Below are 115,343 nucleotides of genomic sequence, written 5' to 3' on the forward strand. Positions count from 1 at the left end.
GATCCAGTATTAGAGGCCGCATGAATCAGGTTCCAACTGCCTTGACAGACGCCGGTACCATGTTTCAAACACTTCCAGTGAGAGCGCATTCCCTTGAATAATGATTGCTGGCACATGCAACAACGCCAGCTGAAGGTATGTCATGTGGACACATCGCCGATCAATATCGATGGCTGTGACATGTAGCGCTTGCTGGTAGTTAATGCCAGAGTCAACCAATGCGTGTATTGCGGCAACTACCATGCCACCCGCTCCGCATGCTGGCTCTTGCAGCGTGATGAACCCCTGCTGCTTAAGTTGAGCCTGGCATGCGCTATGGTCAGCCATTAAGATGCCAGCCATCAATCGAGACACTTCGTACGGGGTGAAGAACTGTCCTGTGCTTGCGTTGCCCATTTCCATCATCATGAACGTTGAGCCCAGTACATCACCAAACTCACCTGTTGCGACACGCTGTTCCCAGCACTGCACCAGGTGCGCAAATGCCTTAACTAAACTGCTCACTTCCTCTTTTTGATACTGCGCCACAATTTCAAGATAACGTTTCTCGCGCTGTTGGTACTGCGTTTTATCGACGGCATTTGATATGGCGATGGCGCCCATTTCTACCCAGTCGGACCATGTTTGATCCAGGCCGCGGTAACACGCCACCGCCCGCAAAAGCTTAATGATTTGCTGTTGATGCTCATCGGCTGACTTAATAAATTTCTGCTGTTGTGCTTTCGTTGTCATTCGGTCTCTCCGGTTGCTGGGGCGGAACTGCCCGGAACCTGAAAACACGTCGCAGCGCAGCGCTCAAGTGTCGAAGACGGCCAGTTGGCCGCAAGCGCCGCCGGCGGCGTGCAGCACTTGAACGCGAGAACGATGTGGCACACTAACCGGGTATGCAGATCCGCCCTCCACTGCTACGGCTTGAGCGGGTGCTTTTAAAAGAGAGGACATTAGCCCTACAACATCACAACACTGAGCCTCAAACTATGGCATTAAAAACAACCCCATAAATAAAAAACCCGACCAGGAGCCGGGTTCTTAACCAACATTAACAAAAGGCACAATAAGCTCAACCAAGAGCGCTACCGAAGAAATAACAAAAGTGCTTTATGATTATGCTTTTTTATCGCGCAAATCTGGCCATATTTGATACCAATCTTCTGGCCGTAACTGTTTTCGAGTCACCTCATTACAGGTCAATTCTTCGATCTCAACACATCGAATAATTGGCACAGGGCGTTTTCCTGATGACCAGTCGCTGATAGTCACCGCTGTGACACCAAGTTTTTCAGCTAAGAGCGCTCCATTTCCCACAATTTTAATAGCACGCTTTACATGATATGGCGCATCAAATTCGGGATTGTCGGAAGAGTTGGGGTGATCATGGTTCATAAATAATAAATATAACGGTCAGGTAGCTGTTGACTTTACTAAGTCATTGACTAATAATACATCCAATTGCTGATGTATAGCACGTTCCTTAACAACCGAAGCTTGATAAATACCGTGCCCTACCTTGCGGTAAGGACTGCGCGGCTGCCCAACAATTCACGGCGGCAGGAGATAAAGCGCGTGAAAAATCAGTTCCCCCCAGGCCAGTGAGTTGGCGCTAAGAGGGGCCCGGACTGACGATCCAGATGTTTTGGACGCCGGATCTGTCGTGAGACAATCCCTCGTGAGGATGGCGAGTAATCCTCTCAGGTTTTGACTAAACTTAGTCGAAATTATACTCAGCCCCCCTTAATTAGGGGGCATACCTTTTTATATTTTGTACATTTTCGCCAGTTTTGGGTAGAACCCGAAACCTTGTCTCAGGTCTTACCCAAAGCTTGTACACTCAAGCCCAGCATGGTGTTGCTCGTTTTCGTTTTATGGTAATTGCATATGAGTAGGAATGGTAGTGGCGTCAAGCCTGCATCAAAAAGCAGCATTCAAATTACATTTCAGTACCAGGGCTTTAGATGCAGAGAAAATATTCAGCTAAAACCAACACCAGCAAATCTGAAGCGCGTTGAGAAGCAGAGAGCTGCAATTATTCACGCTATCGATCAGGGCACATTTGAGTATGCAAATTACTTCCCTGACAGCCCGAAAGCAAAGATGTTTTTCACCGCAAGCGGTCAAACAGAACATGTGGAAGAATATCTAACTAAATGGCTGCGTTCACAAAAACCTGTTTTGAAGGCATCCAGTTATGAGGGTTACCGGAAAATCATCGATAACTTAGTTATTCCTCAGTTTGGCCATTTGCTCTTACCCCAATGGCGCCGAAAAGACACGCGAGACTGGTTAGCAGCCATGCGATGCGGCAACAAGCGTTTAGCAAATATACAAAGCGTTATTCGCAAGGCTCTTTCTGATGCAGTTGATGATGAACTGCTGGATGTCAATTTCATGACTGATTTCTGCTATCAACGAAAAGCCCAGATAAAGGAAGAGGAAGACATTGACCCATTCACGATCGAAGAACAACAGTCCATTTTGGCAAAATGCACCCAGGACATGGCCAATCAAATCAAGTTCTCGTTCTGGACAGGAGTTCGAACCAGTGAACTAATTGCTCTAAACTGGGGAGATGTTGATTTTGTTCGTGGTTATATAAGAATTCGCCGTGCTATGACCCAAGCATCTAAAGGTCAAGCTGAAACCACGAAAACCGTGTCAGGGCTGAGGGAAATCAAAATCCTAAAGCCCACGCTTGAAGCGCTGCAGGCACAACGACCACACACCTTCCTTAAAGGCGATCCCATATTTCTTAACCCAGGCACAGGCCAACGCTGGACAGGCGACCAACAAATCAGAGATGCCTGGATACGAATTTTGAAAGCCGCTGGGGTTCGCTACAGATGGCCCTACCAAACCAGACACACCTATGCCTCAATGATGGTAAGTGCTGGAGAACATCCAATGTGGGTCGCAAAACAGATGGGGCATCGCGACTGGACAATGATTGCCAAAATTTACGCTAAGTGGATGCCCGAGGCTGATGAAAATGCAGGACAGAAAGCCGAAAGCATTTTTGGTACCAGCTATGCCTACAACAGCACCCCCAACAAGTGCCGGGGGATGTGCAATTCAGTTAGAAAAAGAGTGTCTTTATAATGACACGATATAATCTTTAACCACCTGATTTGCATAAGAATTTTGGCGGACAGAGGGGGATTCGAACCCCCGATACGCTATAAACGTATACACGCTTTCCAGGCGTGCGCCTTCAACCACTCGGCCACCTGTCCTAACTGTTCTTTTGGCCAAGCAATTTGAAGCTGCTAACGCCAAGTCCATAATAATAGCAGCACTTATCCTTGTAACGCAAGTGCTCAAATTCTTTCTTCGGCTAATTAGTAGCAACTGAACAGTAGAACGTACAAACAGCTTACTCCGAGTCCGGCGGATAAGCCCCACCCACCGCTCGCAGCAAGGCTTCCCAATGATCGCGCTGGCGCGCCAGGACGCGCAGGTCGGCACCCAGCAAGCGCACATCGGTAAATTCAAACGGCTCTACATCGTCCAGCCCGGCCAGTTCGGTAATATCGGCCACGCCTCGCCCCTGCCCCAGGATCTTGGGGGCCAGGTACATCAGTAATTGGTCCACTACACCGGCATCAATCAAGGCTCCGGAAAGGCGAGCACCGGCTTCTGCATGGACTTCATTGATCTGTTGATCTGTCATCCAGTCCAGAACGGCACGCACATCCACCTGACCTTCGTGCAAGGGCATGGGAACAACCTGTGCATTTCGATCTGCCAGCTCGGCTTCGCGCTCGGAATCACGACGATGGCTGAATACCCAGCAAGGCGTGCCGTCCAGCAAGGCAGCGCTGGGGGTCAGGCGTAAATGCGTATCCAGCACGGCTTTGATGGGGGGACGTGGCGTGGAAACCGCCCGCACATTCATTAGCGGGTTGTCCGCGTTAACCGTACCTATACCCGTCAACACGACACAACTGCGGGCGCGCCAATGATGACCATCGTCACGAGCTTGCGGCCCGGTAATCCATTGAGAGCTGCCATCGGGCAAGGCACTGCGACCGTCCAGCGAGGCCGCCATTTTCATCCACAGCCAAGGACGTCCACGCGTCATGCGGGCAAAGAAACCGGCGTTGATGGCCAGCGCCTGCTCTACGCACAAAGGGCCATCCACCGTAATTCCCGCCTGGCGCAGGCGTGAGACGCCGTTACCTGCCACCAGAGGGTTGGGGTCGTACATGGAAAAGACAACACGCCCGGCGCCTGCTTTGATCAGCGCATCGGCACAAGGAGGGGTTCGCCCGTGATGACTGCAAGGCTCCAGGGTGACGTAGAAGGTCGCACCAGCCACGTTGACGCCGCGCTCTTTGGCTTGGCGCAAGGCCATCACCTCTGCATGAGGGCCACCTGCTTGCTGCGTCGAACCCGAAGCCAACAATTGGCCATCGCGCACGATCAGGCAGGCGACTCGCGGGTTGGGGGAACTGATATAAAGGGATTTCTCGGCCAGCTCCAGGGCTTGCCGCATCCAGATGACGTCTTCTTGCTCGACCATAGCCTTAGCCGCGGTCGGGATCGTTCATTTCGTCGATCGCCTCTACGAACTCGCGGATGTCTTTAAAGCTCTTGTAGACCGAGGCAAAGCGCACATAGGCCACCTGGTCCAACTGCTTGAGCTCGGCCATCACCAGCTCGCCTATGGTCTCGGAGGAGACTTCGCGCTCGCCAGTCAGTTGAAGTTTTTCTTCGATGCGCTGCACAGCGGCATCGACCTGAGCCATGGGGATGGAACGCTTGCGCAGCGCAACGCCCATGCTCGCCCGCAAACGTGCGGGGTCAAAATCCATACGAGTGCCATTGCGCTTGGCCACAACAGGCAGGCTCAGCTCGGCACGCTCGTAAGTCGTGAAGCGCCGTTCACAGGCCGAGCATTTACGACGTCGCCGTATGGCGTCGCCTTCTTCGGTGATTCGAGAGTCGATCACCTGGGTATCGGCATGGTGGCAGAACGGACACTTCATTCAAGATCGCGGGCCTCGCGGCCCGCTCCGGCTGGATTACTTGGAGGAGTAAACGGGCAACTTGGCAGTCAGCTCGTGTACACGGCGACGAACGTCCGCCAAAACGGCTTCGTCGTGAGGGTTGTCCAGTACATCAGCAATCAGGTGCGCCGTCAATTCCGCTTCGGCTTCTTTAAAGCCGCGAGTGGTCATGGCAGGAGTACCCAAACGCACGCCGCTGGTGACAAATGGCTTTTCCGGGTCGTTAGGAATGGCGTTCTTGTTGACCGTGATGTGAGCCTTGCCCAGTGCCTCTTCAGCCACTTTACCGGTGATGCCTTTGGGACGCAGGTCCACCAGCATGACGTGGCTTTCGGTACGACCGGACACGATACGCAGACCGCGCTCAACCAGAGTACGGGCCAGAACATCAGCGTTCTTCACAACTTGAGCAGCGTAGGTCTTGAACTCGGGAGCCAGAGCTTCCTTGAACGCAACAGCCTTACCAGCGATCACGTGGATCAGTGGGCCGCCTTGAATGCCGGGGAAAATAGCCGAGTTGATGGCTTTTTCGTGTTCGGCCTTCATCATGATGACGCCACCACGAGGACCACGCAGGGACTTGTGAGTCGTAGAAGTCACGAAGTCAGCGTGAGGCACGGGGTTGGGGTAAGCGCCACCAGCAACCAGACCGGCGTAGTGGGCAATGTCGATCATCAGCAAGGCGCCGTTTTCATGAGCGATACGAGCCATGCGCTCGAAGTCGATGCGCAGGGCGTAAGCCGAAGCACCACCCACGATCAGCTTGGGTTTGTGCTCTTTGGCCAGGCGCTCCAGTTCGTCGTAGTCCAGCTCTTCGTTCTCGTCCAGACCGTAGGACACGAAGTTGTACAGCTTGCCCGAGGCGTTCACGGGGGAACCGTGGGTCAAGTGACCGCCTTCAGCCAGGCTCATGCCCAGAACGGTATCACCGGGTTTGAGCACAGCCATGTACACGCCCTGGTTGGCTTGCGAACCGGAGTTGGGCTGCACGTTGGCGGCTTCAGCGCCGAACAGCTCTTTCAGGCGGTCAATAGCCAATTGCTCGACCACGTCCACGAACTCGCAACCGCCGTAGTAGCGCTTGCCAGGATAACCTTCCGCGTATTTGTTGGTCAGTTGTGTGCCCTGGGCCTGCATCACGGCGGGGCTGGTGTAGTTTTCCGAGGCGATCAGCTCGATGTGCTGCTCCTGGCGCACATCTTCGCTTTGAATCGCAGCCCAAAGATCGGGGTCAACTTTGTCAAGAGTCGCAGAACGGTCAAACATGAGGGTTCCTAAGGATAAAGTGGTAGCAAACTAAGAAAGCAACATTTTAGCGCGGAAGCGCATCAAACCACCGAGACAAACGTCTCCGGTGGCAGAAACCCCAAAAAATGCGGAAATAAGTAAGGCGGCGGCAGGCGGACTCAAGAGAATATGAAAAAAACTCAAACAGTCCGCCCTGGGGAATCAGGATTGCTGGATCAAACGGGGATTCAGGGTATACATGCCGGTCAGGGATGCGCGACCCAGAATATGACCTTCCATGGCACGCAACACGTCCTGGCCATTGAAGCGACCTTCCAAAGGCAGCTCGGCAATATCCAGGGCATAAACCGTAAAGACATAGCGGTGCGGCAAAGCATCGTTCCACGGAGGGCACGGGCCGTCGTAGCCGAAGTAATCACCGTTCATGTCGCGGTCGCTGGCAAACCAGTTGGTAAAGTCGTTCACGCCCTGGCGCGTATCGTCCAGAGCCAGTGGACCGGCTTTACCACGTGGCGTGATGCCCTTGGAGTAAGAGCCTTCTGCCAGGCTACGCAGCTCGGGCGAGATGTTGATCAAGACCCAATGAAAGAAATCCACCCGTGGCAAATCCGCCGGCACCTCGCGCCCATCCTGGTTCACATCGTCCGGTTTACTGGGGACATCGGGGTCGTGGCAAATGACCACAAAGGATTGGGTCTGCTCGGGAACATCGGACCATTCCAGATGCGGATTGGCGTTACCGGCCAAGGCGACTCTCGATTGTGCGTCATAACGGCAAAACGCCAGACGCTCGGGAATCACGCTCTGATCTTGAAAAGAATCACTACGCAGTTTCATTGCAGACCTCCACAATCAATCAGCCGGTCAAAGTGACTCGCGCAAACTTGCGCTTGCCCACTTGCAGCACATAGCTGCCCGGCTCCAGTTGCAAACCTTTATCGTCCACACGTTCGCCGTTGATGCGCACGCCGCCCTGCTCCACATTGCGCTGGGCTTCGCTGCCGGAAGCAACCAGACCTGCTTCGCGCAAGACACGCAGCAAGGCCAGTTCACCCGCCACGGTTACCTCGGGCATGTCCTCGGGCATTTCGCCACGACGGAAACGGGCATCGAAAGTTTCCAGCGCCTGCTCGGCGGCCTGGGCGCTGTGGAAACGTGTGACGATCTCCTGTGCCAGCTCCACTTTGACTTCACGTGGGTTACGGCCTTCTTCAATCTGCTTTTGCAGACCGGCGATGTCTTCCAGACTACGGAACGACAACAGCTCGAAGTAACGCCACATCAAGGTATCGGAGATGGACATCAACTTGCCGAACATGGAGTCCGGCGTTTCACTGATACCAATGTAATTGCCTTTGGATTTGGACATTTTTTCTACGCCGTCCAAACCCACCAGCAATGGCATGGTCAAAATACATTGCTGTTCCTGACCATATTCTTTTTGCAATTCACGACCCACCAGCAAATTGAATTTCTGGTCGGTACCGCCCAATTCCACGTCCGCTTTCAATTGAACCGAATCGTAGCCTTGCAGCAAAGGATACAAAAACTCGTGCACCGAAATAGGCTGATTCGCCTTGAAGCGCTTGGTGAAATCATCACGCTCCATCATGCGGGCCACGGTGTAACGCGAAGCCAGTTGAATCATGCCGCGCGAACCGAGCTTGTCGCACCACTCCGAGTTGTAGCGAACTTCGGTACGGGCCGGGTCCAGAACCAGCGCAGCCTGATCGTAGTAGGTCTTGGCGTTGGCAATGACCTGCTCGGGCGTCAGGGGCGGACGAGTCGTGTTGCGGCCGCTGGGATCACCAATGGTGGAGGTGAAGTCGCCAATCAGAAAGATGACGGTATGCCCCAAATCCTGCAGCTGGCGCATCTTGTTGAGCACCACTGTGTGCCCCAGGTGAATGTCGGGAGCCGTTGGGTCCAGACCCAGCTTGATACGCAGCGGCTGTCCTGTTGCATGGCTGCGCGCCAGTTTGCGGGCAAACTCGGATTCGACGAGCAATTCGTCGCAGCCGCGTTTGACGATGGCTAAATCAGCCAGGACTTCTGGAGAAAGGGGCTCTGAGGGGGATGACATAACAAATCTGGTGACAAACTAATGAGTAAAAATGCTCGAAAAATTAAGCCTAATGCGCTAGGATAGCCTGCTATTGCGAGACGTGCTTAAGAATTGAGCAAGGTTTCGTAAACCGAATTATTTTATCATTCCCGCGCAGGTCAGATCGCCAGGGCTGGAATGTTCTGTCCGCCCAGTACAACTGACCTCCGCCTGCCAGCCGGGTGGACGGTAAACCGTACGTCCAACAAGGTTCTGGTTTTATGTTCAGCAAAGGGAAACGCTCCTCCTCCCACCTCAACATCCACCAGCCTCGGTCCGCCCGAGCCCTTTTTATCCGTGCCGGTTTGATCACGCTTGCCCTTGGCTCTTTTGTAGCCGCCGGTGCACTTGCCGTGGTGATGCCCAGCAGCCCGGAACCCCAGATTTACCAAGCCCGCACCGCCTTGACCCTGCCCTCGGACCTGACCGTGCTGCAGGCCCAGGACCAGCAAGCCTACATTACTGAAACCCGCATCCGCCGCGGCGACACCTTGTCCGCCCTGCTCCAGCGCATGGAAGTCAGTGAAGAAGGCTTGTTGCAATTTCTGACGCACGACAAGAAAGCGCGCTCTATCTACAAGCTTTACCCTGGCCGTACCATCCAAGCTGCATTGGATGCCAATGGCAATTTGCAATGGCTGCGCTACCGTCACACGCCCTACTCCGATCAGTCCGGCCAAGGTCTGGCCAGCTGGCTGGAAGTACGCCCGGACGGTAACAATGGCTTTATCGCCCAGGAACAAACCGACCTGACCCAGACCCGAGTGCGCGTGGCTCAAGCCACCATCAACAGCTCGCTGTTTGGCGCCAGCGATCAGGCCGGCATCCCCGACAACATCACGCTGCAAATGGCGGATGTGATGGGCAGCAAGATCGATTTCCTGAAAGACCTGCGCAAAGGCGACAGTTTCCGCGTGGTCTACGAGTCCTACGGTCATGAAGGCCAGGACGTGGGCTCGGGCCGCTTGCTGGCAGTGGAATTCATCAATCAGGGCAAAACGCATGAGGCCGCCTGGTTCCAGCCTGAAAATGGCTCCGGCGGTTATTACGATTTCAGCGGCCAAAGTCTGAAAGGCGCTTTCCTGCGCACCGCACTGAAGTTCACCCGCATCAGCTCCACCTTTGGCGGTCGCCGCCATCCTGTGCATGGCGGCTGGCGTGACCACAAAGGTGTGGATTATGCCGCCCCATCCGGCACCCCCATCCACGCCACTGCGGATGGCACGGTCGAGTTTATTGGCCGCCAGAATGGTTACGGCAACACGATCATCCTGAAGCATCACGGTCAGTTCACCACCTTGTACGCTCACCAGAGCCGCTTTGCCGCTGGGCTGCGCAAAGGCGACCGCGTAGAACAAGGTCAGTTGATTGGCTATGTGGGCTCGACGGGCTGGGCAACAGGCCCACATCTGCATTACGAATTCCGTATCGCCCAGAAAGCCGTTGATCCCCTGTCGGTAGACCTGCCGGTAGCACGCGTGCTGGATGCCCCGCAGCGCAAGCAGTTCCAGCAAACCCTGGCTTCCTACCAGAACAGCTTTGCCTTGCTGCACACAGATGCTGAGCCCGTGAAGCTGGCCAGCCGCTAAACCATGAAAGCCCCCCTGTTTATCGGACTGATGTCTGGTACCAGCATGGACGGTGTGGATGCCGTGCTGGCATCCTTCGGCCCACAGGGGGCACAGATACACCAAACCCATAGCCTATCCATGCCAGCTGCTCTACGAGGCGAGCTGCTGGCTTTGCAGCATCCAGGGCACAACGAACTGGCCCGCGCCAGTATTGCCGCCCAGCAGTTGACCGAGCTCTACGCTCAGGCTTGCATGCCCTGGACTCAAGGCCCCGAAAAAGAGCTGATCCGTGCGATTGGCGTACACGGTCAGACTATCCGCCATGCGCCTGATCAGGGCTATACCCTGCAATTGAATGCCCCTGCTCTTCTGGCCGAGCGCTGTGGAGTGGATGTAATTGCAGACTTCCGCAGCCGGGATATAGCGGCGGGCGGCCAAGGTGCACCTTTGGTACCCATCGTCCATGAAGCCCTGTTCCGTCACGAACATGGCCGCGTCATTCTGAACCTGGGTGGAATTGCGAATATCTCCCTGCTGCTGCCTGGACGTGATGTTTTTGGCTTTGATACTGGCCCGGCGAACATGCTGCTGGATGCCTGGGTGAGCAAGCATCGAGGCCAGTCCTACGACAAGGACGGACAGTGGGCCGATAGCGCTGCTCCTGATCCTGCCTTGCTTGCCAGCCTGTTGAGCGAACCCTGGTTTGCTCTGCCTGCTCCTAAATCTACAGGTCGTGATCTGTTCAATTTGGGGTGGCTGCAGGAGCACCTGGATCGTGTTGATCCGAAAGGTGGGTTTCAGCCTGCTACGGTGCAATCCACTCTGATGGATTTGACCGTACACAGCGTTGCACAAGCCATCAAGCCTTACGCAGAACAGATTCAGGAATTGATTGTGTGCGGTGGTGGCGCTGCCAATCCTGCCATGCTGAAACGCCTGGGCGATCTGGTGGCCATGCCGATTCGATCCAGTGCTGAGCTGGGTATGGACCCGCAATCTATTGAAGCTCTCGCCTTTGCGTGGCTAGCGTATGCCCATATCGAGCGCATTCCAGCAGGGCTACCTGCCGTAACAGGCGCGAGACACGCTACGGTGCTGGGTGCTTGTTATCCGGCCTGAGCTACGAACAAGCCCCTCCCTGGTTGAACCAAAAAGCGCCCTCCAGCGGTTTACCCTATTAGACCTGACGCTGCACGGCCTTCAACAAAACCCCATAAACAAAACACCCCAGACTCTGGAGTCAGAGTCTGGGGTGTACTTTGTACCAACCTACCAAAGCAAGCAAGGCTGAGCAATCAGCGCCAGCCTTTCCTTCTTACATCGTGAAGGAAGAGCCGCAGCCGCAGGTAGTTGTCGCATTAGGATTACGGATAACGAACTGGGCACCGTCCAGGTCGTCCTTGTAATCAATTTCGGCGCCCACCAGGTACTGGAAGCTCATGGCGTCAACCAGCAGTTGCACGCCATCCTTATCAATAATGGTGTCGTCGTCGTTAACCAGCTCGTCAAAGGTGAAGCCGTACTGGAAGCCGGAACAGCCGCCACCTTGCACGAAGACGCGCAGCTTCAGTTCGGGGCTGCCTTCTTCAATCAGGAGCTCACGGACCTTCTCAACCGCTGAATCAGTAAAGATCAGTGGGGAAGGAGGGGCTTGCAGATCAACGGATTCGGTAAGAGTGCTCATGTGGTTCTCCTGCCGGCCCCCGCCGGCATGAATAATTATCATGTGATCGCCTTGCACATGACCACCCGCGGGTAAGGTGATTAGTCTGGCTGGGCGATTTTTTCCTGGCGAGAGGCGCGGATAACGCTTCCTTCCAGGACGTTCAGCGTCAAGGCGGTGGGCTCAAAGCCTGGCGGCAAAGCCAGCCAACCCATGGCGCGCTGAAACTGGTTGAAGTTTAAAACCAAAGGATCAATCTGTTCTACAGACGACTCTGCCAGTACCGAGTCCGGCCCGGAACTGGGTGACAAATCGATTTTAACGTTTTTTCCGTCTTGCCGCCCAGTCAGCTGAAACTGGAGGCGGCCGGAAAAAGCCTTTCCTTCTGGGGCGTTACGTTGCAGCAGTACCTTGTACTCCAGCAAATCGCCCCTTTTAGCAACGTCCAGGGCTCGGACAGTAACAGAACCACTAGGACCGGGTGGGAGCAACTGTTCATAAAAGGCCAGCTGTTCGCGTGTCTGCGCCAGTTCGGCCTGAGTAGACGACAAGGACTTTTCCAAACCCTTGCGCGTGCTCTCTTCCAGAACCAGTTGCCCGCGCAGCCCTTCAAACTCGCTTTGAATCTGCTGCAGGGATTGCTGGCTACGCGCCAGATTTTGCATGGCCAGCTGTATTTGTTCGGACTGATCGGCCGGTTGAGTCAGACTGCGATAAAGCCACAGGCCTCCACCGCCCAACAACACTCCCAGCAATACGGCCAGCCCAATCGTAGTCGCCCCGCCCCGCGAACGGGAAGGAGCGACAGTAGAAGAATTGGTTTGCGGTGATTCAGCCATAAACATTTGACCTGTTCACCAAGACCAAGTTCCCTTTAAGGCAAAATTGCAACGTGATTCAAGCCGGTTTGTTCTGGCAGACCGAACAAGATATTCATGTTCTGCACAGCTTGGCCCGAAGCCCCCTTAACCAGATTGTCCTGCACCACCAGAATGATCAGTTGATCGCCATTGCCAGGACGCTGCACGGAAATACGCAGCTGGTTGGAAGCGCGCACCGAGCGGGTTTCTGGCAGAGTACCGGCAGGCAGCACATCCACAAAGGTTTCCTGGGCGTAGCGCTGCTCGTACAAGGCCTGGAAGTCTGTATTCATGGCTTCCGGCTTGATGCGCGCGTAGATTGTGGAGAACATGCCGCGAATCATGGGCACCAGGTGAGGCACAAAGGTCAGACCGACCGGGCCACCGGCCAGGCGCTGCAACTGTTCCACAATTTCCGGGTGGTGACGGTGACCCGACACGCCGTAAGCCTTGAAGTTGTCGCTGGCTTCAGCAAACAGATTGGGAACCGAAGCCCCTTTACCAGCGCCGGACACACCGGATTTGCAGTCTGCAATCAGATGCTGGGTATCAACCAGCGCCTTGCCGCCTTCCAGCAAGGGAGCCAGGCCCAGCAAGACGGTGGTGGGGTAGCAACCAGGATTACCAATAACCTTGGCTTGAGCAATCTTGTCGCGCAGCAGCTCTGGCAGGCCATAAGCCGACTGGCTCAGGATATCCGGGCAGCTGTGCTCCATCTTGTACCACTTCTGGAACACGTCCGTATCTTGCAGGCGGAAGTCTGCAGCCAGGTCAATAACGCGCACGCCTGCTTCCAGCAGACGTTCAACCTGACTCATGGCTACACCATGCGGAGTGGCAAAGAACACCACGTCACACTGTTCCAGATTGGCGTTTTCAGGCGTAGAGAACTTCAGGTCCACATGACCACGCAGGTTCGGATACATATCCGATACCGGCACGCCGTCCTCTTTACGCGAGGTAATGGCGACCAGTTCTACCTGAGGGTGCTGACTTAACAGACGCAGCAACTCGACCCCGGTGTAACCTGTACCGCCGACAATCCCTACCTTGATCCGGGTATCGCTATGTATAGCCATGAACTTTCCTGAAAGAGAGACGAGCAAAAATTCTATCTTAACGTAGTCCTGCCTGTTCTCAAGCACCAGAGCGGGCAAAGCAGGACAAATGTAGCCAGCAAACAAAAACCCCGGACAGGTCCGGGGTTTTTGAGCACCATAAACAGGTCGCGAGGCGAATTAACGCTTGCTGAACTGTTTGCGGCGACGTGCTTTGTGCAGACCGACTTTCTTACGCTCAACAGCACGAGCGTCACGAGTCACCAAGCCAGCTTGTTTCAGTTCTGTCTTCAGTGTTGCGTCGTAGTCGATCAGAGCGCGGGTGATGCCGTGACGGGCAGCACCGGCTTGGCCGCTTTCGCCGCCGCCATGCACGTTGATCTTGATGTCAAACGATTCAACATGGTTGGTCAGCACCAGGGGCTGACGCACAATCATGCGACCCGTTTCACGAGCAAAGTATTCGTCAACAGGCTTGCCGTTGACTACGATTTGACCCGTACCCTTCTTGATGAAGACACGAGCAACGGAGGTCTTGCGACGGCCCGTACCGTAATTCCAGTTACCAATCATGACCTATCCTTAGATGTCCAGAGTTTTAGGCTGTTGAGCACTGTGAGGATGCTCGGCACCAGCGTAAACCTTCAGTTTCTTGGCCATGGCGTAGCCCAGAGGGCCTTTTGGCAACATACCCTTGACGGCCTTTTCGATGGCACGGCCTGGGAAGCGCTCTTGCATGGTTTGGAAGTTGGTTTCGTAAATACCGCCTGGGTAGTTCGAGTGACGATAGTACTTCTTATCCTGCGCCTTGTTACCGGTCACGGCAATGTCAGCAGCGTTGATGATAATGATGTAATCGCCGGTATCAACGTGAGGGGTATATTCGGGTTTGTGCTTACCACGCAAACGGCGTGCGACTTCGCTGGCCACACGACCAAGGACTTTGCCTTTAGCGTCAATCACAAACCAGTCACGTTTGACTTCAAGCGGCTTGGCCACGAAGGTCTTCATGATGGTTCCTAAATATTAAAATTCTGGGTCAAAGCAACATGCTTGGCCCATACAATCTACCCGCTTTTTCAAGCCGGGCAGCCCTATTTGACCCTGCCAAGGCGTTATATTCCGCCCGTGCATTTCTGCCAAATAGCTCGCCATAATAACATAAATAGTGGATAACACTAGGGTTTTGCACAAAAACACAGGTTTTTTGCCACAACCAGGCGCTCTCTCATAGAGGGAAGGCGCATTAAAAACCCCTGCCTTCCAAAGGAAAAACAGGGGTTAACAAGACTGGTTAGTCGAACCGGAGCAGATTGCCCTGCCCGGTCCCACCTACGGGGATCAGCCTTTTTTCTGGTTTGCCAGCGCAATGCCCAGGTAGTTGTCGTAAGAGCCTTCGGCCACACGGAACCAAGGCACAATCGCGTCACGGAAGCCCATGTAGTCGTCGTGAATCTTCTTGAACATGGGATCCTTGTCGCAGAATTCCTTGTACAGAATATTGGCGGTCTTGAAGGACTCGTCCATCACGTCGCGCGGGAAGGCTTTCAGTACCGCACCGCTGGCGATCAGGCGACGCAGTGCGCCTGGGCTTTGAGCGTCGTACTGACAAATCATGCGCTCGCCAGCAGCACGCGAAGCAATTTCAATCAGGGACTGGTATTGCTTGGGCAATGCCTGGAAAGCGGCGTCATTCACATACAGCGAAACCTGGGCCGAACCTTCCCACCAACCGGGATAGTAGTAATACTTGGCCACTTTCTGGAAACCCAGTTTTTCGTCATCCACAGGACCGACGAATTCCACGGCGTCCAGCGTGCCTTTTTCCAGCGATGGGTAAATATCGCCTGGTGGCACTTGCTGAGGCACCACGCCCATGCGGGCCAGCACTTCGCCAGCAAAACCGGCCGTACGCATCTTCAGACCTTTCAGGTCTTCCAGAGAGTTGATTTCCTTGCGGTACCAACCACCCATCTGGGTGCCGGTGTTACCGAAAGCGAAGTTGATGATGTTGCGAGTGGCAAACAGTTCACGCAGCAGCTTGGTACCGTTGCCTTCCTGCATCCAGGCATTCATCTGGCGGGCATTCAGGCCAAAAGGCACGGCCGTGTCAAAGCTGAACGAAGGGTCTTTACCGTAGTAGTAATAAGAAGCTGTCTGACCGCACTCCACCGTGCCATTGCTGACTGCATCCATCACACCAAAACCGGGGACAATTTCACCGGCTGGGTACAGACGGATATTGAAGTTGCCGTCCGAGGCCTCTTCCACCATCTTGCAAAACGACTGGGCTGTCGAAAACAGAGCCGGGGTAGCGGGACCGTAAGTCGATGTCAGCTTCCAATTAACCTTGGGATTGCTTTGGGCAATAGCAGGAGCAGCAATAGCGGCAGTACTGGCTACGGCGCCAAGACCTGCCTTTTTCAGAAACGAGCGACGCTGCATGAATAACCTCCTTGTGGGTATTCGGTAACTGGGAAATATTTTTATGCTATGGATAGTACACTGGCGCGCCCCGAATGGGGGGCTGGGAAAGCCCGGATTATCCCGCAAATCCGGCCCTATATTGTCGGGTCTTTGATGTGAAACACCTGAAGGGCGCTCCACATAGAGAACGGCCTGAGTCGGAAGCAACGCCGAACTCAGGCCGTAATCATCTGTTTACTGAACGCCCTCCTGCCCGTGGCAAGGCATAAGGGGCTATGCCGGTTTTCCAGACAGCAGAAATCAGGAACCGGCCACCGACATCTGCTCGATCAGGATGGAACCCGTACGCTTGGAGCCAGCCGCAAAGGTATCAGCACCCACGGCCACAATCTGCGCGAACATCTCGGCCAGATTGCCCGCAATCGTCACTTCTTCCACGGCATGCTGAATGCGACCATTTTCCACCCAGTAGCCAAAGGCACCACGCGAGTAGTCGCCGGTCAGGTAATTGATACCCTGGCCGATCAGCTCGGTTACCAGCAGACCGCGGTCCATTTTCTTCAACATGGCATCCAGGTCGTCCTCGGGACGAGTCAGGCGAGAGCTCAGCAGCAAATTGTGCGAACCACCGGCGTTCCCGGTAGAAGGCATGCCCAGTTTGCGGCCTGCGTAGGAGGACAGGAAATAGCCCTTCAGCTCGCCGCCCCGCACCACATCACGGTCGCAGGTACGCACCCCTTCAGAGTCAAACGGCGCACTGCCCATGGCAGCAGCCAGATGCGGACGCTCCAGCACATCAATGTGCTTGGCCATGACAGACTTGCCCAAGGAATCCAGCAGGAAGCTGGTTTTGCGATACAGGGCCGAGCCACTGGTAGCCTGCACCAGAGAACCAATCAAGCCCACAGCCAGCGGGGCTTCAAACAACACCGGATAGCGGCCGGTAGGAATACGGCGGGCCGACAGGCGCGACAAAGTGCGCTCGGCCGCGTAACGTCCAACGGACTCGGGGCTGGCCAGGCGGGAAGGGTCACGCGAGCTGCTGTACCAGTAGTCGCGGTGCATATTATCGCCCTTGCCGGCAATGGGGCTGACGCTTAGCGAGTGACGGCTGTAGGGGTAGCCACCCAGAAAGCCGCGGCTGTTACCCATCACAAAATGCCCTTCCAGCGTATCCACCGATGCGCCTTCGGAATTGCTGATCAGAGGACTCAACTCCAGCGCGGCCTGCTCGGCACGAATCGCCAGCTTGGCGGCCTGATCCGCGTCCAGCAGCCAGGGGTGGTGCAGGTGCAGATCGGGATAGCTTTGCGCCAGCATGTCTTTTTCAGGCAGCCCGGCAAAAGGATCTTCAGCGGTGTAGCGGGCAATATGCCAGGCGGCTTCCACCGTTTCACGCAGCGCCTTGATCGAAAAGTCCGACGTGGAGGCCGAGCCACTGCGCTGGCCTGCAAACACGGTCACACCCAAGGAGCGGTCTTGCGTCTGCTCTACCGTTTCCAGTTCCATCTGGCGCACGGAGACGGCCAGACCTTTGTTTTCTGAAATATCGACGGCAGCATCACTGGCGCCCAGTTTTTTGGCATGCCGCAGCGCTTCATCCACCAATTCACAAAACTGGAACTGATTGGCACTGATCGACAATTGGGAAATAGTTGGATGACTCATTGCTACTCTTTGAGGGTTAGGCGGTTATCATAGCCAATTGGCGACAATCTTTGCTATTTCACTTCTTATGGCCCGTCCACGCACTGAAATCGATGAAAACGGTTACGACCGCCCCAGCAAATCGCAGGTAAAACGCGAAATGCACGCTCTGCTCGACCTGGGCAAACGCCTGATTGAGCTCTCGGACGACCGACTCAAACAACTTGATCTGGGCGAGCCCTTGATGGCTGCCATCAAGGATGCCAAGCGCATCAGCCCGACGGCCCGCGAAGGACGCCGTCGTCAAATCCACTACGTGGGCAAGCTGATGCGCAATGTGGAACCCGAACCGATCCTGAAACAACTGGACGTCTGGGAAAACGGCTCCAAGGAAGACACCCGTGCCATGCACAGGCTGGAAGCGCTACGCGACCTGTTGTTGCGTGATGACGACGCTCTGACCGAATTCATGAATGAATTTTCCGGCGCCGATATCCAGCAATTGCGCACCCTGATTCGTGCCGCACGCAAAGAAGCCGAGAAAAATTCCACACTGGTACAAGGCCAGGACCCACAGCGCAAGCACTACCGCGCCCTGTACCAGTACATCAAGACCTTGGTAGATCTTTCGGAGTCCGCATGAACCCTCTGCTTGAGTCGATTGAGATTGAAACCGGTGCCAACCCTCAGCACGCCGTTATCTGGCTGCATGGCTTAGGCGCTGACGGCCACGATTTCGCCCCTATCGTGCCAGAGCTGGGCCTGCAAAACGCCCCCGCCATCCGTTTCATTTTCCCGCACGCCCCCATCCAGCCCGTCACCATTAACGGCGGCATGGCCATGCGTTCCTGGTACGACATTTATGTGGCGGACCTGGTGCGCCACGAGGACGAAAGCGGCCTGCGCCAATCGCAGATCGAAGTGCAGAACCTGATTGCCCGCGAAAACGCTCGCGGCATTCCCACGGAAAATATTGTTCTGGCCGGTTTCTCGCAAGGCTGTGCCATGACATTGCAAACCGGCTTGCGCTTGCCCGAGCGTCTGGCTGGCATGCTCTGCCTGTCCGGTTACCTGCCTTTGGCCGCAGCGGTGGAAAAAGAGCGTCATCAGGCCAATCAGAACACGCCTATTTTCATGGCGCATGGCAGCATGGACCCGGTCGTGCCCCTGACTCGTGCCGAAGCCAGCCGTCAGCAACTGGAAACCATGGGCTATCAGGTGCAATGGAATGTCTACCCCATGCCCCACGCTGTTTGCCCGGAAGAAATCAGCGCGATTGGCCACTTCCTGAAACAGGTACTGCGCTAATCAGAGCACAAGACAAAAAAACGCCGCTGCAATCACAGCGGCGTTTCTCATTCAGCTTTTCATTGATAGACCCGAGCTATACGCTCTTGCCAGGTCTTCTCCCGAACCTGCACCCCATCCTCTTTCAGCACCCGCGTAAAAGTCAGGTAGAAATACGATTCGTCGGACTCAATTCGAGCCTGGGCTGACATATCAATCTCCCGCCCCTTGAGGGTAAAGACATTGCGCCGATCACCCTGATAGCGCGCCTTGGCGGGTGTAGCATCATTGACCTCCCAGCGATACATCTCCTCGGAGCGGTACAAATTGTCATGCAGCACCCAGCTAAGCTCATTGCTGGTGGTGAACGTCGAATCGCCGGTGGCTTCATTACGAACACTGCTGAATACAGGCCCATCCCCGTCAATAGTACGGCCGAAAGGAGCCGCTTCACTCGCCTGGGGTGGCGACATGACGCAAGCCTGCGTACCCTGCTCCCGCACAGGCACCACGGGCAGGTCCACCCAGGTATCCACACCCGGAAACAGACTGGTGACACCCGGCGTCGGGCTGGGCCAGACCATGGGGAACTGCGCATTGCTCACCGCCAGGCGGATACGATGGCCCGGCTTGAAACGCCACGTAGTGAAGTGAATGGAGGTTTCCAAATTGGTGGCCGTACCCGGCACCAAGGGCTGTGGTTCCAGACGCGAGATACGCTGGGAAGGGTTGATGATTGCCCCGCTGACCAAAGAAACCTGCCCATTCGGGGCCACATCTTCAAGTCGCACTGTCCATTGATAGAAAGGCGCATCAGCCGCGACCTTCAGACGTACCTTAGGCATACCCATGATTTCCATGGCCTCACTCAAGGGTGCGGAGTCATACACCAGGCTATGCGCATCATCGGCAGCCATATCGCCCGTTTGCTCCCCCCACCAGCCGCCACCAGCCAAACCGGCTCCGGCCTTGTAACGCAAGGCCTGAGCCAAACCGGAGGCAGGAGAAACAGCAGCCAACTGGTGTCCAGCCTGAGGATGCAGACGTTGAGTCCGCGCGCCTTCCACCGGCCATTGCGGATCACAGCGCCAATAACCGGGCACGCTGGTCCGATCGGTAGCGGGAGCATGGCCGGTACGCATGAAGGCCATCCGGCGCGGTTCATCCAGAATCCCGGTATCTATGTCTTTAAGCCAGTAGTCCCACCAACGCACCGCCCTCTCGCGCCACTCATAATTCGGGCCGGGCACGCCATATTCCGGCCAGGCGTGGTTCCAGGGCCCCATTTCCACAATCACAGATGCTTTCGAGGTCCGACTGACATCCAGCGCAAAATCACGATAGCCATCCAGCAAGCCACCAATCAAATAGGCCGGAACCTCTAAAGGCTGCTTTTTGAAGGCCAAGGACTGGGCACGCCAGAAATCGCCGTCCTGTTGTTCACGCAGCCAGGTGAAAATCCAGGGCTCACGGTCAAAACGGTTCTTGAAATACTCCTCGTCAATCCGATAATCCGGGCTTTGCGGCATGGCGTTATCGGTATCAATCTGGTGCGCATAGGAGTCAATGTGCAAGGCACCATCAATATAGTGAACGTCGTTGTAAAACAGATCGGTAGAACCGTGTGCCGCGATAATGGCCTTGAGTGCTGGCGGTTTTCTGTGAGCCGTCATCAAGGAGTTGAAGGCGCTCCAGGACAGGCCGTACATACCCACCTTGCCATTGGACCAGCTCTTGCGAGACAACTGATCAATCAGCTCCTCGGCATCTGCAATCTCGGCAGCGGAATACTCGCTGACAGGGACAGGGCCAGAGCTGCCACCTGTGCCACGCACATCAACCCGCGCCAGCACATAGCCCCGCTTGGCAAAATAAGAGCCGTACTCGTAGTCACCCAGCGCGAAGAAGTCGTCCTTGCGATAAGGCAGCATCTCCAGAATGACCGGGAAGGTTTCACCCGGTGTTTTAGCCGATGGCCGATAATACGTCACCGCCAAGCGCACACCATCGCGCATCTCCAGGCTGTCGTTCTCCATGGAGAACTCGTAATGGTTTTTTTCAGATAGCATTGCTGTCTGCCCGGAGCAAGCCAGCAGGCCGCCTATCAAGAACAAGCCCAGCACCCAGCGCTGCAAAGCAGCCAGATTCAATCGCATCATTGTGTCCCCGGTATGTGGCGCCGTCGGTGGTGGGCACCATCCATTGATGCGGCGGCAGCCAGCACTCCAGCGCTGTACTGCCTGCCATCACGAGCGCATCATAGTCCCGCCACCGTTGAGTGAATCGGGACATCAGGGAACAATTAAACGGGTATTTACCTGACAAGCAGATAGGCCTGCCTGTGCCTAATCCGAGCGACGGGTCTCACCCAGATCCAGCCAGACGCGACGCATGCTGGGATCTTCCGGGTCCGCATCGTTCTGAAAGCCCAGACGCTTCATCAGAGCTTGCATAGGCGCATTGGAGGCCAGCACATAGCCGTCGATGTAGGTCAGCCCCTGCTCGGCGGCAGCCTGTATCAGCGCCTCCATCAGGATGACTCCCAGACCGCGCCGCTGCCAGGCATCCCCGATAACCAGGGCGTACTCCGCCCCCCGACCATCGCCATTACGAAGATAGTGGGCAAACCCAATAATCTCGTCACGGGGATGGTTACGGTTATCTGGATTGGGCGAACGCACGGTAGCGATCAGCGCCAGCTCCCGGTCGTAGTCGATACGGGTGTAGCGCGACAGCATGCGTGGAGTCAGCTCGCGCAGCATGGACACAAAGCGCATGTAGCGGCTTTCATCCGACAGGCCACGCATAAAGGTCTGCAAGGCCTCTGCGTCCTCGGGACGTATAGGGCGCAAGGTCCAGCGCTGCCCATCCTTGAACTGACGCCGCTCAATCATGTGACGCGGATAGGGATGAATCGCCATGTGGCGATAGCCAGCCGTTTCAGGCAGTACCAGCATGGACTGCTTGCTCAAGGAAATGGAAATGCTCTTGATGTACAGGCTATTCTCGCCCGCCATGATGGGGTCCAGCACCACACGGCGCACGCCGGGCAACTCGCTCATCAAATCCGAAAGACGCTCCAGCACCTGCAACAGCTGCGTCAACACCAAAGGCGTCAATTGCGAGGACAAGCTCTTGCGCCACAAGGGGCTACGCTCCACCAACTGGCGCGCCAGATAGCGGTTCAGCGGTGGCAGTTCTACCGCCGGATAGGATGAGGAAAGCCAATCCGCGTGATCGGCCCCACCAAAGACAGCGTAAGGCCCCAACTTGTCGTCGGTCTCAAAACGCAGACCCATGGGCGGAACATCAGGATCAGGCTCACCCTGATCGTGCGTCACACGCAAGTCGACAACAGGCACGTGGAAGTAGCGCAGCAGATCGCGGCACTCCTGCTCGCTAGCCTCGCGGCGCTCGCTTTGAATCTGGCGTACCAGTTCTCGGGCAGGCTCTACTTCTGGCAAGGTGCCCAGCGGCAAAGGCGGCAAGGTCTGCTGCGACAAATGCTGGTTGTAGTGATAACGGGCCAGCAAATCAAAAGCATTGGCAGCCGTGTCCGGGGTACGGAATGCCGGTGTGCCCACCCCATCGAGCAAATGACGTAAGGGCCGCATATCCGCATCCCCAATCAAGCACGTAATGATGGGTTTGCGAGCACTGGCCGACAGCATGGCCAGCTCACGCGATACCGCCGGCATATCGGCCAAGGGGTCTGGTGTCAGCAAGACCAGCACCCCGTCAATTTCCTTGTCATCCAGCAAGGTGGAAATAACCGAGTCGATACGCATGGGCGTCAGTGGCACATAAGTGACCACCGGGTTCTGAACCTGGTCGCCAGGAGCCAGCAGATTATCCAGCGCCCGCTGGGTAGAGGGCGACAGCTCCGGGCAGGTCACCGCGGCATCCGAACCCAGTACATCCAAAGCCATCTGCGCGGCCCCATTCCCATTGGAGAACAAGGCAATACGCCGCCCTTTGGGACGGCGGGTGTAAACCAGCACTTTCAGGGCCGAGAACAGCTGCACAAAATAACGAATGCGCACCGCCCCCACACGCCGCATCAAGGCATTGAAGACCGCCTCGTGGGCCTCGCCCTGCTGACGCTGACCGCCTACCTTCAGGACCACCACAGGTTTGACGGCCGCCACGGCGTGCAAGGCACTGGTGAAACGACGAGAAGCAGGTGTGTGCTCCAGATACAGCGCAATACTGTCCGTGCGCGGGTCCATGGCCAGATATTCAAGCACCTCGGGCACGTCGATAACGGCCTCGTCCCCGACCGACACAATGGCGGAAAAACCCAGGCTGACATCTTCGGCCCAGTCCATCAAGGCCGAGGTTATGGAGCGCGACTGAGACACCAGGGCCACACGGCCTGCCAGTGCCATTTGCGGCTCGTGACTTAAATTGATGCCCAGATGCGGCCGTTGTATCCCGAAGGCACGCGGCCCCAGCACCAGACAATTATTGATACGGGCCCAGGAGCGCGCATACACCATGTCTTCCATAGGATCGCGGGAGGCCAGATTGGAAGGCAGCAACAGAACCACACGTGGCTTATGCACCCGGATGGCATCCAGGGCCTGTGGCAAACGCACCGGCTCGATACACACCAGCGCCAGATCCAGGCGCTGTGTATCGGTCAAGCCCTCCAGACGATCGGGCACCAGCACTTGCGTGGCTGTAATCCGTGCCTGCGTGATCCGCCCAGCCAATCGGGCTGGCATCTCGTTGATCAGGGGCAAAGGCAAGGTGGAAACGACCAACACCGAACGGGGCTCAAACAATGCTGTCAGACGATGCCTTAGGGCTGCCATGATTGTTCCGCCATAAGAAAACCACACACCAAAATAATGAATTCTCCCATCTTAAGCACAGCCGCCTACAAATAAAAGAGACTTGGCTGGCTATCTCTGTCTTGCATCATGCAGCCGGTTTTTATCCTGTGGCGGACCACTCATATACTTTCGTATAGCAACCATACGCCAATGCCTGGGCAAAACGGGCGCAAAGCCAGTCTCAAAGCGGCTTGCAGGTCGTAAAATAACACCCGTTCGGAAAGCAGCACCTTTCGTTCTCTCTGACAGGAAAAAACACACTATGTCCAGCGACGACAGTCGAAGAAAGATGCTGCACAGGCCCCTCAGACACTACTGACCCACCGGGTTGTCTGCTGATGTGGCTTGCGCAGCACGATCAGGAGTCAACCATGCACCGCATTATTCATACTGGACCGATCCGGGCCCTGACCTCGTCGGGTTCGCCTCTTGCCACACATTGCCCTCGCGAGCGCGCTTTTCCCGGCCGCCGCCCCGCTATCGCCTGGCGTATCAACACGGCCAGTCGCAAACCAGAAATCCGCTGGATTGCAGACAGTGACAAACCACCCTCAGCGCGAGTGTGGCGCTGCACCTTGCCCAGCCACTAAACGCTGGCCTGACGCTTACTAAATCCGCTTGTTCTTACCTTTAGTTCGCCGACCCTGAAACCGGTCGGCAGGACCTGCTGCGTCCGTCTCTTGGGATGGACGGCACTGTCACGCCTGTACACCAGGAGCATTACATGAGCATTCAACAACACCGTTCGCCACTGCGCTCAGTGGACCACGACGCCAAGCTGCGCACGGCAACCGAAACCGGGCTTAGCCTGGAGACGACCCTGGCCGCTGTGCAGGCCAATCTGAACGGCCTGACCGACGCCGAGGCCTTGAGCCGCCTGACTGAATACGGCCCTAACGAGGTCGCTCGGGACAAGCCCGCCCACGCCCTGATTCAATTGGCGTTGGCCTTTAAAAATCCCTTTATTGCGGTCCTGATGGTGCTGGCCGCCGTCAGCGCTGTCACCGACATCATCTTGCCCATGCGCTCGGGCGAAGAAATGGACTACACCGGCGTGCTGATTATTGTGGTCATGGTCACCTTGAGCGGCCTGCTGCGTTTCTGGCAGGAATATCGTTCGGGCAAAGCTGCCCAAGCTCTGAAAGCCATGGTTCGTACCACCGCCAGCGTACAACGACGCTCTACTGTATCCAGCGCCACGGTCATGCGCGAAATCCCCATGATCCAGATCGTGCCCGGCGATATTGTGCGCCTGTCGGCTGGGGACATGATTCCGGCAGACCTGCGCTTGATAGAGTCCCGAGACTTGTTCGTCAGCCAGGCGGCTCTAACGGGTGAAGCCCTGCCTGTCGAAAAGTACGATGTCTTTAGCGCCGTCAGCAGCAAGAGTGCCTCTGCTTCCAGTTCCCAGGCCGGCGTGCTGGAACAGAACAATATGTGCTTTATGGGCACCAACGTGGTCAGCGGCACAGCCACGGCCATCGTTGTTGCTACCGGCGCCAAGACCTATTTTGGATCGCTGGCCAAGGCCATTGTGGGTTCGCGTGCCGAGACCTCTTTTGACCGGGGCGTGAACAGCGTTAGCTGGCTGCTGATTCGCTTCATGCTGGTCATGGTGCCCATCGTGCTGCTGATCAACGGCTTCTCCAAAGGCGACTGGACCGAAGCCTTCCTGTTCGCACTGGCCGTTGCCGTCGGTTTGACCCCTGAAATGCTGCCCATGATTGTGTCCTCTAACCTGGCCAAGGGCGCGGTGGCCATGGCCAAGAACAAGGTGGTGGTCAAGCGTCTGAACGCGATCCAGAACTTTGGTGCCATGGACGTGCTGTGTACCGACAAGACCGGCACCCTGACACAAGATCGCATCATTCTGGAACACCATCTGGGTCTGGATGATCGCAACAGTCCACGCATTCTGGAACTGGCGCTGCTCAACAGCCTGCACCAAAGCGGCGTGAAGAACCTGATGGATCAGGCGGTACTGCGCTTTGCAGAAAAAACACCCTCTGCCCTGCAAGCCATTGGCTCCTACCGCAAGATCGACGAACTGCCTTTTGATTTTGTGCGTCGTCGCCTATCGGTTGTCGTGCAAAATCCGCAAGGCGAACAGCTCATGGTCTGCAAGGGTGCGGTGGAAGAAATGCTCAGCATTGCCACCCACGTACAAGACGGTGACCAGCGCTTGCCACTGGATACCGAGCAACGTGCCCGTTTGCTGAAAATGGCTTACCGCTACAACTCGGACGGCTTCCGTGTCCTGCTGATTGCCACTCGCCGCATTCCTGTCGAACAGGCCAAGAGCCGTTATGAAGCCCAGGACGAATGCGAGATGACGGTACAAGGCTTGCTGACCTTCCTGGACCCACCAAAGGAAAGCGCTGCCCAAGCGATTGCCGCCCTGACCGAGCACGGTGTGGCCGTGAAAGTCCTGACCGGCGATAACGAAATCATTACCGCGAAAATCTGCCGTGAAGTGGGCCTGGAGCCCGGCAAGCCTTTGCTCGGACCTGAAATCGAGCTGATGCTAGACCCTGATCTGCGTTGCGCTGTCGAGCGCCACTCGGTTTTTGCCAAGCTCACGCCCCTGCAAAAATCGCGTGTTCTGAAAGCGCTGCAAGCCAATGGTCACACCGTCGGCTTTCTGGGGGATGGCATCAACGACGCCCCAGCCCTGCGCGATGCCGACGTGGGGATTTCGGTGGATAGCGGCACGGATATTGCCAAGGAATCGGCAGACATCATCTTGCTGGAAAAGAACCTGCTGGTTCTGGAAGAAGGCGTGATCAAAGGCCGCGAGACCTTTGGCAACATCATCAAGTACCTGAACATGACGGCCAGCTCCAACTTTGGCAATGTGTTCTCGGTGCTGGTGGCCAGTGCTTTCATCCCCTTCCTGCCCATGTTGGCCATCCACTTGCTGATTCAAAACCTGCTCTACGATATCTCCCAGCTGGCTTTGCCCTGGGACCGCATGGACAAGGACTTTCTACGCAAACCGCGTAAATGGGATGCCAAGAATATTGGCCGCTTCATGATCTGGATTGGCCCGACCTCGTCCATCTTCGACATCACTACCTTTGTCTTGATGTGGTACGTGTTTGACGCCAATACGCCTGAACTGCAATCGCTGTTCCAGTCCGGCTGGTTTATTGAAGGCTTGCTCTCGCAGACACTGGTTGTTCACATGCTGCGTACGCAAAAGATCCCCTTCATCCAAAGCACGGCTGCTCTGCCTGTGATGCTGATGACCCTCCTGATTGCCGCTATTGGTATTTATCTGCCCTTCTCCGGCGTCGGTGCTCTGGTTGGCCTGCAGCCTTTGCCTTGGGAATACTTCCCATGGCTGGTCGGCACCTTGCTGGCTTACTGCCTGGTCGCACAGGGCATGAAAATGCTGTACATCCGCCGCTTTGGCCAGTGGTTCTAAGTCTGACAGGCCTGGACTCCCGGAGCTCCTTTCGGGAGCCCAGGCCTTAACGCACATTCTGAAAGAACCTCGGGTATATGATGGCCACACTACAGACACCATCCTGCAGCTTGGCCCATACACGAAAGATATGACCCCATCCCTTCGCTTCCTATCGAGCAAAACCTACCGAGCCTTGGCCCTGACCGGCATTTGCATGTTGATGGCGCTGGTCTTTATTGCCGATACCGTCACCAACTACGCTATCGCTGCCGCGGTCTTTCACACCCCGCTGCTGCTGATAGCGATTCGTTTTCTGTCGGCACGGCAAGTTGTTGCCCTGACTACCATCAGCATGGTGCTGACCGTGGTCAGTTTTCTGCTGACCCGCTCGGGCGACTACGACGTGGGCCTGGTCAATACCGGCATCAGTATTATTGCCATCGCGATCACCTCGTATCTGGGGCTGAAGCTCAAGTCTGTACAGGCAGCGGCTCATGAGACACGCGAGCATTTGCTGCGTCTATCCCGTTTGACAACCCTGGGCCAGCTCAGTACCTCGATTGCTCATGAAGTCAGCCAGCCTTTGGCCGCCATCAACAGCAGCGCGGGTGCCTGTCAGCGCTGGCTGGAAGCCTCGCCCCCTAACGTAGAGAAGGCACAGGCTGCCGCGCAGCGTATTGTGTACGACGCCCAGCGCGCCAAGGATGTACTGGATCGGGTACGCAGCATTACCCGTAACGAAGCCCCCACCAGCAGCGCGTTTGATTTGAATCTGGCCCTGACCGAGCTGCTGAGCCTGTCCGGTGGCGAGATGCGACGTCAGCATATTGACCTGCGTCTGGCCCTGCAGTCCGATCTGCCCCAGGTCTTTGCCGACCGGGTTCAAATTCAGCAGGTAATGGCTAATTTGCTGCTCAATGCCATCGAAGCCCTATCGCCTCCCTCGGACTATCATGCGGCTCATATCACCATAGAAACCAGCGTCTTGCCCGGCGACAAGCCACAAGCCAACAAGGTGCTTTTTTCCATCAAGGACAATGGTCCTGGCTTGTCGGGCACGCAGTTGTCCCAATTGTTTGATACCTTCTGGACCACCAAGGCAAGCGGCCTGGGCCTGGGTCTGACCATCAGCCGCACCATTATTGATGCCAATAACGGCCATATCTGGGCCACTGACCAAGCCGATGGCGGTGCTGCCTTTCACTTCACATTACCTTTGGCGCCATGACAGAAAATCTGGATTCCTCTCTGAACACGCCCACTGTCTACATCATTGATGATGATCCCTCCGTTCGCGCGGCCCTGGACGATTTGCTAGCCAGCGTAGGCTTGAACGCACTGAGCTTTTCTTCTACGCGGGACTTTCTGGCGCATCCCTTATCTGACGCCCCTGCCTGTCTGGTGCTGGATGTGCGCATGCCCGAGCAAAGCGGCACGGACTTTCATTTGCAGATGGAGTCGCGCGGGCTGCACATGCCGGTCATCTTTATTACGGGCCACGGCGATATTCATATGGCGGTCAAGGCCATCAAGCATGGCGCCTGGGATTTTCTGACCAAACCGTTTGTGGATCAGGCCCTGATTGATGCCGTGCAGTCGGCTCTGGCCGCTGATGCGCAGAGCAAGGAAGAAGCCAGAACCCGCCTGACCTTGCAGCAACGCTGGGACAGCCTGAACGCGGGCGAGCGCGATGTGTTCGAGCGGGTGGTACAAGGCCTGCTGAACAAGCAGATCGCTGCCGAGCTGGAGGTGAAGGAAGTTACGGTCAAAGTGCGACGCGCACGCGTGATGCAAAAAATGCAGGCCGGTTCGCTGGCCGAGCTGGTGCGTCAGTTCGATCAGCTCAAGATAGAAAGCGGCCATTAGGACACTTCTGCGCAGCGGTTCTTTCCTAGTTGTCGTGCTGGGTTAAAATACGCAGATTCGGTCCCGTATGCGGGCTTCCCAAGGTCAAGGCCACACACAAGTTATGAGCACGTCTACTTCCAACGTCATCCGTACCCGTTTTGCCCCCTCGCCCACTGGTTATCTGCACCTGGGCGGCGCGCGCACTGCACTGTTTTCCTGGGCTTTTGCCCGTCATCATCAAGGCACTTTTGTGCTGCGTATTGAGGATACGGATCTGGAGCGTTCCACCCCCGAGGCGGTGCAAGGCATTCTGGATGGCATGCAATGGTTGGGCCTGGATGCGGACGAAGGTCCGTTCTACCAGATGCAGCGCATGGATCGTTACCGCGAGGTCATCGCCCAGTTGCTGAAAGACGGCCATGCCTATTACTGCTACAGCAGCCCCGAGGAAGTGGAAGCCATGCGCGAAAAAGCGCGTGTTCAGGGTTTGAAGCCTCGTTATGACGGCACCTGGCGTCCTGAGGCTGGCAAGGAGTTGCCTGCCATCCCGGCTGATCGCAAGCCTGTGGTTCGTTTCAAGAGCCCACAGTCCGGCGCAACCAGCTGGGACGATATGGTGAAGGGCCGCATCAGCTTTGATAACAGCGAGCTGGACGATCTGGTCATTGCCCGCCCGGACGGCACGCCTACGTACAACTTCTGCGTGGTGGTGGACGATTGGGACATGGCAATCACCCATGTGATTCGCGGTGACGATCACGTGAACAACACGCCACGTCAAATTGTGATTTTGCAGGCTTTGGGCGCTACCTTGCCTGAATACGGTCACGTGCCCATGATTCTGGGCCCTGATGGCGAGAAGCTGTCCAAGCGTCATGGTGCGGTCAGCATCATGGATTACGACAAGGACGGTTATCTGCCTGAAGCCATGATCAATTATCTGGCTCGTTTGGGCTGGAGCCATGGTGATGACGAGCTGTTCACCCGCGAGCAGTTGGTGGAGTGGTTTGATACGCGCAGTCTGAGCAAGTCCGCTTCGCAGTGGGACCCCAAGAAGTTGAACTGGGTGAACGCCCATTACATCAAGGCCAGTGACAATGCGGATCTGGCCGAGCGTGTGGCTCCACGTATTGAGGCCTTGGGTGGCAAGACGGATGGTCAGGACTTGCCCGGCATCATGGGTTTGTTGAAAGACCGTGCCGAGACCTTGAACCAGCTGGCTGAAGGTGCTTTGCTGTTCTGCCGTCCTTTCGAGCCCGCCAGCGATGAGCTGATGGCCGAAGTATTGACGCCGGAAGCGCGTGTTTTGCTACGGGACTTTGCCAGCAAGGCGATTAGCTTGCCGCAGTGGAATACAGAGAGTCTGGCTGCTTTGATCAAGCAGGTTCTGGCGGATCATGAGGTCAAGATGCCCAAGCTGGCTATTCCTTTGCGTGTGGCTGTGACGGGGCAGAAGCAGACGCCTGCGGTGGATGCGGTGCTGGCTTTGGTTGGGCGCGACAAGGTGTTGGGGCGTTTGGCTGGGCTGTAAGCGTTATAGATCAGTAGTTGAAGGGCATCTCATTCGAGGTGCCCTTTTTGTGTTTGACACCCTAACATCGACTCAATTGCTCGTATGTCGAAGCTAAGCCTGAGTGCAACCATACGCCGATTTCAAGGGAGCTACCTCAATGCTCTTTAGCCTCGGAGGCCACTTTATTTCGCAGCGAGCTGCTGGCTCATATCAAGCGGCAGCATTCAGGTGGCTGACTTCAATGGTGGCTTCGCCTTTGTCGCTGCTGGCCCAAACCGTGCCGTCCTGAATATTCAGATTGATGGTCATGCCTCGCTCGGCCAGGGCGGCTAAGGCGTCAGTCCCGGCGGCATCCAACGCATAGACCTGTATATTGCGAGCGCGGCTGATCTTGTCCTTGATACCACTCCACCAGACGGAGACATTGCGGCCATAGGCCAGCACCGTCACTTTGTCAGCACGGCCACTGGCTTTGATCAGACGTCTATCGTCCGGCAGGCCTACTTCCAGCCAATGCAGCAAATTGCCGCCCAGATCATGTTCCCACAAGGCGGGCTCATCCGAGTCGCTTAACCCGCGCGAAAAACTCAGGGCTTCATCCGCTTGCGCATACAAGCCGTAAGCCAGCAAACGCACCATCAGACGCTCTTCGGTCTCGGAGGGGTGACGGGCTAGCGTCAGGGTATGACTGCCGTAGTAGGCCCGATCGTTATCGGCCACATTAAGTTCAGCTTTATAAATCGTCGCGCGCAGAGCCATGGAGCGTCCAGCAAAAGAAACAGACAAAAAACTGGCCGCCCCCAGGACGGCCAGGAATCATTCAAACAAGCAGAGATCAGAATGGCAGGCGGTAGCCAGGCGACATTCTGGTCAGGCGATAGGTGGTACCACTTTGGTCACGCAGCACCAGATTGCGGGCTGTCAGGCTGACGATGTTGTAGTGGTTTTCGTAAATCGGGTCGCCCGGTTCAGTGGTGACCCCATTGGATTCTTGCGTGCTGATTTGCAAGTCGTTGCCCTTGCGCACCCAGCAACCGCTTTCGTTCAAGCCTTGCGAAGGTTTGTTGGGGCGCTTGACCTGTTCGGTGTACGCCATGGAACCGTCGGTTTGCAAGGTGAACAAGGTACGCAGCTCGCCAACCACACCTTTCTGGCGGTGCTTGCTTAGCCAATTACCAGCCAGTTGGTCCCCCGCCGCAGCAGGCTGGCATGCGGGATGGACAGGCTTGGCAGCCGCTTGTGCAGCAGGCTCGGGAGCCGGCGCTTTGACCGCGCAGGCGCTTAAAAACACGGTAGCCAGCACAGCAACCCAGGAAGTGCGTCGCAAGATATTCGCCTTCGTCATAAAACCCCGTCCTTCATGCGTACATACCGACCCACCACAGGCCAGCGAATCCTGATTATTCTACCCGAAGGCGCTTGTATTACCCCATAACAAGATGCTTCAAAGTGGCAAAGGCAAGCGGGTCACGTTCTTGATTTCACGCATGGCCACAATCGTGCGGGTTTGACGCACGCCCGGCATATTGAACAGGAAGCGGTGCAGGAAATCGTCGTAGGACTCGGCGCTGGGCACCATGATCTTGAGCAGAAAATCCGCATCGCCGGTCACGGCGTGACATTCCAGAATCTCGGGCGCATCTCGCACGGCACGGATGAAGTTATCGACTATTTCACCCGAGTGACGGTCCAGACTGATCTGGGTAAACATGCAACTTTGCAGTCCCACCTGACGGCGATCCACGCGCGCATAATAGCCTTGGATAACCTTGTTTTTTTCCAGGTTTTTGATGCGCCGCCAGACGGGCGCAGTGGACAAACCCACCTGCTCGGAGACCTGCTGAGCCGAGGCTCGGCCATCCAGCTGCAAGGCATCCAATATTTTTAAGTCAGTTTTATCCATATTTGAATATTTACGAAATGAACATTTCAAAGAATAGGGAATACACGCAACTATAACGCAAAAAAAAACGAGGGCAGACTCTCTATCATGATCTCTATCTGGAGGTTTCATCATGACGCAGTCCGTCGACACTCAATACAAGCTAAGCGACAACCTGACCGCACAATCAGGACGCATCTTTTTAACTGGCACACAGGCCCTGGTGCGCATGTTGCTGACCCAGGCTCGCCTGGATAAAGAACACGGTTTGAACACCGCCGGTTTTGTCTCCGGCTACCGTGGTTCGCCGCTGGGTGGCGTGGACATGATCATGTGGAAGGCCCAGAAGTATCTGGACCAGGCCAAGGTCCGTTTCCAGCCCGCTATTAACGAAGACCTGGCCGCCTCCATGATTATGGGCACCCAGCAAGCTGGCGAGCGTGCCGACCGTACCGTCGATGGCGTGTTCTCCATGTGGTATGGCAAGGGCCCCGGTGTAGACCGCGCGGGCGATGCCTTGCACCACGGCCATGCTGCCGGTGCTTCCCAACACGGTGGCGTCCTGATGATTGTGGGTGATGACCACGTGGCCTCGTCCTCATCCATTCCCCACGCCAGCGAACAATCCCTGATCGCCTGGGGCATCCCGGTGGTCAACCCCAGCTCTGTTGAAGAATACGAGCGCTTTGGCATTTGGGCCTGGGCCTTGTCGCGTTACTCCGGCTCCTGGGTAGCCTTCAAAGCCATCACCGAAACCGTGGAAAGCGGCCGCTCTTTCGAGATTGCCCCGCTGGATGATCTGGCACCTGCCCTGGCTGACAAGCAAGGCGGCAAGCACCCATACGACCCCAGCAAATTCCTGACCCCTTCCATGGAAGGTACGCTGGACGCCCGCCTGGATAGCGTGCGTGAATTTGCTCACAAGTACAGCCTGGACCGCGTGCTGGAAGCGGCACCTGATGCACGTATCGGTATTGTGTCCACCGGCAAGGCCACTCTGGATACACTGGACGCGCTGCAACAGCTCAGCGGTCTGGATAATCTGCCCGCCATTCGCCATCTGAAAATTGGTTTGAGCTGGCCTGTTAACCCGCAGTCGCTGGAAAACTTTATAGAAGGCCTGGACCACGTTCTGGTCATTGAAGAAAAAGGCCCAATCATTGAAGACCAGTTAAAGAATCTGCTCTTTAACCGTGCCCAACGCCCTACGGTGTCGGGCAAGCGTGATATTGAAAATGAAGTATTGATTCCCGCCGATGGTCAGCTCAGCCCTGCCCGTGTGGCCGTGGGTCTGCGTCGCTGGCTAGGTCATCACGCCCATGTGCAGTTGCCTGCCTGTACGGTGCAAAACCTGGCACCGATTGATACCAATGGTCTGACTCGTCGCCCCTACTTCTGTTCAGGCTGTCCGCACAATACTTCCACCAAAGTGCCCGAAGGCAGCCAGGCTATGGCCGGTGTGGGTTGTCACTACATGGCGACCTGGATGGACCGCAAAACCCGTGGTCTCACTCAAATGGGTGGCGAAGGCACGGACTGGGTGGGCCTGTCGCCCTTCATCCAGACCGGCCATATGTTCCAGAACATGGGTGAAGGCACGTATTTCCACTCCGGCTATCTGGCAATTCGTCAGGCCATTGCCGCGGGTGCCAACATTACTTACAAGATTCTGTTTAACGATGCGGTTGCCATGACGGGCGGTCAGCCGGTTGACGGCCCGATATCTGTGCCTCGCATTTGTCAGCAGACCATTGGTGAAGGTGCGCGTCGTGTGGTCATCACCACCGATGAGCCAGAACGCTATCGCGGTGTCAGCCTGCCTGCCGGTGTGGACGTTCATCACCGTCGCGAGCTGGATCGTTTGCAGCGCGAACTACGCGAGATCCCAGGCGTCACCATATTGATTCACGACCAGACCTGTGCGGCTGAAAAGCGCCGTCGTCGTAAAAAGAATGAGTACCCCGATCCTGCTCGTCGCCTCTTTATCAATAAGGCGGTCTGCGAAGGCTGTGGGGATTGCGGCGTGCAATCGAACTGCTTGTCTTTGGTGCCTGCTGAAACGCCCGAAGGCCGCAAGCGCCAGATCGACCAGTCCAGCTGTAATAAGGACTACTCCTGCGTGGACGGTTTCTGTCCCAGCTTTGTCTCAGTAATGGGCGGTGCCCTGCGCCGTGGCGATCAAAACGGTCAGGCCGATATGAAAGCCCAGTTGCTGGCCAAGCTGGACACGCTGCCGCAACCCAATATTCAAGCCAAGGACTGCAATGTGATTGTGGCCGGTGTAGGTGGTACCGGTGTGATCACTATTGGTGCGGTGCTCTCCATGGCTGTGCACCTGGAAGGCCGCTCCAGCTCCGTGCTGGACATGACGGGCCTGGCACAAAAGGGCGGCACCGTCATCAGCCACATTCGTCTGTCTGCTAATAAAGAGAACACGGGTGCGGTGCGTGTCGATCCCGGCCAGGCTGATCTGGCGATCTTGTGTGACGTGGTGGCAGCCGCTCACCCCAATGCCCTTTCCTGCCTGCGTCCTGGTCATACCCACGCCATCATCAACGAATACCTGGCCCCCACAGCCGAGTTCACCCGCAACCCGGATGCTCCTCTGGATGCACAGCACTTGCTGAGCCAACTGAAGGCCACTGCTGGAGAAAACCAGGTACGGTCGTTCAATGCTCACCAGGCTGCCACGCTGCTGTTCGGCGATAGCCTGCTGTCCAATATGCTTTTGATGGGTATGGCTTGGCAGCAAGGTTCCATGCCCGTTAGCAGCGCGGCGGTTGAACAGGCCATCCGTCTGAACGGTGTGGCGATTCAAGCCAACCTGGATGCCTTCCATTTGGGTCGCGTTCTGGCTCACGATGAAAAAGCGCTGGCCAGCCTCCTGGCTCCAGCCGCTCAGGTCGTAACCTTGCAGCGCCGCGAAACACTGGAACAAATCATGCAGCGCTGCACCAGCAGCCTGGAGCAATACCAGAACGCCGCGTATGCCCAGCGCTTCACCAACACCATCAATGCACTGCGTGACGCCGAGCAAAAACTGCGTCCGGGTCAGCGTCCTGCCTTGACTGAAAAAGCCGCACGCAGCTTGTACAAGCTGATGGCCTACAAGGATGAGTACGAAGTGGCCCGCCTGTTCAGCTCGCCCGCTTTCCGCCAGGATCTGGAGCAGCAATTTGAAGGTGACTTCTCCTTGCGCTTCCACTTCGCACCGCCTTTGCTGGCACGCCGTGATCCGGCTACCGGCCGCCCACGCAAGATCACCTTGGGTCCACGCACGGCCACCTTGCTGCGCTGGATGGCTAAAGGCAAAGGTCTGCGCAACACGGTACTGGATCCCTTTGGCTACACCCATGAGCGTCGTATGGAACGTCGCTTCTGGCGCGAATACCAGAACCTGCTCAACAACCTGAGCAAGAACCTGAATCAAGCCAACTACGCCACAGCGTTGGAACTGGCCGAACTGCCTCAACAATTACGCGGCTTCGGTCCCGTGAAAATGGAGTCGGCCAAGAAGTATGAAGCCCGCTTTGCCGAGTTGTCGCAGCAGTTGAAAAACACTGGGCCGGAAATTCAGGCCGTTCCCGCCTGAGCCTTGCCCGCTGCGACTTTTGAAACGATTAACCTGCCCTTTCAGCCCTGCTTATGCAGGGCTTTTTTTTGGCTTGAGCAGACATTGAAAACAGCCGATCAGTCGTGAATTGAAGTCCGTTTTCAAACCGCTTTTCCATGCTTGACACAGGTCTTTCAAAGCATGAAAAGGCCATGCAATCGATCCAGCAATGCGTCAAAAATCAGAGACTTGGATGCGACTATGGGCCGATTGCACGTGTCCAGAACGCAACTTATTTGAGACAGCAGACACCGATTCCTAATTCCATAAGCCCCAAGCCATGATTAATGCTTGACTGTGTAGGGGCTTGCGTTAGACTTCTAAGCGTATAAGGTATCGACCTTAAACGCCTGCGTCATTTGAAAAAGGCCATTGCAGTTTTCCAGGCCAGGTCAAATGGGTGTGGACAAACTAAAGACTTGTTCTCGAGGAGCATGATCATGGCAACAGCCAAGAAAGGCGCAGCAAAAGCAGCAAGCACAAATGCCGTTAGCCCCAAAAAAGCAACGCCAGCAAAAGCAGCCGCAGCACCCGTAAAAGCTACTGCTGCCAAGACCAGTCCCAGCAGCAAAACCGCTGCCCCCAAGTCCCCCGCTAAAACCACCGCTACCAAAACCAGCAAGGCTGCTGTAAAAGCCCCTGCCAAGTCTGCAAGCAGCGCATCCGCCAAGAAAACGGCTGCGAAAAAAACAGCGGTAAAGAAAGCCACTCCAGCAAAAACCACGGCTGTTAAAGCCGCTGAGACCAAGACAAGCACCGCTAAAACCGTAGCCAAAAAAGCAGCTGTTAAAAAGACAGTCGCTAAAAAGGCGGTAGCCAAGAAAGCCGTTGCCAAAAAGGCCGTCGCTAAAAAAGCGGTAGCAAAGAAGACGGTAGCAAAGAAAGTGGTTGCCAAAAAAACGGTAGCAAAAAAAGCAGCTGCGCCCAAAACGGCCAGCGCCAAACCCGCTACCACCAAACCTGCTGCCACCGCTGCCGCAAAAAAACCGGCCAGCACCAAGGCAAGCAAACCCGTGGCCAAAAAAGCCACCCCCAGCAAAGCGGCAGCGAAACCTGCCACCAAAACCGGCACTAAAGCAGTTGTAAAGACCGCGGCTAAAAAAGCCAGTCCTGCTACCAGTGCCAAGAAACCCGTAGCTCCAAAGAAGAAAGAAGTTAAATCCGTGACCGCAGAAACCAAGACCCCAAAGACCAGCACAACGACTAACGCCACCGCTAAAGCAGGCAATAAAACAGCGGCTCGCAAAGCGACCAAAACAGCAGCAGCGCCTGCCGAACCTCGCCGCGAAGATGTCAATCCTGCTGGCTCCTGGCCCTTCCCAACAGGCAAGCGTCCTTAAGCACACGCTACTTTTATGTTTCTCCTCAAAGAGCCACCCTGATCAGGGTGGCTCTTTGGTTTGTAGCACTTGCATGCGACAATTCCCTCTCCCATCAATTCATACCAAGCAACTATGTTCAGTGAAGTCGCCCTCTTCCTAATCCATATTGTTCTGTCGCTGCTGGGCACGATTTTGCTACTGCGTGCCTGGGTGTATGCGCTCAGAATCCATCCCTTCAACCCTTATTCGCAAGCTATGTTCAAGGTCACGGACTGGCTGGTCATGCCTTTGCGCCGTGTCATCAAAAGCGGCAACCATTGGGACTGGACCTCTTTGTTCGCCGCCTGGCTTAGCGCCCTGGTTTACCTGGTCTTGAGCGCCATGGTACTGACCGGATCGGTGTCCATGCTCTCGAACTTCCCCATGTTCTTGCTGGCAGCCGTCTTCACCGTTCTGCGCTGGACCTTGAGCCTGATCTTCTGGGTGGTCCTGCTGCAAGCGCTGCTATCCTGGATTCAGCCACAATCGCCCAGCATGCCCTTGCTGCGTTCCATTACAGCCCCCTTGCTGGACCCGATCCGTCGCGTCTTGCCTGACCTGGGTGGTCTGGATTTGTCGCCGCTGGTCGTCCTGCTGCTGACTCAAGTGCTCAATATGGTCATCACGCGCACCGCTTTCAGTCTGGTGCCAATCTAAGCACAGCGGACTGTACGCATGAAAAACCTGGGCATAGCCCAGGTTTTTTTTATGCTGAATTCAAGAGCAAGAATCAGGGTGTCTTGTGCGAAAGTGGACCTTATACTGGCCTCACCACCAATCAGCAGGCCACTTCCATGACTCGCCTTCCATCAAACCCAGACACATCCAGCCGCTACCGCGAGGCCGAACAGTTCCTGGCCGCACTGGACCCCGACTGGCAAGCGCTGGTCGCCCACGTGGGCCCTTGCATCCATCAGCCACGCCCCGAGCGCGACCCTTACGAAGCCCTGATCCGCTCTGTTGTGTATCAGCAGTTGCATACCCGTGCGGCTGAGCGCATCCTGCAACGCCTGATTGATATCTATCCGCACGGCCATTGCCCAACGCCCGAGGAAGTGCTGGCGACTCCGTATGACACCCTGCGCGCTTGTGGCTTGTCTGGTGCCAAAGCCAATAGCATTCTGGGCCTGGCCCAGGCGCGCCTGGATGGCATCATTCCCGACCAGGCCACCGCTTTGCAAATGCCGGATGAAGAGCTGATCAAGCAGTTGACCACGCTGCGCGGCATAGGTCGCTGGACGGTGGAAATGATGATGATGTACACGCTGGAGCATGAAGACATTCTGCCTGCGGACGACTTTGGGGTGCGCGAGGGCTATCGCAATTTGAAGCAGCTGGACAAGGCTCCCTCAGCCCGTGTCTTGCGTGAAATTGGCCAAGCCTGGGCACCCTATCGCAGCGTGGCTTCCTGGTACTTGTGGCGCATGCCCAAACAGGCGCCAGCATTGGCACCTTCGTCGAACAAGGTACATCGTGCTCCGCGCTCGCAGGACAAGACCGTTCGTAAACAAACTCCACGTAGCCGTCTTTATTTTGGGATTGCCCAATGCAACTTGGGGGCATTGCTCGTTGCCGAAAGCGAGCGCGGGATTTGTGCGATTTCCCTGGGCGATGATGCCAAAGTCTTGCGGGAACAGCTGCAAGAGCAATTCAAGGCCGCTGAGCTGATCGAAGCCGATCCGCAATTCAATCAACGAGTGGACCAGGTCGTTGCCATGGTAGAAGAGCCGACCCTGGGTTTGGATCTCCCCCTGGACATCCAGGGCACCCCTTTTCAACAACGTGTCTGGGAGTTTCTACGCCATATCCCAGTAGGCCAGACCTTGAGCTATACCGACATTGCCGAACGTCTGGGCATGCCCAAAGGCGCCCGTGCCGTGGCACGAGCCTGCGCCACCAACACCTTGGCCATTGCCATCCCCTGCCATCGGGTCGTGCGACAAAGCGGTGATCTGGCAGGCTATCGTTGGGGCCTGGAACGCAAGAAAACCTTGCTGGAGCGCGAACGCGCCCAAAAGGCTCAGCGCTGACAGGCGTAAAAAAACCCGGCCAATGGCCGGGTTCTTTATGCACAAAGCACTAAGGCTTTGATTACAAGGGCACCACGCGAGTTGGGCCATTACCACTAAGCATGCGTACACGCTGACCAGCGGACAGAGGTACATCGGCTTCCTGGGCCACCACACGGGTTTCGCCATTATCCAGTTGAACCGTGATTTCCAGACCCTGGGTCTTGCCCATGCGGTTTTCAACCGCATTACCAACCAGACCACCCAGAATCGCACCACCGATACTGGCCAGGATGCTACCGCGGCCACCACCAATGCTGCTGGCTGCGACACCACCCAAGGCTGCGCCACCCACGGTGCCTACGCCCGAGTTCTGGTCTTCCTGAATAGTGACGGCGCGTACCGAAACCACGGTACCCAAACGCACGATCTGTTCGCGCTGAGCCTGACCGTAGCTGTACACCGAGCTGGATGCCGATTTATTGGCACAACCTGCCAGCAAAAACACGGGGGCTGCCAGACTCGCCACTACCAGCAGACGCACTTTGGGTCGATCGAAAAAAGAAACGTACATACGGTTTACTCCAAAAAACGTAGCTGGCCGAATCATAAAAAACTATCGAGCGCTCTTTTACAGACTGCGCTCAATACCATAGTGCTGTTTTAGCATGGCCGAGATATCTGACCGTTTAAATTCATGATTTTGCGGGCCATCCGCTTGAATTTTAATACTGCCCATCAAGTTACCCAAGCTGCAAGCCTCCTGCCAGCTCCAGCCTTTTGTAAGACCATATAACAGGCCTGCGCGATGAGCATCACCACAGCCGGTGGGATCCACCACATTTTCCACGGGCACAGGGGCAATCTTGTAAGTCTGACCATTGTGATAAAGCGTGCTGCCATGCTCTCCACGCGTCACGACAGCGGCTTGCAAGCCCTGGGCGATCTCGGCCATGCTCTTGGAGGTGCGCTGCTCGATAACTTCAGCTTCGTATTCGTTAGCCGTAAGAACTTGACACAGTTCCAGCATCTCCAGCAGGTCTTCACCCGCGAACAAAGGCATGGCCTGACCCAGGTCGAAAATAAAGGGCGTACCCTGCGCATGCAGGTGGCGGGCATGAGCAAACATGCCGTCTTTGGAATCCGGAGCCACAATGCCCCATGCCGCTTCCTGACCAGACAAATCGATCTGGGCAGAATTGATCATGGCGCCTGGGTGGAAAGAGGTGATCTGGCTGGCGGCCAGGTCTGTGGTGATAAAACACTGAGGAGTGAACATCTCGGGCATCACACACACCATGCTGGTATCAATACCCAGGTTCTGCAGACGCTGCACATAATCCACACCGTCGCTACCAACAGCCCCCACAGGAACAGGCTGGCCACCCAGCATGTTCAAGGTGTAGGAGATATTACCTGCACAACCGCCCCACTCTTTACGCAAGCTGGGCACAAAGAAGGACACGCTCAGGGTTTTGATGCTGTCGGGCAAGATGTGATCTTTGAAGTACCCCTCGAAAACCGCGATCGTATCGAACGCGATCGAACCACATACCAGCACTCGCTCGGTCATAAATTACCTTAAGGAAAAAAAGGGCTAATCTGGTAGCCATTAACTTGGAGCTGCCCAGTATTCAAAGGCAGGCGCACCATGATTTCACTGCGCGCTGCAAAAGCAGGCTCACGTCGCTCGGAAGCCAGGTACTGATCGGGCGTAATATTGCGCCGGGCGATCAGGGCTCCGGAAAAATCTTTCAAATCCAGTACCAGCGTAGGCCACTCCTGGGGCCGTTCAAACTCGTTGCGCAGCGTAAAGCCCAAGGTGGACTGTCCGGGCTGATTCGGCGCTTTATGCAAGGCCGAAGCCTGCACGCGAATCTGGTCCAGACGACGTTCGTAGGGAACCTTGCACGACAAGGTCTGACACGCGCTCTCGAACGCGGGACGCAGCATGGGTATCTGGCTGACAATCTGTACGCGATACACGTACATCAGCTGCACGACGAACAGGACAACACCCAGAACGCACAAGCTGGTCCAGATCAGCGAACCCACACGCTGACCAAAGCTGGCTTCGCCCTCATAACGTGTCTCGCGTTGCAAGGCTGGGTTGGGGTCAATGACCCAGTCCTGCTGAAAATCCTCGCCATCACGATCATGCGTACCATCAGCCTGACGCGAGGGAAAAGAGGCGCGCAAGGCACTGGCACGATCGCCCACACTGAACTCAGGCTCGGCAGCCGACCACGATGCCTGACCAATATGATGGTCCCCATCTGGCTCAGAAACAGAGCCGGTCGATACGAAAAACGAGGTGTCCTGATCATCCTGCGGCAAAGGCTCGTGTCTGGAGCGGGCGCGAATGACTGACGGCTCTACCGACTCAACAGCAGGCTCTGCCGGGCGGACAAAAGGCTCGGTAGCAACAGCAGCAGGCGCGGCCGGAGTGACTGGTGCTTGTGTCAGGATGGAGTCGGGGAATTTGCGTACCTGCAAGGACTCGTGGGCCGTGCCTTCATCACGCGGCGGGGCGTGACGGGAGTGCTCCACAAATCGCGGCCCTGGAATGGGCGCTTGCAGGTCCACTGACTGCACCTGTTCCTGCCGTGGCGAAACAGGTGGCTCGGGCGCCAGGCGCGGCTCGATCTGAACCGGCGTGGCGGGGGAATGATAGGAAGGCTCCGGGGCTTGCTCATCGATGACTTCTTCAAAGCCATCGAAGATATGCGCACATTGAATGCAGCGTATATAGCCCCGGCGGCGTTGCAGCGTTTCTACACTGGCTGCAAACGATGTCCCGCAACGGGGGCAGCGAGTCTTTAGCTCCATGAACTCACCTTAAGTTCTACCGTCTTATAACGGGCGTTGACCAGCCAAACACACCCAGCCATCGCGCTCCTGCCAGACCGACATGGGCAGATAGGAGGAATAGACCTCGATCATTTCCTCGGCCTGCCAATCGTAAATGCCGGACAGGATCAGATGCCCACCCGGTTTGACACGGTTGGCCAGCATGGGAGCCAGCATACGCAGGGGATTGGCCAGAATATTGGCGACAACCAGATCCGTTTGCCCGGCGGGCATGGCATCAGGCAGCACGCCTTCAACCTCGACCTGATTGACTTGCGCATTGTAGCGCGTGGCAATCACGGCCTGCTCGTCAATGTCCACACCCACGGTATGGCCTGCACCCAACTTGCGGGCGGCAATCGCCAAAATACCGGAGCCGCAACCGTAATCCAGCACGGTCTGACCCGCTTGCACATGATGGGCCAGCCAATCCAGACACAAATGCGTCGTGGGGTGACTGCCAGTACCAAAGGCCAGGCCGGGGTCCAGCTCAATGCGCACCAGGCCATCATCACCTTCCTGGGCAGCTGGCAGGTCCTCATCGTCCTTGTGCCAGCTGGGCACAATCAAGATACGATCGCCCACCGGGATGGGGCCAAACTGCGATTGCGTCAAACGAACCCAATCCTCGTCGGGCACTTCGCGCACGCTCCACTGGGCCTTTGCAGGATCCAGCACCCCGGCTTCAAAAAGCGGTTGCAGCAACTCTTCAGGCTCCAGCTCCTCGGGCAGCAAGGCCACCACACGATTGCGGTCCCAGGCCAGCACATCCGGTTCGATACCAGGTTCACCAAACAGGGGCTTTTCCTGGTCGGTATCACCATCAGCATCTTCCACCGACACCGACAAGGCGCCCGCTTCAAGCAAGGCATCGGACAAGCGCTCGGCCTCGTGTTCCTGGCAGCTCAGTAAGAGTTCACGCATACATAGTTTCCATAAAGCAAAACAGGGGGCTCGCCCCTGTTTTACATAGTCATCGTTCTTATCAGGTCAGGCCTGTGGCCTGACCTGTTGCTGCCCTTACTTGCTACGTTGGGCCAGCTTTTGTTCCAGGTAGTGAATGCTGGTGCCGCCTGCCTTGAAGCTGGCGTCCTGCATCAATTCCCGGTGCAGATCCACGTTCGTCTTGATCCCTTCCACCACCATTTCGGACAAGGCAATGTCCATACGGGCAATGGCTTGCTCGCGCGTCTTACCGTAGGTAATCAGCTTGGCAATCATGGAATCGTAGTACGGCGGCACGGTGTAGCCGGTGAACACGTGCGAGTCGATACGCACGCCAGGGCCGCCGGGAGTATGCCACTTGGTAATCAAGCCTGGGCTTGGTACGAAGTTGAATGGATCTTCCGCGTTGATACGGCATTCGATCGAATGACCTTCAAACTCGATGTCACGCTGGCGCAGCACGAACTTCTCGCCTGCGGCCACTTTGATCTGCTCCTGAACCAGATCAATGCCGGTGATCATCTCAGTGATGGTGTGTTCGACCTGAATACGGGTGTTCATCTCGATAAAGAAGAACTCGCCGTTTTCGTACAGGAATTCAAACGTACCGGCACCGCGGTAACGCATGCGACGGCAGGCATCGGCACAACGCTCGCCGATACGCTCGATCAGGCGACGTGGAATACCTGGAGCCGGTGCCTCTTCAATCACTTTCTGGTGACGACGCTGCATGGAGCAATCGCGCTCGCCCAGCCAGATTGCATTGCGATCACCATCAGCCAATACCTGAATTTCGATATGGCGTGGATTCTCGAGGTACTTTTCCATGTAGACCTCGGGATTATTGAACGCAGCAGCGGCTTCGGTTTTGGTCGTGGCAACGGCCGTCAGCAAAGCGGCTTCGGTGTAGACCACGCGCATGCCGCGACCACCACCACCGCCAGAGGCCTTGATGATGACCGGGTAGCCCACTTCACGGGCAATACGCACGATTTCTGCAGGATCGTCGGGCAAGGCGCCGTCCGAACCGGGAACCACAGGCACACCGGCCTCGATCATGGCTTTTTTGGCCATGACCTTATCGCCCATCGTGCGGATGTTCTCGGGACGTGGGCCGATAAAGACAAAACCGCTCTTTTCGACACGATCAGCGAAGTCCGCGTTTTCAGCCATAAAGCCGTAGCCAGGGTGAATGGCTTCCGCATCGGTGACCTCTGCTGCCGAGATGATGGCAGGCATGCTCAGGTAGCTGTCACGGGCTTGGGCGGGGCCAATACACACGGCCTCGTCGGCCAGACGCACGTACTTGGCACCACGATCAGCTTCAGAATAAACGACGACTGTCTTGATACCCATCTCGCGGCAAGCGCGCTGGATACGCAAGGCAATTTCGCCCCGATTGGCGATTAGGATTTTTTCAAACATATCATCAACCGATGACGAACAGAGTCTGACCGTATTCCACCGGCCCGCCGTTTTCAACCAGAATTTCCTTGATCACGCCGGATTTGTCGGCTTCGATCTCGTTGAGCAGCTTCATGGCTTCGATAATGCACAAAGGCTCGCCTTCCTTGACCGTCTGGCCCACTTCCACAAAAGGAGCAGCGCCTGGGCTAGGAGCACGGTAGAACGTGCCGACCATAGGAGCCTTGACGGCGTGGCCTTCAGGAACGGCGGGTGCAGCGGGAGCTGCGGCAGGAGCGCCAGCGGCGGGGGCTACCACCTGGGCTACAGGAGCCTCGGGAGCATAAACCACGGGAGCCGCCGAGCTTTGCGAAAATTTCACAATGCGAACCTTGTCATCACCTTCAGTGATTTCCAGTTCGGCAATGCCAGACTCGGCTACCAGATCGATCAGGGTTTTGAGTTTTCTAAGATCCATGCGTACTTCCCGCAACGCCGCACTAGCCACTGACTGGGTCAGGACGGCATTAAAAAAATATTGGTCAAAAAAACGAAACGAACCGCCTAACTATTCAAAGCAAACCGCAGGGCGGCTTCATAACCGTAGGCCCCCAAACCAACAATGACACCGCTAGCGATGTCAGAGAGATAGGAGTGGTGACGGAACGGCTCACGACGGTGAACATTGGACAGATGAACTTCAACAAACGGAATACCGACACCGGCAAGCGCATCCCGTATCGCCACGCTGGTATGGGTGTAGGCCCCAGCATTGATCAGGATGAAATCCACGCCCTCGGTACGGGCTTGATGAATTCGATCGACAAGCCCGCCTTCGTGATTACTTTGAAAAAAATGACACTGCGCGCCATGCTGATCGGCCAGCACCTGTAAACCACTGTTGATATCGTCGAGAGTCTGATGGCCGTAGACATCGGGTTCTCGGGTACCCAGCAGGTTGAGGTTGGGCCCGTTAAGGACCAGGACATGTTTCGCCATAGCGGATTTTTCGTCAAGACAGACCGCCTTTTTACGCTAAATAACGTCATTTGTCCATAAACCTGCTTGGCTTACAAACAGTTAGCATTGGTCCCATCCCGTTTGAAACAGGGGTGTGCCAGACCTGCAATTTGACGAAATTAAGCGAAAAAGTCGGCCAGTTAGCGTTGAGCTTTAATAACTTCGTCCAACTTTTCGGGATCTATCTGGCCCAAAATGCGTTCGCTGACCCGGCCATTGCTGCCAAACACGACAGTAAAGGGCAATCCGCCCTTTTTATTGCCCACGCTGCGCATTTGTTTCAGGCCACCCGAACCAGCCAGCAAAATGTCGTAACTGACCGGCACACGTTCCAGAAACTCTTTCACGTTATCCAGCGAGTCCACTGCAATACCCACAAAGTTCACCTCGGGGTAGCGTTTGTGCAATTCCTGCAGGTCCGGCATTTCCTTGACGCAGGGTGCACACCAGGTCGCCCAGAAGTTCACCACCAGGGGCTTGCCTATATAAGTAGAGAGCGCGCGATCTTCGCCCTGAAGATCCTTGAAGCTTTGCGCCAGGAAGGGGTCTGAGGGCAGCAAACTGGCCCAAGGGGCGGGATGCAGGGCCAAAAGACTTGCACACACTAGCGATTTCTGCAGAAAAAGACGCCTACGCATACCGGTTCACACCTGAAAAAATATCATCTGGGGATGATAGCACCGGCCCTCACCAAAGCTCACGCATCAGATCAAACAGTCGTCTAGAATACAGGCCGGAGGATTGTCATGCACATACATATACTAGGAATTTGCGGCACATTCATGGGTGGTCTGGCCCTGATTGCCCGCTCGGCTGGCCATACGGTTACCGGTTGCGATGCCGGGGTCTACCCACCCATGAGCACGCAGCTGGAAGAACAAGGCATTGAGCTTATTGAAGGCTTTGGCGCAGAGCAAACCAAGCTGTCCCCTGATCTCTATATAGTGGGCAACGTGGTGACGCGCGGTAATCCTCTGATGGAAGCCATTCTGGATCAGGGCCTGCCTTATACATCCGGCCCGCAATGGCTGGGCGAGAACATCCTGCACAAACAGCACGTTCTGGCCGTGGCTGGCACGCACGGCAAAACCTCCACCAGCTCCATGCTGGGCTGGATCCTGGAACAGGCCGAGCTGTCCCCCAACTTCCTGATCGGTGGCGTGGCCCCCGGCCTGGGTGTGTCGGCCCGCTTCAATCCAGAACAATCCTTGTTTGTGATCGAGGCCGACGAATACGACACCGCCTTTTTCGACAAGCGCTCCAAATTTGTTCACTACCGCCCCCGCACGGCCATCCTGAACAATCTGGAATACGATCACGCTGATATCTTCCCTGATCTGCACGCCATCCAGACCCAATTTCACCATCTGGTGCGTACCATCCCCTCCACAGGGCTGATTCTGCGTCCCACCCACACCCCCAGCCTGGACGAAACCCTGGCCCGTGGATGCTGGACGCCTGTTGAACAGTTTGGCCCCGAAGGAGATTGGGACAGCAAGGCAATCAGCGCCACCTCTTTCGAAGTGATGTTCAAAGGCCAATCCCAAGGCATCGTCCAATGGACACTGACCGGCGAACACAATCGCCTGAACGCTCTGGCCGCCATCGCCGCTGCCCACCATGTGGGCGTCAAACCTGCACAGGCTTGCGCGGCACTGAGCCAATTCGCGGGCATCAAGCGCCGCATGGAAGTGCGTGGCGTGGTCAATGACATTACCGTCTACGACGATTTTGCCCATCACCCCACCGCCATTGCTACTACGCTAGCCGGTTTGCGCAGCCAGACAGGTAAAGCCACCCGAATTCTGGCCGTGCTGGAGCCACGCTCCAACACCATGAAGCTGGGTGCCATGGCCGCCCGCCTGCCCGGTTCGCTGGAAGATGCCGACCTGGTTTTTTGCTACGGCGAGACCCAGGGCAAGCACGCGCTGGGTTGGGATGCGGCCAAGGTCCTGGCTCCTTTAGGGGATCGCGCCACAGCGTGGAATGATTTGGATAAAATGGTTCAGGCCATTGTTCAAGCCAGCCAGCCCGGCGATGCCATTGTCGTGATGAGTAACGGCAGCTTTGGCGGCATTCATCAGCGCCTGCTGGATCAACTGTCACGCTGACCCTCTTATCTATATAGCAGGTGCCTCCATGATCCTCTATCTACACGGCTTTCGTTCCTCGCCTTCGTCCTATAAAGCGCAGCGCCTGAAACAAACCATGCAGGACAGGGGCTTGCTGCACCTGTGGCGCTGCCCGCAATTGCCCGCCAGCCCGGCCCAGGCCATTGCCATGTGCAAGCGCATTGTGGACACGGAAATGCAGGCAGGCATGAGCGCCGATCAATTGTGTGTGATCGGCTCCTCGCTGGGCGGTTACTATGCCAGCCACCTGGCGCAGCACTATCACAGCCGCGCCGTGCTGCTTAACCCGGTGGTCTACGCAGGGCGCGATCTGGCTACGCAGGTGGGCGAGCATGTCTGTTATCACTCGCCCGACCCGTTTCACTTCCTGCCCGACTATGTGGATGAGCTCAACGACATTCACGTACCACGCCCCAGCGATCCCCAGCGCTTTTACCTGCTGGCCGCCAAAGGTGATGAAGTCCTGAACTGGCGCGAGATGGCGGATTGGTACAAAGGCAGTCAAGGACACATTCTGGAAGGCGGAGATCATGGCCTGACCGACTTTGATCCCTGGATCGACGAAATTTTGCGCTTTGCCCTGCAACAACCTTAACTATCTTTACCGGATGGCCAGCACCATCCAGATGGAAAATCATGTACGTCCTTTTTGAAGACAGCGGTAATTTCAAAGCAGAAAAAATATTTTCTGACAGCGATACCACCATGCAGGTGGAATCCGCGTCTGGCAAACGCAGCAAAATAAAGAAAAACAGCGTTCTATTTACCTTCGAGCAGCCCGCCCCGGCAGAACTGCTGGAAAAAGCCCAAGCGCTGGCCGAATCCCTGGATATCAATTTCTTATGGGAATGCGCCCCCCAGGAGGAGTTTGAAGCGTCCACGCTGGCACAGGAATATTTCGGTCACGCGCCCAGCGCTGTCGAAAAAACCGGCACCATCTTTGCCCTGCACAGCGCACCCGCCTACTTTCACCGTCGTGGCAAAGGGCTGTACCGCCCTGCTCCGCCAGAAATTTTGCAAGCCGCTCTGGCCGCAATTGAAAAGAAACGCCTGCAGCAAGAGCAAATCCAGACTTGGGCCGAACAGATGATCAAGGGCGAACTGCCGCCCGAAGTTGCCGAGAAAGCCAGCACCTTCCTGACTCAGCCAGACAAGAACACGCTGGAGTGGAAAGCTTTTGATCAGGCCCAGAAAGAGCTGGGTGTCAGCACGGAAAAGCTGCTGCTGTCGCTGGGTGCCTGGTCCAATCCACTGACCTTGCATCAACATCGCTTTTTGGCGGCGCACTTTCCCAAAGGAACTGGCTTTCCGGACATTGCCCTGCAAAACTGGGGCCAGGATTTGCCCGAGGCCGATGTCACTGCCTATTCGGTGGACGACGCCAATACGATTGAAATTGACGATGCTCTGTCCGTCCAGCACCCGGAACCGGGCCGCCTGCGTATCGGGGTTCACATTGCTGTGCCTTCGCTGGCCTTGGCACGTGGCAACGAGATCGACCAGATTGCCCGCAATCGCATGGCAACGGTGTACACACCGGGCTACAAGATCCCCATGCTGCCACCCGAGCTGATCGCGCATTTCTCCCTGGATCAAGGGCAGACTCGTCCTGCCCTGTCGCTGTATGTAGATGCAGACATCAACACTGGCGAAATCCTGTCGCATCAGACCCGCCTGGAACGCATTACCGTAGCGGGCAACCTGCGCCAGCACGAGCTGGACCCGCTGATCAGCGAAGAGGCTCTGGCCGACGAAAATGCCGAGCTGCCCTACGCAGAATGGCTGCGCCCGCTATGGAATTTCTCGCGCCAGTTGTCGGCCCAGCGTGAAGCCGTGCGTGGCAAACCGGAAAACAATAACCGTGTGGAATACAGCTTCGAGCTGGATGGCCCGCACGATGATCCAAACTCCATCATTCGTCTGGTGCCACGCGTGCGCAATGCGCCGCTAAGCCTGCTGGTGGCTGAATACATGATTCTGGCCAATCAGTTGTGGGGCGGTTTGCTGGCCGAGCACAATGTGCCCGGCATTTATCGCTCCCAGCAGTTCATGCGTACGCGCATGTCCACCACGCCCGGCCCGCACGAATCCATTGGTGTGCCGCAATACATCTGGTCCACCTCACCTCTGCGCCGTTATGTGGACCTGATCAATCAGGGCCAGATTCTGGCGGCGGCCGAGCACGGCATCTCCGCACGCCTGGCCGCCCCCTTCCAGCCCAAGGATGCGGATTTGTACGCCATTATTGGTGCCTTTGAATCGCAATACACGCAGTGGTCGGACTACCAGTCCTCTCTGGAGCGTTTCTGGTGCCTGCGCTGGCTGCAACAAAACGACATCAAGCAGGTACAGGCCAGCTTCATCAAGGAAGATCTGGTGCGCCTGACCAATGCGCCGCTGGTTCTGCACGTTCCTGGCTTGCCTGCACTGGAGCGTGGTCAGGAAGTGACGCTGGATCTGCTGTCCTTTGACGAACTGGCTTTGACGGTGGAAGCCCGTTTGCGCTCGGTCGCCACGGCTGACTGACGACCATGAGCCAGCTCGACCGCCGCCACGCGTCCAAAGACTATTTGTGGCTGGCGGTCGCCCTTTCGGCACTGATTCATCTTTTGCTGATCTTCTGGCCGGCTCGCGCGCCCTCGCCCGCTCCGACCAACAGTCTGGATGTAGCACTGGTCAATTTCAGCACCGACTCCGCACCATTAAGTCCTCAACTCTTGGCGCAGCTGAATCTGGACGGTGGCGGGGAGCATCAGCAAGGACAGGCCAGCAATCCTTTGCCGCTGACCGATCCCAATCTGCCGAATCAGTTAGTGCTTGAAGCGCTGCGTGCACGCCAGCAAAGCCTGGAAGCTGAACAGCAGCGCCTGCTGAGCGAGCTGGAAAGTCAGGACAAGGCACCTTTGTCGACACCCAGCTTTGAATATATCGGCGCGTCCACTGAACCTGGCCCGGACGACCATGATCTGGACCCACAAGTGCAAAATAGCCAGCTGGCGATTTTGCGCGAGCAGATTCGTGAACAACAACGCCAGCCCCGCTACCACTATGTAGGTCCCAGCGCCAAAGCCAGCGAACAAGCCCAGTACCTGGATCAGTGGCGTCAAAAAATTGAGCAGACCGGCACTCGCCACTATCCGAAGCAAAATGGCGAGCAACTGTACGGTCAGCTGCAAATGACAGTCTATATCCGGCGAGATGGCAGCCTGCTGCGTGCCCAGATTACTGAGCCTTCAGATCAGGCCGCCTTGAATCTGGCGGCCCGCCGCATTGTGGAACTGGCCGCCCCCTTCGCCCCCCTGCCCGAACAAGTGGCTCCTGGCGCGGATGTACTCGTCATTACCCGCAGCTGGAGTTTTACGCATGACAGGCTCAGTATGCACGGCCCGGATGTGCAATAAGATCGTATTGTCCACAGCATGCTCTGGCAAAAGCAGACCCTAGGGTAAAATATGCGCTTTCAGCCTTGGGGCTGACACCTCACAACAAGACAAGCATCGCTTAACCATGCCCGACACGACTCCCGCCAAACGCTACGGCGTTATTGGTCACCCTATCGAGCACAGCCGCTCTCCACAAATCCATACGCAGTTTGCCAGCCAGTTCAATCTGGCCCTGAGCTACGAGCGCATTCTGGCACCACTGGATGGCTTTAGCGCCACGGTGGAAGAGTTTTTCAAGGACGGCAGCGGCCTGAACGTCACCTTGCCCTTCAAAGAGCAGGCTTATGATCTGGTGGGCCCACGCTTGAGCCGTCGCGCTCGCATGGCCGGAGCTGTCAATACGCTATGGCTGGAAGATGGGCAGTTGCACGGCTGCAATACCGATGGCGTGGGCCTGTGCTCGGACCTGCTGCGTGTCGGCCACAACCCGGAAGGCAAGCGTATCTTGCTGATCGGTGCAGGGGGTGCCTCGCGTGGAGTGGTGTTCCCCTTATTGGAAGCCGGTTGCGAAATGCTGCACATCATCAATCGCACCAGCGCCAAAGCCTACGACATTCGTGAGCAGGTCGTTGCTCTGGACCCGGATGCCTCCCGCCGCCTGAGCGCGGGCGGTCTGGACGACCATTGTGGCGACTGGGACATTGTGATCAATGCCACCTCGGCCAGCCTGAACCAGAATCTGCCCGAATTGCCAGATGCCCGTTATCGCAGCAACTCTCTGGCCTACGATATGTTTTATGCCAGCGAACCCACCGCCTTCATGCGTGCCGCCGAGCAAGCCGGTGCCACACATAGCAAAGATGGCCTTGGCATGCTGGTAGGCCAAGCGGCCGCCAGCTTTCAGATCTGGCACGGCGTAGAGGCCGATGTCGAACCCGTACTGGCCAAGCTGCGCCAGGACATCGGGCAAGTCTGACGTGCGTCGCCTTCTGGCCCATCCCTGGAAACTGGCTGGCCTGGCCGTTCTGGCCGTGGCCGCTGGTGTTCTGCTTTATCAGATCGCCCTGTTTCTGATGGTGCTCTGGTACAGCGTGGTGCCGCCTCGCATGACCACCTTCATGGCGGCCGAACAGGGCCAGTTGCGCAGCGCCAATGCGGATGCCGAACTGCGCTATCAATGGGTGCCGTACGACAAGATCAGCGCCAATTTGAAACGCGCAGTGATTGCCTCCGAAGATTCGAACTTCCTGAACCATTCGGGGGTCGAATGGGATGCCATTCGCAAAGCCTGGGAATACAACCGTCGCCAGTCGGAAAAGGGCTCTACCCGCCGTCGTGGTGGTTCTACCATTTCCCAGCAACTGGCCAAGAATCTGTTTCTATCGGAATCACGCAGTTATCTGCGCAAAGGTCAGGAATTGATTCTGACCTATATGATTGAAACCGTCATGAGCAAGGAGCGCATCCTGGAGCTGTACCTGAACGTAGCCCAATGGGGTGAAGGCGTTTTTGGTGCCCAGGCGGCGGCACGCCACTACTTCAAGGTTGATGCAGCCAAGCTCAGTGCCATGCAGGCCGCCCGTCTGGCGGGCATGTTGCCCAACCCGGCCTACTATGACAAGAATCGTAACAGCCCCTATTTGCAATCGCGCACGCGCACTATCAGTCAACGTATGCGACAAGTCGCTATTCCCTGACTGCAATCCGCATTTTTGTTAAGCTAGCCACGTCTTTCCTGGGCCTTATTTTCATGCGCACCGCACGCCGCTATCTCGCTTCCGAAATCTATCGCTCCAGCGCCGTGGTGCTGATTGCCCTGCTTGGCCTGTTTACCTTTTTCGCCCTGATTGAAGAGCTGGACAAGGTCGGTTCCAAATTTACCCTGATGAATCTGTTTTACATCCAGGCTCTGGAGCTGCCCACCCGTCTGTACGACCTGCTGCCCATTGGCCTGTTGATTGGTGCCACCCTGGCCCTGGCAAGCCTGGCTCAGCGCAATGAGCTGGTGATTTTGCGTGCATCTGGCGTTAGCGGTCTGCACATGATGCTGATGCTCTGGACCATTACCCTGCCCCTGGTGGGAGGGGCCTTTGTTTTGTCCGAGTATGTCACCCCCATGGCCGAGATCAAATCCAGTGAGCAAGGCATGGCCTTGCTGGGACGTTCCGGTGGCGGCCGTCTGGACAGTGGCTACTGGTTCAAGGAAAGCAATGACAGTGGCGGGGTGCGCATCATCAATATTGCCAACCTGCAGGGCGATGGCAAAGTAAGCGATGTCAGCGTGTTCGACTTCTCGGATGGGCAGCGCCTGAGTGCAATGACTCAAGCGCCCAGCGGACAGTTCCACAAGAACCAGCTGGACTTGCAGGACGTTACCGAGACCCACGTCAATGAGCAGGCCCACACGGCTCTGTCACAGGATAAGGCACCTGATCAAGCGTTGGTCAAAATTGCAAAACGCCCCACCTTGACGCTGACCACCACGCTAACGCCGGATCGACTGATTGCACGCGTCGTGACACCCGAGCGCATGTCCATACTGGACCTGAAGGATTACATCGGCTACCTGGACGCGAACAAGCTGCAGACCAAACGTCAGGTTGTGGCCCTGTGGCGCAAAGTCGCTTACCCCTTTACCTTGCTGGTCATGATTACTATTGCTGCGCCTATCGGCTTCATGCAGACCCGCCACGGCGGTGTGGGCACCAAGGTCTTTACCGGTATCTTGCTGGGCGTGGGCTTTTTCATGATCAATCAGCTAGCCTTGAACGTGGCCATGCTCAGCAATCTGGCGCCGTGGGTCACCGCTCTGGTTCCGAACCTGATCGCCATGGCCATGGCCTTGAGTGCTCTTATCATGATGGAAAACCGGCACAACCGGCGTCGTCGCAACTCCAGCACAACCAACTAAATCATGTCCTTAGCTACTTCCCCTGCCATCTGGGCGATTGGTGATATTCAAGGCTGCTGCCGCCCTCTGGACAGCTTGCTCAGCCATCCTGATGTTGCAGCCGACAGCCAGGCCAAATTCTGGTTTGCAGGCGATCTGGTCAACCGTGGCCCGGACTCTCTGGGAGCGTTGCGCCTGATTCGTTCTCTGGGCGATCGCGCCGTCTGTGTACTAGGCAACCACGACATTCACTGTCTGGCAGTCGCTGCCGGGGTCCGCAAGCCCGGCAAACAGGATACCTTGCAGGAACTGCTGGCCGCGCCGGACGCACAAGAGCTGCTGGACTGGCTGCGACACCAGCCGCTGGCTCATTACGAGCATGGCCATCTGATGGTGCATGCCGGAGTGCACCCTGACTGGAGCCCGGAGCAAACGCTGGAATACGCCCACGAGCTGGAAGCACTGTTACGTGCGGACGACTGGCAAGACAAGATTATTGAGTTGTTCGGCAACAACCCGGATCGCTGGGATGCTGGGCTACAAGGCTACGATCGCCTGCGCGCCATTGTCAGCACCTTGACCCGCATGCGCATGTGCGATGTGAATGGCCGCATGGACTTCAAGCACAAGGGTGCACCGGATGCCGAGTCCGGCTTGCTAGCGTGGTATGAAATGCCGAATCGCGCCTGTGCCCAGGTCCCTATTATTTTTGGACATTGGTCTACGCTGGGCTTGCTGAACACGCCTACCGTGATCAGTCTGGATACCGGCTGCGTCTGGGGTCGCCAACTTAGTGCTGTACGCCTGCAAGACCGGCATCTGGTTCAGATTCACTGCCCGGAAAGCAAGAAACCGGGCTAAGGCCATCAGGCCTCGACCGTAACGGCCTCGGGGCACACGACCGCACGGATCTGTTCACGCGCTGTTTGTGCCGTTTGAGAACGTCCCCACTCCGTACAGGATTGAGCCGGCATCAGGTCCAGAAAATGGCAGTGCACAGAGACATTACGCGCACTGAGCAGAACCCAGATATTGCCAACCAGAGACTGCTCGCCCACAAAGGCAAAGCGCTCACTGCGCTGGCCTTTTTGCTCAAATACCAGAGCCACCGGCTGAATATCCACATTCAGGCTGATAGCCGTCTCAAACAAACTGGCGTGGAAAGGCTGTACATCCAGACCGGTTGAGGTGGTGCCTTCAGGGAACAGACCTACGGCATCACCACGCTCAAAGCACACAGCCATTTGCTGGCTGACAATCTGAATGGCGCGACGCTGCCCGCGCTCAATGAAAACCGTCCCTGCACCCGCCACCAGCCAGCCAATCACTGGCCAACGGCGAATATCGCTTTTTGCAATGAAAGAGGTACTACGCACGCTGTTGAGTACAAAAATGTCCAACCAGGAGATATGGTTGGACACATAGAGCACGGAGCGATCCTGAACAGCCTGGCCGTGCTGCAGTACACGCACGCCGCAGATCAGCATCAAGAGGCGCGACATGCGCAACACCATGACGCGGCGCCCGCCTGGACGCAATACCGGAAAAAGCAGACCGACGCTTAACAAGCCGACCACGATCCACACAATCAGAGCGACAGCGCGCCAACTAAAACGAAATAAACTAATCAAAAGGCTGCAACCTTGTAGAGGGCTCAGGCCGGTGGCAGGCTGTCCAGATATCGCTGCAGGATCACGCAAGCTGCCATGGCATCATCATCGTCATTATTGCCCAGCAATTCTTGAGCCTCCATGCTGGAGCCCCGCTCATCGACCAGGTCTACTGCAACGCCATAACGACCGTGCAGTTGGTTGGCAAAACGCCGACACCGCAGCGAAGCATACTGCTCGCCACCATCCAGGGTCAAAGGCAAACCTACCACGACGCGATCGGGCTGCCATTCCTTGAGCAAAGCCTCGATAGCCGCAAAGCGCTGTTCCCGTGTCACGGGCCGCAAAATCGTATAAGGGCGGGCCTGGCGCGTCAAGGTGTTGCCCAGCGCCACGCCAATTTTTTTCAGGCCATAGTCAAAGGCCAGCAAGGTTTGCGCCGAGCTGACCATTGACGGTGTTTCGTGTTCAGGCATGGCCCGCAGCACCTGTCAGGGTAAAAGGACTGATTCCCAGCAAGGCCAGGGCGCGATCATAGCGCTCCCCAACCGGGGTAGAAAACAGGATTTCATGGGTAGCCTTGATGCTCAGCCAGGCATTGTCGGCCATCTCGCTTTCCAGCTGGCCCGCAGCCCAACCGGCATAACCCAGCGTGACCAGCATATGCACTGGCCCCTGGCCTTGGGCCACGTCCTGCAGCACATCGCGGGAAGTTGTTAGGGTCAGATCACCCACCCCCAGGCTGGAGGTATAGGTTTTATCGGAGTCATGGAGAACAAAGCCGCGATCCGTTTGCACGGGCCCACCGAAGTAGACGGAGGTCGCGGCCAGATCAGCCCGGTTTTCCACGTCCACCTCGATACGAGACAGCAGCTCAACCAGGCTCAGATCCGTTGGTCGATTGATAACAAGGCCCAAGGCACCTTGTTCATTATGTTCACAGACATAAATCACCGTGTCGGCCAAGCTGCCCGAAACCACACCGGGCATGGCAAGTAACAGGTGGTGCGTTAGATCAGCGCTTTCTTGGATTAGCGGGGACTGGCTAGTGGCACTCATACACACCTCCCGTCAAAACAAACCACCTTGGAACTTGAGATGATCACACTTGGATCATTTCGAAGTCTTCCTTACGAGCGCCGCATTCGGGACAGACCCAGTTCGGAGGGACGTCTTCCCAGAGTGTGCCCGGCGCAATGCCTTCCTCAGGCAAACCTGCTTCTTCATCATAAATCCAGCCGCAAATCAGGCACATCCACGTACGCATAGTATTCCTACTGTATTTTTAAACATAGTCCGATCCGCGTGCAAATCGGGGCAATCCATTAAAATGGGGTTCATATTACTAAATTACTCAACCCGTGACATCCAGAGCCTTGCCGGCCCTGCATGGGTAACCAAGACAAGATGGCTGCTGAAATCAAAAATTCAAGTCCTGCTCTGGCGCTCGTGCTGGCTCCTTATGATCCCAGCGGCGGTGCTCACCTGCCTGCCGATGCCATCACTGGCGCTCATCTGGGCTGCCATATCCTCAGCGTGCCCACCGCCTTGCTGGTGCGCGATAGCGCGCAGCAAGAAAACATTCAGACCCTGGCAGAGGACATTGCCGACGACCAGGCGCGCTGCTTGCTGGAGGACATGAACATTCAGGCCATCAAGTGCGGTCCTGTCTACAGTCCTGAAATCGCCAGCATGGTGGCCGAGCTTTGCTCCGACTACCCTGAACTGCCCTTGGTCCTGCACCTGAGCGCCATGCCCACCGGCCTGGACGAGCTGGATGCAGACGACGCTCTTGATGCCAGTTTACGCCTGCTCCTGCCGCTGAGCTCCTTATTATTGATCGACCACCCCAGCCTGGAGCGTTGGCAGGCCGACGAGCTGCTGGGCGACACTCCGGATGCCGTGGAAACCTTGTTGAACAACGGTGCCAATGCTGTACTGGTCACCGGCGTAACTGGCGCTGCCGGACAATGGCACACACGTTTCCAGGGACATCACGGTCGTCTGGACTACAGCATGCCGCTGGATGGCGGCCTGCGTCAGCAGGACATAGACAGTTTGCTGGCTACCGCCTGCCTGAGCTTTCTGGCTCAAGGTCACGAGCTGGATAACGCGGTAGAATCAGCCTTGTTGCACCTGCAGGCACGTGCCAGTGACACCTTCCTGCCCGGTATGGGCCATCGCCTGTTCAACCCTGTTGCTCCCCAAGATGACTGACCCCACCACCTTGCGCTTTCCCGCCGGTCTTTACGGCGTTACTCCCGAATGGGACGACACCGCCCGCTTGTTGGACGCCGTGCGTGCCGCTCACGAAGGGGGGTTGCAGGTCTTGCAGTTCCGTCGCAAGAACGGCCCGGAACCAATCCGCCAGCAACAACTCAAAGAGTTGATCAAGCTGTGCCTGTCTTTGGATCTGCCGCTATTGGTGAACGATCACTGGAGCTGGGCGCAAGAGTTTGACGTGCAAGGCGCGCACCTGGGTAAAAGCGATGGCGAATTGACCCAGGCCCGTCAGGCACTGGGGCCGCAAGCCCTGCTGGGACGCTCCTGCTATAACAGTCTGGATCTGGCGCGCCAGGCCCTGGCGGACGATGCAGACTACATTGCCTTTGGGGCCATGTATCCTTCCAGCGTCAAACCCGAAGCCCCCCCGGCTGAGCTGAACACCTTGCGACAAGCTCGACTGCTTTGCCAAGAACAAGAACACGAGGGACGGCGTGCTGCCATTGTTGCGATTGGCGGCATCACACCCGAGAAAATGCCCGAACTGCTGGAAGCAGGGGTCGATAGCGTTGCCGTTATCAGCAGCCTGTTTGAAACCAGCGATATACGCGCCACGGCGCAACGCTTTACCGACTACTTTCACCCCCAGGACTCATCGCGCTTTGTGCGCTGATCCCTTGCCTGGCCTTGACCTTTTCACATCTGGATTCTTGCCTCATGTCCCGTAACTCCGAACTTTTTGAACGTGCCTGCAAAGTCATCCCCGGCGGCGTCAACTCGCCCGTCCGTGCCTTCGGTTCCGTGGGCGGCACCCCGTGCTTTATCGAACGCGCTCAGGGCCCTTACATCTGGGATGCAGACGGCCAGCAATACACGGACTACGTGGGTTCCTGGGGACCGGCCATTCTGGGCCACTCTGATCCGGACGTTATCAAGGCCGTACAGGAAGCCGCCGTACACGGCCTGTCCTACGGTGCGCCTACCGAAGGCGAAGTCGTGCTGGCTGAAACTCTGACCAAAATGCTGCCGTCCATCGAGCAAGTGCGTCTGGTCAGCTCCGGCACCGAAGCCACCATGAGCGCCATTCGTCTGGCCCGTGGCTTTACCGGCCGCAACACCATCATCAAGTTTGAAGGCTGTTACCACGGCCACGCTGACAGCTTGCTGGTCAAAGCCGGTTCCGGCTTGCTGACCTTTGGCAACCCCACCTCTGCGGGCGTGCCAGCCGAATTTGTCGGCCACACCCTGGTGCTGGACTACAACGATCTGGACGCCGTGCGCGATGCTTTCAAACAGAAAGGCAGCGAAATCGCCTGCATTATCGTTGAACCTTTTGCCGGCAATATGAACCTGGTGCGCCCAGCCCCCGGCTTCCTGGAAGGCTTGCGCGAACTATGTACCGAATACGGCGCTGTGCTGATTTTTGACGAAGTCATGACCGGCTTCCGTGTTGGCCCTCAAGGCGTGCAAGGCCTGACCGGCATTCGTCCTGACCTGACCACCCTGGCCAAGGTGATTGGTGGCGGCATGCCCGTTGGTGCTTTCGGTGGCCGTCGCGACATCATGCAATGCGTCGCTCCGGTCGGCGGTGTTTACCAGGCAGGCACCCTGTCCGGTAACCCTGTTGCTGTGGCCGCTGGTCTGGCAACCTTGAAGAAACTGGCTCAACCCGGTTTCTACGACACCCTGACAGCCAACACCGCCAAGCTGATTCAGGGCTTGAAGACCGCTGCAAAAGAAGCAGGCGTACCTTTTACGGCAGATCACCAGGGCGGCTTGTTCGGTATCTACTTCAGCGAAAACGTACCTACGTCCCTGGCCGAAGTCTCGGCTGGCGACATCGAACGCTTCAAGCAGTTCTTCCACGCCATGCTGGACAAGGGCGTGTACTTTGCCCCCTCGGCCTTTGAAGCCGGTTTTGTTTCGGTGCAGCACACCCCGGACATTACCGACGCCACTGTGCAAGCGGCACGCGAAGTTTTTGCCACCTTCAAAAACTAAAAGCGCCGGACACAAAAAAGCGGGCTATATGCCCGCTTTTTTTATGCTCTGAACAATCAGTCTTGCGCCATCTGCCGCAAGACAAAACGCTGCAACTTCCCTGTCTCGGTACGAGGCAAGGAAGTCACGAACTCAATGGCACGTGGATACTTGTACGGCGCTGCGTTCTCTTTCACAAAATCCTGCAGCTTCTTTTTCAGCTCATCGTCTCCGGTAAAGCCAGGCTTGAGCACAATGAAGGCCTGCACAATCTGGCCCCGTTCTTCATCGGCGGCACCTACAACGCCGCACTCGGCCACAGCCTCGTGCTTGAGCAAGGTGCCTTCCACTTCAGGACCGGCAATGTTGTAGCCCGAGGAAACAATCATGTCGTCGTTACGAGCCTGGTAATACAGGTAGCCGTCCTCGTCCATCTTGAAGGTGTCGCCAGGGAAGTTCCAACCGCCCTGAACAAACTGCTTCTGACGCTCGTCGTTCAAGTACTTGCAGCCTGTTGGCCCCTTTACGGCCAAACGGCCTACCGTACCGACTGGCACCGGATTCAGATCATCGTCCAGAATCGTGGCGACATAACCGGGCACCACTTGGCCAATGGCACCCGCACGCACTTTTTCAGGTGGGCTGGACACGTACACGTGAATCATTTCCGTACCGCCAATGCCGTCCGTCATCTCGATGCCGCTGGCCTGCTTCCAAAGCTGACGCGTTGCATCTGGCAAGGCTTCGCCTGCCGACACGGTGGCACGCAAGCTGGCCAAGGAGTAACGATCCACCAAACCAGCCATCTGACGATAGAAGGTGGGTGCGGTAAAGCTCATGGTCACTTTGAAGCGATCAATCATGCCCAGCAGATCGGAAGGCGTCAGACGCTCCAGCAGGACAGTGGATGCACCCACACGCAGCGGGAAGCACAGCAGACCGCCCAGGCCGAAGGTAAAGGCCAAAGGAGGCGTACCGCAGACCACATCATCCGGGGTCAAACGCAGTACGTGACGCGAGAAGGTATCGCACATTGCCAGCACATCACGATGGAAGTGCATGCAACCTTTGGGCTGGCCGGTCGTACCGCTGGTGAAAGCGATCAGACAAACATCGTCAGCCGCCGTATCGCAAGCAGTGAACTCTTCGGGCTTGTCAGCCAACAAGGCTTCCAGGCCCTTGGCGCTTTCATCGTTAAAGCACAGCAGTTGCTTCAGAGCAGGCGTGTAAGAATCATGCGTGGAGTCCATGCAGTGCTCCAGCTCTTCACGCAGGCGCTCGTCACACAAGGCAGCATGAATCTCGGCCTTGTCCAGAATCGTCTTCAGTTCCACCGCCCGCAACAAAGGCATGGTGGGAACCGTAACCAGACCAGCCTTGATGCTGGCCAACCAGCAGGCGGCCATCATGGGGTTATTGGGACCACGCAGCAAAACCCGGTTGCCGGGCACCAGCTTCATGTCCTCAACCAGAACATGAGCAATACGGTTGGTCAGCACGTCCAGCTGCTTGTAGGTCAGACTGCGATTCTCATCGCCCTGTGCCCACTGCAAAGCCACGCGATCACCATGCCCCGCTGCTACCTGCTCTCCCAACAGCGCCACGGCACAATTGAGACGAGCGGGATAGTCCACATCCGGATTGCCTTCCAGCAACATCTCTGGCCACCATTCCATGGGTGGTAGATTGTCGCGTGCAAAGGTATCAAGGTGCGCTGAACGTTCCATCCTTATCTCCTGCGTAGATTACGCCCCACTCAGGCGTAGACCTTGGTCCATCAAAGGCGCCAGCCAAATTGGCAAGGTCTATATTGTTTAGTTCTAAAGGATATTAGCAAAAAAAACGCTCCAGTATCAGCAATCCCGACTACGGGTTATCCGCAGTAGCGCATCATCCTCCTCTGTTTCAAGGGCTATCCTAGACTGATCCAGGCTCCTCTGAAGCCCTTGCCCGCGCAACGCAAAATTCAATAATGAATTTCAGGACACAAGAAATAAATCGATCTTCCGCATGCATTTTTTTCAATTAAGAAAAATTACGGCTGGCATTATTCTTGAAACAAAAAAAAGTATCAAAAAAAGCAGAAAAGTGATTAAGCGAACAGGCGATACAGAGGCAAATGCCTTATACTTCAACTAAATAATCACTTGAATTTAGCCAGCTTATCGTGTCGGATCAAAGTTAGAGCGCCGTCCGAAGACTATTCAAAGCCGTGGCCCTAAAAGTAAATAGCAGACAAGAGTTTGCATTTCCTTACCCAATGCTTTGCCTGCTTTGCCGGTGCTTTCTATCAAGTTGATTAATTTAAGCTTAAAAACGAATTTACTTTGATCTGTCGCAATGTCAAACTTCGAACCAGCCCCTAAGATACCCACCAAGCTAACCCAGCTTGCTCATGGCTGCGGTCTGCGTCCTTCAAAGCTAAACATTTTGGACATGCACCATTAAGGCAAGCTATCTATGATCATGAACGATATCCCCGCTTCCGCCGTCGCCGATGCCGCTCCCGACTTGGAAAGCCGTGCCCATAGCGACGACCACTTCGACACCCGCCTGTGGCTGCGCTTGATGGCCTGCACCAATCTGGTTGAAGGCGAAATTCGCAGTCGCCTGCGTACCGAGCACACGACCACACTTCCCCGTTTTGACCTGATGGCTCAATTGCAGCGTCAGCCCGCTGGCATGAAAATGAGCGAGCTGTCCCGTCACCTGATGGTCACCAACGGCAATATCACGGGCATTACCGATCAGCTGGAAAAAGAAGGTTTGGTCGAACGCATCAAGGTGCTCACCGACCGTCGCAGCTCCCTGATCCGCCTGACACCCAAGGGCAAGCGCCAGTTCAAGAAAATGGCGGCCTCCCACGAGCAGTGGCTACAGGAGATGTTTGCCAACCTGTCGGAAAAAGCACGCGTCAACCTGTTTGAAGCCCTGGGCGAACTCAAGCTGATCACTCGCAACAACGTGGCCATGGCTGCTCGCGAAAGCTAAGCGCTCCGGCGCGACCAAAGATATGCTCAGGCGGCTCAAAGCAAGTATCATTACTGCTTTGAGCCGCCTTTAACATTGTTTTTCGGATCGCGTCATGGCCGTCAATCTGTTCATTCCCTCTGAATCTGATATTCACCCCGTTGCCGGTGTCAAGATCGGTATTGCCGAAGCCGGTATTCGCAAGGCCAACCGACGCGACCTGACCGTGTTTGAATTGGCCCCCGGCACCAGCGTGGCCGGTGTGTTCACCACCAACCGTTTCCGTGCTGCTCCAGTACAAGTGTGCGAAGCGCACTTGGCTACGCACGATGGCATCCGCGCCCTGGTCATCAATACCGGCAATGCCAACGCTGGCACAGGTCAGGCTGGTTTGGAAAAAGCACAGCAAACCTGCACGGAAACCGCGCGCCTGCTGAACATCCTGCCCCAGCAAGTGCTGCCCTTTTCCACCGGCGTGATTCTGGAGCCTCTGCCCATGGATCGCCTGCTGGGCGCTCTGCCTGCGGCGGTGAACGATCTGGCCGACAACAACTGGTTCAATGCTGCTCACAGCATCATGACCACCGACACGCAACCCAAAATCGTGTCGCGTCAAATCCAGTTGTCGGGTAAAACCATCACACTGACCGGCATTAGCAAGGGCGCGGGCATGATTCGCCCCAATATGGCCACCATGCTGGGTTACCTGGCTACGGACGCCGGTATTGCTCCCGAACTGCTGCGCGATATGTGCCGTCTGGCAGCGGACCGCTCTTTCAACCGCATTACGGTTGATGGCGACACCTCCACCAACGACTCCTTCATCATCATGGCAACCGGCCAAAGCGGTGTCACGGTAGAGTCGATTGCCGACCCGAACTACAACACCTTGCTGGATGCCCTGGTCGACGCCTCGCGCGAACTGGCTCAGAAAATCGTGCGTGACGCCGAAGGCGCCACCAAGTTCATGACCATTCAGGTTGATGACGCCGGTTCCAGCGAAGAAGCTCTGAAAGTGGCTTACGCCATCGCTCACTCACCTCTGGTGAAAACAGCCTTCTTTGCCTCCGACCCGAACCTGGGCCGTATTCTGTGCGCCATTGGCTACGCCGGCATTAGTGATCTGGACGTAAGCAAATTGCGTCTGTGGCTAGGCGATGTGCTGGTAGCCGTGGACGGTGGCCGCAACCCCGATTACCAGGAAGAAGATGGCCAGCGCGTCATGCAGGAAGCCGAGATTCTGGTACGTGTTTCTCTGGGCCGTGGCCAACACAGCGAAACGGTTTACACCTGCGACTTCTCGCACGAGTACGTCACTATCAACGCGGACTACCGCTCCTGATAAAAAAAACCGCCTCCACCCAATCGGTGGAGACGGTTTTTCCTTACGGACAAGCCCGCCACTGGCGGGCTTGTTCTATTTCTTGCCCATGCCCTTGACCAGCGAGAGCACCGCCAGAATCAGGAACACGACAAACAGGATCTTGGCAATCGAAGCAGCACCAGCGGCAATGCCACCAAAACCCAGCACAGCAGCCACGATAGCTACAATAAAAAAGATTACGGCGTAGTAAAGCATACGATTCTCCTCATCATCAGTACGTATAGGGACAGCGCCTTGTCTGACGGGCCATCTCAACGACAGCTCATGAAATACCTACAGGCAAAAAAAGGTTCCCACCCGCTAACGGTCGTACTTGTCGTAGAAGTCTTTAACCTCGCGCTCCGCCTCTTCGCGGGTACGGCCATAGCGCTCTTGCACCAGACCGGCCAATTGCGTGGCATCCCCTTTCACCTTGGCCCACTCATCATCCGTAATTTCGCCCCAGACGCTGCGGGCTTTACCGGCCAGTTGTTTCCATTTGCCTTCGATCGTGTCCTTATTCATACGTTTCCCCTTAGTAGGTCCGAAAAATAAATGACTTACGCTTCTGTGAACGCAACAGCTCTACCGTAGCGGAAGGCGAGCCCCTCAAAGGCCACAGATTGAGGAGAAATGTAACAAATTAGCGATATATGCGGTTCTGGGCGAAGCAGGTCCCCTCACACGTCCTTTACGACCCCAAGACAAAGGGCCACCCCTGCCTACCGAGTGAAAAACGAAAGGATTGGATGCAAAATACAGACAGGAGTAGGCCCAAGCCATTGACAGCAAAGCCTTTTTGCCCTATTATTTTTTGCTTGGCATTTTGCGTGTCAAGATTTTTTTATGTTAGATGGCATTACAGCGGGCTGTTATTGGCCTTTTACGCGATGCCTGTTTGACTCTTTAAGGGATTCCCTATGTACGCGGTTATAAAAACCGGCGGTAAGCAATATCGCATTACTGCTGGCCAAAAACTCAAAATAGAACAGATACCGGCAGACATTGGGCAAGAAATTTCGCTTGACCAGGTTCTGTCCGTCGGCGAAGGTGAAGCACTGCAAATCGGTGCTCCTTTCGTTGCTGGCGCTGTGGTCAAGGCTACTGTTCTTGCGCAAGGCCGTCACGACAAAATCAAGATTTTCAAAATGCGCCGTCGCAAGCACTACCGCAAAACGCAAGGCCATCGTCAAAACTACACCGAAATCCGCATCGAAGCGATCAACGTCTAAGTTGTTGCTAAAAGCGAATTTGGTATTTTCTTCATCTAGGAGCTAAAGAAATGGCACAGAAGAAAGGCGGCGGCTCTACGCGGAACGGCCGTGACTCACAGGCCAAACGTCTGGGCGTTAAAGTCTACGGCGGTCAGGTAATTTCGGCTGGCGGCATCATTGTTCGTCAGCGCGGCACTCAGTTTCACCCCGGCGTGAACGTGGGCATTGGTAAAGACCACACCCTGTTCTCCCTGGTCGATGGCAAAGTTAAATTTTCCATCACTGGTGCTCTGAACAAGCGTACCGTTTCGGTCGTTGCTGGCGAATAAGCCACCCGATCAAAGCGTACTCGCTGCGAAAAAGCCCTGCCGCCCTAGGCAGGGCTTTTTTTATGCATGGCCAACCCGCCATCGCCCAAACCCGCCCACCCGGCTTAGCCAGTCTCCCTACGGCCACAGCAAGAGATTAAAAATCGGCCACTATCACGGCACATACCGGCAGATAAGCCAATCTCCTATACACTAAGCAATTGGGGTTTTTGTTTAAAATGGTCTGCTCCCAGACCAGCAGCCCATACGGTTCTGCGGCCCCTGGACCTATACAGCACTCATCACCATGAAATTCGTAGACGAAGCGACCATTGAAGTGGTCGCAGGCAAAGGTGGAAACGGCGCTGCCAGTTTCCGCCGAGAAAAATTTATTGAAAAAGGTGGCCCCAATGGCGGCGACGGTGGACGCGGTGGCAGCATTTATGCCGAGGCCGACCGTAACGTCAACACCTTGATCGACTACCGCTACGCCCGCCTGCACCGCGCTCGCAACGGCGAAAACGGCCGTGGGTCCGACCAATACGGCGCGGGTGGCGAGGACATCACCCTGCGTGTGCCCGTCGGCACCATGATTTTTGACGCAGAAACCGGCGAGCAGCTGTTTGACATGAAGCGCCATGGCGAGAAAATCACCCTGGCCCAAGGCGGCGCCGGTGGTTTGGGCAACCTGCACTTCAAATCCAGTGTGAACCGTGCCCCGCGTCAATTTACCTATGGCAAGGAAGGCGAGCATCGCAAGCTACGCCTGGAACTGAAGGTGCTGGCTGATGTCGGTCTGCTGGGTATGCCCAATGCCGGTAAATCCACGCTGATCACCCGCATTTCCAACGCCAAGCCTCGCATTGCGGACTACCCCTTCACCACCTTGCACCCCAACCTGGGTGTAGTGCGTTCGTCCGAAGCACACAGCTTTGTGGTTGCCGATATTCCGGGCCTGATCGAAGGCGCGTCGGAAGGTGCCGGCCTGGGACACTTGTTCCTGCGCCACCTGACTCGCACCCGTATCTTGCTGCATCTGCTGGACGTATCCAGCCTGGACCCGGACGAGGATATTGCGGCCAAAGTGGCTGCAGAAGCCCGTGCCATTGTTGAAGAACTGCGTCTGTACAGCGAAGAGCTGTACGCCAAGCCACGCTGGCTGGTTCTGAACAAGCTGGACATGGTCTCGGACCCGGAAGACCTGAAAGCCCGCCTGCTCAAAGAACTGAACTGGGAAGGCCCGGTCTTTGGTATCTCCGCCCTGACCGGTGTGGGTACACAGGACCTGGTCTATCAGCTGCAGTCCTGGCTGGATGAAGAAAGCCGCAAAGAGCATATCGAGCAAGATATTGCCGACGGCACCCATATTTACGACGAGAGGTTTGCCCCGGACTGATCGTGCTACACAGGTCCAGGGGTTAGACTCCAGGACTGAACCCCAAAATGCCCGGAAGACGCGGTTAAGCCAACCGCCCTACTCCTGGCATTTTCTCTATTTACACGCCAAGCGATGGATTTCTGAACTCGTCATGCAGCACTCTTCTCATTCTGAATCGGCCGTTGCGCAATCGCGCCGATTGGTTATTAAAGTAGGTTCCTCCCTGGTCACCAACGAGGGCAAAGGGATTGACCTGGATGCCGTAGAGCAATGGGCTACCCAGATTGCTCAACTGCATGCCCAAGGCAAGCAATTGGTGCTGGTCTCCAGCGGTGCCATTGCCGAAGGCATGGCCCGCCTTGGCTGGCCGCGCCGACCGAAGGCCATGAATGAGTTGCAAGCGGCGGCGGCCGTCGGCCAGATGGGCTTGATTCAAGCCTATGAAGTGGCTTTTGCCCGCCATGGTGTGCGCACCGCTCAGATTCTGCTGACCCATGAAGATCTGGCCGACCGCCATCGCTACCTGAATGCACGTGGCACCATCAACACCTTGCTGGACCTGGGTGTAGTCCCCATCGTGAACGAGAACGACACGGTGGTCACGGATGAAATCCGCGTGGGCGACAACGATACGTTGGGTGCGCTGGTCACCAATCTGATTGAAGCCGAAACCCTGATTATCCTGACCGACCAGGCTGGCCTGTACAGCGCCGATCCGCGCAGCAATCCCGATGCGCAGTTCATCTCATTGGGACAAGCGGGCGACCCGACGCTGGAAGCCATGGCAGGCGGCTCGGGCAGCAATATCGGCACCGGCGGCATGATCACCAAAATCCTGGCCGCCAAACGCGCTGCACAAAGCGGTGGCCACACCATTATTGCCTCGGGCCGCGAACAGCAAGTCCTGTCCCGCCTGGCGCAAGGTGAGCGCATCGGCACCGAGCTGCGGGCCACCCTGCCCGTGCGCTCGGCCCGCCAACGCTGGCTGGTCGATCAGTTGCGTGTGCGTGGCCGCGTATCGCTGGACGAAGGCGCCGTACGTGCGCTGGTAGACGGTCACAAGAGCCTGCTGCCCGTGGGTGTCACCCATGTAGAAGGCGAATTTGACCGTGGCGACGTGGTGGCCTGCGTGGACAAGCACGGCGTGGAATACGCCCGTGGTCTGATCAACTACTCCTCGGACGACACCCGCCGCATCATGGGCCAACCCAGCCACCTGATCAATGAATTGCTGGGCAGCGAACACGATACAGAGCTGATACACCGTAACAATATGGTGTTCCCGCGCAGTGCACCGGATCAGGACTAATCCTTGACCCCTACCCTGCCCGCCTGTTGAAATAGACGGATAAAACGTATCGAATTGCGACAGTGCGCGCTGTTTTTGCGCGCCTGATTGCAACACTTTCCCTTTCGGGCGATGCGCCCAAGGAACCGTATGAAGATCCTCGTGCTAGGTGCTGGCGTAGAAGGCGTAACCAGCGCTTATTATCTTGCCCGCCAAGGACACAGCGTAACGGTCATAGACCGCATGGCTGGGCCCGCTCTGGAAACCAGTTTTGCCAACGCCGGTCAGTTGTCCTTTGGCTATGCCTGCCCTTGGGCTGCGCCGGGTATCCCGCGCAAAGCCATCAAGTGGATGTTCGACGAGCATCCGGCCCTGACGATTCGCCCGGATGGCACGCTGACACAAATCAAGTGGCTGCTGGCCATGTGGCGCAACTGCACAGCAGACCGCTACGCCATCAATAAAGAACGCATGGTGCGTCTGGCTGAATATAGCCGCCACTGCATGGCCGAGCTGCGCGCCCAGACCGACATTCAATTCGAGCACCGTGCCCAAGGCACCTTGCAGCTTTTCCGTACGCAAAAGCAGCTGGACGGCATTGCCGCCGACATCGAGGTCCTGAAAGAAGCTGGCGTGCCCTACGAACTGCTGTCCGCCTCCGAATTGCACACGATTGAGCCGGCTCTGCGCCACGTAGAGCACAAACTAAGCGGTGGCCTGCGCTTCCCGGAAGACGAAACCGGCGACTGCCAGATGTTCACCCGCCGCCTTAGCGAATTGGCCGAAAAGGAAGGCGTGGAGTTCCGCTGGAACCAGAACATTCAGCGCATTCACAGCAATGGCACACAGATCAGCGGCGTCCAAAGCTCCGACGGCTTGCTGACCGCCGATGCCTACGTGGTGGCCTTGGGCTCCTGGTCTACGGGTTTGATGAAAGACCTGCAGGCCATCCCGGTCTACCCGTTAAAGGGCTACTCCATTACCGCCACAATTGCGGATGCCTCGCGTGCGCCTCAGTCCACTTTGCTGGATGAAAGCTACAAGATCGCCCTGACCCGCTTTGATAATCGCATTCGCGTGGGCGGCATGGCCGAGGTCGTCGGCTTTAACAAGCGCCTGAATCCCCGCCGTGAACAGACCTTGCTGATGGTCCTGAATGATCTGTTCCCCGGCAGCTACCAAAGCGACGCAGATCTGCATTTCTGGACCGGCCTGCGTCCCAAGACGCCGGACAGTACCCCAATTGTGGGGCGTAGCCGCTACTCCAATCTGTTCCTGAACACCGGCCACGGTACGCTGGGATGGACCTTGGCTACCGGCAGTGCGCAATTGCTGGCTGATCTGATCAGCAACAAGGAGCCTGCCATCCGTGCAGACGACTTGTCAGTGCAGCGCTACTACTAAGCCCTGCCCCCACAGCATGAACAAAGGCTCTGCCGGTATAACCGACAGGGCCTTTTTCAACTGCCCTGCCCGGATGACATCCTGGCTAGGCCAGCAACTGGCAATTAGCAGCGAACATATAGCCCCAGTTATGAATCGAGCGGATAGGCAGAACCGTGCCTCCCTGGCTGAATTTGCGTCTCATACGGCTGACCAGAACGCCCAGGCGGTTGATATGCGAAGCACCGGGTGGATTGCTGATTACATCCGTTTTACTAGCCACAGCCCGCATCAACTCGTAATGACTGGCCCGGCGATCCTCTTCGCGCAGCAAGCGGACGATGAAGGCGCGCTCCGTGCTGGTCAGGCTAAACGAGATCCCGACAGGCGATATCAAGGCCCAGCCCTCCTGATCCAGCACCCACTCCTGGGGCTGAGACGGTTCAGGAATGATGGGCATCTGCATCATGCGCCGCTGCAAGCTGTGCAAACTGGCCGCCAGCAACTCCAAAGACGCATCCCTGGGGCAAAACTGATCTCCGCCGCTATGCAAGGCTTGCAGCATGGCCGAGTCCGTCGCATCGGACTGCATCAGGATTCCAATTTGCGGACACAGCATACGTAAGCGCACGGCCGCCGAGCAGATTTCGGCCAAAGCCCCGCCCAACCAGGCAATACATATCGAGCCGGCGTAACGGCCCCGCGTTTGGGCCAACTGCAGCAAAGCCGTCGCATCCGGACAAAAAATAAGACGATAACCACGTTCTGCCAGAGCCTGAATTTGTTGTTCTAGTAAGTTTCGATCAGGGATAGCCGTGGCCAGGTACAGAACAACAGGACCGCCAGCAATTTCATTTGCAACCGACATAGTTGATACCTTAACTATAATGACATCTGATGACTATGCCGGACAGTATAAATCACGACTGTGATTTTTAATTAAAACCATCGTGTTTGGCTTTACATCAACAATCTGTTGTGTGAAACATTTCTCCGAACGCCTTCGCCACGCACGTCAACATCGCGGTCTTTCTCAGGCAGATTTGGCACGTCTATGCGGATTGACCCAGAGCGCCATCTCCAATTATGAAAATGGCACTCGTCGGGATGCACGTGAAATTCTGGAGTTGAGCAGAGCCCTGAATGTCAGCGCTTTATGGTTGCGCAAGGGTATCGGCACGATGGAGTTCACGCAGGACAGCTACACATTGTCCGAACCCCTGGATGGTCCTCCCATTGTTACCTGGCCTTTCCGTCTGTTTTCCGTCGATGAAGTGGTTGCTTTGGCAGATGGCGAACGTGATTTGCTCGATCGCACTTTGCGTCATTTACTGGACGGCATGAAAAAACGCTAGGCACCGTGCGTTCTACCCGCCTATACCGCCTGCCTTGTTAAACGCCCCTGACATTCAAGCTTTAAGCACAGGCTTGAACCCGACAAATCTGGTGCTGCCCCCATCTTAAGCTTCTCTTCGTTCCATTCAGCCGGTTAAGCCAGATATTTTTATCACATACGACATTTTTACTCAAAACCATCGTGCAGGGCGTTCCATGAACAATCTGTACTGTGAAACACTTCTCTGATCGCCTCCGCCACGCCCGCCTGCAACGCGGCTTTTCCCAAGCCGAGCTGGCTCGTCTGTGCAACCTCAGTCAAAGCGCCATCTCCAATTACGAGAGTGGTACGCGGCGTGACGCGCGCGAAATTCTGGATCTGGCCAAAGCCCTGAATATCAGTGCTCAATGGCTGAAAAACGGGCTGGGCAATATGGAGCTGAGTGCAGCCCATGCCACCACCTTGCAAGACTCCGGCGAAGGCCCACCGATTGTGACCTGGCCCTTCAACCGCTTTTCCGTGGACGAGATTGTGGCTTTGCCACCCAAAGAGCGTGACCATCTGGATCAAACCATCCGTCATCTGCTCAACGGTATGAAAAGAAAATAAGCCTTATACGTCCACAAGCAGCTCCAAGATACCTATACTTGTCAGCACGCAGGGGTACTCGCCATTTGGCGGGTTGAGATAAACCCTCGTACCAGTACGGATAATGCCGATGCTGGGAGCGTGTGCCACAGGTGCAATGCCTGCACGGCACTTCTTCCTATATCGGCTCCACCATTTCTTTGGAGCTGCAATGACAAGCAAAACCCCTTCTTTTACGGCCACAGCGGCCAGCGTAGACCCGGCTGCGATCCAGCCCTTACCCAACTCCCGAAAAATCTACCAAACCGGCTCGCGGCCTGATCTGCGTGTGCCTTTTCGGGAAATCTCCCTGGCTGATACGCCCAGCCACTTCGGCGCCGAGCCGAATCCTCCCTTAAGCGTTTATGACACCAGTGGTCCTTACACGGACCCCTCGGTACAGATCGATATTCGCAAAGGCCTGCCGCCGCTACGCCATGTCTGGATCAGCGAGCGCAAGGACACCGAGTTGATGGCGGGGCTCAATAGCCAGTACGGTCAAGCCCGCCAGGCCGACCCGGAACTGGACACGTTACGCTTCGAGTTGAAGCGTCAGCCTCGACGCAGCATTTCGGGAGCCAATGTCACGCAAATGCATTACGCACGGCGTGGCATCATCACACCCGAAATGGAGTTTGTGGCGATTCGGGAAAATCTGCGACGCGAGCAATACATTGAAAGTTTGCGCGCCAGCGGTCCGCAAGGTGAAGAGATGGCTCGTCGCCTGACCAAGGTACACCCTGGTCAAGGTTTCGGCGCCAGCTTGCCCACCACGGTCACCCCCGAGTTTGTTCGTGATGAAATTGCGCGTGGCCGAGCTATTTTGCCCGCCAATATCAACCACCCGGAAACCGAGCCCATGATTATTGGCCGCAATTTCCTGGTGAAGATCAACGCCAATATCGGTAACTCCGCCCTGGGCTCCACCATTGGCGAAGAGGTCGAAAAGATGACCTGGGCGATTCGCTGGGGTGCGGACACCATCATGGATTTGTCCACGGGCAAGAATATCCATGAGACGCGCGAATGGATTATTCGCAACTCGCCGGTTCCAGTCGGTACGGTACCTATTTACCAGGCGCTGGAAAAGGTCGGCGGCATTGCCGAAGATCTGACCTGGGATATTTTCCGCGACACCTTGATTGAGCAGGCCGAGCAAGGCGTGGACTATTTCACCATTCATGCCGGTGTGCGTTTACCCTTTATCCCCATGACGGCCAGCCGCATGACAGGCATTGTTTCGCGCGGTGGTTCCATCATGGCGAAGTGGTGTCTGGCGCATCACCGCGAAAGCTTCCTGTACGAGCATTTCGATGATATCTGCGAGATCATGAAGCAGTACGACGTGGCTTTCTCGCTAGGCGATGGCTTGCGTCCCGGTTCAGGCTATGACGCCAATGACCAAGCGCAATTCGCGGAACTGCGTACCTTGGGCGAGCTGACTCAGGTAGCGTGGAAGCATGATGTTCAGGTCATGATTGAAGGTCCTGGTCATGTGCCTTTGCATCTGATTCCAGAGAACATGCAGTTGCAGCTGGAGCACTGTCATGAGGCCCCCTTCTACACCTTGGGGCCTTTGGCAACGGACATTGCACCGGGCTACGATCACATCACTTCCGGTTTGGGTGCGGCGATGATTGCCTGGCAAGGTACGGCGATGCTGTGCTATGTGACGCCCAAGGAGCATCTGGGCTTGCCGAACAAGAAGGACGTGAAGGACGGCATCATCACGTACAAGATCGCAGCACATGCCGCGGACTTGGCCAAGGGGCATCCTTCGGCGGCATTCCGGGACAATGCCTTGTCCAAGGCGCGCTTTGAATTCCGTTGGGATGATCAGTTCAATCTGGGTCTGGACCCGGATACAGCGCGTGAGTTCCACGACGAGACTTTGCCTAAAGACTCCATGAAAGTGGCGCACTTCTGCTCCATGTGTGGCCCCAAATTCTGCAGCATGAAGATTTCGCAGGACGTACGGGACTATGCCAAGGCTAATGGTCTGGATGAGCAGTCCGCTGTGGATCAGGGGATGAAGGAAATGTCAGTGCAGTTTGTTCAACAGGGCAGCAAGCTGTATCAGGAGGCTTGATGCTGTGTTGAATACAGGCCTGATGTGAACATGATCGTTATTTGATCAGGCCTTGATGGATTAAAGCCCTGGGTGGATTCTTTCTGCCTGGGGCTTTTTCTTTTTAGAGCTTCGTCATTTCATTTGATTGGAAAGCGAGGTTTAACAGTCAGAAGAGATCGTTGCTGAAGACGCCAGTTAAGCCTAGCTTCAGGGTGTCCGGGCTGAGTGTTTGCCGGTGCTGCGCACCGGTGCCCTTGTCGGAAGATAGCTACGGGCGCATCCTGAACTCGCCGGGTACTTGGTCCCCCGGACCAAGTACAAGCGTCCGGCTCAAACAACAGGATGCTTGCACCCCTACGCTATCTCCCGACCCCGGCAAACCCTCTGAACCGCCCGGACACCCTGAAGCTAGGCTCAACTGGCTCACAATCGTTTTTTTCTGGACAGTTCAAACTGCATCCTTGAATGGCGTGTGGCTCTTTCCTGGTCTGCGTCGAATCTCTGACCTCTGACCTATCACCTATCACCTATCACCTGAGACCGTTCACCTCCGACCTCCCTGCTCTGTGCCTTCACCTCAGACGTCAAACCTCAGACCCGAGATCCGAAATCCCAAATCTCAGACCCAGACCCTCAATACATGATTGCTTGAATAGCCACGGTATGAGCCCTTGGGGGCGGTGGGGACCCGGAGGGGCGATTCAGAGTACTTGCCGCAGGCGGGGGCATCATCCGGGGTGCAAGCACTCTGCTGTTTGAGCGGGGCGCTTGTGGTTCGTCCGGGGGACGAACCACCCCGCGAGTTCAGAGTGCGCCCGGATGATGTCCTCGACAAGGAGACCGGTGCGCAGCACCGGCAAGTGCTCAAGCCCCTCCGGGTCCCCACCGCCCCCAAGGGCGTGCTCACTACCTGGTTCTACTCAATAATCAGCGCTGACTCCCAAGCAACGGTAACGCCCTCAACGACAACTGATAACCGTCAATTGCCAGCTCACGGCTAACAACAGACAACAGACAACAGACAACAAGCAAAGAATACCGCCCTCAAACCGCGTCACTCCTCCCCGATCGAACACAAAAAAAGCCCGGCTAAAAAACCGGGCCTTTTGTCAGCACACCCGAGAGTGTGCAAGAAGCAGAGACTTACTTCTGCGGAGCGTACAAATACAACTCCACGCGGCGGTTCATGGCACGGCCTTCAGCCGTCGCATTATCGCCAATAGGAGCATTCGGGCCACGACCTTCAACCATCAAGCGACCTTGTCCCACACCTTGCTGCGTCAGGTAATTCGTGACAGCGCTTGCGCGATTAACCGACAAAGTTTGATTGGTCTGCGCTGACCCGGTGCTATCGGTATGACCGACAGCCTTGGCACGCAACTCTGGATGCTGATTCATGGCGCGAGCCACACTATCCAGAACAGGCAGCAAAGCAGGCTTTAACTGATAATGGCCGGTATCAAACGACACACTGCTAGGAATATTGACCCGCAAGCTGCCATCGGGCATTTCGGTCACATCCACACCCAGGCCAGTTGCGCCAGACTGCTGAACATCCTTTTTAATGCCAGACCAGTTGTACGCTGCAATACCACCAGCCAGTGCACCGATACCTGCACCAATCATGGCGGCCTTGCTGCTATCACCAATCAAAGCCCCAAGACCAGCCCCCACAGCAGCGCCGCCACCCGCACCCACTGCGGTACGACCACCTGTGCTCATATTGTCCATCGTGCCGCAAGCGGCCAAAAGGGAAAGAGCACCAGCACATGCTGCTAATTTTGCAGAACGAATGGAAATTGTCATTATTGGCTCCGTAATCTCAAATTAAGTACCAGGACCGCTTGAATGCCTCCAATACTAGCAAGAGGCACCGCAAGCAGGTACTTCAAAACAGACTTCACTGCCTTCTTTAACAATTCTTGATCTTGCCAGCGACCACACAAACTGCAGTCACTGATTGCCTGGGGGCTAAGTACTTGAAAGCTTAGAACAACTCGGCACCCGAATCGGCAACGACTTCTTTGTACTTCTTCAGATCATTGCTGACAAGCTCGCTGAACTCAGCCATGGTACCAGGCTGCACATCCGAGCCCATGGTAGCCAGTGCTTCACGCACGGCCGGGTCCATCAAAGCCTTGGAATAAGCGGCATGCAGCTTGTCCAGCACAGGCTGTGGTGTACCGCCAGTAGCAAACACACCGAACCAGGTGCCCAGATCAAACGGTTTCACACCAGCCTGCTCCATGGTGGGAACGTCAGGCAGGAAGCTGGAACGCTCCAGAGTCGTCACAGCCAGGGCCTTGACGGTATCTGCCTTGATCAGCGGCGCTGCAGAAGCCAGGTTGTCGAACATGAAATGCACTTGGCCTGCCAGCAAGGCCGTCTTGGCGGGGTTGGCACCGGCGTAAGGCACATGCACGGAATTGATCTCGGCACGGGTGTTCAGGACTTCACCGGCCAGATGACCCGCACTGCCATTACCGCCCGAAGCAAAGTTCATTTGACCGGGATGCTCCTTGGCGTAGCTGATCAGATCCTGCACCGAAGCAATCTTGTTTTGTTCGGCAAATTCTTTGTTCACGATCAGGATGTTAGGCACCGAGGCAACCAGGGCGATAGGCGCAAAACTCTCGACCGGGTCAAAAGGCACCGTCTTGTACAGCCAGGGGTTGATGGAGTTGATCGCCACAGCCCCCATCATCAGGGTATAGCCGTCCGGAGCAGCCTTGGCCACAATGCTGGCACCGATATTGCCACCCGCACCCGACTTGTTCTCCACCACAACCGTACCCAAGTCGCCTTTGACGCGTTCAGCCAGCAAGCGAGCCATGCTGTCCAAAGGACCACCCGGTGGATAAGGCACCACGAACTGGATAGGTTTGGAAGGATAAGCATCCTCTGCCATTACAGCCGGGGCAGCCATGACAGCCGCAACACCAGAGACAGCCAGCAGCCACTTACAGACTCGAAACATCACTTTTTTTCCTTGAAATAAAAATGCATATGGGCTGCACAAGGCAGCCCATACAGAGCAGCCACTGATCCTTAATGAATGATCTGGCTTAAGAACTCACGCGTTCTTTCACTGCGTGGCGAGTCAAAGAACTCATCAGGCGTATTTTGCTCGATGATTTCGCCCTGATCCATAAAAATGACCCGATCAGCCACTTTACGCGCAAAACCCATCTCGTGGGTCACGCACAACATCGTCATGCCGGTATGGGCCAGCTCGACCATCACTTCCAGCACTTCCTTGACCATTTCCGGGTCCAGCGCCGAGGTCGGCTCGTCGAACAGCATGATTTTAGGCTCCATGCACAAGGAACGGGCAATAGCCACGCGCTGTTGCTGTCCACCAGAAAGCTGCCCAGGATACTTGTTGGCCTGCTCTGGAATACGTACACGCTCCAGATACTTCATGGCCAGCTCCTGGGCCTGGGCCTTGGTCTTGCGACGAACCCACATTGGCCCCAAAGTCAGGTTTTCCATCACGGTCAGGTGAGGAAACAGATTGAAGTGCTGAAACACCATGCCCACGTCACGCCGAATGGCCTCGACCTGGCGCACATCGTTGGTGAGCTCCTCACCAGCCACAATAATCTGCCCTTTCTGATGCTCTTCCAGGCGGTTGATGCAGCGGATCAAGGTGGACTTGCCCGAACCCGAAGGCCCACAAATAACGATGCGCTCGCCGGGGGCCACATCCAGATTGATATCGCGCAGCACATGGAACTGCCCGTACCATTTATTGACGTTCTTTAGCTGAATAATGGCGTCTGCCATGCAAAACTCCTTGTCTGGCCAGCAAAGCAATGGGTCTTACCCAAGGCTTTGCTACCTGTGTCAGCGTTCATAACCCGTTTGCAAACGTCGCTCCAGCGAACGACTGTAGCGAGAGATGGAGTAGCAGAACACAAAATAAATCAGTGCGATGAACAGATAGGCTTCCCGGCTAAAGCCGCGCCAGGCCGCATCGGCCAGGGCCACTTTGGCCGCCTGAGTCAAGTCGAAAATACCGATAATGACGACCAGGGAGGTGTCCTTGAACAGGGAAATGAAAATACCTACCAGTGGCGGGATCACGATCTTGAGTGCCTGCGGCAAGATGATCTGACGCATGGTGCGCCAGTAGCTCAAGCCCAGCGAAGCCGCGCCTTCATACTGTCCCTTGGGAATGGCTTGCAAGCCACCTCGCACGGTTTCCGCGATGTACGCCGCCGCAAACAAAATGATGGCGATCTGAGCACGCAGCAGCTTGTCGATGTTAAAGCCCTCGGGCATGAACAAAGGCAGCATTACCGAGGACATGAACAGCAAGCTGATCAGCGGCACGCCACGAATCAGTTCGATGTAAACCACGCACACTGCCTTGACGGCCGGCAAGCGCGAGGTACGTCCCAAGGCCAGCAACAAGCCCAAAGGAAAGGCGAACGCGATGCCGAATGTAGCCAGAATCAAGGTCAGCGGCAAACCGCCCCACAGGCTGTTTTCCACATAGCTCAGGCCCAGCACACCGCCCCACATCAAAATACCCACGACAATCAGGCCGACCAGCCACATCACGGGCAGCCAGGGCTTCCAGAACCAGCGCACGCAACTGCACACGATCAGCAAGGTCAGCAGAATGGAGGCCAACAAGGGTCGCCATTGCTCGTCATAGGGATAGATGCCAAACAGGATCAAACGGTGCTTTTCACGAATGAAAGCCCAGCAAGCACCCGCACTGGCCCGACAATCCTGCGCGGTTTGCGCATCGAAATTGGCCTTGACGAACAGCCAATCGATCATGGCTGGCACAGTCATCAAAAGCAGCCAAGCCGACAACACCGTCAAAATGGCGTTCAAGGGAGAAGAAAACAGGTTCTGGCGCAGCCAGCCCAGGGGGCCCCGCTGCAATGGCGGTGGCCCGCTTACGGTGGATGTAGGCGTATGACTCATTTAGCGCTCCACCAAAGCAATGCGATTGTTGTACCAGTTCATGAAGACCGAAATCGACAGGCTGACCGTCAAATAAGCCGCCATGATGATCAAGATGCCTTCAATCGCCTGCCCAGTCTGGTTCAAGGTGGTGTTCACCACAGACACAATATCGGGATAGCCAATAGCCACCGCCAGGGAACTGTTTTTAGTCAGGTTCAAATACTGGCTGGTCATGGGAGGCACAATCACGCGCAGTGCCTGAGGCAGAACCACCAGACGCATCATGCGACCACGGGACAGACCCAGTGCCTGCGCCGCTTCCCATTGCCCTTTGCCCACAGCCTGAATGCCGGAACGCACCACTTCCGCCACGAAAGCCGAGGTATAGGTAATCAGACCGGCCAGCAAGGCGGCAAATTCAGGCGATAAGGTCACGCCCCCGACAAAGTTGAATCCTTGCAGACGAGGTATATCCAGCGCCAAAGGTTCGGGGCTGATCAGCAAGGCCAAAGCCGGCATCAGAACAAGCAGCAAAATCCCAAAACGAATGGTGGGGAAAGGTCGGCCGGTTTTTTCCAGACGACGACGCGCCCAGTGCGCCATCAAGACCCACAGCACCACGGCCAGGCCCAGACCCATGAAGATCCAGTCCATGCCATCACCCTGCAAGGTGGGCAGCTTCAAACCTCGATTCGATAAAAATACGCCACCCAAGGGGTTCAAAGCCTGCCGAGGTCCGGGCAAGGTTTCGGTAATCAGGGCATACCAGAAAAACAGTTGCAGCAGCAGTGGCACGTTACGCATCACTTCCACGTACAAGCCCGCCAGCCGGGAAACCAGCCAGTTCTTGGACAAACGTGCAATGCCCAGCAAGGTGCCAAATACGGTGGCGGCAATAATGCCGATCACCGCTACTTTCAGCGTATTGACCAGACCGACCAGAATGGCCCGCCCATAAGTATCCGAGGGCTTATAAGCCAGCGCCGACTCGCCAATGGCAAAGCCAGCCTCTCGATTCAGGAAATCAAAGCCTGTAGAAATATTGCGAACAGCCAGGTTGTGCAAGGTATTGGAGACCAGATACCACACACAAAAGCCAAGCACACCCAAAATCAGCACCTGGTAAATAATGCCGCGTGTGAACGGATCATTCCAGGACAGGCGCCGTTTAGGGGGGGCTGGCGCGGCAGGTGTATTTTGTGCCATAGCGTAAAACCCGTGGATGCAGCACTACGCGTAGCCCTGCGAGGTGGCGCGCGTCTGGCCGAAGCCAGACGCAAGAACAAACAGCGAAGACCGAAATCTTAACGCACTGGCCAGCCGTACATCACGCCACCGTCACGCCATTGCGCATTCAAACCGCGCTCCAGCTTCAAGGCGGTCGATTTACCCAGATTGCGCTCGAAGCTTTCGCCGTAGTTGCCGACCTGTTTAATTATGTTGTAGGCCCACTTGTTATCCAGCTTCAGACCTTTGCCCAGCTCACCGGATACGCCCAGAATACGCTGGACGTTGGGGTTATCGCTCTTGGTCTTTTCATCCACGTTCGCGCTGGTAATGCCATATTCTTCGGCCTCCAGCATGGCGTTCAGAGTCCAGCGCACCAGGGTGAACCAGTCCTCGTCGCCCTGACGCACGAATGGGCCCAGCGGCTCTTTGGAGAAATCCTCGGGCAGGATGTCGAACTCATCCGGCGTAGCCTGGGCGGCACGCATGGCTGCCAGCTGGGATTTATCGCTGGTAAAGCCGTCGCAACGACCGGAGGTAAAGGAGCGCATGGCTTCTTCAGGGTTGTTGATCACCACAGGGTTGAACTTGATACCCTGACCACGGAACCAGTCCGCCAGGTTCAGCTCGGTCGTGGTGCCGGGCTGTACGCACACAGCGGCCCCATCCAGCTCTTTAGCGCTTTTCACGCCCAGGGATTTTTTCACCATCACGCCCTGGCTGTCATAGTAGTTAATGCCAGTGCTGACCAAACCCAAGGTCGTATCGCGAGAGATCGTCGCGGTGGTATTACGGGTCAGCACATCGACTTCACCCGATTGCAGGGCGGTAAAGCGCTGCTGAGTGGTCAAGGGCGTAACCTTGTATTTTTTGGCATCCCCAAAAACAGCAGCGGCGATCGCACTGCACATGTCCACGTCAATGCCGGACCAGACACCCTTACTGTCTGCCAGCGAGAATCCTGCAATACCGGTTGAGACACCGCACTGAACAAAGCCTTTCTTCTTCACCGAGTCCAGGGTTTCACCTGCCTGTGCATTAGCGGCCAGGGCCATCAACGCAACACTACATGCAATGGTTTTCACTAAGGTCATGGAATATCACCTCCTGTTTACTTTTGGTAAATGGATGCAGATTACAATTGCAGCTAAGCTGTGGTGTCCAATCGTAGAGCCAGACTGTCCAAACACAAATCGGGGGTTTCCCTCTAACAATCTGACTAATACTTTTACCTACGCCGACATTTTCATGCGAGCCCCGGCGGTCATTCCCCAGGGGCTTTCCAAGCAGATTCCTCTTTAATTGTGCGTCGCGATGATCGAGTTCCAACACGTTTTTAAATCGTATGGCCGCAGTAAAAATATTCTAGCCGACATTAATTTTCGCATTGATGACGGCGAATTCATTTTTGTGTCCGGCCCCTCTGGAGCAGGTAAATCCACTTTATTGCGTCTGATCGGAGGCCTGGAGCTGCCTAGCCGTGGCTCGGTTCAGGTCAACGGGCACAGGCTGGACAAGCTGCCGGCCCGCGCCCGCCCCTATCTGCGACGCGCGGTAGGCGTGGTTTTACAAGATACGCACTTGCTGCAAGACCGCAGCGCCCTGGCCAATGTGCTCCTGCCCCTGGCGGTCATGGGTCTGGAACCCAGCACGGCACAGGCACGTGCCCGCGCCGCCATGGAAAAAGTGGGTCTGCGTGGCAAAGAAGATTTGAAGCCGGTGGAAATGTCGGGTGGTGAACAGCAACGCCTGGCTATTGCCCGCGCTATTGTGAATCGCCCGGCTATTTTGATTGCCGACGAACCCACTGCCAATTTGGACGCTGATAACGCCAAACGCATCATGGATGTATTGATGGACTTTAACCGGGTGGGTGTCACCACCTTGATTGCTTCGCACGATCTGAATTTGATGGCACGCTATGCACGTCGAACCCTGCTGATTCAGGACGGCCGTTTTTCCGATCACCCAGGAGTGCTGGCATGAGAACCTGGCTGCGTCATCATCAATACGCCTTTCTGGTGGCCCTGCGCCGCCTGAAAGTGCAACCCTTCTCCTCCCTGTCCAACCTGCTGGTCATTGCCTTGACCCTGGCTGTGCCCGTTCTGGGAGCCAGTATCTTGCTGGCCGCTCAACCTGTCGTGCGCGAGATTCCGACCTCGCCCGAAATGACCGTGTTCATGAAGCAGAACAGCACGCTGGAACAGGCGCAAGCCTTCAGTCAGGCCGTGGGCAAAGAGTTTCAAACTGAACTGGCCCAGATCAGGCTGGTCAGCAAGGAGCAGGCGCTCAAACAACTGCAAAGCAACCCCAGTTGGACAGACGCCTTGGGCGCTTTGCCCAGCAACCCCTTGCCACACGCCATTGTGCTGACTCTGCATGAAACCCCGGATTTGGTGACGCGTGCCGACTCCCTGGCCAAAACCTTGCAAGGCCGCGAAGGCGTGGATAGTGTGCTGCTGGATAGCGAATGGGTGCAGCGTCTGGCTGCGATTCTGAGCTTCATCCGTATTGGCTTATGGATTCTGATGGCGGGAGTGGGCGTAGTCGTGATTGCCACTGTGTTCAATACCGTCCGTCTGCAAGCCCTGAACCAACGTGAAGAAATTGCCGTGGCCCGTCTGGTCGGCGCCACCGAAGCCTTTGTACGCCGCCCCTTCCTGTATATGGGCGCGCTAACTGGCCTGACGGCCAGCGCTCTGGCATGCGGTCTGGCCTTGCTGGCACTGACCCCGCTGAACAAAGCGTTATCCAGTCTGGCCCAAAGCTATGGCGTCCAGTTGACGCTCCGGCTGCCGGAATTTTCTCTGTTGCTGACAGCGGCTATTTTGGTCGCCATTTTGGGCGCCCTGGCAGCACGCTGGTCTGTTACCCGTAGTACCCAATATTGATGTCACTTCCTGAACCCCGTCCCCAAGATCTGGCCGAAAAAGTGGTGGCCTGGCAAAAAACCTCCGGCCGCCACCACCTTCCCTGGCAGAACACGCAAGATCCTTACCGCGTCTGGCTGTCCGAAATCATGTTGCAGCAAACCCAGGTCGCTACCGTACTGGGTTATTACGAGCGTTTTCTGGAACGCTTCCCCACCGTCAAGGACTTGGCCGAGGCTGAGCAAGACGAAGTCATGCCTTATTGGGCCGGGTTGGGCTACTACGCCCGCGCTCGCAACCTGCACCGCTGTGCCCGCGAGGTCATGGAGACATGGGGTGGCCGTTTTCCGGCTAATGCCACAGATCTGGCGACCTTACCCGGCATTGGCCGCTCTACCGCCTGTGCCATCGCCGCCTTCTGTTTTGGCGAACGTAGCCCCATCATGGACGGCAACGTGAAACGCGTGTTCACACGCTACTTCGGGATCTACGGGCCCACGCAGAAAAAGGCCGTGGAAAACGCCTTATGGGTCAAGGCAGATGAGGTCGTGGAACTTGCCCCCGCCAGCCTGGATATGGCGGCCTACACTCAAGGGCTGATGGACCTGGGCTCGCAATGCTGTACCCGCAGCAAGCCCACCTGTAGTCTCTGTCCGCTGCAAAGCGACTGCTACGCCCACACGCACCAGGCACAATCCGAGCTGCCCAGCCCCAAAGAACGCATTCGTCAGGATGAACGCTATGCGCATGTGCTGATTCTGGAATTGAATGGCCAGGTTTTGCTGGAACAACGTCCTGACAAGGGAATTTGGGGCGGTCTGCTCACCCTGCCCCAGTTTGACGATGCCATCAGCCTGCAAACGGCGGCACTGCATTGGTCTAACGAGGAGGCTATTGCGCTGGCCTCTTTCCAGCATGTGTTTTCTCACTTCAAGCTGCACATCACCCCTTGGTTACTGCAAGTAGATGAGTCTGTACTGGCCGAGCCAGTGGCAGGCCAGCAATGGCAGGACCATGAAGCACTGGAGCAGACCGCTTTACCTGCTCCCATACGCAAGCTGCTGCTGGGTTTGTACCAGAGCAAGGATAGTGAACAATTACTTCTGAGCTAATGCCAAGATCCCCGGCGTAATCCGGGGGAATGGCGCTATGCAGGCCGCGCTGGCTTATCGTTGCTGATGCTCATCAGCATCCCGCAGGCGACACCCAAGGTCATCAGGGCCGTACCGCCATAGCTCAGGAACGGCAAAGGCACGCCTACCACAGGCAAAATCCCCGTCACCATGCCTATGTTCACGAACACATAAACAAACAGCATCATGGACATGGAACCGGCCAGCAAACGGCTGAATTGAGTATGAGCCACAGCAGCAATCGACAAGCCGCGCAGGATCAGCAAGGCGTACAGCACTAGCAGCATGATGCCGCCATACAAACCGAACTCTTCGGCAAACACCGCAAAAATAAAGTCGGTTGTACGCTCGGGCACGAAATCCAGATGGGACTGGGTGCCCATCATATAGCCCTTGCCGTACACACCACCAGAACCGATCGCAATCATGGACTGGATAGTATGGAACCCTCTACCCAGACGGTCACTACCGGGGTTCAGCAAGGTGCAGACACGGTGTTTTTGATAGTCGTGCAGCACCACCCAATCCAGGTCAGGTACGCAGATATAGTCTTCGTAGTACAGCAAGGCACTGATGCCCAGCACCAGCACCACCACAATGGGCACGATCAGCTTGAAGGACAGGCCTGCAAAGTAAATCACGCAGAAACCGGCCGCAAACACCAGCAAGGCCGTACCCAAATCCGGCTGCCGCACGATCAGCAGGAACGGAATCATCAGCAAGATACCTGCCACCATGAAGTCCAGCAGGCTCATCTTGGGCCGCTGATAACGGTGGAAATACCAGGCCAGCATCAAGGGCACGGAAATCTTGAGCATTTCCGAGGGCTGAATACGCGCCACCCCCAGGTCCAGCCAGCGCGTTGCGCCCTTGCTGGTTTCGCCAAAGAACTCCACCCCTAAAAGCAACACGACCCCGATCGAATACACCACCGGAGCCAGCTTCATCCACAAGGTAGGCGGAATCAGGGCAGCCACCCACATCACACCAAAGGCCAGCAGGAAATTACGAACCTGATCGGCAAAGCGCCAGTCTGTACCGCCCACAGCGGAATGCATGACGGTCATGCCCAGCGCAGCCATCAGCACAAGCAAAAGCAGCAAAGGCCAATCAAAGGCGGTGACGGCTCTCAGGCCCAGTTGCAAAAGTCGCTTCATTGCATCTGCCCTCGTTCCACCAACCAGTAATCAAAGACCTTGCGCACAATCGGTGCTGCAACCGACCCACCCCAACCTGCGTTTTCCACAATCAGGGCGACAGCAATTTTGGGGTTCTCTGCCGGGGCGTAGGACATGAACAAGGCATGGTCGCGCAAGCGCTCATCAATGGCGTTGGCGTTGTACTTGGCACCGCGCAAGCTAAAGACCTGTGCCGTACCCGTTTTGCCAGCGGCCTGATACGCCGCACCCGCAAAAGCCCGGCGGGCGGTGCCCAAACGCACCACATCCACCAGAGCACGTTTGACCACATCCACATTGGCCTGCTTCAGGGGGATCAGCTTGGCATCAATACGCACGGGCTGTTCAATTTCCGGATCATGGGGGCTGAGCGTCTGGGTGACCAGATGTGGAGGCCGCACAATGCCATTGCTGGCCAGCACGGCGGTCGCATGGGCCAGTTGCAGCACAGTAAACGAGTTATAGCCCTGGCCAACGGCCACCGAGATACTTTCCCCGGCATACCAGCGCTGTTGGGCCGGTTTTTTGTAGGCCTGACGTTTCCATTCAGTAGAAGGCAGAATGCCTTGGCGCTCGCCATCCAGGTCAATACCCGTCTGCTGGCCAAAGCCAAACTGCTTCATGAAGTCGTGCAGATTATCAACGCCAATTTCCGGGCCCAATGAGTAGAAATAGGTATCGGAGGACACCACCAAGGCGCGGTGCATGTCGGTAGAGCCATACACGGCTCCACCTGCGTTACGGAAACGCTGACCACCAAACTCAAAGTAACCAGGGTCAGAAATACGGTCCGTCGCCTTGCGTTTGCCGGTTTCCAAAGCCGCCAAGGCCACAAAGGGCTTGTAAGTCGAGCCGATAGGATAGGTGCCGTACAGTGGGCGGTTAATCAGCGGGTGGTCGGGCGAGTCATTCAGCTTGCGCCAGTTCTCTACGTCAATACCGTCAATAAACAGGTTCGGATCAAAAGACGGGGCCGACACGAAAGCCAGCACTTCGCCAGTGCTGGGCTCGATGGCCACCAGCGCACCGCGTCGTCCTGCAAACAGGGCTTCAGCCATTTTCTGCAGGCCAATGTCCAGCGACAAACGCAAGCTGGCACCCGGTACGGGGTCGACCCGGCTCAAGGTACGTACTGGACGGCCCGACGCGGCCACTTCCACTTCCTCTATCCCTGTGCGACCGTGCAGGGTCTTTTCCCAGGTTTTCTCGATCCCTTTTTTGCCAATGACCTGCGTGCCACGGTAGTTACCGGTTTGCCCGGTTTCTTCCAGGCGCTGCTGATCGCCCTCGGAAATACGGCCCACATAACCCAGCACGTGCGCTGCCGCCTCGCCTTGCGGATATTCGCGCACCCAGCGAGCCTGCAAGGTCACACCAGGGAACTTGAAGGCATGGGCAGCAAACCAGGCGGCTTCATCATCGCTCAGGTTATTGCGCAACAAAATTTCAGAATATCGACTGTTTTGCGCGACGCTCTGCTTGAATCGACGACGATCACGTGGACTTAGCTCCACCAGTTCGCCGACACGATCCAGCATATCGTCTACCGGCTCGCCCAAACTGGCGGGTACGGCCGACAAGGTGTAGTCCCGGTAATTACGGGCCAGTACCTCGCCATTGCGGTCCAGAATCTCGCCTCGACGAGGGGTAATCGGAATAACAGCAATACGGTTTTGATCGGCTCGGGCGGCAAAGCCTTCGTAGCGCACCACTTGCAAATACCACAAGCGCACGCCCAACACCCCTAACAGTATGCAGGCCAGAACGGCCGCTACCAAGGCGCGAAACAGAATGCGCTGGCGCAACTGATGCGAAGTTTTTTTGAATTCAAACATGGCCGCCCTACCAATCAGGACGAACCGGAGTCGGACTCGTCCAGACGTCGCTGCGGCAAGAACAGCACACTATCGGCCAGCGGCCACAAGGCGGCGGTCAACAAGGCGCCTCCGGCCCACTCCCAACCAGACCACTCGCCTACCAGCCAGGCGTGCAGAACCCGCACAATCAACTGGGCCAGCAGCATGACAACTGCCATGTGCAAGAAGTGAGTCCACATGCCAAAGTTCAGGATGCGCTTGCGTAGCAGCAACGCGCCGTACACGACCAGAATATAGGCTAGGGCATGTTCGCCCAGCAAACTGCCATCGTGCACATCCACCAGAATGCCCACAATAAACGCCAGGGACATGGGAACACGGCGCGGCTCGTGTACAGCCCAGAAGGCCAGCACCAGCATCAACAGATCGGGCGCAAAGGGCAGCAGGCGCCAGGGCAGCATGGAAGCCAGCCACATCAGCAGAATCGAGCCCCACACCAACCAGGGACTGGAGGCGCGCGAAAACGGGCTGCTATCAATAGGCTGCAAACTACTCAAGGAGGAGGACCGGGTTTTACGGCCAGAGGTATCCGAGGACTCAGCGCGTCGCATCATTGGCATCGTCCTGTTCAAGAGGGCGCTCGCTCTCGGGCACCAGCAAAATCAGAAAATGGCGGTAACGCTCGGGGTGCGACAAAGGTGTCACCAAGGCCAGTGCAAAACCGGACGCATCATCGCGCTCGATGCTGCTGACCATGCCCACCGGCAGACCAGCAGGGAACAAGCCCCCGATACCGCTGGTAATCAGGGTATCGTTCGGCTCCAGATCAACATCAGCCGTCAGAAAACGCACTTCCACTTTGCCACCGGGGTTACCACCGAAGGCAATCAAACGCAGACCATTGCGCAACACCTGGACCGGCACCGATACTTTATCATCCGTGATCAGCGCAGCTTCCGAGGTAAAGCGCGTGACACGCACCACCTGGCCAACCACGCCGCCTTCGTCAATAACCGGCATACCAGGTCGAATGCCGCTGGCCGAGCCTTTATTGAAGATCAGGTGACGGGCGTACCCATTAGGCGGCTCGTACAGAACCTCTACCGCGACAGACGGTTGGGTAACCGTATCGGCCACTTGCAGCAAACGGCGCAGCTGCTCGTTCTCAGCAGACAGCTGAGCGGCATGGGTAGACAACTGAGCCAGCTCGATACGCTGGCGTTGCAAGGCTTCTTTTTCGGAACGGGCGGTGGAGGCAGCGTCGGTCCAGCTACTGAAATAAGTAACCAGATCGCGAGGGGCCAGCATGACACGCTGAAAGGGATACAGCACAGTGGCCACGGCCTGACGCACGGGTTCGAGCACCGCATAACGAGCGTCAGTAATCAACAAGCCCACAGCCAGCACCAAAAGAGCGGCCAGACGCAGCTCAGCTGATGAGCCGCGCCTAAATAGCCGGATGGAGCCTTGTTCTCGCATTACTCAAGCACTCGATCGCTTGCCCCCACAGGCAGACACTGCCGTGAAGGCCAAGCAAAGATCAATCGTAAATGAATACGGACTCCAGACGCTCCAGATGTTCCAGAGCCTCGCCGCAACCCCGTACCACGCAGGTCAGAGGATCTTCAGCCACCACGACGGGCAAGCCGGTCTCTTCTTGCAGCAGACGGTCCAGGTCATGAACCAGAGCACCACCACCTGTCAGGACGATGCCCTTGTCAGTGATGTCCGCACCCAGTTCTGGAGGAGTTTGTTCCAGAGCGGTTTTAACCGCGGAAACGATTTGATTCAAGGGATCGGTCAGCGATTCCAGAATCTCGTTGGACGACACCGTGAAACTGCGTGGCACCCCTTCGGACAAATTACGACCCTTGACTTCAATCTCGCGAATTTCAGTACCAGGGAATGCGGAACCGATTTCTTTTTTGATCAATTCAGCCGTCGGTTCACCAATTAGCATTCCGTAATTGCGGCGGATGTAATTAATAATGGCTTCGTCAAACTTGTCGCCACCGACACGAACCGAACCTTTATAGACCATACCGCCCAAGGAGATCACGGCCACTTCAGTAGTGCCGCCACCAATATCCACCACCATGGAACCGCTGGCATCGGACACGGCCAGGCCGGCGCCGATTGCTGCTGCCATGGGCTCTTCAATCAGGTAGACCTTGCTGGCACCAGCGCCCAATGCGGATTCTTTGATGGCCCGACGTTCTACCTGAGTGGAGCCACAAGGCACACACACGATAATACGAGGGCTGGGAGCAAACATGCTGCGGGGGTGAACCATGCGAATGAACTGCTTGAGCATTTGCTCCGTAACAGTAAAGTCCGCGATCACACCATCCTTCATGGGCCGGATGGCTTCAATATTGCCAGGCACCCGACCCAGCATTTGCTTGGCCTCCTGCCCAACGGCCTGAATGATTTTTTTACCATTAGGTCCACCTTCATGGCGGATGGCTACAACGGACGGTTCATCCAGTACGATACCCTTGCCGCGTACATAGATAAGGGTATTGGCCGTACCGAGGTCGATTGCCATATCGCTGGAAAAGTAACTGCGTAGGAATCCGAACATGGGCGCGCAAAGTGTAAAGTGTTTGGGGGAAAAGGCAGGTAAATTCGGCGCGGAACTCAAGCGTAAAACGACAGGCACAAGAACCAGGCAACGAATTCAAAAATACCTGGGAAGGAAACGGTCAATGATAACTTATAATTGCTCTACATTAGGACTGTTTTAATGGTCAGTTAAGTTCTGTAACCCCCGCATTTGCTGTAAAAGTGCCAAACTGTCCCTAACTGACGGATTTCCGCTTTTTTTTATTACTCATTTTCCAGTACCCACCCACATGTCTATCACTGAACAGGATGTTGCCCGTATAGCGCAACTGGCGCGCCTTGATCTTTCTGCTGAACAAGCCTCCCAGGTCGAGCACGATTTGACGCGCATCCTGGGCCTGATCCAGACCTTGCAAACCGTTGATACTCAAGGCGTTGAGCCCATGGCCCACCCTTTGTCCGCCCGCCAGCAGATCAGTCTGCGTCTGCGCGAGGACAAGGCCCTGCCTTCCGGAACGGTAGAAAGCCGCCAGGCCATGATGCGCAACGCCCCCGCCGAGCAGGATGGCCTGTTTCTGGTGCCCACGGTCATCGAATAAAGCAAAACCATGTCTTTTACCCCTGAATTCGCGACTATTGCAGCGCTGCGACTAGCTCTGCAAAACAAAACCGTCAGTGCCCGCGAGCTGGCCCAGCAAGCCCTGGACAACAGCGCCCGTCAAAAAGAGCTTAATGCCTTCGTGCAGCAGGACGCTGCCCTGACCCTGGCCCAGGCCGATGCCGCTGACGCCCTGATTGCTCAAGGCAAGGCCGGTCCACTGACCGGCATCCCTATCGCCCACAAAGATTTGTTTGTCACCAAGGATTGGCAGACCACCGCCTGCAGCAAAATGCTGGAAGGCTACGTCAGCCCCTTTGACGCCACGGTCGTGACCAAGCTGCAGGCAGCCGGTGCTGTCTCGCTGGGCAAGCTGAACTGTGACGAGTTCGCCATGGGCTCGCGCAACGAGAGCTCCGTGTTTGGCCCCGTGCGCAACCCTTGGGATCACTCCATGGTGCCCGGTGGCTCCTCGGGCGGTTCTGCCGCCGCTGTCGCTGCTGGCCTGGTAGCGGGTGCGACTGCAACCGATACCGGCGGTTCGATTCGCCAGCCTGCCGCCCTGTGTGGTGTCAGCGGCATCAAGCCCACCTACGGCACGATTTCCCGCTTCGGCATTATTGCCTACGGCTCCAGCCTGGATCAGGCCGGCCCTATCGCCCGCAATGCACGCGACTTGCTGGATCTGCTGGAGAACATGTGTGGTTTCGACCCGCAAGATGCCACCAGCCTGGAATTTTGCGACGACCAGCCCAATAACGGTGCGCGCATTCGCCAGCAATTTGAACAGCAACAGGCTCAACAAGAAGCCCAAGGCAGCCAGCCACTGAAAGGCCTGCGTATTGGTGTGCCCGCCCAGTTCTTTGGCCCCGGCCTGGACCCGGTCGTTGCCGACGCCATTGAAGCCGCCCTGAAAACCTACGAAAGCCTGGGTGCAGAGCGCGTCACCGTGCAACTGCCCCTGACAGAGCTGTCTGTCCCTACTTATTACGTCATCAGCCCCGCTGAGGCCTCCACCAACCTGTCGCGCTTTGACGGCGTACGCTTTGGCCACCGCGCGAGCCAGTACACCGATCTGAACAGCATGATTTCGCGCTCGCGCTCGGAAGGCTTTGGCCCTGAAGTGGTGCGCCGCATCCTGGTCGGCACTTATGTGCTCTCGCATGGCTACTACGACGCCTACTATCTGCAAGCCCAACGCGTGCGCCGCATGATTGTGGACGACTTCCAGAAAGTCTTTGAACAGTGCGACCTGATCCTGGGCCCCGTCACACCGGCTCTGGGCCGCAAGCTGGGTGCCACCATCGAGGACCCCACCACCGATTGGCTGGGCGACGTCTACACACTGGGCGTCAGCCTTGCCGGCCTGCCCGCCATGTCCATTCCTTGCGGCTTCAGCAAGGATGAGCGCCCCCTGCCCATCGGCCTGCAAATCATTGGCAACTACTTCCGTGAAGGCCAGTTGCTGGCCTTTGCCGACCGCTTCCAGCAAGTCACCGACTGGCATCAACGTCAACCAGGACAACAATAATGGAATGGGAAATTGTGATCGGGCTGGAAACTCATACCCAGCTCTCGACCGAATCCAAAATCTTCTCCAGCAGCAGCACCCGCTTTGGCGCCTTGCCCAACACGCAAGCCAACGAAGTCGATATGGCCTTGCCCGGCGCGCTGCCCGTCTTTAACCGTGGCGCTGCCGAACGGGCCATTCGCCTGGGTTTGGCCGTAGGCGGCCACATTGCGCCGCGCTCCGTGTTCGAGCGCAAGAACTACTTCTACCCTGATCTGCCCAAGAACTACCAGATCAGCCAGATGGAAATTCCCGTCGTCAGCGGCGGTACGGTCAGCTTCATGCTGGACGGTGAAGAAAAGACCATCAATCTGACACGCGCGCACCTGGAAGAGGATGCCGGTAAATCCCTGCACGAAAACTTCCGTGGTCCTTACGGCGAGTCCAGCACCGGGATCGACTTGAACCGCGCAGGCACTCCACTGCTGGAAATCGTGTCCGAACCTGAAATGCGCTCGGCGGCTGAAGCTGTGGGCTACGCACGCGCGCTGCACAGCCTGGTAGTCTGGCTGGGCATTTGCGACGGCAATATGCAGGAAGGCTCTTTCCGCGTGGATGCCAACGTATCGGTACGCCCCAAAGGCCAGAAAGAATTTGGCACCCGTTGCGAACTGAAGAACATCAACTCCTTCCGCTTCCTGGAACGTGCCATTCAATACGAAGCACGCCGCCAGATCGAGCTGATCGAGGACGGTGGCAAAGTCATCCAGGAAACGCGCCTGTACGACTCGGACCGTGACGAGACCCGCAGCATGCGTAGCAAGGAAGATGCACACGATTACCGCTACTTCCCCGATCCTGACCTGCCACCTCTGTTTATCAGTGAAGAGTGGATCGAGCAGGTTCGTCAGGACATGCCTGAACTGCCCGCCCAGAAACTGGCTCGCTTCGAGCAAGAGTTTGAACTGAGCCGTTACGATGCCTCGCAACTGACGGTAGATCGTGCAACGGCCGACTTCTTCGAAGCCATCTTGCAAGCGGGCTCCAAGGCGAACGCGAAACTGGCCGCCAACTGGATTCTGGGCGAGCTCTCGGCTGCCTTGAACCGTGAAGAGCTGAGCATTGAGCAGTCCAAAGTCAGCCCCGCGCAATTGGCTCAGTTGATTGCCCGTATTGCTGACGGCACCATCTCCAACAAGATTGCCCGTGACGTGTTCGCGGCGCAGTGGGACGGCGAGCTCAATGGCGATGTGGATGCCATCATCGACGCCCGTGGCCTGAAGCAGATCAATGACGTAGGTGCCATTGAGGCCATGGTGGACGAAGTACTGGCCGCCAACCCCAGCATCGTCGAGCAGCACCGTGCCGGCAAGCCAAAGGCCTTCAACGCCTTGGTCGGTCAGGTGATGAAGGTTGCCAAGGGCAAGGCCAATCCGCAGCAGATCAACGAAATGCTCAAGCAAAAGCTGGACGCCTAAGTCCGGACTCTGCGCTTGGCGGATACAAAAACACCAGGCCAAGGCCTGGTGTTTTTTTTACTGCTGAACCCTGCTTAACAAACGCAGATAATCAGACACCGTAGCGATCGCGGTAGGCTTTCACTTGGGGAGCGTGAGCCGCCAAAGTGGTGTCGTCCGCCAGCACCGCCATGATGTCAGCCAAAGAGGCAATGCTGATCACAGGAATACCGTAAGTCTGTTCCACTTCCTGCACTGCAGAATGCGCGGACAGCTCCTGATCATTACCGGCACGCTCCATACGGTCCAGAGCAATCAGCACCGCAGCTGGTTCTGCACCTGCGGCCTTGATGATCTGCATGGATTCGCGCACGGACGTACCCGCCGTGATCACGTCATCAATAATCACGACCTTGCCTTGCAAGGGAGCGCCCACCAGGGTGCCGCCTTCGCCGTGGTCTTTGGCTTCTTTGCGGTTGAAAGCAAAGGGCACATCACGATCACCGATTTGCGGGTGTTCAGCCAGAGCAATCGAAGTTGCGGCGGCCAAAGGAATCCCTTTGTAGGCAGGACCAAACAGCATGTCAAAAGACACGCCCGAATCCAGCAAAGCCTGGGCATAGAAACGGGCCAGCTGACCCACACTACGTCCCGTATTGAACAGGCCGGCATTGAAGAAGTAAGGGCTCAAACGGCCAGACTTGACCTTGAATTCCCCAAAGCGCAGCACTCCCTGTTCCAGGGAAAAGCGCACAAAATTGCGACGATTATCGTTATTAGCCGACATGACAGAGTATGAAAAAGATAGAGACGAAAGGCATTTTAGCGTGATGTGAGCCATCACTTGGCAGGTTCGGCCAGTTCTTCCAGCAAGAAGTCGATAAAACTGCGCACTTTAGGTGTCAAATAGCGACGGCTGGCATAGACGGCATGCAGTTGTTGCAGCTCTTCAGTGTAATCGGGCAACAGGCGAACCAGTCGACCACTGTCCAGGTCATCCATTACCAGCCATTCGGGCAAATAGGCCAGCCCTGCTCCGCCCAAAGCACTGTAATAGGTCAGATTGGTGTTATCCGAACGCATAAAGGGATTCAGGCGCAAGGACTCCGGCCCGTCCGGCCCTAAAAATTCAAAACTGGGCTGCTGCAAATAACTGGGGCTGATAGCAGGCAGACGCATCACCTCCGCACAGTTACGCGGCATGCCGTGGTGGGCCACAAACTCCGGGCTGGCCACCAGATGAAAGGGCGTGGGGCAAATAAGACGTGCAATCTGATGCGGCGCAGGCTCGCGCATCACCCGCAAGGCCAGGTCAAAACCTTCCGCCACCAAATCCACTTTGTGATTGCTCAGGCTCATATCCAGAGTCACTTCCGGAAAGCGCGTTTGGTAATCCTGCAACAGCTGTGCCACTTTGCGGTTTGCAAACCACACGGGAGCGGTCACCCGCAATACCCCCTGAGGCTGATGCTCAGAACCCGACAATGCCTGCTGTCCGCGCTCCAGGGTATCGAGTGCCTGCAAGCAATAATCAAAGTAGGTTTGCCCCAACTCTGTCAGGCTCAAACGACGGCTGCTGCGATGAAGCAAGCGGGCGCCCAGCTGTTTTTCCAGATTGGCCAAGTGCTTGCTGACCATGGGCGCAGACATATCCAAGCGTTGCGCCGCCGCTGCAAAGCTGCCCGCTGCGACGATTTCCCGGAACACCCGCAAACTCTGAATCGTATCCATGCTTTCCTAATAAGAAAGTAACTAATGAAAATAGGCCTGTTTATTTCCTGATAGTAATTGATTAATCTTGAACGAGCGCTAACCCGGTGCCTGTCTGGGCCTTGAATGGGCGGGACCAGCACCAGGATGACATCACGTCATGCCTGACACAGAGCTTTTGTCACTACGCCGGGCCAGTGCTTCGTTTACCGATACTGTCAACTTTCCAAAGGAACATACATGAGCGCCCTTACCTCTAGCTGGACTCCTCGCATCCTTAGCCTGCTGCGCATCGTTACAGGCTACCTCCTGCTGACACACGGTACTGCCAAGATCCTGGGTTTCCCCAAAGTAGACATGTTTGCCAACCTGCAAATCAGCTCCATTTACGGCATTGCGGGCATTCTGGAACTGGTTCTGGGTGTCTTGCTGGTGATTGGTCTGTTCTCTCGTTTTGCGGCCTTTATTGCTTCGGGCCTGTGCGCCTTCGCTTACTTTATTGGCCACGCCAGCGGCAGTACCTTCGCAACACCTATCCTCAATGGCGGTGAGGCGGCAGTTCTGTTCTGCTTTGCCTTCCTGTACCTGGCCTTTGCCGGCCCAGGCCCATGGAGTATTGACGCAGGCCGCGGCAAAGCCTGACGCCTTAACCAACCCCTTATCCCCTGCCCCTATCAGGGCAGGGGCAGGAGATCATCATGACAATGCCCACCTACTTCATCTCGCATGGTGGCGGACCCTGGCCCTGGATGCCTGAAGCGCAAACCATGTACGCGCCGCTACGTGCTGCCTTGCAGGATATTCCACGCCAATTGGGCCGCACACCCAAAGCGATCTTGATGGTCTCCGCCCACTGGGAAGCTCAACAAGCCAATCTGCTGGTTGCCGCCGCAGCACAACCGAGCATGGTGTACGACTATTACGGCTTTCCGCCCCACACGTACGAGATTCACTACCCTGCACCAGGCGATCCTGCTCTGGCCCAACAGGTCTGTAATTTGCTGGAAGGCGCTGGCCTGCCCACTCATCTGGATTCGCAGCGTGGCTTTGACCACGGTGCATTCGTACCGGCTTATGTGATCTATCCGCAAGCCAAAGTGCCTATGGTGCAACTGTCCATTCACGCCAACTACGACCCGGCCCTGCACTACGCCATGGGCGAGGCGCTTGCGCCTTTGCGAGACGAAGAGGTGCTGATTATTGGCAGCGGTCTGAGCTATCACAACCTGCGCAATATGGGCCCTGGCGGTGTGCAGCCCTCTGCCCAGTTTGATGCCTGGCTGCATCAAAGCCTGAGCCTGGAGGACCCTGCCGCCCGTCGTCAGGCCTTGATGGACTGGGAACAGGCCCCGGCCGCACGTGTTGCCCATCCCCGCGAAGATCACCTGGTTCCCCTCATGGTGGCCGCTGGTGCTGCGCGTGGCGACGCAGCGCATCGCTTCCACCACGAAACCCAGGCCTTTGGTGGCTTGACCGTGTCCAGCTACCGCTTCGGCTCAGCGTCGTAACAAGCTCTGACGGCCACTGACATCCAGGCAGGTTACGGGTTAAAGTGCTGACGCTATAAGGAGAATTGCCACGTGTTACGCGTCACCTCGTTAAACGTCAACGGTATTCGGGCCGCCTTTCGTAAAGGCCTGCCCGCCTGGCTGGAAGCCCAGAAACCTCATATTGTCTGCATGCAGGAAATCAAGATCAGCGAGCCTGATCTGACCCCCGATCTGACCAACCCCGGTCAATACCACGGGCATTTCCACCATGCTCAGAAAAAAGGCTATAGCGGTGTAGGCCTGTACCTGAACCACAAGGCAGAAAGCGTGGCCGAAGGCATGGCCTGCGAAGAGTTCGATGCTGAAGGCCGCATTATCCGCGCCGACTGGAACGACCTTAGTGTGATCAGCGCCTACCTGCCCTCGGGTTCATCGGGCGACGAGCGTCAAACCGCCAAGTATCGCTTTCTGGATCATTTTGAGCAGTGGATTAATGGCTTGATGCAGGAACACCGCGATACCGGCCGCGAGTTCATTATTTGTGGTGACTGGAATATTGCGCACCACGAAGCCGATTTGAAGAACTGGAAAGGCAACCTGAAAAACAGCGGTTTTCTGCCAGAAGAACGCGCCTGGATGAGCAAAGTGCTGGGCGAACTGGCTTGGGTGGACGTGTACCGTAGCCTGCATCCCGATACCACGGACGAGTGCTACACCTGGTGGAGCAACCGCGGCCAGGCTTGGGCCAAAAATGTGGGGTGGCGCATTGATTATCAAATTGCCACCCCAGGTATTGCTGCCAAGGCGCGCAGTGCAACGGTCTATAAGGAAGAACGTTTCAGCGACCACGCGCCACTGACGGTTGATTACGACTGGAGCCTGTAAATCCAGCCTGAAAAAGCCAGCGCCTTAGCTGGCTTTTTCAATCATGTAGCGCACAACGCTGCGCAATTGTTCATCGGTTGCTTTGGGTGCTGCACCACGTGGGGGCATGGCGCCCTTGCCGTTCAGCACAACTTGCATCATGGCATCTTCGCCTTGGGCGATCAGGGGCTCCCAACGAGCCTTGTCACCCAAACGAGGGGCATTGGCCATACCCGATGCATGACAGACCATACACGAAGACTTGTACAGCTTGAGAGCTTCGTCCGAGTTGGCATGTGCTGCAGGTGCGGCGGCCAGCAAAAACAAAGCGGCCATTGCGGAGTACATCATGGTGGCGGGGCGATAGGTTCTCATGGGTTTACCCTTTAAACAGTCGGCATGAACGCATGCCTGGCTGATACTTCGTTTTCTGTACAAGAGGCCCGTTTTTCATGGTTCGAACCTCTTGCTTCTTCACTAACTAATCACTATCCAATAACTGCCTTGAAGCCCGGACGGAAATGATGGGTGTTTCTGGTTCTCAATTCTGCATACCGGGTGCCAACCCTGCTTAGCCCTTGATCGGGCCGGGAGGGCTGACTTGCTTCATCAAGTCGTCGTTCCATTCGCCTTCGACCAGAACGTGACCTGCTGCGCCCAGTTCCATGGCTTCGATCAGGTTGTGGTTCACATAGGCGTACACACCAGGCTGCTTGAAGGTGTAGAGCGCCACACCGGCCGAACCGCCGCGAATGAACCAGGTTTCCAGGTTCTTGGCAGGTGGATCATCAAACTTGCCCAGTTCCCAAACCCAGTCACCGTGACCACCGATCAGGTGAGGACGGGTGTCGCGGTTGGCCTGCGAGTGAATGAACAGCACGGTTTCACCCACGTTGGCCTTCATGGCACCGTCGCCCATCAAGGCACCGACCTTGCCGTTGAACACCACGTGGCTGGGGATCAGACCACGCATGGCTTCCAGGGTATCGCCGTAGCTTTCAGCCGAGGAACCATACTTTTTGAAGTTGCCCTTCTCATCACGAGGGATGTAGAGGTCAAACTCGCCAATGGTGTAGACACGGTCGTAATGCAAGGAATTGCCAGCCGAGTCTTTCAGGCCATCACGCGGCAGAACCATAACGGTACCGTGCATGCCCTGGACCACGTGCCAGGCTACCGAGCCTTCGGGTGCGCAGTGGTACACAAACGTACCCGTGCGGTCGGCCTTGAAGCGCAGTGTGGCTTGTTCGCCGGGGTTCACGTTGGTCAACTTGGCACCGCCTAGCGCGCCAGTCGAGGCGTGAAAGTCGATGTTGTGCGGCATGGTGTTGCTGGCCGGGTTGACCAGGGTCAGCTCCAGGTAGTCGCCTTCATGCACAACCATGGTGGGGCCGGGCATGGAGCCATCAAACATCATGGCGTGCATGGTGGTGCCATCGCGATCGACCACGATCTCTTTTTCCACGATGCTCATGCGGAACTCCACCACGCGCGGCTCGGGACCTACTTTCTGCTCGTGCTTGTGGACCATAGGAGGCGCAACCAGATCCACCTTGACCCGCTCCAGCTTGGCGATCTGGGCTTCTGTACGCGCGGCCAGCCAGGGCGCGTTCTTTTTTGGTGCAGCCGTCTCGCGGGCTTGTACTTGAGCCGCCAGCAAAGTCGTTCCTGCGGCGACACCTAGGCCAGCACTTTTCAAGAAATGACGACGTTCCATACTACCTCCGGTTTGATCCAGGCGTGATGCCTGCTGATTAAATAGTTGATTGCTCTAACAGTTACAGGATGTATTTGAACGCACTTGGGCTACGTCATCTTTGTTGCAGCGCAAGCATTGGCGATGCGCACAAAAAAAACCGCCTCAAAGGCGGTTTTAAAAATACCTGTTGACGATACGCCGCAACCAGATTCGCAAGGATCGTCTGCTCAACTGTTCTGCAACTGATCAGCTTTCGCGACTCTCTTGGACAGCCATCAGTTTGTCCAGGGCCGAGAACAAATGGCGCCGCTCGGTAGCGGTGAGAATCTGTTCCAATTCCTCCTCCAGTTTTCCGACCTGCTCTTCAGCTGGCAAGAGCAAAGTCTGGCCCTGGTCAGTCAGATGTAATTGCTGCAAACGCCGATCACGCGGGTCTGAATGACGCTGGATCAAACCACGCTTGACCAGACGCTCGACCACCGGCACCAGATTGGACGGCGAGATATCCAAGGTTTCACCCAATTGGCGCAAATAGATTCCCGGATTGGCATCGAGCAATATCAAAATAGAAAATTCGCTGGGCTTGAGATCATGCTCGGCAACCCGATGTGCAAACAGCTTATGAATATGAATTTCCGTTCGCGTGAGGCGATAGCCCAGAAAGCGCAAAAGGCGCGACTGGTCAACAGCGGATTCGAGGGCACTGTCCATGAGTTGGTGTCTGACTAAAAAGAAAAAAACGCCTGCAAGATAGTGTCGACACACTATCGACACCATCCTGAGCGGCACACCGTTGATCGGTGCAGACATCAATCATAGAACATAGACCCGCCAACCGTCTCAGACGAGCTTTTGCATAGGCACTGTGCTTGCCGCTGTCGCCTCTATCCTGCTCACGTAATAGCGGGCGTTCAGCAAACCATGATCAAAGAAATAATCGGCACTGGCCACCTTGCGCTCACACAAACGGGTATCGGCCTGCAAGCGACTAACCCGCCCTGCCCGTGCCCAGGCAAATGCCATACACACGGTACCGACCAAGCGCAGATAGTCTTCCGCACACCGAGCCAGCACCTGCGTATCGTGCTGAGCAAGGCTACACAAATGAGTCGTCACTTCGTGCAGATGGTCGCTCCACTGCCGCAATGCTTTCCCCCACGGACAATCGGCCATCGCATTCAGGCAAGCGTCCGCTTCGCTGCGCCAGGTCTGGAGCAAAGGCTGCAAAGCCTCTGGGCCCACAGAGGCGATCTTGCGCTGCAACAGATCCAGGGCCTGGATCTGATTAGTCCCCTCATAAATCATGGCAATACGCACATCCCGAAGCGTTTGCTCAATACGATACTCATGCACATACCCATAGCCGCCGAAAACTTGCAATGCGTCGCTGGCCAAGACAAAGCCCCGCTCTGTAAAAAACGACTTGACAACGGGTGTCAGCAAAGAGGCCAGAGCCAGAGCCCGCGTCTGTTCCTCGCCCTCTGGCAGGCTCTGCGCCAAATCAAGCTGATGTGCTGTCCACCCCGCCATCACCCGCATGCCTTCCGTCCAGACGCGCAAGTCGGCAAGGATGTGTTGCATGGCGGGATGATGGGCAATAAGGTCCGCGGCTCCCGTGGCCATTGGCGGGCGGGGCTGCGCCCGCATCTGATGACGCTCATGAGCATACGAGCGTGCCAGTTGCCAAGCAGCCTCTGCATGCCCCAAGCCTTGCAAGCCAACATGCAAGCGAGCCGAGTTCATCATGACAAACATAGCGGCCAAACCCTGATGCGGTTTGCCAAGCAACCAGGCCTGGGCAGCCTCAAAACGCATCGTGCAGGTAGCACTGCCTTTAATACCCATTTTCTTCTCAATACCATCGCAATAGATCGTATTGGAAACCAAACCACTCTCCTGGGGAATCAGGCGCGGGGACAAGAACAAAGACAGGCCTCGGGTACCGGCAGGGGCATCGGGCAGACGTGCCAGCACCAGATGAACGATGTTCTCGCTCATATCCTGATCGCCACCAGAGATAAAGATCTTGTTGCCGTTCAAGCGGTAAGAACCATCTTGGGCGGGCAGCGCCTGGGTACGCACCAAACCCAGATCAGAACCGGCTTGTGGTTCAGTCAGGCACATCGTGGCCAACCAGCGTCCGCTGACAATATGCGGCAGATAGGTGCGGCGAATGTACTCATCGCCATGAGCATAAAGACAGGCATACGCACCGTGCAAAATCCCTGGATACATGGCCCAGCCATGATTGGCCGACGCGAGCATTTCATGCAAGGCTGTATCCAGCAACTGAGGCAGACCCTGGCCACCCACGCTAGGATCGCAGGCCAACGCAGGCCACCCAGCTGCCACAAAATCTGCATAGGCCTTAGCAAACCCGTCTGGCGTCAAGACCCGGCCATGCTCCAGACGACATCCTTGCAAGTCAGCTGGCCCATTGAGTGGTGCCAAGACGTCGGCACAGAAGCGTCCGGCAGCCTCAACTACCCTATCTGCCGTTTCCTGATCCAATCCCTCGTGAGCTGGCAAACGGCGCCAGTCCTCCTCCGCCTGCAAACAATATTGCTGTACAAAACGAAAGTCCTCCAATGGGGGCTGATAATGTGATGCTTGCATACTTAAGTCCTCTCTTGCTGCGCCAAACCGGCGACCAATTGACGATACGGGCCAATCGCCCATGCCAGGCACACGGCTGATAGCAAAGCCGCCAAGGCTGAAACCAACCCCAATGACAACCCTACTTTCTGCTCATCATAGAAAATAAAATCCGTGAAATACGCGACCAGAAACGGGCCCATACCCAAGCCAACCAGGTTAATCAAAAGCAGATAAATTGACGTGACCTGCCCCCGCAATTGATTGGGGGTAATCGCCTGCAAGATAGGGGGAGCCAAGGCAACGGGCATTCCCAGAAAGAAGGTGGTTGCTGCCACAGCGACCAAAGCAAGCTCGGCGGAAGGGGCGAAGGCCAGCGCCACGCCAGTCGCGATCAGAATGCTGGTGGCTACCAAGGAAATAAGGATCGAGCCTACCAGTTTTCCCCGTGCGGTCAGATGATCAGCCAGAAAGCCACTGACCAACATGCCCCCAATCCCAAATGTCAAAATAATGACCCCGTAAGCTGGGCCAATTTCACCGGGAGTCCAACCCCACTGGCGGATAAAGGTAGCAGGCAACCAAGCCGTGACGCCAAACGTAATCATGGCGGTCAGCCCCGGGGCCAGCAGCAGTGGAAAGTAGGCCCGTTTATGGCGCAGCACATAGCGCCAATCAGGGGCGCAAGCCAAATTGGCACACGCGCTCGAACCAGCCTCTTTCGTGCCCCGCCGTACCGGCTCCCGCACGGTAAGCATCAGTAGAATCAGTGGAATACCGGGCAAGGCCACAAAGATGAAAGCCGCCTGCCAAGGCTTGAAGCTGCCCAGCAGCGGGAACACCAGCGTGCCCGATTGGCTGGCCGCCTCAATGACCAGCCCGCCCACAATGAAAGCGGTCGCCGATCCTATATATATGCCCGATGTGTAGATACTCATGGCACGAGCCCGGCGCTCGGGCGCAAAGTAATCGGCCAACATAGAATAGGCGGCCGGGGAAAGGGCGGCCTCGCCAATGCCCACGAACATGCGGGCGACAAACAGCGAGGCGAAACCAGTCACATAGCCTCCTGCGGCAGTGGCCAACACCCACACCACCATTCCGATCACTATCAGGTTGCGGCGATTCCAATGATCTGCCAAGCGGCCCAGAAAAATTCCAACAAACGTATAGAAAATGGCAAATGCAAAGCCGTGAACAATACTGAACACCCAATCTGACAGTTGCAGATCCTTCTTGATAGGCTGCACCAACAGGCCCAAAATCTGGCGATCCACAAAGGACAGCGTGTAGGCCAGCAATAAGACGATCGTGACGTAATACGCATAGCCCAAGGTGGAAGGTTGGGGGGAAGCGGGCACGCGTACACGGCCCGGCAAATAAGGCAGGCTCATGACAAACTCCTGTGAAGGACGGAGAAGGGAATTAAATGGGCTGACATCAACAGTCAGCCCTGGCGGACCTCAGCCACTTTGACCCTGGATCAGCATCAAGGCATCTAAGGCAAGCACACCCTGACCTTGGGGCAACACAATCACCGGATTAAGGTCTATTTCACGAATAGCAGGCGTGCCACGCAACACCTGCCCAAGGCGGACAATCAACTCGGCCAGCGCCTCACGATCAAGCCTGGGGGAGCCTCGATAGCCATGTAACAAGGCTGCGGCCTGCAACTGATCAAGCTCCTGCAATACCTGTCTTACAGACAGATCAGCATCCAGCAGACGAACATCGCGCATGATTTCCGCCGTCACCCCTCCCATGCCTACCAGAATTACGGGCCCCCACTGCGGATCCTGACGCGCCCCTACAATCATCTCCAGTCCGCGCCGCCCCATGGCTTCTACCAGCACACCCTCCAGGACAATACTCCCGTCATAGTTGGCCACATTGGCATGCAGACGCTTCCAGGCTTGCTCTAATGAGGGCCTGTCGCCAACGTTAAGAATGACACCGCCTGCATCACTCTTATGGCTTAACTGAGCAGACTGGGCCTTGAGCGCAATAGGCCAGCCCAGCGTCTGGGCAGCCTCTACCGCCTGCTCCAGGCAAGTAGCCAGTTCTCCCCGAGCAAATGGTATGCCCGCTTGGGTCAGAATTCGCTTGGCCTGATACTCCGGAACAATGGTGCGATCTGCCGGCAATGCTAGGGCCTTGGGTTCACTGTGGCTGCTCTCAAAACTGCGTGCTTGCAACGCTGTCAAACGCTGCACGGCGCGCAAGGCCCGCTCCGTACTGGGGAAATACGGAACGCCCAGGCTACGCATTTGCTCAATGAACTCGGGTGGGACAGCCGCCCCCTCGTCCAATCCGGCAAGCACCACGGCCTTACGGGGACGCACATCATGTATGGCTCGCAGCACCGGGGGCATTTTGATGCCACAGGTCACCGCATCGCCCTGAATCAGACCAATAAGCAGGGTAGAGAAACGCTCGTCCTCCAACAACGCCGTCAGGGTACGGTAGTAAAGGTCCGGATCGACTAAACCTTGTGCGGTCAGATCCAAGGGATTGCTCACACCCACAAAGCCGGGCAATACGGCTCTTAGCTGTGGCGAGTCCTGGTCGCTGATCACCGGCAGATCCAGTTGCAAGGCCTCGGCCCAATCCAGGGTCAAGGCTTTGAAGGCACCCGACTCACCCAGAACCGCTGCGCCCGCAGCCGGCAAGGCGGGACAACGAATGGCAATCTCGGCAATATCACCCAACTCTTCCAGCGTTTCTGCAAAAACGGCACCCGCACGCTCCATCTTGGTGCGCATCAAGGAATAGTCGCCTGCCAGAACCCCGGTGTGTGTGGCCGCGGAAGCACGAGCCGCACTGCTTTTGCCTGGATGAAGCAGGACAAGCGTCTTGCCCTGACGACGTGCCTGGGCCACAGCTGCCAGCATGCGCTCTGGTTGACGAAACTGCTCGACAATCATCGCAATAACGCGGGTATGGTTTTGCTCCAGCAGGAACTCCACATAATCTTCCGCAACACTGGACGCCTCATTGCCCGTTGAGACGGCGTAGGACAAGGGCAGGTGACGGCTGGACAAGGTGGTGCACAGCACCGTCATCATGGCACCGCTTTGCGACACCACCCCGATGCACGGTTGCTGCGCGCAGGTCTTGTCCCGAATATCCACTTGCACAAACGTCAGTGGCACACCTTGCTGATAATTGATGCTCCCCAGACAGTTAGGCCCTTCGATCACCATGCCAGCCTCAGCCGCAATTCGAGCAATCTCGCTTTGCTCGGCTTGCCCCTGTTCACCGGCCTCGGCAAAACCTGCCGAGAAAATGATGGCCGCACCGACACGCCGCTTGGCCAGCGCACGAACGGTATCCAGGACGGCCGTTTGTGGTATCGCCAAGACAGCCACATCCACTCCGTCAGGAAGCTGCTCAACGGATGCCAGGCAAGGGCGGCCTGCTATCTGGGCACGCTTGGGATTGATCAAGTAAATCTCACCGGCAAAACCGTTGCGTTCCAGATTACCCAGTACCGATGCCCCCAGTGCGCCGGGTGTGGCAGACGCGCCCACAATAGCAATGGAGCGCGGCCCTAACAGCCGTCCGATATCCGGCCGCTGAGCGGCCACCCTCTGTGTCCTTATCACTGTTGTCTCCCATTGGGTGATGTCAGCTCTCCTTCAGACCAAGGAGGCTGCCTCCCCTGCTGTGCCGTTTATCAGGCTTTTTGTTTGGAAAGGTCGTAGGTTCCCAGGCCAGGCTTGTATGTTTTATCGTCCAGGAACTGACGCATACCCTCTTTGCGGCCTTCGTTATCGAAACTGTTTGCTGCTTCCTGAACTCGCACCAGATAGTCTTCAGCATTGTCGTAGGTCATTTCCCGCACACGACGAATGGCATCTTTAGTGGCCTTCAAGGCAATCGGGTTCTTTTGCAGCAAGGTTTGGGCAACCTGCGTCACGCGCTCTTGCAAGCTCTCCAAGGGCAAGGACTCATTGACCAGCCCCCACTGAGCTGCTGTACGCCCGTCGATGTTCTCACCCATCATGGCGTGATACATCGCATTACGGAACGACAACAGCTCGACCGCAACCTTCGAGGCACCACCGCCGGGCAAAATACCCCAGTTGATTTCAGACAGGCCGAACGTGGCCTCATCAGCAGCAAACGCTAGGTCGCAGGCGAACAAGGGACCGTAGCCTCCGCCAAAGCACCAGCCGTTGACCATCGCAATCGTCGGTTTCTGAAACCAACGCAGTCGGCGCCACCAACCGTAACTTTCACGTTGCGCCTTGCGCGTTCCTTCCAGGCCTGTGGCCTCGGTCTCCCGGAAATACTCTTTCAAGTCCATGCCAGCAGTCCAAGCTGAGCCCTCACCACTGAGCACCACCACACCCACGTCCTCACGAAACTCCAGCTCATCGAGCACACGCATCATCTGACGATTCAGTTGCGGACTCATGGCATTGCGTTTTTCGGGACGATTGAATTTTACCCAGGCGATACGGTTCTCTACCGTACAAGACACGGTTTGCTCTTCTGTACGTTCAATATTCATCAGCCTTCCTTGCTCTTGTGAAACTGGATCCATATCCAATTAGTTTGATTTAATAATCATTATGATAAATAATTATTATTGATCATCACAATACAGCGTTAACCCTAGGTACCGGCTAACACAAGCCGCACAACCTTACAAAACAAGCACCAGTCTGGCGCTCGTGCTCAGAGCACACCTGCCTGCGCCATAAAGAAACCGCCCGAAGGCGGTTTGCTTGCAGATGCGCTCTCATAGAAAAAGAGAGCGCCGGTAAAAAGAGATCAAGATGTTTTGATGGCACCGACTGCCTTGGCCGGCGTGATCCGACGTCGTGCAGAAATACGTACCCAGACCTGCTGAAACACGATCAAGGCACCGGCAATGAACACAACGTCACCCAAGGTACGCCACCAGCGCAGGGATTGCAGGATAGGCTGCTGCATGAACTCTTCGCTACGTGCATACCACATGCCTTCCGAGATGCTGGCCCAGGCCTGAATAATCCCGGCTGGCAGCAGGCTGACGAACATCATCAGAACCAGACCCAGGTTCAGCGTCCAGAAACCCCAGCTCATCAAGCGGTCGTTGTAGCGAACCTCTGGCGAGATATAACGCACCACCAACAAGACAAAGCCCAGAGACAGGAAGCCATATACACCGAACAAGGCTGCGTGTGCATGCAGTGGCGTGGTGTTCAAGCCCTGGATGTAGTACAGCGAGATAGGTGGATTGATCAGGAAACCAAACACACCAGCGCCGAGCATGTTCCAGAAAGCCACGGCCACGAAGAACATGACAGGCCAACGCAGATCACTCATCCAGCTGGCTTGTTTCTGCATCTTCCAGTTATGGAAGGCTTCGTAACCCAGCATGATCAAGGGCACCACTTCCAAGGCACTGAAGGAAGCGCCAATGGCCATGATCGGTGTGGTCGTACCCGAGAAGTACAGGTGATGCAAGGTACCAGGCACACCGCCAACCAGGAACAGCGAGGCGGCAGCCAGACCGGCAATGGTGGCACTGCGCTTGGAAACCAGACCCAGGGTCAGGAAGATAAAGCCCATGGCAACCGTGGCAAAGACCTCGAAGAAGCCCTCAACCCACAGGTGAACCACCCACCAGCGCCAGTACTCCATGATGGTGATATTGGTGTGCTCGCCGTAGAACAAACCGGTACCGTAGAACAGGCCAATGGCCACGGTCGAGATGGTCAGCAGAACCAGCAGGTGGTTGTCGCCCTTGTCACGACGCAGAGCAGGCCACATGCCACGCAGCATCAGCAACAGCCAGAAAGCCAGGCCAACAAACTTGATGATCTGCCAGAAACGGCCCAGATCCAGGTACTCATAGCCTTGGTGACCGAACCAGAAGTTCAGCTCGGGTGGCAGGATGTTCTTGATAGCCAGGAAGTTACCGGCAAAAGAACCAATAAAGAGCACAACCAGAGCACCGAACAGGACATCCACACCCAGGCGCTGGAATTTGGGATCTTCACCCCCGTTAATCAATGGCACCAGGAACAAACCGGCGGTCAGGAAACCACTGGCAATCCACAAGAGAGCTGCCTGAATATGCCAGGTACGGGTCAGGGAGTAAGGGAACCACTGCGACACGTCTATGCCATAGAACATCTGGCCTTCAACCGTGTAGTGCGCGGTAAAGCCGCCCAGGAAGACCTGGATGACAAACAGGGCAACCGTCAGGAAGGCATATTTTTTCAGGGCACGCTGCGAAGGTGTCAGGCGAAATGCCAGAACCGGATCAGTGGCCGGTGCAACAGGCGCTTCCTCTTCTTTGTGCGTAAAGGCCCAGATCCAGACCAGCAAACCAATACCGGCCAGCAAGAGGACGATACTGACAATGGACCAGACGATATTGGCCGTGGAAGGATGGTTATCCACCAAAGGCTCATGTGGCCAGTTGTTGGTATAGCTGACGGTAGTGCCAGGACGCTCCGTTACCGTGGCCCAGGACAGCCAGAAGAAAAAGCGGGTCATGTCCTGACGACGCTGCAGCTCTGGCAGGGTGTTGTCCTTCATGGCGAAGCTCTCGCGGCTGGACTTCAGCTCGGGCGCATCACCAAACAGGTCGATGTAATACTGGGCGGTGGTATCGATGGCCTTGGCGCGGCGTTCGCTGATCTGCAATACGCCCGTCGCTTCATCAATGCGGTTGGGACGGTATTCGTCCTGCAGTTCCTGCCGCAAGGTGGCCTGCTGACTGGATGTCAGCTGATCGTAGTTCAGCGAGTAGGTTTGCTGGGCGGCCAGATCCAGCCAGGCCAGAGCCTCGCGGTGCAACCAGTCGGCGCTCCAGTCCGGAGCCTGGTAGGCCCCATGCCCCCAGATCGAGCCCAGCTGCATGCCGCCGGTACTTTGCCAGGCGGACTGGCCACGATGTATCTGTTCCTGTGAGGTAAATTCACGGCCATCCGGTGTGACTACCTTGACGGGCATGGGGGGTGCCTGACGATACACCTCCACACCTGTCCATCCCAGGATGGCAAAGGTGACCATGGTGACTGCCACCAGGGACCACCATAGTTTTTTATAGCTACGCATTTTCTTCTCCGTCTCGCTGATGAATCAAACGACCCAATCCAAACAGGTCCTGGCAGGACCCAGTTACCTGGTCAAAACCTGTTTGGGTACGGCCCCGGAACGGGGGACGGACCGAAGTACACGCCTTGTAGCGATGTTCTGCTAAGTCGGGGGTCATGTCATAGTCCTTAAAAATGTATGACAAAACATCTAAAGCAAAGACCGTGCCAAGTCCTGGACGACATAGATCAAAGGGTTTCTGTCAGCCTGGGTATAAACTACCTCGACGAAACTGGGTATTTTTCACCATAAGGGTATTTTTCACCCATGCTAGATCTCTTGATTGCCGACCTTGCCACCGAGATTCCGGGGCCGTTACGCCTGCAGCGCATGGTGCATTTGCTGGCACGGCACTTTGGCTGTGATGCGGCGGGTTTGCTGAAGCTGGACGACACGGTGCTGCGCATTGTGGCGGCCAGTGGTCTGGGCCATGACACCCTGGGGCGTCACTTTGTCATTGCAGATCACCCCCGACTGACGCGGATCCTGAATTCCCCCAGCCTGACCCGCTTTGAACCCAACTGTGCCCTGCCGGACCCGTATGACGGCCTGCTTGATGACAAGCTGGGCCAGCCCCTGCCGGTGCATGATTGCGTGGGAATTACCTTGCAAGTCCAGGGCACGCCCTGGGGCATTCTGACGCTGGATGCCTTGCGACCAGGGACGTTTTCAGCCTCCACGCTGGTGGAACTCAAGCACTGGTGTCTGGTGTTGGAAAGCGCAATTCGCATCAGCGAGCTGGAAGAAGAAAACCGCAGCTTGCGCCTGCTCTCCACCTTGCCGCCCGATTACCTGTCGCGCAATAACTCGGCCGCCATCATTGGCAACAGCAAATCCCTGCTGGAGGTCATTCAATTGCTGGACACGGTGGCCACCTCCGAGCTGCCTGTGCTCTTGCTGGGTGAAACCGGCGTGGGGAAGGAGTTATTTGCACAACGCCTGCACCAACGCTCACCACGCCACAACAAACCCTTGATCTACGTGAACTGCGCTGCCCTGCCCGAGTCTCTGGCAGAAAGCGAATTATTCGGGCACGTAAAGGGCGCATTCTCGGGTGCCCATGAGAATCGGGCCGGGCGCTTTGAAGCGGCCCAGGGCGGCACCCTGTTTCTGGATGAAATCGGCGAGTTGTCTTTAACGATACAAGCCAAACTGCTGCGTACTTTGCAGAACGGCGAGATTCAGCGCCTGGGGGCGGACCACCCCATCAAATTGAATGTACGTCTGGTTGCTGCCACCAACCGTGATCTGAGCCAGCAGATCGCCCAAGGTGGTTTCCGGGCGGACTTGTTTCACCGTCTGTCGGTTTTCCCCCTCACGATCCCCGCCTTGCGCGAGCGCCATAAGGACATTCTGCTGCTGGCAGGCCACTTTCTGGAAACCAACCGTTCTCGTTTGGGATTGCGCGGAATTCGCTTATCCCCCGACGCAGAAGCCGCTTTACTGGCTTATCATTGGCCGGGTAATGTTCGCGAACTAGAACATTTAATCAGCCGGGCAACCATCCGCCTGCTGGTCGATACGCCAGATCGTAACCAAATATTTACGCTTAGCGCCGATAATCTCAATTTGTTACCTTCTACCCACCAGCCTGTCGCAGCGACCAGTACGGCTATTGGTGCACCTCGCCAATCCTTGCGTCAGTCCGTTGAGCAACTGCAAAGCCAGCTGATCCGGCAAGCTCTGGATGAGACCGACGGTAACTGGAGCCAGGCTGCCCGGCAGCTAGGCATAGACCCCAGCAATCTGCACAAGCTGGCCAGCAAACTAGGGCTTAAAACCCGCTCAGAAAGCTTAAGTGATGACTGACATATCCTACCCCTCCTTGTTAGCCAGCCTGCCCGTTTTCTCCCAGCTGGACGCAGCCAGCATTAACGAACTGTGGCAGGAGGGGCGGCTGATCCACTACGACAAGGACAGCCAGGTCTTTCGTCAGGAACAAAGCAGCGACCACTTTTTTGTTCTGCTGCAAGGCCTGATCAAAGTCGTACGCACCATGCCCAATGGCTCACAACTCCTGGTACGTTTTGCCTTGCCCGGCGACGTAATTGGCATTGCCCCTGCCCTGCGTCGTCGCAACTATCCGGCCACCGCCATTAGCGTAACCACCAGCGCCGCATTGGCCTGGCCTGAAAAGTCCTGGGACAGCCTGACGCAACGCTTTCCTTGCCTGCTCAGCTCTGCACAAGACACGGTCGCGCAACGACTGAGCGATGCCGATGATCGCCTGCTGGAAATTCATAGTCTGGAAGTGGAGCAGCGGCTGGCTCACAGCCTGCTGCGCTTGATTCGTCAGGTGGGCCAAAGCGGCGCACAAGGGACATCCTTGAGTATCCCGGTAACCCGGCAAGATCTGGCTGACCTGGCCGGGACTACCTTGTACACGGCCAGCCGCGTCGTCAGCAGCTGGGATCATCAAGGTTTGATTTTGGCAGGCCGCAAGCAAATTACGATTGCGGACCTGGACAAGTTTGCACAAGCAGTTCTGGAACGCGGCTAAGCGCAGGTTTAGTCTTCAGTGACCAGACGCAGACCCAAGTAACGCGGTGGCACACCAACCGAACACGCCCCGGTTTTTGGGTCGCGAATAAAGTCGGGCATCACCGCAATGTGCTCGCCCCCCAGGGTACGGACACCGCAGTTTTCCAGGCGAGACTCTGCGCGTGGCATGCTGATACGGTGTACCCGAACGTGGCAGGTATTGGTCCATTCAGCCACCTGCCCGCCCGCATCAAACACCCCATAAGCATTGGCAACGCCCTGCCCCAAGGGCGCCAGGGGAACTTCCTGTTCCTGCTTGCGTTTGTAGCTCTCCTGATACTCCTGCAGCCACAAGGCAGCTTGCTCGTTTTCATCCAGGCCACTTTGGGCCGACTCAGGCACTTTCTGGTCCGCGAAATAGCTCCACTCCAGATAGTCCGGCAAACGGAATGTCTTGCCGGTGCGCTCGCTTAACCAGGCGGCGTAATCCTGGCCGTCCTGCCAGCTGACGCCGACCACCGGCATATTCTTGGCCTGTCCTTGGCCCACCGCATCGGCAGCCTTACAACGCTCGGCACGAACGCACTGATCGTACTCAAACTGACTGACCTGATATTTCATGGCTTTCAAGGTGGGAACAGGAGCGTACATCACCGTGTCGGACGCAATCAAACGTCCATCCAGCAAGTATTCACCGGCCTGCATAACTTCACGCGCCGGACCGGCCACTTCAACCAGCTCGGGCAAACCCGCTGGATTACTGGGCTCGCCGGACGAACATCCGGCCAGAATGGCCACTAACAGCACGGATCCCACTACATGGCTTCGCATTGCGCACTCCCTAAAGACAAGCACAATTGAAGCCCAAGCGCCTGCAGGCGTCCTTGCGCCAAGGCAAACAGAGTCCTTAAGGACTCAAAAATAGAAGCGATCCAAGATTCACGATTCAACAACACAGGTAAAAAGAAAGCCCCTGGAACCGGATATCGATCCAAGGGGCTGTCTGATAAGGGCCGCGATATTGCTGATTGCGCCCGCTTCTCGGTACTTAAGTCAGAAAATTCACAAAGCCGGTAATGATCACGGCATTGAAGAAGTCAATGAACAAGGAGCCCACCAGCGGAATCACAAAGAAGGCCTTGCGTGATGGACCATTATCTTCCGTGAAGGCCTGCATATTGGCCATGGCGTTAGGCGTGGCACCCATCCCAAAACCGCAATGTCCGGCTGACATTACCACGGCATCGTAATCCTTTCCCATGACCTTGAAAGTCACGTAGCTGGCAAAGAAGAACATCATGACAGTCTGGGCAATCAGGATCACCAAAAGCGGACCTGCCACTTGAGCCAGCTCCCACAGTTTCATCACCATCAGCGCCATGACCAGGAAGAAAGCCAGCGACACATTGCCAATGATCTCAAACTCTTTTTCCGGCAAGCGGTAACGACGCCAGTCGATCACGTTACGGATGATGGCCGCCACCAGCATGGAGCCCAGGTAAGCGGGCAAGACAATGCCACGATCGCCCAGCCATTCAATGATGACACTGCCCACACCAATCGCGATAGACAGCAGCACTACGGCGTATACCGGCATTTCAAAGCCGCCATCATCAGCCTGAACGGTTTGCTTGACCGTGGTCTCCATCGCATGAGGCGCATCTGCACCTTCGTGCTGACGACGATGACGACGGTGTGGAGCAGGACCGTCGATATTGTATTTTTTCATCAGGCGCTTGCCCAAGGGGCCGCCGATGACACAACCCATTACCAGCCCCCATGTCGAAGCAGCAATGGCAGCAGGCAAAGCCCCAACAGCACCAGCATTTTCCAGCATTGGACCAAAGGCAGCCGAAGTACCGTGGCCACCCGTCATGGAGATCGAACCGGCGGCCAGACCCAGCAAGGGATTGGCGTCCATGAGGGTCGCCAAGGTCACGCCCATCACGTTCTGCAAAATAATCAGGACAACCGCGCAGCCCAGGAACAAAGCAACGGCCAGACCACCCTTTTTCAGCAACTCGAAGCTGGCTGAAAAACCGATGGTCGTGAAAAAGGCCATCAGCAAGAAATTGCGTATATCGTCGTTAAACGTAAAGTTGAACGAGCCGGTCTGATGTCCAACCAAGGCAATCAAGGCAAAAATCAATCCGCCGATAATGGGACTGGGAATAAAATAGCGGGCCAATACAGCAACGCGATTCTTTATATATTCTCCCAGCACGAGAAAGACAGCCGCCAAACCTACCGTTTGCGCGATATCGAGCTGAATGTTCATCTATCCGTTCCTTACATCTTTGGAATAAGGGGCCTGCACCTTTGTGTCTGACAGAGGCTTCAAACCAATTTGTTCAAATAGGCATGTCTATCGTCGCTACTTCGTCCTTGTGGGACAAAGGCATGACCACCAACAGCGTAGTAAAACCGAGAAAAATAACATGAACAGGCGCCTAATGACGCCAATTTCCCTGAATCAGCCCGCTTTATTACAAAAAAACCCGCCATTTGGCGGGTTGAGGAAAGTGACTGCTTAGCGGTCGCGTTCGATGGAAAACGCGCACAAGCTCAGCAATACCTGCTTGAATTCGCTCTCGGGAACATCAGCCAAGGCCTGAACAGCCAGCTGGGCTTCTGCCTTGGCCGCTTCACGGGTATAGGCCAAAGCATCAGTTTGCTCGATAGCCTGTGCAACAGCGGCAAAATCCGCATCACCGGTTTCAATGGCCGACTTGATCAGTTGAACCTGCTCGGGTGTGCCAACTTCCATGACACGGATCAGAGGCATGGTGGGTTTGCCTTCGCGCAGATCGTCACCCACGTTCTTGCCCAAGGCCTGGGCATCGCCGGTGTAATCGAGCACGTCGTCGACCAATTGGAAGGCGGTACCCAGGTGGCGGCCATAGGCGGCCATGGCTTCTTCCATTTCAGGCGAAGCACCGGCCACAATCGCCCCCACTTGCGCCGCCGCTTCAAACAGCTTGGCTGTCTTGTAGCGTACGACTTGCAGGTAACGTTCCAGGGAAACGTCCGGGTCGTGTACGTTCAGCAGCTGCAAGACCTCGCCTTCAGCGATCACCGTGGTGGCTGCCGACAGCACAGCCATGGCCGGCATGGAGTTCGACTGCACCATCATCTCGAAGGAGCGCGAGTACAGGTAGTCGCCAACCAGCACGCTGGCGGCATTACCGTAGACCGCATTGGCTGTGTGGCGACCGCGACGCATATCGGATTCATCGACCACATCGTCGTGCAGCAAGGTGGCGGTGTGGATGAACTCCACCACACCGGCCAACAGATGGTGCGTGCTCCCCTGATAAGCCAGCGCGCGGGCTACCAGCAACAGCAACGCAGGACGCATGCGCTTGCCGCCAGCACTAACGATGTATTCGCCGATTGTGCGTATCAGCACCACATCCGAATTCAAGCGCTCACGAATGACGACATCAAGAGCCTTCATGTCGTCGGCAATAGGTTCAATCAGGGTGGACAGGTTCAAAACAGAATTCCGGACGAGTAAGGGAGGGGGCCGCTATCGGCCAACCGTAACTTGATGATTATACGATTTTGAATCGCTTTGGGCCTATTGTTACGCGTCAAGCACAACAGTGATCACAGAAAAAGGGGCCAAATTAGCGATAATACGCATTTCAACCTGAAACGGAGACAGTCTTGAGTTCGCAAGACCTGAGTACCCTGATCAGCCGGGCCGAGCGGGTTCTCGCTCAACTGGAAGCCTGGCTGCCCCCTGCTCCACCCCCCATCAACTGGGATTCCATTGCTTTTCGCTGGCGTACCAATGGTTCGCGCGGCTGGCTTGAAGGTGTCCAGCACGTAGCCACCATCCAGACCGACGACCTGCATCATATCGAACGCCAAAAGGGCATTATTGAGCGCAACACCCGCCATTTTCTGGCAGGCAAACCGGCCAATAACGTCTTGATGACAGGTGCTCGCGGTACGGGCAAAAGCTCGCTGGTCAAAGCCATGCTGGCCAAATTTGCCGATCAGGGCCTGCGTCTGATCGAAGTGGACAAATCCGATCTGGGCGACCTGGGCTACATCATTGACCTGATCAGCACCCGCCCCGAACACTTCATCATCTTCAGCGACGACCTGTCCTTTGAAGAAGGCGAAGCCGGTTACAAGGCGCTTAAATCCGTGCTGGACGGCTCGCTGGCCTCCCCTGGCGACAATGTACTGATCTACGCCACGTCCAACCGACGTCACCTGATGCCCGAGTACATGAAAGAGAACCTGAGTGCCTCCACGTCTGCAGACGGCGAGATCCACCCCGGTGAAGCCGTTGAAGAAAAGGTATCCCTGTCCGAGCGCTTTGGACTATGGTTGTCGTTTTACCCCTTTAAACAAGACGACTACCTGGACATTGTGTATTACTGGCTTGGCGCTTTGGG

106 protein-coding genes and 1 tRNA gene (1 of these 107 running past the window's edge) are annotated in these 115,343 nt (G+C 56.3%); 47 read left to right on the forward strand and 60 right to left on the reverse strand.

All coding sequences use genetic code 11. The annotated features are described in order from the left end of the window. Positions 1-9: 9 nt before the first annotated feature. Together U2949_RS06565 and U2949_RS06570 are read right to left on the reverse strand one after the other, a co-directional pair. Complete coding sequence (locus U2949_RS06565; RefSeq protein WP_321286814.1) at positions 10-732, reverse strand: N-6 DNA methylase; 723 nt, start codon at positions 730-732, stop codon at positions 10-12. A 372-nt stretch (positions 733-1,104) separates the two neighbouring features. After that, entirely contained in the window at positions 1,105-1,383 is a 279-nt protein-coding gene (locus tag U2949_RS06570; protein ID WP_080655548.1) for a transcriptional regulator, read from the reverse strand. 492 nt (positions 1,384-1,875) lie between these two features. Between U2949_RS06570 and U2949_RS06575 the strand changes: the two genes are divergently transcribed. Then, on the forward strand, positions 1,876-3,093 hold the full coding sequence (locus U2949_RS06575) for an Arm DNA-binding domain-containing protein (protein ID WP_063689893.1): 1,218 nt from the start codon (positions 1,876-1,878) through the stop codon (positions 3,091-3,093). A 43-nt stretch (positions 3,094-3,136) separates the two neighbouring features. Here the strand turns inward: U2949_RS06575 and U2949_RS06580 are convergent. The 6 genes from U2949_RS06580 to tyrS form a co-directional block, all read right to left on the reverse strand. After that, positions 3,137-3,227: transfer RNA gene (locus tag U2949_RS06580), tRNA-Ser, on the reverse strand. Positions 3,228-3,367: 140 nt separating this feature from the next. Then, a complete protein-coding gene (gene ribD, locus U2949_RS06585; protein WP_321286819.1) occupies positions 3,368-4,516 on the reverse strand; it encodes a bifunctional diaminohydroxyphosphoribosylaminopyrimidine deaminase/5-amino-6-(5-phosphoribosylamino)uracil reductase RibD in 1,149 nt (382 codons plus the stop codon). 4 nt (positions 4,517-4,520) lie between these two features. After that, positions 4,521-4,982 carry a transcriptional regulator NrdR gene (nrdR, locus tag U2949_RS06590; protein WP_003801815.1) on the reverse strand — a complete coding sequence of 154 codons (462 nt, stop codon included), beginning with the start codon at positions 4,980-4,982 and terminating at the stop codon, positions 4,521-4,523. Between the two features lie 36 nt (positions 4,983-5,018). Beyond that, complete coding sequence (gene glyA / locus U2949_RS06595; RefSeq protein WP_009460681.1) at positions 5,019-6,269, reverse strand: serine hydroxymethyltransferase; 1,251 nt, start codon at positions 6,267-6,269, stop codon at positions 5,019-5,021. Between the two features lie 183 nt (positions 6,270-6,452). Continuing rightward, the gene (locus U2949_RS06600; protein WP_009460679.1) at positions 6,453-7,088 is read right to left on the reverse strand and encodes a YbhB/YbcL family Raf kinase inhibitor-like protein; all 636 of its coding nucleotides are present in this window, start codon (positions 7,086-7,088) and stop codon (positions 6,453-6,455) included. A 19-nt stretch (positions 7,089-7,107) separates the two neighbouring features. Next, positions 7,108-8,334: a tyrosine--tRNA ligase gene (gene tyrS / locus U2949_RS06605; RefSeq protein ID WP_009460677.1), complete on the reverse strand. Its 1,227-nt coding sequence runs from the start codon at positions 8,332-8,334 to the stop codon at positions 7,108-7,110. 242 nt (positions 8,335-8,576) lie between these two features. Between tyrS and U2949_RS06610 the strand changes: the two genes are divergently transcribed. Together U2949_RS06610 and U2949_RS06615 are read left to right on the forward strand one after the other, a co-directional pair. Further along, on the forward strand, positions 8,577-9,944 hold the full coding sequence (locus U2949_RS06610) for a M23 family metallopeptidase (protein WP_026484381.1): 1,368 nt from the start codon (positions 8,577-8,579) through the stop codon (positions 9,942-9,944). Positions 9,945-9,947: 3 nt separating this feature from the next. Then, positions 9,948-11,045 carry an anhydro-N-acetylmuramic acid kinase gene (locus U2949_RS06615; RefSeq protein WP_321286822.1) on the forward strand — a complete coding sequence of 366 codons (1,098 nt, stop codon included), beginning with the start codon at positions 9,948-9,950 and terminating at the stop codon, positions 11,043-11,045. A 196-nt stretch (positions 11,046-11,241) separates the two neighbouring features. Here U2949_RS06615 and erpA read toward each other — a convergent pair whose 3' ends face one another. The 7 genes from erpA to pmbA form a co-directional block, all read right to left on the reverse strand. Further along, a complete protein-coding gene (gene erpA / locus U2949_RS06620; protein WP_003801826.1) occupies positions 11,242-11,610 on the reverse strand; it encodes an iron-sulfur cluster insertion protein ErpA in 369 nt (122 codons plus the stop codon). 80 nt (positions 11,611-11,690) lie between these two features. Then, positions 11,691-12,428: a DUF6776 family protein gene (locus U2949_RS06625; RefSeq protein ID WP_143241235.1), complete on the reverse strand. Its 738-nt coding sequence runs from the start codon at positions 12,426-12,428 to the stop codon at positions 11,691-11,693. Between the two features lie 35 nt (positions 12,429-12,463). Beyond that, positions 12,464-13,528, reverse strand: a complete 1,065-nt coding sequence (gene argC, locus U2949_RS06630) for an N-acetyl-gamma-glutamyl-phosphate reductase (RefSeq protein WP_257723695.1) — start codon at positions 13,526-13,528, stop codon at positions 12,464-12,466. 159 nt (positions 13,529-13,687) lie between these two features. After that, the gene (gene rpsI / locus U2949_RS06635; RefSeq protein ID WP_009460666.1) at positions 13,688-14,080 is read right to left on the reverse strand and encodes a 30S ribosomal protein S9; all 393 of its coding nucleotides are present in this window, start codon (positions 14,078-14,080) and stop codon (positions 13,688-13,690) included. Between the two features lie 9 nt (positions 14,081-14,089). Beyond that, positions 14,090-14,518, reverse strand: a complete 429-nt coding sequence (gene rplM, locus U2949_RS06640; RefSeq protein WP_003801836.1) for a 50S ribosomal protein L13 — start codon at positions 14,516-14,518, stop codon at positions 14,090-14,092. A gap of 330 nt (positions 14,519-14,848) precedes the next feature. Beyond that, entirely contained in the window at positions 14,849-15,952 is a 1,104-nt protein-coding gene (locus U2949_RS06645) for a TRAP transporter substrate-binding protein (protein WP_257723696.1), read from the reverse strand. 282 nt (positions 15,953-16,234) lie between these two features. Next, positions 16,235-17,602 carry a metalloprotease PmbA gene (gene pmbA / locus U2949_RS06650; RefSeq protein WP_026484387.1) on the reverse strand — a complete coding sequence of 456 codons (1,368 nt, stop codon included), beginning with the start codon at positions 17,600-17,602 and terminating at the stop codon, positions 16,235-16,237. 67 nt (positions 17,603-17,669) lie between these two features. On the opposite strand from pmbA, the gene yjgA reads away from it, so the two are divergent. Both yjgA and U2949_RS06660 read left to right on the forward strand, forming a co-directional pair. Then, complete coding sequence (gene yjgA / locus U2949_RS06655; protein WP_009460660.1) at positions 17,670-18,224, forward strand: ribosome biogenesis factor YjgA; 555 nt, start codon at positions 17,670-17,672, stop codon at positions 18,222-18,224. Further along, positions 18,221-18,889 (forward strand): alpha/beta hydrolase, encoded by a 669-nt coding sequence (locus U2949_RS06660; protein ID WP_257723698.1) that lies wholly within the window; start codon positions 18,221-18,223, stop codon positions 18,887-18,889. Before yjgA ends, U2949_RS06660 begins: the two co-directional genes overlap by 4 nt. A 59-nt stretch (positions 18,890-18,948) precedes the next feature. Here U2949_RS06660 and U2949_RS06665 read toward each other — a convergent pair whose 3' ends face one another. Beyond that, positions 18,949-21,027, reverse strand: coding sequence for a CocE/NonD family hydrolase (locus U2949_RS06665; RefSeq protein ID WP_321286827.1), 2,079 nt, complete (start codon positions 21,025-21,027; stop codon positions 18,949-18,951). A gap of 186 nt (positions 21,028-21,213) precedes the next feature. Continuing rightward, positions 21,214-23,685: a bifunctional acetate--CoA ligase family protein/GNAT family N-acetyltransferase gene (locus U2949_RS06670; protein ID WP_035270494.1), complete on the reverse strand. Its 2,472-nt coding sequence runs from the start codon at positions 23,683-23,685 to the stop codon at positions 21,214-21,216. 392 nt (positions 23,686-24,077) lie between these two features. Here U2949_RS06670 and U2949_RS06675 point away from each other — a divergent pair, with 392 nt between their 5' ends. The 5 genes from U2949_RS06675 (at position 24,078) to gltX (ending at position 30,494) form a co-directional block, all read left to right on the forward strand. Continuing rightward, a complete protein-coding gene (locus tag U2949_RS06675) occupies positions 24,078-24,296 on the forward strand; it encodes a hypothetical protein (RefSeq protein WP_257723701.1) in 219 nt (72 codons plus the stop codon). Positions 24,297-24,430: 134 nt separating this feature from the next. Beyond that, a complete protein-coding gene (gene mgtA / locus U2949_RS06680; protein WP_321286831.1) occupies positions 24,431-27,133 on the forward strand; it encodes a magnesium-translocating P-type ATPase in 2,703 nt (900 codons plus the stop codon). A 130-nt stretch (positions 27,134-27,263) separates the two neighbouring features. Beyond that, on the forward strand, positions 27,264-28,343 hold the full coding sequence (locus U2949_RS06685) for a sensor histidine kinase (RefSeq protein WP_321286833.1): 1,080 nt from the start codon (positions 27,264-27,266) through the stop codon (positions 28,341-28,343). Next, positions 28,340-28,981: a response regulator transcription factor gene (locus tag U2949_RS06690; RefSeq protein WP_321286835.1), complete on the forward strand. Its 642-nt coding sequence runs from the start codon at positions 28,340-28,342 to the stop codon at positions 28,979-28,981. Before U2949_RS06685 ends, U2949_RS06690 begins: the two co-directional genes overlap by 4 nt. 103 nt (positions 28,982-29,084) lie before the next feature. Next, on the forward strand, positions 29,085-30,494 hold the full coding sequence (gene gltX / locus U2949_RS06695; RefSeq protein WP_321286837.1) for a glutamate--tRNA ligase: 1,410 nt from the start codon (positions 29,085-29,087) through the stop codon (positions 30,492-30,494). Between the two features lie 192 nt (positions 30,495-30,686). Here the strand turns inward: gltX and U2949_RS06700 are convergent, their stop codons facing one another. From U2949_RS06700 to U2949_RS06710, 3 genes are all read right to left on the reverse strand, one after another. Then, entirely contained in the window at positions 30,687-31,235 is a 549-nt protein-coding gene (locus U2949_RS06700; RefSeq protein ID WP_321286840.1) for a YaeQ family protein, read from the reverse strand. Positions 31,236-31,311: 76 nt separating this feature from the next. Then, positions 31,312-31,821, reverse strand: coding sequence for a hypothetical protein (locus U2949_RS06705; RefSeq protein WP_026484394.1), 510 nt, complete (start codon positions 31,819-31,821; stop codon positions 31,312-31,314). A 99-nt stretch (positions 31,822-31,920) separates the two neighbouring features. Then, positions 31,921-32,379, reverse strand: coding sequence for an Lrp/AsnC family transcriptional regulator (locus U2949_RS06710; RefSeq protein WP_009460635.1), 459 nt, complete (start codon positions 32,377-32,379; stop codon positions 31,921-31,923). Between the two features lie 112 nt (positions 32,380-32,491). On the opposite strand from U2949_RS06710, the gene U2949_RS06715 reads away from it, so the two are divergent. The 4 genes from U2949_RS06715 (at position 32,492) to U2949_RS06730 (ending at position 39,362) form a co-directional block, all read left to right on the forward strand. Continuing rightward, positions 32,492-35,950: an indolepyruvate ferredoxin oxidoreductase family protein gene (locus U2949_RS06715; RefSeq protein ID WP_026484395.1), complete on the forward strand. Its 3,459-nt coding sequence runs from the start codon at positions 32,492-32,494 to the stop codon at positions 35,948-35,950. Between the two features lie 461 nt (positions 35,951-36,411). Continuing rightward, entirely contained in the window at positions 36,412-37,311 is a 900-nt protein-coding gene (locus U2949_RS06720) for a histone H1-like repetitive region-containing protein (protein WP_080655552.1), read from the forward strand. 114 nt (positions 37,312-37,425) lie between these two features. Then, a complete protein-coding gene (locus tag U2949_RS06725; RefSeq protein WP_009460629.1) occupies positions 37,426-37,989 on the forward strand; it encodes a YggT family protein in 564 nt (187 codons plus the stop codon). Positions 37,990-38,126: 137 nt separating this feature from the next. Beyond that, on the forward strand, positions 38,127-39,362 hold the full coding sequence (locus U2949_RS06730; RefSeq protein ID WP_321286844.1) for a methylated-DNA--[protein]-cysteine S-methyltransferase: 1,236 nt from the start codon (positions 38,127-38,129) through the stop codon (positions 39,360-39,362). 61 nt (positions 39,363-39,423) lie between these two features. On the opposite strand, the gene U2949_RS06735 is transcribed toward U2949_RS06730, so the two are convergent. The 8 genes from U2949_RS06735 to U2949_RS06770 form a co-directional block, all read right to left on the reverse strand. After that, entirely contained in the window at positions 39,424-39,915 is a 492-nt protein-coding gene (locus U2949_RS06735) for an outer membrane lipoprotein (RefSeq protein ID WP_026484397.1), read from the reverse strand. Positions 39,916-39,972: 57 nt separating this feature from the next. After that, complete coding sequence (locus U2949_RS06740) at positions 39,973-40,914, reverse strand: carbohydrate kinase family protein (protein WP_026484398.1); 942 nt, start codon at positions 40,912-40,914, stop codon at positions 39,973-39,975. An 8-nt stretch (positions 40,915-40,922) separates the two neighbouring features. Further along, positions 40,923-42,170, reverse strand: coding sequence for a zinc-ribbon and DUF3426 domain-containing protein (locus U2949_RS06745; RefSeq protein ID WP_026484399.1), 1,248 nt, complete (start codon positions 42,168-42,170; stop codon positions 40,923-40,925). Between the two features lie 24 nt (positions 42,171-42,194). Further along, on the reverse strand, positions 42,195-43,115 hold the full coding sequence (prmA, locus tag U2949_RS06750; protein WP_321286848.1) for a 50S ribosomal protein L11 methyltransferase: 921 nt from the start codon (positions 43,113-43,115) through the stop codon (positions 42,195-42,197). Between the two features lie 96 nt (positions 43,116-43,211). Continuing rightward, positions 43,212-44,561, reverse strand: coding sequence for an acetyl-CoA carboxylase biotin carboxylase subunit (accC, locus tag U2949_RS06755; RefSeq protein ID WP_026484401.1), 1,350 nt, complete (start codon positions 44,559-44,561; stop codon positions 43,212-43,214). A gap of 4 nt (positions 44,562-44,565) precedes the next feature. Beyond that, the gene (accB, locus tag U2949_RS06760) at positions 44,566-45,018 is read right to left on the reverse strand and encodes an acetyl-CoA carboxylase biotin carboxyl carrier protein (RefSeq protein ID WP_009460610.1); all 453 of its coding nucleotides are present in this window, start codon (positions 45,016-45,018) and stop codon (positions 44,566-44,568) included. An 86-nt stretch (positions 45,019-45,104) separates the two neighbouring features. Continuing rightward, positions 45,105-45,539, reverse strand: coding sequence for a type II 3-dehydroquinate dehydratase (aroQ, locus tag U2949_RS06765; RefSeq protein ID WP_026484402.1), 435 nt, complete (start codon positions 45,537-45,539; stop codon positions 45,105-45,107). Between the two features lie 161 nt (positions 45,540-45,700). After that, on the reverse strand, positions 45,701-46,198 hold the full coding sequence (locus tag U2949_RS06770; RefSeq protein ID WP_026484403.1) for a TlpA family protein disulfide reductase: 498 nt from the start codon (positions 46,196-46,198) through the stop codon (positions 45,701-45,703). A 108-nt stretch (positions 46,199-46,306) separates the two neighbouring features. On the opposite strand from U2949_RS06770, the gene mpl reads away from it, so the two are divergent. The 8 genes from mpl to U2949_RS06810 all read left to right on the forward strand — a co-directional run bounded on the left by mpl (position 46,307) and on the right by U2949_RS06810 (position 54,826). Then, positions 46,307-47,671 (forward strand): UDP-N-acetylmuramate:L-alanyl-gamma-D-glutamyl-meso-diaminopimelate ligase, encoded by a 1,365-nt coding sequence (gene mpl / locus U2949_RS06775; RefSeq protein ID WP_257723709.1) that lies wholly within the window; start codon positions 46,307-46,309, stop codon positions 47,669-47,671. A 28-nt stretch (positions 47,672-47,699) separates the two neighbouring features. Continuing rightward, entirely contained in the window at positions 47,700-48,287 is a 588-nt protein-coding gene (locus U2949_RS06780) for a YqiA/YcfP family alpha/beta fold hydrolase (RefSeq protein WP_026484405.1), read from the forward strand. 41 nt (positions 48,288-48,328) lie between these two features. Then, a complete protein-coding gene (locus tag U2949_RS06785; RefSeq protein ID WP_321286854.1) occupies positions 48,329-50,218 on the forward strand; it encodes a ribonuclease catalytic domain-containing protein in 1,890 nt (629 codons plus the stop codon). 5 nt (positions 50,219-50,223) lie between these two features. Continuing rightward, positions 50,224-51,093, forward strand: a complete 870-nt coding sequence (locus tag U2949_RS06790; protein ID WP_321286855.1) for an energy transducer TonB — start codon at positions 50,224-50,226, stop codon at positions 51,091-51,093. A gap of 106 nt (positions 51,094-51,199) precedes the next feature. Further along, the gene (aroE, locus tag U2949_RS06795; protein WP_026484408.1) at positions 51,200-52,051 is read left to right on the forward strand and encodes a shikimate dehydrogenase; all 852 of its coding nucleotides are present in this window, start codon (positions 51,200-51,202) and stop codon (positions 52,049-52,051) included. Then, complete coding sequence (gene mtgA, locus U2949_RS06800; protein WP_276539622.1) at positions 52,002-52,772, forward strand: monofunctional biosynthetic peptidoglycan transglycosylase; 771 nt, start codon at positions 52,002-52,004, stop codon at positions 52,770-52,772. The genes aroE and mtgA overlap by 50 nt, the downstream gene beginning before the upstream one ends. Before the next feature lie 53 nt (positions 52,773-52,825). Beyond that, positions 52,826-53,986: an LPS export ABC transporter permease LptG gene (gene lptG, locus U2949_RS06805; protein ID WP_257723712.1), complete on the forward strand. Its 1,161-nt coding sequence runs from the start codon at positions 52,826-52,828 to the stop codon at positions 53,984-53,986. Between the two features lie 3 nt (positions 53,987-53,989). After that, positions 53,990-54,826 (forward strand): symmetrical bis(5'-nucleosyl)-tetraphosphatase, encoded by an 837-nt coding sequence (locus tag U2949_RS06810; RefSeq protein WP_026484411.1) that lies wholly within the window; start codon positions 53,990-53,992, stop codon positions 54,824-54,826. A gap of 5 nt (positions 54,827-54,831) precedes the next feature. Here U2949_RS06810 and U2949_RS06815 read toward each other — a convergent pair whose 3' ends face one another. The 4 genes from U2949_RS06815 to U2949_RS06830 form a co-directional block, all read right to left on the reverse strand. Further along, complete coding sequence (locus U2949_RS06815) at positions 54,832-55,596, reverse strand: lysophospholipid acyltransferase family protein (RefSeq protein WP_009460588.1); 765 nt, start codon at positions 55,594-55,596, stop codon at positions 54,832-54,834. 23 nt (positions 55,597-55,619) lie between these two features. Continuing rightward, complete coding sequence (gene ruvX, locus U2949_RS06820) at positions 55,620-56,027, reverse strand: Holliday junction resolvase RuvX (RefSeq protein ID WP_009460586.1); 408 nt, start codon at positions 56,025-56,027, stop codon at positions 55,620-55,622. Between the two features lie 16 nt (positions 56,028-56,043). Continuing rightward, entirely contained in the window at positions 56,044-56,565 is a 522-nt protein-coding gene (locus tag U2949_RS06825; protein ID WP_009460584.1) for a YqgE/AlgH family protein, read from the reverse strand. Between the two features lie 112 nt (positions 56,566-56,677). Next, positions 56,678-56,842, reverse strand: a complete 165-nt coding sequence (locus U2949_RS06830; RefSeq protein ID WP_009460582.1) for a rubredoxin — start codon at positions 56,840-56,842, stop codon at positions 56,678-56,680. Positions 56,843-56,982: 140 nt separating this feature from the next. On the opposite strand from U2949_RS06830, the gene U2949_RS06835 reads away from it, so the two are divergent. Genes U2949_RS06835 through hemL form a run of 3 tightly spaced genes read left to right on the forward strand, consistent with a single transcriptional unit; the run spans position 56,983 to position 59,799 of the window. Beyond that, positions 56,983-57,792: a bifunctional hydroxymethylpyrimidine kinase/phosphomethylpyrimidine kinase gene (locus U2949_RS06835; RefSeq protein ID WP_321286860.1), complete on the forward strand. Its 810-nt coding sequence runs from the start codon at positions 56,983-56,985 to the stop codon at positions 57,790-57,792. After that, a complete protein-coding gene (thiE, locus tag U2949_RS06840) occupies positions 57,785-58,471 on the forward strand; it encodes a thiamine phosphate synthase (RefSeq protein WP_321286862.1) in 687 nt (228 codons plus the stop codon). Before U2949_RS06835 ends, thiE begins: the two co-directional genes overlap by 8 nt. Before the next feature lie 44 nt (positions 58,472-58,515). Then, positions 58,516-59,799: a glutamate-1-semialdehyde 2,1-aminomutase gene (hemL, locus tag U2949_RS06845; RefSeq protein ID WP_026484416.1), complete on the forward strand. Its 1,284-nt coding sequence runs from the start codon at positions 58,516-58,518 to the stop codon at positions 59,797-59,799. A gap of 56 nt (positions 59,800-59,855) precedes the next feature. Here the strand turns inward: hemL and U2949_RS06850 are convergent, their stop codons facing one another. Next, positions 59,856-61,505 carry an AMP-binding protein gene (locus tag U2949_RS06850; RefSeq protein WP_321286865.1) on the reverse strand — a complete coding sequence of 550 codons (1,650 nt, stop codon included), beginning with the start codon at positions 61,503-61,505 and terminating at the stop codon, positions 59,856-59,858. 733 nt (positions 61,506-62,238) lie between these two features. Between U2949_RS06850 and U2949_RS06855 the strand changes: the two genes are divergently transcribed. Together U2949_RS06855 and argJ are read left to right on the forward strand one after the other, a co-directional pair. Beyond that, positions 62,239-62,769: a MarR family winged helix-turn-helix transcriptional regulator gene (locus U2949_RS06855; RefSeq protein WP_009460574.1), complete on the forward strand. Its 531-nt coding sequence runs from the start codon at positions 62,239-62,241 to the stop codon at positions 62,767-62,769. A 94-nt stretch (positions 62,770-62,863) separates the two neighbouring features. Continuing rightward, on the forward strand, positions 62,864-64,090 hold the full coding sequence (gene argJ, locus U2949_RS06860; RefSeq protein ID WP_226348555.1) for a bifunctional glutamate N-acetyltransferase/amino-acid acetyltransferase ArgJ: 1,227 nt from the start codon (positions 62,864-62,866) through the stop codon (positions 64,088-64,090). A gap of 75 nt (positions 64,091-64,165) precedes the next feature. Here argJ and U2949_RS06865 read toward each other — a convergent pair whose 3' ends face one another. Together U2949_RS06865 and U2949_RS06870 are read right to left on the reverse strand one after the other, a co-directional pair. Continuing rightward, entirely contained in the window at positions 64,166-64,327 is a 162-nt protein-coding gene (locus U2949_RS06865; protein WP_009460570.1) for a DUF1328 domain-containing protein, read from the reverse strand. Positions 64,328-64,432: 105 nt separating this feature from the next. Further along, positions 64,433-64,636, reverse strand: a complete 204-nt coding sequence (locus U2949_RS06870; RefSeq protein ID WP_009460568.1) for a CsbD family protein — start codon at positions 64,634-64,636, stop codon at positions 64,433-64,435. 395 nt (positions 64,637-65,031) lie between these two features. On the opposite strand from U2949_RS06870, the gene rplU reads away from it, so the two are divergent. From rplU to U2949_RS06895, 5 genes are all read left to right on the forward strand, one after another. Next, positions 65,032-65,343 (forward strand): 50S ribosomal protein L21, encoded by a 312-nt coding sequence (gene rplU / locus U2949_RS06875; RefSeq protein ID WP_321286867.1) that lies wholly within the window; start codon positions 65,032-65,034, stop codon positions 65,341-65,343. A 50-nt stretch (positions 65,344-65,393) separates the two neighbouring features. After that, positions 65,394-65,654 (forward strand): 50S ribosomal protein L27, encoded by a 261-nt coding sequence (gene rpmA, locus U2949_RS06880; RefSeq protein WP_009460566.1) that lies wholly within the window; start codon positions 65,394-65,396, stop codon positions 65,652-65,654. 286 nt (positions 65,655-65,940) lie between these two features. Further along, positions 65,941-67,029 carry a GTPase ObgE gene (gene obgE / locus U2949_RS06885; protein WP_321286869.1) on the forward strand — a complete coding sequence of 363 codons (1,089 nt, stop codon included), beginning with the start codon at positions 65,941-65,943 and terminating at the stop codon, positions 67,027-67,029. 133 nt (positions 67,030-67,162) lie between these two features. Then, a complete protein-coding gene (gene proB, locus U2949_RS06890; RefSeq protein ID WP_026484420.1) occupies positions 67,163-68,320 on the forward strand; it encodes a glutamate 5-kinase in 1,158 nt (385 codons plus the stop codon). Between the two features lie 129 nt (positions 68,321-68,449). Beyond that, on the forward strand, positions 68,450-69,703 hold the full coding sequence (locus U2949_RS06895; RefSeq protein WP_009460560.1) for a D-amino acid dehydrogenase: 1,254 nt from the start codon (positions 68,450-68,452) through the stop codon (positions 69,701-69,703). A gap of 85 nt (positions 69,704-69,788) precedes the next feature. On the opposite strand, the gene U2949_RS06900 is transcribed toward U2949_RS06895, so the two are convergent. Continuing rightward, positions 69,789-70,550, reverse strand: coding sequence for a helix-turn-helix domain-containing protein (locus tag U2949_RS06900; RefSeq protein ID WP_321286871.1), 762 nt, complete (start codon positions 70,548-70,550; stop codon positions 69,789-69,791). 112 nt (positions 70,551-70,662) lie between these two features. On the opposite strand from U2949_RS06900, the gene U2949_RS06905 reads away from it, so the two are divergent. The 3 genes from U2949_RS06905 (at position 70,663) to thiC (ending at position 73,734) form a co-directional block, all read left to right on the forward strand. Continuing rightward, positions 70,663-71,037, forward strand: a complete 375-nt coding sequence (locus U2949_RS06905; protein WP_022983603.1) for a helix-turn-helix domain-containing protein — start codon at positions 70,663-70,665, stop codon at positions 71,035-71,037. Positions 71,038-71,249: 212 nt separating this feature from the next. Next, positions 71,250-71,627 (forward strand): helix-turn-helix domain-containing protein, encoded by a 378-nt coding sequence (locus U2949_RS06910; RefSeq protein ID WP_022983604.1) that lies wholly within the window; start codon positions 71,250-71,252, stop codon positions 71,625-71,627. 190 nt (positions 71,628-71,817) lie between these two features. Then, positions 71,818-73,734 (forward strand): phosphomethylpyrimidine synthase ThiC, encoded by a 1,917-nt coding sequence (thiC, locus tag U2949_RS06915; protein WP_257723716.1) that lies wholly within the window; start codon positions 71,818-71,820, stop codon positions 73,732-73,734. Between the two features lie 1,125 nt (positions 73,735-74,859). On the opposite strand, the gene U2949_RS06920 is transcribed toward thiC, so the two are convergent. From U2949_RS06920 to U2949_RS06945, 6 genes are all read right to left on the reverse strand, one after another. Next, positions 74,860-75,438 carry an OmpA family protein gene (locus U2949_RS06920; protein ID WP_088453170.1) on the reverse strand — a complete coding sequence of 193 codons (579 nt, stop codon included), beginning with the start codon at positions 75,436-75,438 and terminating at the stop codon, positions 74,860-74,862. 265 nt (positions 75,439-75,703) lie between these two features. After that, positions 75,704-76,693, reverse strand: a complete 990-nt coding sequence (locus tag U2949_RS06925) for a Bug family tripartite tricarboxylate transporter substrate binding protein (RefSeq protein ID WP_026484425.1) — start codon at positions 76,691-76,693, stop codon at positions 75,704-75,706. A 71-nt stretch (positions 76,694-76,764) separates the two neighbouring features. Next, on the reverse strand, positions 76,765-77,502 hold the full coding sequence (locus tag U2949_RS06930; protein ID WP_009460548.1) for an amino acid ABC transporter ATP-binding protein: 738 nt from the start codon (positions 77,500-77,502) through the stop codon (positions 76,765-76,767). Positions 77,503-77,562: 60 nt separating this feature from the next. Then, complete coding sequence (locus tag U2949_RS06935; protein WP_321286876.1) at positions 77,563-78,657, reverse strand: amino acid ABC transporter permease; 1,095 nt, start codon at positions 78,655-78,657, stop codon at positions 77,563-77,565. Next, a complete protein-coding gene (locus tag U2949_RS06940) occupies positions 78,658-79,845 on the reverse strand; it encodes an amino acid ABC transporter permease (RefSeq protein WP_045929631.1) in 1,188 nt (395 codons plus the stop codon). It lies immediately after the preceding gene. Positions 79,846-79,943: 98 nt separating this feature from the next. Beyond that, the gene (locus tag U2949_RS06945) at positions 79,944-80,960 is read right to left on the reverse strand and encodes an amino acid ABC transporter substrate-binding protein (RefSeq protein ID WP_026484427.1); all 1,017 of its coding nucleotides are present in this window, start codon (positions 80,958-80,960) and stop codon (positions 79,944-79,946) included. A gap of 220 nt (positions 80,961-81,180) precedes the next feature. Between U2949_RS06945 and U2949_RS06950 the strand changes: the two genes are divergently transcribed. From U2949_RS06950 to mutY, 3 genes are read left to right on the forward strand one after another with little or no spacing between them, the layout of a single operon-like run. Then, a complete protein-coding gene (locus tag U2949_RS06950) occupies positions 81,181-81,852 on the forward strand; it encodes a cell division ATP-binding protein FtsE (RefSeq protein ID WP_009460544.1) in 672 nt (223 codons plus the stop codon). Then, positions 81,849-82,757, forward strand: a complete 909-nt coding sequence (locus U2949_RS06955; RefSeq protein WP_009460542.1) for a cell division protein FtsX — start codon at positions 81,849-81,851, stop codon at positions 82,755-82,757. Before U2949_RS06950 ends, U2949_RS06955 begins: the two co-directional genes overlap by 4 nt. After that, entirely contained in the window at positions 82,757-83,848 is a 1,092-nt protein-coding gene (mutY, locus tag U2949_RS06960; RefSeq protein ID WP_026484429.1) for an A/G-specific adenine glycosylase, read from the forward strand. Before U2949_RS06955 ends, mutY begins: the two co-directional genes overlap by 1 nt. A 35-nt stretch (positions 83,849-83,883) precedes the next feature. Here the strand turns inward: mutY and rodA are convergent, their stop codons facing one another. The 5 genes from rodA to U2949_RS06985 form a co-directional block, all read right to left on the reverse strand. Continuing rightward, on the reverse strand, positions 83,884-85,026 hold the full coding sequence (rodA, locus tag U2949_RS06965; RefSeq protein WP_026484430.1) for a rod shape-determining protein RodA: 1,143 nt from the start codon (positions 85,024-85,026) through the stop codon (positions 83,884-83,886). After that, entirely contained in the window at positions 85,023-86,882 is a 1,860-nt protein-coding gene (gene mrdA / locus U2949_RS06970; RefSeq protein ID WP_026484431.1) for a penicillin-binding protein 2, read from the reverse strand. The genes rodA and mrdA overlap by 4 nt, the downstream gene beginning before the upstream one ends. A gap of 14 nt (positions 86,883-86,896) precedes the next feature. Next, positions 86,897-87,478, reverse strand: a complete 582-nt coding sequence (gene mreD / locus U2949_RS06975) for a rod shape-determining protein MreD (RefSeq protein ID WP_026484432.1) — start codon at positions 87,476-87,478, stop codon at positions 86,897-86,899. Beyond that, positions 87,462-88,343, reverse strand: coding sequence for a rod shape-determining protein MreC (gene mreC / locus U2949_RS06980; RefSeq protein WP_009460381.1), 882 nt, complete (start codon positions 88,341-88,343; stop codon positions 87,462-87,464). The genes mreD and mreC overlap by 17 nt, the downstream gene beginning before the upstream one ends. A 61-nt stretch (positions 88,344-88,404) precedes the next feature. After that, the gene (locus tag U2949_RS06985; RefSeq protein ID WP_003801946.1) at positions 88,405-89,448 is read right to left on the reverse strand and encodes a rod shape-determining protein; all 1,044 of its coding nucleotides are present in this window, start codon (positions 89,446-89,448) and stop codon (positions 88,405-88,407) included. Between the two features lie 271 nt (positions 89,449-89,719). On the opposite strand from U2949_RS06985, the gene gatC reads away from it, so the two are divergent. Genes gatC through gatB form a run of 3 tightly spaced genes read left to right on the forward strand, consistent with a single transcriptional unit; the run spans position 89,720 to position 93,015 of the window. Continuing rightward, positions 89,720-90,028, forward strand: a complete 309-nt coding sequence (gatC, locus tag U2949_RS06990) for an Asp-tRNA(Asn)/Glu-tRNA(Gln) amidotransferase subunit GatC (RefSeq protein ID WP_003801948.1) — start codon at positions 89,720-89,722, stop codon at positions 90,026-90,028. A 9-nt stretch (positions 90,029-90,037) separates the two neighbouring features. Next, entirely contained in the window at positions 90,038-91,558 is a 1,521-nt protein-coding gene (gene gatA, locus U2949_RS06995; RefSeq protein WP_026484433.1) for an Asp-tRNA(Asn)/Glu-tRNA(Gln) amidotransferase subunit GatA, read from the forward strand. After that, positions 91,558-93,015: an Asp-tRNA(Asn)/Glu-tRNA(Gln) amidotransferase subunit GatB gene (gatB, locus tag U2949_RS07000; protein WP_022983608.1), complete on the forward strand. Its 1,458-nt coding sequence runs from the start codon at positions 91,558-91,560 to the stop codon at positions 93,013-93,015. Before gatA ends, gatB begins: the two co-directional genes overlap by 1 nt. Before the next feature lie 91 nt (positions 93,016-93,106). Here the strand turns inward: gatB and pyrE are convergent, their stop codons facing one another. Together pyrE and U2949_RS07010 are read right to left on the reverse strand one after the other, a co-directional pair. Continuing rightward, positions 93,107-93,781, reverse strand: a complete 675-nt coding sequence (gene pyrE / locus U2949_RS07005; protein ID WP_026484434.1) for an orotate phosphoribosyltransferase — start codon at positions 93,779-93,781, stop codon at positions 93,107-93,109. Between the two features lie 53 nt (positions 93,782-93,834). After that, positions 93,835-94,725, reverse strand: coding sequence for a LysR family transcriptional regulator (locus U2949_RS07010; protein WP_321286881.1), 891 nt, complete (start codon positions 94,723-94,725; stop codon positions 93,835-93,837). Positions 94,726-94,944: 219 nt separating this feature from the next. Between U2949_RS07010 and U2949_RS07015 the strand changes: the two genes are divergently transcribed. The 3 genes from U2949_RS07015 to U2949_RS07025 all read left to right on the forward strand — a co-directional run bounded on the left by U2949_RS07015 (position 94,945) and on the right by U2949_RS07025 (position 97,079). Then, positions 94,945-95,346 (forward strand): DoxX family protein, encoded by a 402-nt coding sequence (locus U2949_RS07015; protein ID WP_026484436.1) that lies wholly within the window; start codon positions 94,945-94,947, stop codon positions 95,344-95,346. A 56-nt stretch (positions 95,347-95,402) separates the two neighbouring features. Continuing rightward, on the forward strand, positions 95,403-96,212 hold the full coding sequence (locus U2949_RS07020) for a DODA-type extradiol aromatic ring-opening family dioxygenase (protein ID WP_026484437.1): 810 nt from the start codon (positions 95,403-95,405) through the stop codon (positions 96,210-96,212). Between the two features lie 72 nt (positions 96,213-96,284). Further along, positions 96,285-97,079 carry an exodeoxyribonuclease III gene (locus tag U2949_RS07025; RefSeq protein ID WP_026484438.1) on the forward strand — a complete coding sequence of 265 codons (795 nt, stop codon included), beginning with the start codon at positions 96,285-96,287 and terminating at the stop codon, positions 97,077-97,079. Positions 97,080-97,103: 24 nt separating this feature from the next. Here the strand turns inward: U2949_RS07025 and U2949_RS07030 are convergent, their stop codons facing one another. The 8 genes from U2949_RS07030 to U2949_RS07065 all read right to left on the reverse strand — a co-directional run bounded on the left by U2949_RS07030 (position 97,104) and on the right by U2949_RS07065 (position 108,411). Continuing rightward, positions 97,104-97,433: a c-type cytochrome gene (locus U2949_RS07030; RefSeq protein WP_009460372.1), complete on the reverse strand. Its 330-nt coding sequence runs from the start codon at positions 97,431-97,433 to the stop codon at positions 97,104-97,106. Between the two features lie 196 nt (positions 97,434-97,629). Further along, entirely contained in the window at positions 97,630-98,775 is a 1,146-nt protein-coding gene (gene nirK, locus U2949_RS07035; protein WP_009458792.1) for a copper-containing nitrite reductase, read from the reverse strand. Between the two features lie 228 nt (positions 98,776-99,003). Further along, complete coding sequence (locus U2949_RS07040) at positions 99,004-99,468, reverse strand: MarR family winged helix-turn-helix transcriptional regulator (RefSeq protein ID WP_257723726.1); 465 nt, start codon at positions 99,466-99,468, stop codon at positions 99,004-99,006. Positions 99,469-99,597: 129 nt separating this feature from the next. Then, positions 99,598-101,373: an acyl-CoA dehydrogenase gene (locus U2949_RS07045; protein ID WP_321286887.1), complete on the reverse strand. Its 1,776-nt coding sequence runs from the start codon at positions 101,371-101,373 to the stop codon at positions 99,598-99,600. Between the two features lie 2 nt (positions 101,374-101,375). Continuing rightward, on the reverse strand, positions 101,376-102,746 hold the full coding sequence (locus U2949_RS07050; RefSeq protein WP_321286889.1) for a spinster family MFS transporter: 1,371 nt from the start codon (positions 102,744-102,746) through the stop codon (positions 101,376-101,378). A gap of 69 nt (positions 102,747-102,815) precedes the next feature. Continuing rightward, a complete protein-coding gene (locus U2949_RS07055; protein ID WP_257723729.1) occupies positions 102,816-104,939 on the reverse strand; it encodes an acetate--CoA ligase family protein in 2,124 nt (707 codons plus the stop codon). 89 nt (positions 104,940-105,028) lie between these two features. Then, the gene (locus U2949_RS07060) at positions 105,029-105,868 is read right to left on the reverse strand and encodes a p-hydroxycinnamoyl CoA hydratase/lyase (RefSeq protein ID WP_094197787.1); all 840 of its coding nucleotides are present in this window, start codon (positions 105,866-105,868) and stop codon (positions 105,029-105,031) included. A 263-nt stretch (positions 105,869-106,131) separates the two neighbouring features. Then, positions 106,132-108,411 carry a nitric-oxide reductase large subunit gene (locus U2949_RS07065; protein ID WP_257723730.1) on the reverse strand — a complete coding sequence of 760 codons (2,280 nt, stop codon included), beginning with the start codon at positions 108,409-108,411 and terminating at the stop codon, positions 106,132-106,134. A gap of 306 nt (positions 108,412-108,717) precedes the next feature. Between U2949_RS07065 and norR the strand changes: the two genes are divergently transcribed. Next, positions 108,718-110,259: a nitric oxide reductase transcriptional regulator NorR gene (norR, locus tag U2949_RS07070; RefSeq protein ID WP_026484440.1), complete on the forward strand. Its 1,542-nt coding sequence runs from the start codon at positions 108,718-108,720 to the stop codon at positions 110,257-110,259. Beyond that, positions 110,252-110,950, forward strand: coding sequence for a Crp/Fnr family transcriptional regulator (locus U2949_RS07075; RefSeq protein WP_009458784.1), 699 nt, complete (start codon positions 110,252-110,254; stop codon positions 110,948-110,950). Before norR ends, U2949_RS07075 begins: the two co-directional genes overlap by 8 nt. Positions 110,951-110,958: 8 nt before the next feature. On the opposite strand, the gene U2949_RS07080 is transcribed toward U2949_RS07075, so the two are convergent. The 3 genes from U2949_RS07080 to ispB all read right to left on the reverse strand — a co-directional run bounded on the left by U2949_RS07080 (position 110,959) and on the right by ispB (position 114,427). After that, complete coding sequence (locus tag U2949_RS07080) at positions 110,959-111,762, reverse strand: formylglycine-generating enzyme family protein (RefSeq protein ID WP_051316358.1); 804 nt, start codon at positions 111,760-111,762, stop codon at positions 110,959-110,961. 217 nt (positions 111,763-111,979) lie between these two features. After that, complete coding sequence (gltS, locus tag U2949_RS07085; RefSeq protein WP_026484441.1) at positions 111,980-113,209, reverse strand: sodium/glutamate symporter; 1,230 nt, start codon at positions 113,207-113,209, stop codon at positions 111,980-111,982. Between the two features lie 252 nt (positions 113,210-113,461). Then, positions 113,462-114,427, reverse strand: coding sequence for an octaprenyl diphosphate synthase (gene ispB / locus U2949_RS07090; RefSeq protein WP_009458758.1), 966 nt, complete (start codon positions 114,425-114,427; stop codon positions 113,462-113,464). Between the two features lie 173 nt (positions 114,428-114,600). Between ispB and U2949_RS07095 the strand changes: the two genes are divergently transcribed. After that, on the forward strand, positions 114,601-115,343 hold the 5' portion of the coding sequence (locus U2949_RS07095) for an ATP-binding protein (protein WP_026484442.1). Its footprint extends 124 nt past the window's final position; 743 of the gene's 867 nt are visible here — the first part of the coding sequence; it begins with the start codon at positions 114,601-114,603; its stop codon lies beyond the right edge, outside the window.

This window comes from Alcaligenes phenolicus, from assembly GCF_032063905.1.
GTDB classification, from domain to species: domain Bacteria; phylum Pseudomonadota; class Gammaproteobacteria; order Burkholderiales; family Burkholderiaceae_B; genus Alcaligenes; species Alcaligenes phenolicus.

Bases quoted from the DNA above. Each gene is read 5' to 3' on its own strand.
- U2949_RS06565 (WP_321286814.1), bottom strand. From the start codon at position 732: ATGACAACGAAAGCACAACAGCAGAAATTTATTAAGTCAGCCGATGAG.
- U2949_RS06570 (WP_080655548.1), bottom strand. From the start codon at position 1,383: ATGAACCATGATCACCCCAACTCTTCCGACAATCCCGAATTTGATGCG.
- U2949_RS06575 (WP_063689893.1), top strand. From the start codon at position 1,876: ATGAGTAGGAATGGTAGTGGCGTCAAGCCTGCATCAAAAAGCAGCATT.
- ribD (WP_321286819.1), bottom strand. From the start codon at position 4,516: ATGGTCGAGCAAGAAGACGTCATCTGGATGCGGCAAGCCCTGGAGCTG.
- nrdR (WP_003801815.1), bottom strand. From the start codon at position 4,982: ATGAAGTGTCCGTTCTGCCACCATGCCGATACCCAGGTGATCGACTCT.
- glyA (WP_009460681.1), bottom strand. From the start codon at position 6,269: ATGTTTGACCGTTCTGCGACTCTTGACAAAGTTGACCCCGATCTTTGG.
- U2949_RS06600 (WP_009460679.1), bottom strand. From the start codon at position 7,088: ATGAAACTGCGTAGTGATTCTTTTCAAGATCAGAGCGTGATTCCCGAG.
- tyrS (WP_009460677.1), bottom strand. From the start codon at position 8,334: ATGTCATCCCCCTCAGAGCCCCTTTCTCCAGAAGTCCTGGCTGATTTA.
- U2949_RS06610 (WP_026484381.1), top strand. From the start codon at position 8,577: ATGTTCAGCAAAGGGAAACGCTCCTCCTCCCACCTCAACATCCACCAG.
- U2949_RS06615 (WP_321286822.1), top strand. From the start codon at position 9,948: ATGAAAGCCCCCCTGTTTATCGGACTGATGTCTGGTACCAGCATGGAC.
- erpA (WP_003801826.1), bottom strand. From the start codon at position 11,610: ATGAGCACTCTTACCGAATCCGTTGATCTGCAAGCCCCTCCTTCCCCA.
- U2949_RS06625 (WP_143241235.1), bottom strand. From the start codon at position 12,428: ATGGCTGAATCACCGCAAACCAATTCTTCTACTGTCGCTCCTTCCCGT.
- argC (WP_257723695.1), bottom strand. From the start codon at position 13,528: ATGGCTATACATAGCGATACCCGGATCAAGGTAGGGATTGTCGGCGGT.
- rpsI (WP_009460666.1), bottom strand. From the start codon at position 14,080: ATGATTGGTAACTGGAATTACGGTACGGGCCGTCGCAAGACCTCCGTT.
- rplM (WP_003801836.1), bottom strand. From the start codon at position 14,518: ATGAAGACCTTCGTGGCCAAGCCGCTTGAAGTCAAACGTGACTGGTTT.
- U2949_RS06645 (WP_257723696.1), bottom strand. From the start codon at position 15,952: ATGCAGCGTCGCTCGTTTCTGAAAAAGGCAGGTCTTGGCGCCGTAGCC.
- pmbA (WP_026484387.1), bottom strand. From the start codon at position 17,602: ATGAGTCATCCAACTATTTCCCAATTGTCGATCAGTGCCAATCAGTTC.
- yjgA (WP_009460660.1), top strand. From the start codon at position 17,670: ATGGCCCGTCCACGCACTGAAATCGATGAAAACGGTTACGACCGCCCC.
- U2949_RS06660 (WP_257723698.1), top strand. From the start codon at position 18,221: ATGAACCCTCTGCTTGAGTCGATTGAGATTGAAACCGGTGCCAACCCT.
- U2949_RS06665 (WP_321286827.1), bottom strand. From the start codon at position 21,027: ATGATGCGATTGAATCTGGCTGCTTTGCAGCGCTGGGTGCTGGGCTTG.
- U2949_RS06670 (WP_035270494.1), bottom strand. From the start codon at position 23,685: ATGGCAGCCCTAAGGCATCGTCTGACAGCATTGTTTGAGCCCCGTTCG.
- U2949_RS06675 (WP_257723701.1), top strand. From the start codon at position 24,078: ATGCACCGCATTATTCATACTGGACCGATCCGGGCCCTGACCTCGTCG.
- mgtA (WP_321286831.1), top strand. From the start codon at position 24,431: ATGAGCATTCAACAACACCGTTCGCCACTGCGCTCAGTGGACCACGAC.
- U2949_RS06685 (WP_321286833.1), top strand. From the start codon at position 27,264: ATGACCCCATCCCTTCGCTTCCTATCGAGCAAAACCTACCGAGCCTTG.
- U2949_RS06690 (WP_321286835.1), top strand. From the start codon at position 28,340: ATGACAGAAAATCTGGATTCCTCTCTGAACACGCCCACTGTCTACATC.
- gltX (WP_321286837.1), top strand. From the start codon at position 29,085: ATGAGCACGTCTACTTCCAACGTCATCCGTACCCGTTTTGCCCCCTCG.
- U2949_RS06700 (WP_321286840.1), bottom strand. From the start codon at position 31,235: ATGGCTCTGCGCGCGACGATTTATAAAGCTGAACTTAATGTGGCCGAT.
- U2949_RS06705 (WP_026484394.1), bottom strand. From the start codon at position 31,821: ATGACGAAGGCGAATATCTTGCGACGCACTTCCTGGGTTGCTGTGCTG.
- U2949_RS06710 (WP_009460635.1), bottom strand. From the start codon at position 32,379: ATGGATAAAACTGACTTAAAAATATTGGATGCCTTGCAGCTGGATGGC.
- U2949_RS06715 (WP_026484395.1), top strand. From the start codon at position 32,492: ATGACGCAGTCCGTCGACACTCAATACAAGCTAAGCGACAACCTGACC.
- U2949_RS06720 (WP_080655552.1), top strand. From the start codon at position 36,412: ATGGCAACAGCCAAGAAAGGCGCAGCAAAAGCAGCAAGCACAAATGCC.
- U2949_RS06725 (WP_009460629.1), top strand. From the start codon at position 37,426: ATGTTCAGTGAAGTCGCCCTCTTCCTAATCCATATTGTTCTGTCGCTG.
- U2949_RS06730 (WP_321286844.1), top strand. From the start codon at position 38,127: ATGACTCGCCTTCCATCAAACCCAGACACATCCAGCCGCTACCGCGAG.
- U2949_RS06735 (WP_026484397.1), bottom strand. From the start codon at position 39,915: ATGTACGTTTCTTTTTTCGATCGACCCAAAGTGCGTCTGCTGGTAGTG.
- U2949_RS06740 (WP_026484398.1), bottom strand. From the start codon at position 40,914: ATGACCGAGCGAGTGCTGGTATGTGGTTCGATCGCGTTCGATACGATC.
- U2949_RS06745 (WP_026484399.1), bottom strand. From the start codon at position 42,170: ATGGAGCTAAAGACTCGCTGCCCCCGTTGCGGGACATCGTTTGCAGCC.
- prmA (WP_321286848.1), bottom strand. From the start codon at position 43,115: ATGCGTGAACTCTTACTGAGCTGCCAGGAACACGAGGCCGAGCGCTTG.
- accC (WP_026484401.1), bottom strand. From the start codon at position 44,561: ATGTTTGAAAAAATCCTAATCGCCAATCGGGGCGAAATTGCCTTGCGT.
- accB (WP_009460610.1), bottom strand. From the start codon at position 45,018: ATGGATCTTAGAAAACTCAAAACCCTGATCGATCTGGTAGCCGAGTCT.
- aroQ (WP_026484402.1), bottom strand. From the start codon at position 45,539: ATGGCGAAACATGTCCTGGTCCTTAACGGGCCCAACCTCAACCTGCTG.
- U2949_RS06770 (WP_026484403.1), bottom strand. From the start codon at position 46,198: ATGCGTAGGCGTCTTTTTCTGCAGAAATCGCTAGTGTGTGCAAGTCTT.
- mpl (WP_257723709.1), top strand. From the start codon at position 46,307: ATGCACATACATATACTAGGAATTTGCGGCACATTCATGGGTGGTCTG.
- U2949_RS06780 (WP_026484405.1), top strand. From the start codon at position 47,700: ATGATCCTCTATCTACACGGCTTTCGTTCCTCGCCTTCGTCCTATAAA.
- U2949_RS06785 (WP_321286854.1), top strand. From the start codon at position 48,329: ATGTACGTCCTTTTTGAAGACAGCGGTAATTTCAAAGCAGAAAAAATA.
- U2949_RS06790 (WP_321286855.1), top strand. From the start codon at position 50,224: ATGAGCCAGCTCGACCGCCGCCACGCGTCCAAAGACTATTTGTGGCTG.
- aroE (WP_026484408.1), top strand. From the start codon at position 51,200: ATGCCCGACACGACTCCCGCCAAACGCTACGGCGTTATTGGTCACCCT.
- mtgA (WP_276539622.1), top strand. From the start codon at position 52,002: ATGTCGAACCCGTACTGGCCAAGCTGCGCCAGGACATCGGGCAAGTCT.
- lptG (WP_257723712.1), top strand. From the start codon at position 52,826: ATGCGCACCGCACGCCGCTATCTCGCTTCCGAAATCTATCGCTCCAGC.
- U2949_RS06810 (WP_026484411.1), top strand. From the start codon at position 53,990: ATGTCCTTAGCTACTTCCCCTGCCATCTGGGCGATTGGTGATATTCAA.
- ruvX (WP_009460586.1), bottom strand. From the start codon at position 56,027: ATGGTCAGCTCGGCGCAAACCTTGCTGGCCTTTGACTATGGCCTGAAA.
- U2949_RS06825 (WP_009460584.1), bottom strand. From the start codon at position 56,565: ATGCCCGGTGTGGTTTCGGGCAGCTTGGCCGACACGGTGATTTATGTC.
- U2949_RS06830 (WP_009460582.1), bottom strand. From the start codon at position 56,842: ATGCGTACGTGGATGTGCCTGATTTGCGGCTGGATTTATGATGAAGAA.
- U2949_RS06835 (WP_321286860.1), top strand. From the start codon at position 56,983: ATGGCTGCTGAAATCAAAAATTCAAGTCCTGCTCTGGCGCTCGTGCTG.
- thiE (WP_321286862.1), top strand. From the start codon at position 57,785: ATGACTGACCCCACCACCTTGCGCTTTCCCGCCGGTCTTTACGGCGTT.
- hemL (WP_026484416.1), top strand. From the start codon at position 58,516: ATGTCCCGTAACTCCGAACTTTTTGAACGTGCCTGCAAAGTCATCCCC.
- U2949_RS06850 (WP_321286865.1), bottom strand. From the start codon at position 61,505: ATGGAACGTTCAGCGCACCTTGATACCTTTGCACGCGACAATCTACCA.
- U2949_RS06855 (WP_009460574.1), top strand. From the start codon at position 62,239: ATGATCATGAACGATATCCCCGCTTCCGCCGTCGCCGATGCCGCTCCC.
- argJ (WP_226348555.1), top strand. From the start codon at position 62,864: ATGGCCGTCAATCTGTTCATTCCCTCTGAATCTGATATTCACCCCGTT.
- U2949_RS06865 (WP_009460570.1), bottom strand. From the start codon at position 64,327: ATGCTTTACTACGCCGTAATCTTTTTTATTGTAGCTATCGTGGCTGCT.
- U2949_RS06870 (WP_009460568.1), bottom strand. From the start codon at position 64,636: ATGAATAAGGACACGATCGAAGGCAAATGGAAACAACTGGCCGGTAAA.
- rplU (WP_321286867.1), top strand. From the start codon at position 65,032: ATGTACGCGGTTATAAAAACCGGCGGTAAGCAATATCGCATTACTGCT.
- rpmA (WP_009460566.1), top strand. From the start codon at position 65,394: ATGGCACAGAAGAAAGGCGGCGGCTCTACGCGGAACGGCCGTGACTCA.
- obgE (WP_321286869.1), top strand. From the start codon at position 65,941: ATGAAATTCGTAGACGAAGCGACCATTGAAGTGGTCGCAGGCAAAGGT.
- proB (WP_026484420.1), top strand. From the start codon at position 67,163: ATGCAGCACTCTTCTCATTCTGAATCGGCCGTTGCGCAATCGCGCCGA.
- U2949_RS06895 (WP_009460560.1), top strand. From the start codon at position 68,450: ATGAAGATCCTCGTGCTAGGTGCTGGCGTAGAAGGCGTAACCAGCGCT.
- U2949_RS06900 (WP_321286871.1), bottom strand. From the start codon at position 70,550: ATGTCGGTTGCAAATGAAATTGCTGGCGGTCCTGTTGTTCTGTACCTG.
- thiC (WP_257723716.1), top strand. From the start codon at position 71,818: ATGACAAGCAAAACCCCTTCTTTTACGGCCACAGCGGCCAGCGTAGAC.
- U2949_RS06920 (WP_088453170.1), bottom strand. From the start codon at position 75,438: ATGAGCACAGGTGGTCGTACCGCAGTGGGTGCGGGTGGCGGCGCTGCT.
- U2949_RS06925 (WP_026484425.1), bottom strand. From the start codon at position 76,693: ATGTTTCGAGTCTGTAAGTGGCTGCTGGCTGTCTCTGGTGTTGCGGCT.
- U2949_RS06930 (WP_009460548.1), bottom strand. From the start codon at position 77,502: ATGGCAGACGCCATTATTCAGCTAAAGAACGTCAATAAATGGTACGGG.
- U2949_RS06935 (WP_321286876.1), bottom strand. From the start codon at position 78,657: ATGAGTCATACGCCTACATCCACCGTAAGCGGGCCACCGCCATTGCAG.
- U2949_RS06940 (WP_045929631.1), bottom strand. From the start codon at position 79,845: ATGGCACAAAATACACCTGCCGCGCCAGCCCCCCCTAAACGGCGCCTG.
- U2949_RS06945 (WP_026484427.1), bottom strand. From the start codon at position 80,960: ATGACCTTAGTGAAAACCATTGCATGTAGTGTTGCGTTGATGGCCCTG.
- U2949_RS06950 (WP_009460544.1), top strand. From the start codon at position 81,181: ATGATCGAGTTCCAACACGTTTTTAAATCGTATGGCCGCAGTAAAAAT.
- U2949_RS06955 (WP_009460542.1), top strand. From the start codon at position 81,849: ATGAGAACCTGGCTGCGTCATCATCAATACGCCTTTCTGGTGGCCCTG.
- mutY (WP_026484429.1), top strand. From the start codon at position 82,757: ATGTCACTTCCTGAACCCCGTCCCCAAGATCTGGCCGAAAAAGTGGTG.
- rodA (WP_026484430.1), bottom strand. From the start codon at position 85,026: ATGAAGCGACTTTTGCAACTGGGCCTGAGAGCCGTCACCGCCTTTGAT.
- mrdA (WP_026484431.1), bottom strand. From the start codon at position 86,882: ATGTTTGAATTCAAAAAAACTTCGCATCAGTTGCGCCAGCGCATTCTG.
- mreD (WP_026484432.1), bottom strand. From the start codon at position 87,478: ATGATGCGACGCGCTGAGTCCTCGGATACCTCTGGCCGTAAAACCCGG.
- mreC (WP_009460381.1), bottom strand. From the start codon at position 88,343: ATGCGAGAACAAGGCTCCATCCGGCTATTTAGGCGCGGCTCATCAGCT.
- U2949_RS06985 (WP_003801946.1), bottom strand. From the start codon at position 89,448: ATGTTCGGATTCCTACGCAGTTACTTTTCCAGCGATATGGCAATCGAC.
- gatC (WP_003801948.1), top strand. From the start codon at position 89,720: ATGTCTATCACTGAACAGGATGTTGCCCGTATAGCGCAACTGGCGCGC.
- gatA (WP_026484433.1), top strand. From the start codon at position 90,038: ATGTCTTTTACCCCTGAATTCGCGACTATTGCAGCGCTGCGACTAGCT.
- gatB (WP_022983608.1), top strand. From the start codon at position 91,558: ATGGAATGGGAAATTGTGATCGGGCTGGAAACTCATACCCAGCTCTCG.
- pyrE (WP_026484434.1), bottom strand. From the start codon at position 93,781: ATGTCGGCTAATAACGATAATCGTCGCAATTTTGTGCGCTTTTCCCTG.
- U2949_RS07010 (WP_321286881.1), bottom strand. From the start codon at position 94,725: ATGGATACGATTCAGAGTTTGCGGGTGTTCCGGGAAATCGTCGCAGCG.
- U2949_RS07015 (WP_026484436.1), top strand. From the start codon at position 94,945: ATGAGCGCCCTTACCTCTAGCTGGACTCCTCGCATCCTTAGCCTGCTG.
- U2949_RS07020 (WP_026484437.1), top strand. From the start codon at position 95,403: ATGACAATGCCCACCTACTTCATCTCGCATGGTGGCGGACCCTGGCCC.
- U2949_RS07030 (WP_009460372.1), bottom strand. From the start codon at position 97,433: ATGAGAACCTATCGCCCCGCCACCATGATGTACTCCGCAATGGCCGCT.
- nirK (WP_009458792.1), bottom strand. From the start codon at position 98,775: ATGGAACGTCGTCATTTCTTGAAAAGTGCTGGCCTAGGTGTCGCCGCA.
- U2949_RS07040 (WP_257723726.1), bottom strand. From the start codon at position 99,468: ATGGACAGTGCCCTCGAATCCGCTGTTGACCAGTCGCGCCTTTTGCGC.
- U2949_RS07045 (WP_321286887.1), bottom strand. From the start codon at position 101,373: ATGCAAGCATCACATTATCAGCCCCCATTGGAGGACTTTCGTTTTGTA.
- U2949_RS07050 (WP_321286889.1), bottom strand. From the start codon at position 102,746: ATGAGCCTGCCTTATTTGCCGGGCCGTGTACGCGTGCCCGCTTCCCCC.
- U2949_RS07060 (WP_094197787.1), bottom strand. From the start codon at position 105,868: ATGAATATTGAACGTACAGAAGAGCAAACCGTGTCTTGTACGGTAGAG.
- U2949_RS07065 (WP_257723730.1), bottom strand. From the start codon at position 108,411: ATGCGTAGCTATAAAAAACTATGGTGGTCCCTGGTGGCAGTCACCATG.
- norR (WP_026484440.1), top strand. From the start codon at position 108,718: ATGCTAGATCTCTTGATTGCCGACCTTGCCACCGAGATTCCGGGGCCG.
- U2949_RS07075 (WP_009458784.1), top strand. From the start codon at position 110,252: ATGACTGACATATCCTACCCCTCCTTGTTAGCCAGCCTGCCCGTTTTC.
- U2949_RS07080 (WP_051316358.1), bottom strand. From the start codon at position 111,762: ATGCGAAGCCATGTAGTGGGATCCGTGCTGTTAGTGGCCATTCTGGCC.
- gltS (WP_026484441.1), bottom strand. From the start codon at position 113,209: ATGAACATTCAGCTCGATATCGCGCAAACGGTAGGTTTGGCGGCTGTC.